Genomic DNA, 93611 nt, shown 5'->3' on the forward strand with positions numbered 1-93611 from the left:
GGTAAAGATTCCTGGATGGTCACCGACCTGCTCAAAGAAAATAATGTGGCAGTGATGCTTAACAGGGTGCATGATCTTCCCGACCGGCCGGAAGATGATGTGGATCTTCCGTATAAAACGCCTTCCCTGCTGCGGAAAGCAGGTGTACTCTTCTGCATACAGGTAGAAGGTGATATGGAACAGATTCAGGGCAGGAACCTTCCCTTTAATGCCGGTACAGCGGTAGCGCACGGGCTCACCTACGAAGAGGGTGTAATGGCCATTTCTCTCAATGTAGCTATCATGCTGGGTATTGATCACCGTACCGGCTCACTGGAGACCGGGAAGGATGCCACGCTGTTTGTTTCAACCGGTGACGCGCTGGACGTTCTCACAAATAATGTGACGCTTGCCTTCATTGAAGGGCGAAACATAGATCTGGATAACGAACAGAAATTCCTGTACAATCAGTACATGAAAAAATACGGGAAGTAATCAGTTATTCTTTGCCCCCTCCTCTATCCATTGAAACACAAGATCAATTTCCGCCTGGGTCAGTGGGTTTCCCGGAGGCATGGCGGGAAGCTGCGTACCTGCGAGCCGCATATGCAGCACGCTGGCAGAGGGCGTAACAGTGTCTACATAAGGTGCATTGAGTCCGGTGGTCATCAGTTCATACCAGGAACAGCAGGATTTAAGATTCAGTGCGAAGTGGGTCTCATCATGGCAGGAAATACAATTGGCATTCCAGATCGGCTGGATGTCGTTGGTATAACTTACCCCGTGGGAATGATTGTGAAGACTGATCGGTCCCTGATCTTTACGGCAGGAAGTTGCAATAAAAGTTAGAAAACCCAGTAAAAGGAAAATCTTTCTCATCGCTATTCGTCTTTTTGAATCCAGGTGGTGCGTTTAATATTAAAACCGAGGGTAAACTTCCCCTTCAGATAGTCCAGGTTATCAATGGTGTACAAGTCCTGTTCCAGTAACTCCGATGAAGAGGAAATCACGATCTGGAAAACGTGACCAGCCGTACCGAATTCCCATCCCAGTGAAAGCGGATAAGCATCATTCGACGGCTGCCGGTTGGCCGTCCAGGTGTATTCAAAAAGAATGGCTGCATTCTCCTTGTATCGGAATACCCCGCCCAATCCTGCATAAATAGTATGATTATCCACTCCGGGTTCCGAAAGATTGCGGTAAACCATACCCGTTACCAGTTGCAGGGAAAGTTTCTCACTCATTTTTCTTGCAACGATCAACTGCGTGTTATACAGGAAACGATGAGGAAATTCATACTTAAAGGGAGTTACGGAATCCGCATAGTACGCCTCTTCCGGAACTTTAGGAAACTTTCCGGTACGGATAGCGGTATTGAAGTATGCAGCGAGAGATACCGGTCGCTTTCCATCTTCCGTTTGCTGAAGTAATACATACTTTACTTCAACATCAACGGTTTTTCCGTACTTGGTACGCCCCGCCCCCACGCTAAGCCGGGAATTAATGGGAAGGCCGAATCCAAACCGAATGTTTGCCGGCAGATCCAGTCCGAAGAATTGCTGCCAGGCACTGCTATCGAATCCGATTCCCCCGAAGCGGTGTTTAATTGTAAAATCAAAACTGCGGGGAGATACTCCTTCTGTTGTCTGAAGATTGATCAGGGTATTTCCTCTAAACGTTCCGAACACCGGCTCGGAGGACTGTGACGATGCGGCGAATGCGGCTAAGCAGAAGGAGATGTTTAAAAAAACTTTTTTCATTTTCCTGGTGTATTCTGTGAAAGAGAGCGGATAAAAAGAACCAGTTTCCACCGTTGTGTTTTGGAGTAGGTTTTCTCATAAGGGCTCATTTGCCCTCGCCCTTTGGTTATTTTCCAGAAGATCGCTCCGTCGGATTGGGTCTGGAATGCAGAAGAAGTATGATCTGCGGGGGGCGTAGTGAGCGCCTTGGCTGCCGGTCCGTCGCCCTTTCCACCCTTGCCGTGGCAACTCCAGCAAGCGGATTCATATATCTTTTTCCCCTCCGCCAGCGACTTGGCATCAGCTATCACCGGATTTTTCAGCGTATCGGTCCAGGAAGGAGCCACCCAGGGTTTGGTTTGCTTTTGGGATAAACTGCGTTCAGCCGGGATGGCGGCCACAATAAAAAAACAGATGGCGGCTACTCCCGCCCACAGTATAAATTTCATGGGTTCAGCATTTTTGTTTCACCTGCCAGGCCCGCATGATGGCCGGCCAGAGATACATTTCCGGCGCGTTGGTAAATTCCGGAGAGTGCTATATGTGTTCCTTTGTGCATGGGATCCAGCGTTTCGGCTTTGTGAAGATAATACAAAGCCTCTTCATCACGGCCTGTTTTAACAAGAAGCATACCGAGATTATAGCAGGTTCGCTGATCCCCCGGCATAAGTTCATCGAGTTTTTTCAGGTGAAAAACAGCCTTTTCCGCCTGCTTAAGCTGTATATAAACCAGGCCCAGATTATTATGGATTACCGGTGATTCCGGATCCCGGGCTGCGCTGCGAAGCAGCCATTGTTCCGCCTCAGAAAACCTGCCTGTTCTGGCCAGTAATACTCCCAGGGCCAGTTGCGACTGGGCATGCCCTGTATCGGTGCGCAGTGCGAGCCAATATAACTTTTCAGCTGCATCGGTAAACCCGCCGCTTTCTTCTAGATGCCCCAGGTTCAGACAAGCCTCTGCATATTCCGATTTCTCTCTGATGGTATGAAGATGCGTGGAATCTGCGATGATGGTATGCAGCTCCCCTGCGCTTTCCGTATTCCGGCCGTCCAGAATCATAAGCTTTGCCAGACGCAAACGGGCTTCCCGGTCGCCCGGATCCTGATTCAGCATAGCCCGGAGATGGATTTCCGCATTTTTATTATCCTTTTCCAGGAGATATAAAGCCGCTAACTCCCGGTGAAGACTTAAGGGAGTATAAAGTCCCCATTTCTCTGCGATGCCCAGGTGATAAAAAGCCTGCTCCCTTACCTGTGGCCCCGGTTCATGCGTGCTTCTCTGATTTGTCAGCTGATCATATAATCTGTCGCCCCGGTAATAATGATAATGTATAAATCCGCTGTGAACGGAGATCGCCACGATCAAAACAGTGATCAAAGCATAAATTTTTCCCACCCTGCTCCATTGTCCGTCGCGTTTTAATACAGCTCTTCCCACCTGAAGAGAGGGAAAGCGCACTGTACGGATCATTTGCAGTGTAAGATATCCGCAGACCAGTGCTAGAGTTATCGCCAGCAAAAACGGAACGGTATCGTATAGCCCGCGGAAAACAAGAGTGAAAGCCAGCACGATAAATCCCAGCAGTACGTCCTCCCAAAAGCTGAAAGTAAATTTTGCCTTGCTTCCCTGTACCGCTTTGAAACTATCCAGGAAAGAAGGTTTGGTGAAACCGAAGGAAATGGCATCGTGAGGGCATACGGCCACGCAGTCGAGATCTTTCAGGCAATTGGCATTTACTACTTTTCCGAATTGCTTGATCTCCCGGTGTACTTCAATGTGGGAATGGCAGTGGGCTGTACAGATTCCGCACTGTTCGCAGGTACCGGTGAGCTTAATTTTTCCAGGGGCGGTACGGTCACCTAATCCGAACAGCACACCGTAGGGGCAAATATCCTGGCAGAATCCCCTGGATCCAAGCAGGTACACCGTAAGAAATCCCACCGAAAAAAAAGTGATCAGTGTAACCGGAACGGAAGGAAGATTTCTCCAGTAATCGGTGGTAACAAACGATGCCCAGCCATCTGCATCGTTCAATACACGAAACCCCGGAAAAGGGGTGCCCGCCATTATGCGTTCAACCGTAGGCCAAACGAAGAGATACAACATAGCTGCCACGGGTATAACAAAAAAAACCCGTGACCGGATATGTACAGGTTGAATGTGTAATTTCTCGAGGATGGAAGCAGAGAGGTCCTGTAAAGCAAGGATATGACAGGCCCATGAGCAGAAGAATCTTCCGAAAATCAGCGTGCCGACAACGGTCACACCCATGAAGATGAAGCCTGCAGTAATCACCCCCAGATGAATGGTGTACAGAACTTCGTTTAGTTCAAGCGGAGCCAGTGTTTTGCCCGCCACCAGCCAATGAGCGATGTGCAGACCCATCAGCAGGTAAACACCGATGAGTGTATACGTCCGGTAACGGGTATATCTCGCCTTACGCTGAAGATTTGGGACCTCTCCCTTCATAAAAAAAATCTCCCGTGGCTGCCCCGTACTGCCGGTTTACTGCTTTACAAGACGCCGGTAATAGTTCTTGTTTCCGATTTTAACAGTCAGCATATATACACCGGGAGGCAGATGCTCAAGATCCACCTGGCCTGAATACAATCCCGGAACCATTTCAACTTTCTCTGAGTGCAGTACCTGTCCCAGCAGACTATTGATCTGTACCAATGTTGTACCTGAACCGGGCATCAGCACATCCAGCGTGAACAAACCGGAGGACGGGTTAGGATGCACGTTGATGTTCCGGTCAAGATCCCACTCCTCATCCACGCCGCTGCAGATTTCCACCATAGCGGTTACAGGCACTGTTGGACTGCTGCAGGTAACTCCGCCTACTTCAATTTCCCAGTCATAGAAATAATAATAGTATCCGGATTGAGAACAACCGGTGATTGACAATGTATCCGTCATCGTATACGGATAGCTTGTACCGGCACTGTTTCTCCAGAGGTTAATGGTAGAGCCGGCTGCCCGCAGCGAATAATTTTTACCCGGCTGCACAACAAAATCCAGTGTAACCCTTGATGGTCCGTTCGGAACAAAGACTGTTTTTGCCAGAAGAATAGTTCCGATTTCATCCTGAAGCTGTATGGTACGGTTGCCAGCTCCGCTGGCATGCACTTCCACAGATTTAATCGTGAGGGGTCTGAAAACGTCAAACAGCTGGTAGTTGGAAGAACTGCTGTATGCGCCTGTGGAAAGCGTATCGGGCTTTCCAACATAGTTAATATTTCCGTTAAAGTGGACTTCTGAGTTCAGGAAATAAGTGGTGGTAGCCGTAAGCAGGGGAGTGACAAAGGAATTCCCTGTTCCCACCACAGCACCGGAACTGTCGTGCCACACCAGGTTATTTCCCAGCGCGGTCAGCGTGGCGGAGGTATTGACACAAACCGTGTCTCCGCTTGATACAGGAGCTGCCGGTGTGGTGCTCGCTGCAACGGTTAATGAGGCAGTGCCGGTTCCGCAATAATTCGTTACCGTTACTGAGTAGGTACCCGGGCTTACCCAGATACTTTGTGTGGTGGCACCGGTAGACCAGTTGTAAGCGGTACCCGCGGTGGCGGTCAGCTTAAGTGTATCACCTGTACAAAGGTTAGGGCTGCGATCAGGAGTGATGCGGGTCACAGGATTGCCCGGAGGAGTCTGCTGTGTAAGAGTAAAAGGCACCGCAGTGTAATTGTTGGTTTCATCCTCTTCGAGAATAGCGTCATGGGGGTCTACCTCATAAACGATCCAGTAGTTTCCGTTACAGGTTCCGGGCGGAATATTGATCCACATACCGTCCAAGCTCTCGTCGTAAACATCCGTATAACCGCTGGAGATACCCTGTTCCACCACGGAACAGTTATAAGAACCTCCACCCAGTCCCCAGTTCGGGAAATCACCATTATAAAGCGTGGTTCCCTGATTGTAAACAGTATTTACGTCCTTGCAATGGTGGTTAGCAGAAGCGGCGCTGCACTGGTAATAATCCATCAGGCAGAATCCCAGCTTGTGACCGGTTCCCACGATGCTCCAGTTGCGCGGATCCGGCTCATTGATATCCTGGATGCGAAGCGTGAATACACCCCAGTCGTCAAAGTGGATATGGTTATGGGAGGGATGGTAGGTCATGGCTGCTGCATAACGATCCCAGTAGGTCATGTTATTTCCGTTCTTATGGTAGATCCTTTGGGTTGTGATTTGCTTAGGAAGAGGATAGCCGTTCGGACAAACAAAGGTACCGGTAGAAGGGAACGTGAAGGTATCGGTACCGCAGAGAAACGTTCTTTGGCCGCTGTTGTTCTGTCCCCGAACCGTAAGAGATCCATGCCCGATATTAGGTGTAGAACCGCTGACTTTAAGCCGGCCGTTGTTGACCCCGTTTCCTGTTTGTGAATATTCCGTTGGACCCGACATATAGTTCTTCAGAGCATACCAGGAAATGGTAATGTCCGGAAGCAGGTCACAATTGGTTTGAGTTTGGTTTTCACACTGGCAACCGGTAGCGTTGGTAGTGGTACACTGCGCGGCAAGGAATCCGGCGGAGAAAACAACTAATGAAATGGTAAGGAACTTTTTCATGGGTATAGTTTCAGTTCATAACAATTATTTTGGATTCAGTATGCAGTAGAGGGCCGTCAATATTCAGGAGATATACGCCCGGAGGTAATGTGTGGTCAAAATTCCATTGCAGCAGTCCGGAACCGTTCTGCTCCGCCTCTTTCTTTTCCATCACCTGCCTTCCATTAATGTCGAACAGAGAGAGATTGAGCAGTTGCGGTGTACGGTTCAGAAAGTGAATCTTCAGGTGATCGGTTACCGGGTTGGGATATACATTGATTCCTTTGATGAAGCCGAATTCTCCGACAACAGATGAAATATATTCCTGAACAGTATAGTTGCTGGTATAGATGGTATCGAAATCGTTGGAGGAATCATTATTCGTAACATTAAACGCTCCGTAAAAAGTCACGTTTCCATATCCGGGAGCCGGAGCAGTCCAGTTGAAATTCCAGGCCTTTGTGTTCATTCCCGAAGTGCCTGAGGAGGTATGCGTGATATAAATACTATTGCTGGTGAGTTGCGTTTCTGAGGAAGTTGGGATCAGCGTTCCGATCAGGTTTCCGAAGCTGTCCATCGGAGAAACTTCAAAACCAAATTTATCATGTCCTGTACCTGAAGCGGTAGCGGTAACGGTATAAGTATTACCCGGTATATAACCTGTTACAGGGATATTAGAGGTAATCCATCCGTTCACCGGCGTGGGTGTGGGACCGGTATGGCATACATCACAGGCAGAATATCCGTCGGGATAGGAGCCTGTAAATCCCGGAGGAGCACCGGTTGAAAGACTCCAAAGCTGCTGAATCGTTAAAGCGCAAAGAAGAAAAAAGATAAAAGCGACAATAATTCCAGGGTAGAGATTTCGCACCTTACGAAAGAACAAATCCAGAACATATAAAACTATGACCGTGGACAGGTTTTCTGGGTCTCGGTCTCCCCTCTTCCAAGCCCTTTTTGATCAAAAAATGAATGGTAATTTGCTTGATTTCAACAAATTACCATTCATTTTGGTTTTCAGCATTTACTCACCGCTTAGGGGTTGAAATCCTCGTCCAGGTCGGAGAGCTCTTCCTCCACTGCTTCGCTGTTTCCGCTTTTGCAGAACTCTTCCGCACGGTTTTCGAACAGGCGAACACTTCGATCGGCGGAAGGGCCTTCCATGAATTGAAAAGGATTTACGGCATTATAGATTTTTGGGTATCCCAAACTCCGGGCAAGGCTATCGGCAAGGGATTCAATGTAAGAACACATGAGATCGCGTTTTATTCCCGGCAGATCTGCAGGGAGAATTTCAGACACAAAATCCTTTTCCAGTTTGGCGGCATGCGTGATTATTTCGATGGCCTGCTGTTGCGGCAGCTTATCTTTCATTTGTGCATACATCAGGCAGGCAAAATCGCTGAAGAGCTTAGTGTCGCGCGAAACCATTTCCGCGGCGAAGCTCAGGCCGGGCATGCTTCCTCGTTCTCCGGTTCTGCATACAGAACTTATAGTACCTGCCAGAAGAATGCTCTGCATAGAAGCCAGGGCCACCAATCGCTCAGCGAACGATCCCGAGGAGCTGTATTGCATCATCCACATTATCTTTTTTGCCAATGCCGGCAGTGTTTCCATGGTCTGAAACAACTTACGCTTTTCTTCCGCATCCCTGAGATGAGTATCAATCATCAAGGCCCATGCTTCGGCATGAATATTCATCATGGTCAACTGAAATCCGAAGAAAAAGCGCGCTTCGCGAAATGGTACCTCTTTAAGGAAATTCACCATCAGGCTCTCCGCAAGGATTTCGTCCGCCACCGTAAAAAATGCAAGTGTGTTCTTTAAATAGTACCGTTCATTGTCGTTGAGTTTTTCTGACCAGCAGGAAGTATCCGATGAGAGATCAATTTCCTCTGCGGTCCAGAAACCCGCCTCCGCTCTTTTATACATATCCCACATTTCCTTCTGGGTAATGGGGAAGAGCGTTACCATGTTTTTATTTACTCCGTGGGTGTGTTCCTGCTTCATTGGTTGGTTTTGAATAGGTGAATATTCACTGATCTGCCCACACAAAAATTATAAAAACCGGGAGCAGGGTCAAGAGTAAACCATTAACATTCCCGCTCATTTTTAAACACGGCAGGCAGGTTTGAAAAAAGGCTGGTTTTCGCGGCCGGATCAGGTTTTCTTCCGGATTCGGCTCCTTTCACGGTGAACCAGTTCCAGTTCGGCATACCATTTCTTACCGAATCTTCGGATCAGTGCGTCCTTCAGGAAGCGAAACAAGGGTAGTTGAAGTTTTTCTCCGTTTAGGCAGGCAGCCTTGCATATTTTCCAGCGGTGATATTCAACTCTGAGGAATGGGGAACCCTCCTTCAGCCTTACGGGATAAAGGTGGCAGGAGACCGGTTTTTTAAAACTGATCTTCCCGGCTTTCCAGGCATCTTCAATGCCGCAGGCGGCGGTACCGTTTTCGCGGAACACTGTGTAGGCACAATGCTTTCCCTTCACCAGGGGGGTTACATAATCCCCGTCGGAATCCACCAGCCATGTTCCCCGCCCTTCAATTGCTTTTATTCCGTCGGGTGGGATGAATGGCCGCACCAAGGGCCAGATCTTTTCCAGTGTTTCTGTTTCCTCTGCCTCCAGCGGAGCTCCCGATTCCCCTTCGATACAGCAGGCACCGCTGCAGGCGTTCAGGTCACAAACAAAGAATGTGTCTAACAGGGCTTCCGCCACCAGGGTTTCACCAACAGCTAACATCAGATCGAAGGTAAAAAAAAAGCTCCCTCCGGTAAGGAAGGAGCTTTTGTAATAACACGATTACTTCTGCAGGGAGACGGTAAAATAACCCCTGGCAGTTCCGCAGAACACCTCGAGGGTATAAATTCCGTTGGGTAGCAGAGATAAATCCAGTTCCTGTGACACATCTCCGCCGGCTATCCGCTTCCGGAAAATCTCCAGTTGACGCCCACTCAGGTCCATTGTACGGATCAGAAGCTCTCCTTCGGGTAAACCCTTTCCGGAGAACGTTACAGTGCCGTTGCTGGGATTCGGGTAGGCACTGATCATCCCATTCAGATTCAGTTCCCCCATTCCCAGTCCGCTGATGACAACACTTTGGAAAGTAGAAGTGCTTCCGCACTGGTTGCTTACGGTAAGCACAACATTGTATGTTCCATTACTCGCATACACATGGTTCGGGTTCGTGAGGGTACTAAACGGGCTGCCGTCACCGAAATCCCACACCGAGCTAAAGGGCGGTGTAACCGAGGTATTCGTAAAGCTGACATTGTTCAGCGAGGTAATATTAAAGGAGAAGGAAGGAGATGGAACAGTGAGTACGGTGACCGTTACGGTATCTGTACTGAAACATCCGGCTCCGTTCCATACGGTGATCACATACTGCGTAGTCTGGGCCGGCGCTACGGTTATAAACTGCTGGCTGGAAGTGATAATACCATCCGTCCATTCGTAGGCGGCATAACCGGGAGGAGCGATCAGCATGACGCTGTTACCCTGGCAAATGCTGGTATCGTTCACGCTGAACACCGGATTCTGACTGATATTCACAATGATTACATCGGTAGCCGAACATCCGTTTACGTCCGTCACGATCACGGAATAAGTCCCCGATACGCTGACAAAAATCTGCTGCGTGCTGGCTGAATTGCTCCAAACATAGCTACTGCCCGGATTGCCCGCATCCAGCAACAGGGAGTCGCCACAGAGGGTTGTATCATTGCCCAGTGTAACCGCAGGTGGAGTGAAGATCGTAATGTTGATGGTATCCGAATTGGAACACCCGAATACGTTTGTTACCACAACAGAATAGGATCCTGAGGCGGTGACGCTGATTTGCTGGGTAGTAGCGGCATTACTCCACTGATACCCGCTACCCGGATTGCCGGCATCCAGTAAAATCGTGCCGCCGCATTGGCTGATATCCGGTCCGAGGGCCACAGCAGGGATGGGATGAATGGTAATTGTCACGGAGGCGGAAGCGGTGCACCCGTTCATATCCGTAACCACTACCGAATAGATAGCGCTGGAACTAACAGTAATCTGCTGGGTAGTGGCATTGTTATTCCAAAGGTAGCTTGCACCCGGATTACCCGCATCCAGCAATACTGTTCCGCCACACTGGGTCTGGTTAGAACCTAACGTTACAGTGGGAGGAGTATAAATGGTTACGTTAATTGTGTCGGTGGTAGTGCATCCGTTCAGATCGGTAACGGTACACAAATAAGAGCCACCGGTACTCACGCTGATTGATTGGGTAGTGGCAGAAGTACTCCAGAGGTAGGATGCCCAGTTGCCGGAAGCTGTAAGAAGGGCCGAACCGCCACATTGGGAGAAATCCGGACCCAGGCTGAGACTTGGGGCGGGAAACACGGTAAGGTTGATTACATCGGTGTTGCTGCATCCATTTCCATCAGTAACAATTACGGAATAAATTCCCGTAGCGGTTGCATTGATGGTTTGTGTAGTGGCAGAGGTATTCCAGAGGTAAGTGCTCCCCGGATTTCCTGCATCGAGCAGAAGACCTCCACATACGCTCTGATCCGGTCCGAGGGCAACGGCCGGCAGTGTATTCACATTTACTGTTACTGTTGCCGTGTAGGTACAACCGTTAACTGCGGTAGCCGTTACCGTGTAAGTGGTTGTTACGGTAGGACTGGCAACTGGGTTGGCAACCGTAACGGAACTTAGTCCGGCGGCGGGTGCCCAGGAATAAGACGCGATGGAATAATAGCCTGCATTGGCATCGGTGAAAGTAATCGTTGCTCTTCTTAAAGCACCAACATCACCTCCCAGATCATCTACCAGGCGCAGGTACCATGTTCCGTTCAACGGACCCGTCAGAAGCGAGAATGACTGTTCGGGCAGGAACATTCCGGAAAATGGTGCAACACCGGCGGTGACGGGAGTTACTGCTGACATACTAAAAACAGTATTGTAGAAATTATCTCCTGCCCCACCGTTGTCAGAGCAAAGGTCTATCTGACTCGCATCCGGTGCCAGGATAGAAATATCCATGTCGTTGTCAAAAGTGTGAGTCAGGGTGTCGAGGGTGATGGAACTTAAGACGTAAGATCCAGGAACACCGCTGACAGTGAATGGAGCGTCAATGCCGCCCAAAAAATTATCCGGGATATTCAGCAATCCGGCGTAAGTAAAGGACATGGGTTGAACGTATGAAGGGGTAAAATTCACTTGCAGGTTAGTCTGACTACCCTGACAAACCGGGCTTACAGGCGGAATGCTTGCACTTACTGAAACCACCACCCTGTTTGCTGCAGCCATTGCATCGTTTGCTGGCAGACCATCACCGGCTACAGTGGTAAATGCGGAAAAAGTATAGGTTCCCGCTGCACTCATATCATACCCTGTGGCCACCACAACGTTTTGCGTAGCGTTCGGCGCGAGGGTTCCGGTATTTACTATTACCGTTGTGAACGTCTGGGGATTCGGACCTGTAACGGATGCATCAACGCTTACAGGCAGCAAACTAAAATCAATCAGGTTAGTTCCGTAGTTTCGGATCGTTACCGTTACGGTTTCAGTGGAGGTAAAACAACCATTCACCAGGGGAGAAACAAGCATAGTAGCCCCCATATCGATGGGCGCAACAGGTTCTACAATCACATTGTCTAGTCCGATATCCGTTGTGCCCCAGTCACCCACTGCCGAGAACCGCACTACACAGGTGGAGGAAGTAGAAGTTCCGAGGTTTACAATCACTGTATTCCAAGCCGGCGCAATGGTTTGTACAGACACTGAAGGGCCAAATGTTAATCCGCCGTCGGTTGATAAAAACACTTTCAGTGAATCTGTACCGGAGGTGTTGATGTAATTAAATGTAAGCTGTTTGGTAAGGATGGAAGTTGAAAAATCAAGATAATAATCCAGGTTGCCGATTTGCGTGGTCCGGGAATCATAGGAATGAAAGCGTGCAGTATTCCCCGAAGCAGGAGAAGCTACTGTAAAAGCCCCGTTCACGCCACCCCATCCGGAAAAAACGGTGGTTGTTGTATTCTGGCGCCACGATGAATTTCCACGTGAAGGCCAGGAACCCCAATTCGTAGTTGGAACATCCTGTGTGTTTGCCCAGTTCAGCCAGGCACCATCGAATGTTTGCATAACACCGAGGGCACCGTAAACAGGCGCTGCCGGCGCTGCGGGAGGAGCCCAGGTCCAGGTTTGGCCGCTGGTCGGAACATTTGTTGCACTATAGGTACAGGTGTTTGTATTTCCGGTGCCTGTAACTGAAGCATTCCATCCGGCTGTAACAAGCCTGTTCGAATAATCCGTGTTGTTACCTCCGCGCAAGCCCACCTGCCCGGTGCGGTTGGCAGAGGAAGGCAAACAGTTTCCGTAGACAATGGCAACGGAATTAGTAGACTGTATGAGCTGGATCTGGAAATTCATTTGCATGACAGCATCTGTAGTGCTGGAGCGGACATCCTGGTATTGGATCACGAATACATAGTTCCCTGGCGTTCCGAGCAGTTCTGAACGGATTTCCGGTGTTCCAAGAGCCGATGCAGACAACGTTGCGCCGAAGCCGGAAATGATTCCGCACTGCCCTGACGGAACCGTGGTGGATGAGATGGGAGCTGAAACGGTTAATGCCGGAACAACCGATGGACCCCAGCCCTGCCGTTGTCCGGCCTGAGACGCACCAAACCAGATGAATCCGTTGTTTGAAATTCCGATGTCTGTATAGGTATTTCTGTCGTATGTAAAACTAAATCCCAGCGGTATGCCGGCGAATACTGCATCGGTATTTAATGCAACTCCTGTTTGGTGCACTGTACCACCCGTAATCGCGGTGTAAGTACCTGAAGTTTCACTAAAAGTGTAACCCGAAACCTGAGACCGGCCGTTAAAAAATAATGCCAGCGAGAGCGTAAGAAAGGAAATGATTTTCATCGTATTTTTTTTATGGGGAACGAAATTACTAATAACAGCAGAGAACGTCAGATTTTGATAAGAATACTTGCTAACAAAATCGCCTGAGGTGTATTCCTAAGCAGCTAAACCGAAACAGGTTGAAAACCAGTCAGTAGCGAATGCCGATCAGCAGGATATCATCCACTTGCTCCAGGTTCCCTTTCCATTCTGCGAGGGTATCATCCAGCAGCTTAACCAAGACATCCCCGGTAAGGCCGCTGTGGGTTTGCAGCAGCGCCATAAGGTTTTTGTATTTGAATTTCTTCCCCCCCGCCTTTCCGTATTTTTCTCCTCCGAACTGGTCGGCATAACCGTCGGTAAAAAGTATGAGCAGGTCATTTTTCTCGAGCCGGAAAAACTTATTGCGGAATTCTGATTCAACCATATGGTGTTTCCCCACCGGCATTTTATCCGGAGGCAATTCCAGTACTTCATTCTTTCTGACGATCCACATGGGATTATTGGCACAGGCGGCGCTAAGTTCGCCTGACTTTCGGTTCAGCCTGATCATCACCGCATCCATGCCATCTTTCCCTCCTTCGGCATCTGCCGCCAGTGAGCGGATTACCTGTTTCCGTACATAATTCAGCATGGCTGCCGGATCTCCGTCCGGATGCCGGGTCAGCGCCTCGTTGAGAAATGTAATATTCAACAGGCTCATAAAAGCTCCCGGCACGCCGTGACCGGTGCAGTCACCAACGCAAAGCAGGCTGTCGCCCGCGGGTGTTTCCTCCGCCCAGTAAAAATCGCCGCTTACAATATCCTTTGGCCGGTAAAAAATAAAATGATCTCCGAGAATTTTCTGCATTTTGATATCGCTTGCGATCAGCGCCTTCTGAATCCTGCGCGCATACTGAATGCTCCCAAGGATATCTTTATTCTTGTCTTCGATAATATCCTTTTGCAGTGCAATCTCTTTTGTTCGTTCGTTCACTTTGTTTTCCAGCACTACATTTTGCTCCCGGATAATGCGCTCATTTTCTGTAGCCGCCCGCAGTGCTTCGGCCTGGGCAAGTTGTTTTTCTTTCGTGGATATATTCAGCTTATCCCCAATGGCGAATGAAAGCATAATAGCCTCCATCGCACCACCGATCTCCAACACTACAATGGCTTCATCATGATAAGGCAAATGAATAACATCCACCATTATGAGAAAGAACAAGCCGATAAAATAAGAACCGAATCCCAGCAGGTAAAACTTTGCCGGCCGGTAACCACGCAGATAAACCACAATGCCTACCACCAGTGTGCAAACTGCGAATAACATACCACCGAGCTGAAGTAGAGAAAATCCCGTGCGGCCAAATCCCAGAAGCGTAAACAAAAATGCAGTGGCAGGCAGTACCAGCAATGCAATCATGATTTTCCTCCATACAGGTGCATATTTTGCCAGGTTGAGGAACGTAATAGTAAAAAGCACTCCAAACACACTGAATAGTGCCGGTATAATAGTTGACTGGCTGATCAGAACCACATCCATCCATTCAGGAAGAAGGATGAGGTACCCGTTGACGATGGATACGAACAGGGCATTAAAAACCATATAGCCCACGTAATACAGGTACACCGATTCCCGATTGGTTACATAGAGAAAAGCATTGTACAGTATCATCATAATGATCAGGCCAAAATAAACACCGTGCAGTCGGTTTCCCTGATGGTCGTTCTCAAAAAAACGGTCCAGCGTTCCGGCCCGGATCTGAATGAGGAGGGGGGCGTAATCGAACGCGCTGATGAATACCTCTGCGGTATCACCAGGCATTATATCAATAGGATGGATCAGCCGGTAAAGGTGCAGTTCTCTTCTGTTTAGCGGCACAGTAAGGCCTAAGGTATCGAACCGCCACTCTCCATGGTTCACCCGGATGTAATAGGTGAGCCGGGTGATGCTGGGATTGTTTGATTCCAGGTACCAGGGTCCTACGCCGTCCGCAGTAAACCATCCGTGCAACCAGATCACATCCGAGGTAAGATTAAAATTCAGCACATTGGACGGACTCTGCAGAAATCTCCCCTCGCTTTTCAGCCGGCACACTGTTTCAAAGTTCAGCGAAGCGGTGCTGTCTCTGAAATACTCCAGGTTCGAACCTATTTCGCGGATCGGATCACCGGGGCGAAGGGTCACCACTTTCTCCGGCCGGAGAACCGCAGGCAAGAGCAGGAGCAGAATAAAGAAAATCCGCATCGGAGGTCAGGTCATTCGTACACCTATCACCAGCACATCGTCGGTTTGTTCGAATGCGCCCTTCCATTCCGTAAACCAGGCTCTCAGTTTTTCTTCCTGTTCACGGCAGGAGAGGCGGCTGATGCCCTGAATGAATTCACGGAATTTACGGTTGGTCATTTTCTTATTGTTAGACCCCCCGAACTGGTCGGCAAAACCATCCGAAAAGATATAGACTAAATCCCCTGCACTCAGATCTACACTGTGCGTGGTAAATGGCCTCTCAGTCACCAGGGCGGTTCCCACCGGCAGTTTATCAGGCTTGATGTCGCTGAACGTTCCGTCATTTCGGAAGATCCACAGCGGATTATTCGCCCCTGCGTACTTCACCTTATTACCCGGACTGATCACGCATAGTGCGGCATCCATCCCATCGCGGCTGTCGTCTTCCGCTCCTGTTTGCTTAAGAGAATGCTTCACCTTTTCTCTGAGTCTGTTCAGTATTTGCCCCGGATCCGTTATACCATCCTCCAGCACAATCTGGTTCAGAAAAGCATTGCCTATCATACTCATAAACGCCCCGGGAACACCATGCCCCGTGCAATCCACCGCTGCAATGATCCGGTCGCCGTTTCTTTCTCCAAACCAATAGAAATCCCCACTCACTACATCGCGCGGCAGAAGCAGGACAAAGGCTTCCGGAAAAAGCCGGAATTTCATTTCCTTCTCCGGAAGAATCGCCTGCTGTATCCGCGACGCATAGGAGATACTGTCGGTTATATCCTTGTTTTTTTGAGCGATAATCGCATTCATCTCCTGTAAGATACGATTCGATTTTTGCTTGCCCAGGTAACGCAAATAAAGAACCACTATCACCACTGCCAGTGCCGCCAGCATCAGCGCACCCGCCATGCGTGTATTTTTCACCCGTTGTTCCTCCAGTTCCTTTTCCTTGTTCAGCAGATCCTTTTCCTTTTGCACCATTTCCTTTTCAAATTCCTTCTCCGTGGCCTCCACTTTGAGTCTTTCCACGTTCACCAGAGAATCGCGGAGTTCCGTGGACAAAGTAAAATAATGCAACGCTCCTTTATAATCACCTTTCTGTTCATAGATTTTATGCGCGCTGTGGTAAAGGGAAATCAGTACATCTCCTTCCTTGAATTCACGTGCTATCTCTATTCCTTTCTTTACATATTCCTCCGCATCGTTCCAGCGCTTCAGCTGCATCAGCAATTCTGCTTTATTCTGGTAGGCAACACCCAGATTATGCAGGTATCCTTTGCTCTTACTGATCATAATAGAGGAATCCAGCATCATCATGGCTTCATTCACCTTTCCCATCTTCATCAAAGGCGTGGAAATATTGAACATTACCATAGAAACTCCTTCCCAGCTCCCCTGTGAACGGTGTAACTCCAGCGCTTCCTTAAATGTGTTATACGATCCCTGCCAGTCACCCATATACGCGTAGGTGCTGGCAATATTATTCAGGGCGGTAGATAATTTTCTCATGTCGCCCGTGCGTTCAATAATCTCCCTGGCATCCTGGAATTCTTTCAGCGATTCCTGGTACTTCCCCAGCTTGGCATACACACCGCCCGTGCCCATAATCGGCAGCACCATGTTGTTGGTATCGTTGTACATCTGAAAAACCTTACGTGCCGCCACATAGTACTCCATGGCTTCGTTGAGTTTGCCTTCATCGCTCCGGATGAGACCGATATTGTACCAAGCTATATATGCCGCCACGGAATCCTTATCCTGCAAATGCGTTTTGTACGCCAGCATATAATGATCGTAAGCCTTGATATTGCTTCCAACATTGCCATAGGCCGTACCGAGGTTGTTGTAAATCTTTCCCAGCAGCCGCAGGTCGGTTCCTCTCAAAGCGTAAGCCAGCGCAAGTTTTCCGTGCTGAATTGCTGTTCCGGGGTCGTTGCTCTTCAGCCGCCGGAGCAGCTCATAATGGGTTTTCATCAGCACGGTATCTACCTTGCTGTTATTAATGATCTGCAGGAGGGAATCGGTTTTCCGGTCGGAAGCCGTGCTGGTAAAGAGCGTAAAAAGGAGCAGAAGGATCAGGGTCGGTCTCACAGTGTAAAATTAAGGAAATAGTTCGACTCGCTCTCGCAGGCTCAAGATTCGCTCACCATTACAGGGGGGGGTATCAGAAAAAGGGGGTACCGGCTCCAACATTTGTTTTTTCTTTACAGGAACTACAATTTATTAATTTTAAGCCCGATGAACGAAGACCACTTTAAAAACATTATTTCGCACGCCAAAGAGTATGGCTTTATATTTCAAAGCTCAGAGATCTATGACGGTCTCAGTGCCGTATACGATTATGGTCAGAACGGGGCGGAATTAAAGAACAACCTGCGTCAGTACTGGTGGAAGAGCATGGTACAGCTGCACGAGAACATTGTGGGGATTGATTCCGCCATTTTCATGCATCCCACCATTTGGAAGGCTTCAGGACATGTGGATGCATTTAACGATCCTTTGATTGACAACAAGGATTCAAAAAAACGATACCGGGCAGATGTACTCATTGAGGAGCATGTGGGAAAGATCGAGGCGAAGATGGAGAAAGAGGTGGAAAAAGCTGCCAAGCGTTTTGGAGAAACCTTTGATGAAAAGATGTACAGGGCTACCAACCCAAGGGTTCAGGAATATCAAAAGCAGGTTGACTCGATCAATGCCAAATTCAAGGATTGCCTTGATCGGGGTGATTTAGAAGGGGTCCGTCAGATTATTGTTGACTGTGAAATTGTGTGCCCGGTTTCCGGGTCAAGAAACTGGACGGAGGTGCGGCAGTTCAATCTTATGTTTTCTACCCAAATGGGCTCCGTGAGTGAAGATGCGGGCACCATTTATCTTCGACCGGAGACAGCGCAGGGTATTTTTGTAAATTTTTTGAATGTGCAGAAGACCGGGAGGATGAAGATTCCGTTTGGTATTGCACAAACGGGAAAGGCGTTCCGCAACGAAATTGTTGCCAGGCAGTTTATATTCCGGATGAGGGAATTTGAACAAATGGAAATGCAGTTTTTTGTGAAGCCGGGAACCGAAATGGAGTGGTACCATCAATGGAAGGCAACTCGCATGAAATGGCACCACAGTCTTGGGTTTCCTGAAAACAAATACCGTTTTCACGATCACCTGAAGCTGGCGCACTACGCGAACGCCGCCTGCGACATAGAATTTGAATTCCCGTTTGGTTTTAAAGAACTGGAAGGAATTCATTCCCGTACGGATTTTGACCTGGGCAGTCATGAGAAATTCTCCGGAAAGAAGTTGCAGTATTTCGATCCGGAGGAGAATAAGAGTTATGTGCCTTATGTGGTAGAAACGAGCATAGGATTAGACCGCTTGTTCCTGGCAACCTTATCCGCCTCGCTGAAAACAGAAAAGATCGATGACGGTTCAGAGCGTACGGTTCTTAGTCTGCCCCCTTTTCTTTCGCCTGTTAAAGCCGCTGTTTTACCATTGGTAAATAAGGACGGACTCCCGGAAAAAGCACGTGAAATCATGGATCTGCTGAAGTATGATCACAGGGTCTTCTATGAAGAAAAAGACACTATTGGGAAGCGTTACCGCCGGCAGGATGCTGTGGGTACTCCACTCTGTATTACGGTAGATCATCAAACGCTAACGGACCAAACAGTTACCATTCGTGATCGGGATACGATGAAGCAGGAGCGGGTTGCGCTATCTGCCTTGCGCGAGATCGTGGATAAGAAAGTGAGCTGGCGGGAGGCGTTGAGGACATCAAACTGACGCCTTATCGAACCAGGTGAAAATAACCTGAATAGGTTGTTGATTGCCCATCTGCGTATTCTCCGGTGAGGAGATAATAGTAAACCCCCTCAGAAGCAGGAATACCACTCGCCGTAAAACCTTCCCACTGCATCTTGTCGCCCTGAAGATGAACGACCAAATTTCCCCACCGGTTATAGATGTCACATTTCATTTCAGACATTCCGGAATTAGGAAATAACAGAACATCATTTATCCCATCTCCGTTCGGTGTAAAAATGTTCGGGTAATATGTACCGAATACTCTTAAACATAAAGTTGTATCAACCCTACACCCAATAGTATTAAGCAAAGTAAAATCAAAACAAGCAATTCCTGTGTCCTGGGCGAAAAAGCACCAGCTACTGACTGGTGATTGGGTTAAATTAGTTAGAATATAACTGGTTGATTGTGTATTAAGGGAGTTCTGATCAATACATAACTCCTCCCCTAAATGGATGATTGAATCCGGGCTGCTCAGGGTTAAAATTGGTTGAGGGGGGGGATACGGCGTGACGGTAAAAGAAACTGGATTCGAAGGACAGTTGTTAACATCCGTCACGGACAATGTGTATGTAGTTTGGGAAGAAGGAGATGCCCAAAATGCGTTTCCATTAGACCCTTGGGGCATCCACGTGTAAGAATACCCGGGATTACCACCCGTTGCGTTAGCTATAAACAGAACACTGTCTCCCATGCAGATATTTGTGTCCTGAATGGCGCTCAAAACCAATGGAAAAGGAGACATGACTTGCACGGTGTCCTTTACCATGCACCCGTTGGAATCCGTGACTGCTACAGTGTACTGTCCCGCACCCAAGCCAGTTGGAGAGGCGGTTGAAAGCGACCCCGGCATCCATACATAGCTATACGGCGGATCGCCACCACTAGGCAATACTAGTGCTGTGCCGTTACTATACATGTAACAAGAAACATTTGTGGCGTTGCTGCTCAAGGACAGTGGTGTTGCGGGTTGCGAAACCTGAAAATTAGCCGTGTCAACACAACCAGCTGCATCAGTTACCAGTACTGAGTAGGTGCCTGCGCAAAGGCCCGAGGAGGTGAACGTTGTGGAGCCGTTCTGCCATAAAAAAGAGTACGGTGCAGAACCACCGAAAGGATTTGCATAAGCAAACCCGTTGCAACTACCATTGCATGTAGCAGAGGCAACGATCAGATTTGATTGCAATACCGGAGGCTCTGTTAATGAGATTAGTGGCTGAATTACACAACCATTAGCATCCGTAATTGAAACGGAATAAGCTCCTGCTGGTATTCCTGATATAAAGTTAGTAGTTGCGCCAGTCGACCATAAATATGAATATGGGGGTGTACCTCCCAGAGGTGAAACAATAATACTTCCGTTTGTGCTACCATAACAAGTTGGAATGACTAACTGAGGATTTAAAATTCCCAATCCGGTTGGGGAAGTTATTAAAACGCTATCAGTGACCTTATAATTGCATCCAGAAGCGTCAGTAACTACGATCGTGTAACTTCCCGCCGATAATCCCGTTGCCGACTGTGTTGTTTGAACAGGGTTAGTCGACCATGAATAAGAATATGGTGGAATCCCCAAGCTGGGATAAGTAGTAGCTGTCCCCGTAGCATTACCGAAACAATCTGCCGGTAAGCTATCTGTAAATGTTAGAAGTACAGGAAGGTTATTGCAATTGAGGCAACAAGTTGATCTGGAATATGCCCATTTTACTGCAGCAGAGTAACATTCTGTTGAAGACATGGTTGTGCCAAAGTGAAAGTGAAGCGGTCCGGGTTGAACATAAGATATCCTGGTTGTATCAATTAGCGTCCACATTCCTGGAGTTGAATTAACAGTTGACCCTGGAAACACCGTTTGAAACGGATAGGTTTCAACGTCTGAAAGGATTATCCCCTGCCTTGAATAACTGCTATTACAAGGTAGAGACAAACCTGAGAAGAATTGTGCATAAGCCCCTGGAACATTTTTCCTGATCTCCGGACCCTCTATTAATAGAAGCTCACCATTCCAGGTTGAAATAGTTGTGTCTCTGTAAACAACTATAATGCTGGCTCCATCCATATCATTATTTGGGTCGGTCAGTATTGTCGGTAACCCGGAAATCACATACGAACCATTGCCACAGATCACAGAAGTAATATCTGCTTTGTAAAGATATGTCCCAGAAAAACCCCAACACTTATCTGTATCGCTTCCGGTAATATTCAATGGAATACTGAAACTTGACAAGGCAGGATTGGTAATATTCAATGTTACAGGAACCCCATTTCCTGAGGATTGGGCATAGAAAAAGGCTCGTTCAATGATCGCGCTCGAAGGTATTCCGGTTAAATTCATGCCCGCAGGTTGTAAAACTCCGGTTAGAGTGCCTCTTTGCGCAAGTGTTACGGAAGCAGTAGTGTACCCAAGGCCGCACTTTTTAATGTAGAAGGCGCTGTCGGAACGAGCTGATAATGAATATGTAAAAAGAAAGGTGATGATTAAAAAGATCATTCCCTTTGAAATCAACACCTTCCCAAAATTAAACGCACTCATAAGATAAATATACTACTCCTTGAGGACTTTATCAAATAACAATACTTTGTCTCCACACACCACCTGAATGAAATATAGCCCATTGGATTGATTGCGAATATCGATAGAAACTACTCCTTCCTTTGCCGTTTGCTCTTGAATCAATTCGCCAACAGAATTGTAAACTCTAACGGATTTTAACTCGCTTGAAGCGGGCAACTTCAGGTTAAATTCTCCTCCAGAAGGGTTAGGAAAGATCGTAATTTCTGAATTCGGCTTAGTTGGTGCTTCAAGAATATCCCCAATCCTGCAGCAAGAAAGGTCCTGCCTGTAAGTTACAGTCACCGCATCTGTGGCATATCCACATGTTTGATGAGTTACTGTAACAGTATAGGTGGTTGTAGCACCCGGTGCAGCAGTTGGATTAGCGACAGTTGTACTACTTAAGCCTGTTGACGGAGACCAGCTGTAACTAAACAATGTACATGAACATCCTGTAGAACTCCCGGTTGGACTTCCGCCAATAGTTGGTGGTGCACAACATGGCATTTGAATTGTGTTTGGTCCTGCATCTGCTACAATTGTACATTGAGCATTGACAAAGACTGCACTAAAGATTATTAGAGCAGTCAATATTAGCTTTGTGTTTTTCATTTTTCACATATTTATGCCCTTCACAAGCCAAAAGGGATTTGGCTAAAAATTAAATGTCGCGAACATTTTTGCCAAACATATGAACAAGGGGGGGGCATTTCCAAAAATATTTTTTGCGGAAATCCGTAGGACAAAAAATGTATAAATGAAAACGGCCGAAATTAAAGGGCCAAACGACTTCACTTAATAGAAGTTAGAAGAAAATCAATAAATGAAAAGAAGAAGAAAAATATTTTAAATTTATTTGGGTGTCCTAATAAACATACGCTTTCCCCTCCCACAACGCATTCACGGTATTGATTCCGGTGGTGTATAAAACCACATCATGGAAGAGAGAAAGATCGCGGATCTTTTCAGTGGTAAGATTGCGTTTCAATTCTCCGGCAGAGAAAATCGCCAGCTTCTCGTAGTAATCCATGTACACCAGCTGGCTTTGGATCATCCCATAAGATTTTGGTAAATAATTCTCCAATTCATATTCCTTCCCGTCATAAAACACTTTGAACTGATTTCCCATCATGTAGCTCACCAGGTTATCGCGTGCAATCAGATTGGTGGGTTCAAACTGCGAGATCTGCTGTGTTTTTCCCTTGTAAAAAATCTTAAAGTTCCCATTGTAATCCAGGTACGCCACCGTATTGTCAGAGGTATATGAATACTTCGGAATCTGAGATTCCAGGTCGTAGATCATTCCATTGTAAAAACATTTGAAGTTCTGATCAAAATTATCAGTCCACACCAGAATGTTCGCCCCTCCCTGCCATTTTCCCGGATGATCTACGCCCATGTCCCAGATTTCATTCTTCCAAAGTAATTTCAGATTGTATCCGGCATCTGTCCATGAAAACATATTCTTCTCCATGCGGTATGTCCTGATAGTAGTGGTTTCTACCTCCCGGCTGATCTCTACGGTTGTATCGCGCAGGGTAATCTCCAGGATGCTTCCCGGCTGCTTTATCACCCTCAGAATACTGTCTCTTGCATCCGCCTTGCACCAGTCGCAAATCTCGGTGGTTATTCCGCTTCTGAAAAGATATACATGCTTGGCGTATTCATACACCACAAAATCCTCTCCCACATGATAATAATCAAAATATTCCGTAATAAGTTTTTTCTTCCCTCCGTAGAATGCTTTCAGCTTTTCATCGTTTGAAACATACACCACGAAATGACGGGTTACTTTAAAGTCATTCACCTTCAGGTTCTCAGCTTCCCAGAACATTCCATGATCAAAGACAATAAAATAACTTCGGTAATCGTGAAAAGCCGCAAGGCCCTGTGCGGAAGAAGAGAAATCTCCGAAAGAGCAAATCAATATGATGATGAATATCCTCATAGGCCTCACCCCCGTCTCCTCTCCACCGGGTGGAGAGGGGGGAAGTTATTTTATCTTACTCGCACTTCCTCCGCCTGGATTACCTGGCGGTAGGTAGGAGAAGCAGAATTGTCGTCATAGAAAAACGCTACGATGTGGCACTTGGTGTCGTCACAGGCAATATTTCCGTAAGTGTTTTGGATGGTATAATTAAAGGGTGTGATGATGCTGTCTCCGGCCATAACCGTGGTAGAAATAAGTGTGTCTCCCCAAGCGGGTGTAATATTATCCCTTAGCACGTGTCGGTGCATGTAAGTCATCACATCCGGCGGAATCGCATTATTATCTAACTGCGGAGCTATGATACTGTCCTGCATCAGTACCATTACCAGTTTATAGAGGCCGGTAAAATTCTCATAGAATTTAGTCTTCAGAGTTCCGGTGATGGTTCTGGTGCTTGAATTATACGTGTGATCAATAGTTAGGTAAGCGTCTGGCAGTGCCGTTACCATTGTATCTACAAAAGAAGTCCAGGCTCCCCAGGGAATATTATGCGCAGCAGTCGGGAACCCAAGCCTGTTAATCATTCCACTTGGTGTAACCACCAGGTTAAAACCGGTAAGGCCAAACCAGGTATCTCCAACGGTGGTGGTAAAATTATTGGTATATGGGGCCGATGAAACTGTGGAAAGAAATCCGGCATGCACGCTCAGGATCACTACCTGCTCACCATAGGCATCATGCAATTGCTGGGCCATTACTGCTGCGGGCGGACAGGTACCACAGCGGTGACCGGTATAATCTTCAATAAGAATCTTTCTGCGTTCTACTTCAGGTCCCGGTGTTGGATTTCCGCTGGTGTTTTGAACCGGGCTCTTCACGTAATCACAGGATACGAAAAAAAAGAGTGTAAGTCCGAAAAGGGTATGTAAGTGTTTCATGCGTACAAAAGTTAGAAACTGGTACTGATCTGAAATGTAAATCCGTTACTGGCAGGAACATACCTGCAAACCCCTCCAACACAAAAAATCCCGGCTCTTTGCTTCCCGTATCCCAGGGTCATGCGTGTGGCATTCTTTACATATCCCACAGAACCATTGAAATAATGAATCCTGTTGGTGTATGCTCCTGTTGTATCCTTAACGGGATTATTGTAATTGTATTGATCTGTTGCCGCAAAGAAAAACCGCTCTCCAAGGGTAAACTCTGCAAGTCCCTGAACCCAACTCATGTCCTCCTGCTTTTTACTCAGATGTTGCGCCTCAATTCTTAAGGCGTTTTCGTCCGACACCCTGAACGTGAGATCTGCAACAAAAATATGGCTGAAAAAATCCCCGTGGCCGGGTTTTCCCTGGATCACGGCGATATCGTACTGCTGGTAGGAATACAGAAAGGTTCCCTTCACTTTTTTGGTGAACTTTTTGGTGATCTCAATATTCAGATCCTGGAAATAGATATTATCTCCGGGAGGAAAATATCCGGCTTCATATCCGATCAGGGAAATGGTATCGTTCAATTGGGTGGTATCCAGTGCATGAGAGGCAGAATAATTTATAGCCAGGTCCATGCCGTATTTTCCACCCAGTTTAGTTTCCTTCTTGAATTTATACATGAATTCGGCCTGATAGCCCAGCTCCCCGTTATTTTGGGAGGCATACGGATGGAAAGCCATCAGTCCGTACGTATGCTGCCGTACAAGGGCGGGATTAAAGTTTATAGTGCTGAAATTTCCATTGGCATCCCTGTCAGATTTATAAGACATGTTGTCAATCCGCTTCACTCCCACTAAAAACCCAATACCCTTTTTTGAATAACTGGCCTGTACAATAGCTCCTTCGCCGTGATTGTAAATATATCCGTTATCGTTGCTGGGATCATTGATTTTGTAGGCATATTCCGCATTGATCTTAAAATTGCCATGGCTGATGATAAATCTTCCTGCGCTGAGGCCAACATTTTGGGGAAGGATCAGGTTGGGATTGCCATCGGCCTGAAATTTAGAAACAAAACTTCCGCCCAGGATCACTTTGGTTTTCTTCTCTTCCCATTTTTTCACAAACTCATTCAGATTCAGTTCTCCGTCGAGTCCACGAACCAATCCCGAGTAATTGAAAAACTTTCGCTGACGACCGATCAAACCTTTCAGGTACACCCCTTTTACCGGTTTAAAGATCACCCTCACCCCATCCAGTGAATTATCAATCCCCAGTCCGCGCTCTTCGTAAATACGCAAAGACAACCCGTTTCCGAATTGCTCATAAAAATTTCCCACGGTCACTTCAAGGTCGTCCACTTTATAGCTGGCATACCGGATGGCAATGCCGGTTCCCTTGTACCCGGGATCATATCCCTGCAGCACATTCAGGTAAGACTCATAGCGAACCCCGGCGTTAAAATGGCCACGGGTATACGTGAGGTTGCAATATCCGTTAAAGAGCCACTTTTCCGGAACTTCCGGTGCGCCTATGGCGGAATCAGGATTGTAATATTGGCCGGTGGATTCAAAACTCCCGCGGATCTCACCGGAATTATTCGGTGCGGGAGTGTTTTCTTGGGAGTAGGTGAATGTGGAAATGCTCAGGGTTAAGACAAGGATCGCTGCCTTTTTCACAAACAGGTTTTTAAGGTTTATTATTCCGGCTTTTTTCCTGCCGCAACATTTTTGATCACTTCCAGCAATTTAGCTTCTCCGCCCTCCGTATAGGTAGTGGTTTCCCAAACCACCTCTCCTGCCCCGTTCACCACAAACACATGAGGTACATTATTCACATTCATCGCCCGCTTGAAATCCGAATTCTCGTCCAGGAGAATATCGTATTCCCAGCCTTTGCTGTCAACGTATGGCTTTACTTTGGCGGAACTCTTGGAATCGTCAATTGAAACGGCCACAATCTTCACTCCGGTCTCCTTCTGCCACTCGCTGTAAACATCCGCGATGGCATTCAGTTCCTTCTTGCAGGGCGTACACCAGGTTGCCCAGAAATCAATCACCATGGGCTTCCCGTTGTTCGAAAGCTTTCCGGTATTGAATTTCTGGCCATCCAGCGTTTTTATATCCACGGCCGGCACTTTTTTCCCATCAGAAATCCGGACTGTAAAGGCGGTAAAGAGTACCAGAGTACTCAGTGCAATGGTGCTTAAAATGATCTTTTTCATGTCGGTGTTAAATGGTTTACCTCACTACTCAAAAAGAACGCCAATTATTGCTGGATGGTCAGAAGCTTCGTAACTTTTTGACCGTCAACGATCAGGCTAACCATATAAACTCCATCCGGAAGGGTAATGCCATTCGAGAGGTTAACATTACCGGAAATCCGGGTTCCCAGGTCGCGGCTGATAATTTTTTCGCCTGTAACGGTGTACACCTCCACGCTCACCTGACCTTCATTCAACAGGGTGAAATCAAGATTCGCATTCCCGCTGGACGGATTTGGATACAGGTTGAAACCAATCACGTTGGTGTTTTCTTCCACTCCGGTACTGTTTACGATATTGATATCGTCGAGGTACAGGTTATTTCCTGAATTGGAGATACCCACAAATTTGATGATCACATCATTGTTTCCTGCGAAGGCGTTCAGGTTAACGATTTCGTTTCTCCATGCAGTGGCATTCGGGGCAAACACAGCGGTTTGCGGATTAGTGGTTTTCAGGTTGCTGCCGCTCTTACTGTACACGGTTGTCCAGGTGGCACCGCAATCGGTTGAAACACGTACTTCAAGTTTATCAATAGAAAGTGTATTGTATTGTGCATAAGCCACATTAAACGTAAGTGAAGCCGCGGTGGTATTGGAACTCAGGTCTACCATAGGAGCTACCAGTTCATCATTGGTATTGGCTGCAGCGTTAAAGAAATCCATTTTCGCTGACGAAGCAGAGTTTCCGAAACCTCCTCCGCTGGTCCATCGGGTCCAGGTATAAGCATCTGTGTTGCCAACGGCCCATTCGCTGGGAGGCCAGGTTGTGTTCTCGTATCCTTCGGTAAGTGGTGCGGAAGAAGGAGTAAGACTAACTACGAAATTATATACCTGCGTATCATTGGAGGGATACTGATCACCGCCCCCGTTCGGGTTGGTGGTCCATACCGTGAGTGTATGGCTTCCGTCGCCGGCATTAATGGTAGGAATAACAACGTTGGCGAAAGCCTGGGGGGCCAGGTTTCCGGTCCAGTTTATCACCTGCGGCGAGTTGGCATCGAGCTGATAATTTACATCAACCGAAGTCAGGTTGTTTGAAGAAATGTTGGTTATGGTGGCTGTCAGGTTATACGTCCCGGTGCAATTCACCACAGTAGTGTTGTTGATGGAATTCACCCCGGCGTCGAATTGGATGGTGTTGGGAGCGGAGTAAGCTGACTGGTGAACATCCTTAGTGGAGTTGTTTTCCTGAATGAATGCCACAAAAGCGAGTTCATTGATATTGTATATGTAAGAAGGTACAGCAACCGCGAAGTTGAGCGTTTGAGTTTGCGCATTCGTCCATGTACTGCCCAGTGTTGTTCCGTTGGCATTGGGATACATTTTACGCATTACCATAAAGAAGTCCTTTTCTCCGTTACTTCCCGGAGGGGTGGTAAAGTGGATCTCCTTTTCAACCATTGCCAGATGAAACTTCAGTGCGGATGTAGCGGTAAAGGCTTGTGCGGCGGTGATCACCACGGTTACATAAGCGGAGTCAAAATCATTCGACATCACGTGAGTGAGCTGCAGGGCAAACGGAGCCGGAGTGCTGTACCGGTTATTGATTTCCGTCTGGCTGAGACAAACCGGGGCGCCGGTATAGGCATTACAATCATTCACAATGGCCGGTCCATCCAAACGTCCGTGCGGCACACCTGTAACGTTATAATAGGTTACACGGGTTTGCACATCGGTAGGATTCTGCGCATTCATCGGATCCACACCCGGCCAGGATGTCTGGTACTTCAGCGATACCGCTTTGGCCGTATTGGCAGCAAGCAGGGCGTTAAACGAAGGGTTCTGGGAAGCGCAGGGACCGCAGGAGGCCTGGGTAAATTCTTCTACGAACACCAGGCGTTGCGTTTGTGCTTCTGCGAACATTGCGGCTCCGAGAGCCAGTGTGGAAAGGATGAATTTTTTCATTGTTGCTTTTTTAGAACGGGATGCTTTAAAAAAAATCCGGGACCGGAAAAAGTTCCGGTCCCGGTAAAACAGTAATCGGTCAATGACTGATTGTTACTTTTTGGGTGATGGTTTGTCCGCCAGCGGTAACGGTAATATAATACACTCCGCTGCTCAGGTCTGATCCGTCAACAGAAAGCGTATTCTCACCGGCATTCATAGAGCCGGCTGGGATTTCTTTCACCATTTCTCCCATTACATTATACATACGTACGCTCACCTCTTCCGACTGGTTCAGGAACAGGCTGATGGTAGCGTTTGCGGCAAAGGGATTTGGGAAAACAACCATTCCCGAAAGGCTCTCATGTTCTTCAACAGAGGTAGTGTTGGCAAGGTTGATATCATCAATGTACAGGTTATTTCCGTAAGCAGAAGTGGCGGTGAACTTAATGAGCACGCTGTTGTTTCCTGCGTAGGTATTCAGGTTCACGATCTCGTTTCTCCACTGCGTGGCATTGGGGGTGAATGCACTTGTGGTGGGATTGGCTGTTTTAAGGGTTGCACCCGATTTACTGAACACGGTAGTCCAGGAAGAACCGCAGTCGGTGGAAACTTTTACTTCCAGGCGGTCATTTTCGCTGGAATACTGTGCATAGGCTACGTTAAAGGAAAGTGATGCCGAAGTGCTGGAACCGGAAAGGTCAGCCAGAGGCATATAGAATTCATCTACGTTTCCAGAGGTACTGTTAAAGAAATCCATTTTTGCGCAGGCAGTTGAATTTCCGAAACCACCGGCTCCGGTTCTGCGGGTCCAGGTTGGTCCGTTATCCGGGTTTGAGATTGCCCATCCGTTGGGAGCAAAGGTGGTGTTCTGGTAACCTTCAACCAAAGGTGTGACATCCGGTACGGTATTGATCACAAAACTGGAAAGTTGCTGGTCGTTGGAAGGATTGTAATCCTGAACTCCGTTCGGAATTGTAGTCCACACGGTGAACGTATGGCTTCCATCACCGGCACTCTGAGAAGGAAGAACTACGTTCGTAGTTGCGCTGGGGGCCAGATTTCCTGTCCATGGCAAAGTGGTGGGAGTGTTGGCATCAATCTGCATATTGATGGTGCAGGAAGTAAGATTCACTGCACCGCTGTTGATAATAGTCACCGTGGGGGTAAAGGTTCCGGAACACTGCTGAATGGGAAGGCCGGTAAGGGTGGTTACGCCCGCGTCGTTGGTCACAGGAACAGGAGCGCTGTAGGCAGCCTGGCAGACATTTTTGTTTCCATCCTGCTGAATGAAAGCTACAAAGCCAACCTGACTGCGATTATAGATATATGCAGGAAGGACTACGTTGAAGCTCAGGGTCTGCGTTTGCGCGTTGGTCCATGAAGAAGCCAGCGTGGTACCGTTGGCATCAGGATACATTCTGCGCATTACCCAGCTGAAATCCATTTCACCATTTGTGCCCGGAGGGGTAGAGAAATTGATCTCACGCTCTACCATGGCCAGGTGCAGCTTCAGGTTACCATTAGAAGTAAACGCCTGTGCCGCGGTGATGGTAATGGTGATATAAGCAGAATCGAAATCGCTAGACATCGTGTGTACAGCGGTCAGCGAAAAAGGAGCCGAAACCGCATACTCATTGTTAATATCGGTCTGGCTCAGACAGGCCGGCGCACCGGTATAAGCATTGCAATCATTCACAATCGCTGTTCCGTCCATCATACCATGCGGAACACCGGAAACGTTATAATAGGTAACGCGGGGTCCTACCCAGGTTTGAGTTTGAGCATTCATCGGATCAACTCCGGGCCAGCTGGTTTGATACTTAATCGCCACCACTTTGGTGGGATTCGCATCCAGCAGTGTGTTGAAGGCGGGATTTTGAGAAGCGCAGGGTCCGCAGGATGCCTGGGTGAATTCTTCCACCAGTACCAGTCGCTGCGTTTGGGCGAAGGAGGCCCCGGCAAACAGACCGGCAATAAAGAGCGTAGATAGTTTTTTCATGTTTGGATACTTTTGATTTGAGTGAATAAAGTTAACTTTTTACGGTCAGCCGGCCAAGTCCGGAAAAAAACTTCCTGCTAACCCATGCAATTTCGCTCCCCGATACAGATATTTGCAACCTGAATACCCTTAAAAACGTAAACATTCAAAACGCACTTTAGATCCTTTAACGTTTTATATGTTTGATTTTTAGTACCTTAGAAAAATAATGGCTTCGGAACAACTCTTTCTTTTGATAAAATCGCTGAATCCGGAAGAAAAGCGCCAGTTCAAACTGTTTTCTTCAAAGTATCAGCGGGCCCGGGGGAATAACTACGTACGGTTGTTTGACGCAATCGACAAAATGGCGCACTACGATGAGCAGGAACTACGTGTTAAATTCCGGAAGGAAAAATTCGTGAAGCAGCTGCACGTAACAAAAAATTATCTCTACAACCTGATTCTGAATTCGCTGACGCTTACACATATTGAGAATTCAACGGATGCGCCACTGGACGGAATTCTGATTCAGGCAGAAATACTCTTTAAAAAATCGTTGTATGATCCCTGCCTGAAACTGGTAGAAAAGGGAAAAGAGCTTTCCCGGAAAATGGAACGTCCCCTTTTATTCATCGAGTTCAACGCCCTGGAACACAGGATTGCGATTAAAAAATACGATGTGGATTATTTCCGCAGAATGTCGGTGGGAGGTTATTACGAAGTAGTGAATTCCCTGAATCAACTTCGCGATTTTGTGGAATTACGCCGTTTGCTGAACTCGCTGATTGTTTTGATGGAAAAGCCTTTTGAAATGCTCTCCGACGAGGATCGGGTGAAGCTCTATGAAGAAAGCAATCATCCCATTCTGAAATCAGAACGGCCGGAGTGGATCACCGACTGCCGCATTCTTTATTTCAATTACCGCCGGCAGTTCTATGATTATACACATGATTACAGCAAAGCTCTTCAGGTGGCAGATGAGTACGCCCAGTTTATAATGGGACCGGAGAACGCACAAAAAACAGAATTGTTTTCCAGCATTATGTTTGCACTTTCCAATCTTGTGTCCGCACAGCTGAAAGCAGGAAAATACGCCGAAGCGGCGGCATCGCTCCAGCAGCTGCAGGAAGTGCACGCCCGCACCAGCGATCAGCGCATCATGAAGGATGAACGTTTATACCTTCTCAGGCTCAGTACGCTGATGCAGTCAAGGGCATTTGATGACGCCATCCGCTTCGCAGTAGATGCTGAAGATTTCCTGCAACGGTTCGATGAGAAAATATCCCGCCTTTTCCGTCTCGAGATCATCAGCCTGCTCTCCACTCTTTATTTTTATACCGGTCATTTTCAAAAATCGCTTCAATGGCGAAACCGCATCATTAATACCCCGGAAAAGGAAGTACACGAGGAGATTTATGAATACTCACTCCTTGCGGACCTGCTCATTCACCTGGAACTGAAGAATCACCAGTTGCTGCAGTACAAGCTCAAATCCGCTAAACGCTATTTCCAGAAGAAAAAGCAATACCATGCCCTCGAGTCTGCGGTGATAAAAGTGATTACTCAGTCGCAGTACAAGGAGGATCAGGCAATCCGGAAAATCTTCCGGGATTCGGAGGAAAGCTTCCTTAAACTAAAGCAGCAAAAAATCAATACTTCGTATTTCGACCAGTTCGACTTTACCGCCTGGGTAAAGTCAAAGGCCGAAAAGTGCCTGATCTGTGAAATCCGTCCCGGTGGAATACGTTCCTCCTCTAAAAAGTGATCACCGCCTGTGTTCCGGTGGGGAAAAGAAAGAGAAATAGGAACATATTAGCCTGTTAATCATTAGATTAGTAGTCTGTTTTGAACTTAGTTCCTGTCAGATTCTTACACAAACGGTGATTTCACGGTGATGCGGGGGCACAGTAATTGCTTTGGGAAGAAGGATTTCATAACTTTGTCTCTCTACATAAAACGATTCAGCATGAAGAAACTATTACTCACCCTGACTCTTGCAGGCACTGCGTTTGCGGGTATAGATGCGCAAACATCCTCTTACACTATTAAGGACGGAGCCGGAAACATAATCAACGGTCAAACCATTACGTTAACGGATGAGCCTTCCACTCCGCTCATCACTTTTGATTTTGACGTCACTAATAACGGGAATCTTCCCAAAACCACCTATATGGAGCGCCAGGAGCTTGTGCTCATACCCAGCACGCAGAATTATTTCTGCTGGGATGTGTGTTATCCGCCGTTTGTTAGCACCTCCACCAATGGGGTGAGCATCACGAACGGAGGAACCTATACACTGGGCACTGTGGATTATCAGCCGCAGGGACAACTCGGCATGTCGGTGATCCGGTATGTGATTTACGATTTTCAGAATCCGAACGACTCAGCCTGGTTCATCATTAACTGGAACATTACACCTGCATCTGTAGAAGAAGAAATGAGCGGTTCCATTCTGCCCGCTTTCCCAAATCCTGCTCTTACGCATACTACAATAAATTACGAACTGCAAGGCCGGAATGGTTATCTGAACATTTGCAATATGCTGGGCGAAATTGTGAAGGTGATTCCCGTAAGCAGCGGAAAGAATTCAGTAACGCTGGACGTAACGGAACTGAAGAGCGGTATTTACTTTTATTCTCTGGTAGCTGAGCATAAGATTCTCGCTACCCGGAAATTCACGGTTTCCCGCTGATTATTTCTAAACTCAAAAAAAACCCGCTTCTTCCGGAGCGGGTTTTTTTATGCATTGAACATTTTTCAGAAGGCGGAGATTCCGGTCACATCGTAGCCGGTGATAAGGAGGTGAATGTCGTGCGTACCTTCGTAGGTAATCACGGATTCCAGGTTCATCATATGCCGCATGATAGGATATTCACCCGTAATACCCATTGCGCCGTGGATCTGTCGCGCTTCACGGGCGATCTGCAAGGCCATGTTCACATTGTTTCGCTTGGCCATAGAGATCTGCTGCGGCGTGGCACGGTGTTCATTCTTAAGCACTCCAAGCCTCCAGGTTAGCAATTGTGCTTTGGTGATCTCGGTAAGCATTTCAGCAAGTTTTTTCTGAGTGAGCTGAAAAGATGCGATGGGCTTATCAAACTGAATGCGCTGTTTGGAATATCGCAAAGCAGAATCATAGCAATCCAGGGCCGCACCAATGGCTCCCCATGCGATTCCGAAGCGGGCAGAATTGAGACAGTTCAGCGGGCCTTTAAGGCCTTTGATATCCGGGAAAATACTGGTCTTGGGTACCTTTACATTATCAAACACCAGTTCCCCTGTGGCGCTGGCCCGCAGACTCCATTTATTGTGTGTTTCAGGAGTAGAAAACCCTTCCATTCCACGTTCCACAACCAATCCGCGGATATCTCCCTTTTCATCTTTTGCCCAAACCACGGCAATATCAGCGAAAGGAGCATTGGATATCCACATTTTAGAACCATTGAGCAGGTAGTGATCCCCTTTGTCTTTTATGTTGGTTAGCATTCCATTGGGATTGGATCCGTGATCCGGTTCGGTAAGTCCGAAGCATCCCATAATCTCACCGGAAGCCAGGCGGGGCAGATATTTCCTCTTCTGCTCTTCACTTCCATATGTATAGATGGGAAACATGACCAGTGAACTCTGAACCGAGGCGGTGGATCTCAAACCGCTGTCGCCCCGTTCCAGTTCCTGCATGATCAATCCGTAGGAGATTTGATCCATCCCTGCACCTCCGTACTCCGCGGGAATATAGGGGCCGAACGCACCGATGGATGCCAGTCCTTTGATCCACTGCTTTGGAAACTGCGCTTTCTGACAGTATTCTTCCACCACCGGACTCACTTCCTTTTTTACCCAGGCCCGTGAAGAATCACGGATCAGTTTATGTTCTTCGCTGAGTAATTCATCCATTAAGTAATAGTCGTGATGCTGATAAAGATCCTTGCTCATAGGGTGATTATTTGACGGCCAAAAGTAGGAAAAAACAGGAGGTTTTTCTTACTTTGTGAGTTGAAAATCAACCCGTCTGACGAGGCTCATATTTTTAAAGGTATCGCCGGCCCTCGGTATGGTTTTTGAAAACACACCGGAAGCCCGGACATTGTCATGAAACACACCTTTTTCTTTTTACCGGCTTTGCTTCTCTGCATCGGTTTTCTCCGCGCTCAGATATATACAGGTAAAACCACCGAGATTACTTTTTTCTCCTCGGCTCCGCTGGAGAATATTACCGCAGTAAATAAAGTGGCCAGGCCCCTGGTGAACACAAAAACAGGTGACGTGCAGATTAAGGTTCCGGTGAGAGGATTCATCTTTGAAAAGCCCCTCATGCAGGAGCATTTCAATGAGAATTACATGGAAACCGATAAATTTCCCGACGCCACTTTCAAAGGGAAACTGGAGGAAAATATTGATTGGGCCAAAGACGGCACCTACAAGGTGAGCATTAAAGGAACGCTGACGGTGCACGGGGTTGAAAAAGAAAGAACACTGCCGGCCGTGGTAACCATTAAGGACGGGATCATACAGGTTGAATGTAAATTTGACATTGTGCTCAAGGATCACTCTATTACCGTACCGGAGCTGGTATTTCAGAAGATCGCGGAGAAAGTGGAAGTGACCATAAAAAGTACACTTCAGGAGTACCATAAAAAACAATAAACGCGCAACATTATGCGACCATACATCCTGCTTCTGTTCACTCTCACCGCATTCCGGCTGGCCGGGCAGGACGATCTGGAAAAAATGATGCAGGAGCTGGATACCACACCTGACGCAAAAGTTTTCGCCACTTTTAAAGCAACGAAAATCATCAACGCCCAGTCAACCGAAACCGTAAAGAAGGGTACACTGGACTTTTGTGTTACGCACCGTTTCGGGAATATAGGAACCGGCAGCGGAGGCGGCGGTCACACCCTGTACGGGTTCGATGAATCCAGTGATATCAGGCTTTCTTTTGATTACGGAATAACCCCCACCCTGTCAGCTGGATTTGCCCGAAGTAAGCGGAGAGAAAATCTGGATGCTACCTTGAAATGGAGATTCCTGGAACAAACCCAGCACGACATTCCGCTGAGTCTGTGCCTGTTCGCCAACGCCGCCTTTTCTCCCATGAAAGCCGGCCAGTTTTATATCGGCGTGCATGACTCATTTGAAAGGAAGCTCAGTCACCGCATGGTATTTACCTCCCAGCTGATTATTGCGCGCAAGTTCAGTTCCCGTCTTTCTCTGGAATTGATTGGCAGTTATACGCACCGTAATTTCATACGTGAATCCTATAATTCCAATAATGTAGCGGATGTGAACGGTGTGCCGGCGGCCGGCATCGCCGGAAGGTTTAAACTTTCGAGAAGAACATCCGTTGTTTTTGATTATTTCTATCCCCTTTCCGCTTATTACAAAGGAAGAGATTTTACGGAGCACCCTCTCTCCATCGGCCTGGAAATAGAAACAGGAGGCCATGTGTTTCACCTGAACTTCACCAATGCCTCGGGCATTCTGGAATCCTATTTTATTCCGAATACGAGTGACGACTGGCTCGAGGGAGGATTTAAATTCGGATTCAATATATCCAGGGTATTCACCATTGTGAAACCCAAAATGTGATGCAGGACTCCACGGCGCTTGGGCCTGTAGAATCCGACACGCTGATCTGGGAATCGGTTGCCTTGCGGAAATTCCGGAAAGATTCCACGCTGGCGCGCAAGAAATGTGATTCTTTGTTCGCAGCATCCGGAATGAAGGAATTCTGTCCCGCCGGAACAACTCCAAATTCTGTGACCTATGAGATAGCACCCTCTCTTTTCGCTGCACACGCATTACGGCCGGACCATTTCGGAACGGTAAAACACGCCGACCGGGGTGAAGGATGGCTCAGCGGAATCCTTCTGACGATACTTCTTCTGGCGGCCATTCTGAACTGGCGGTATTTCAATCGTGTGAAAACCCTTGCAGACGCATTTGTTCTCAACCGCTTCGTAAGTCAGCTTGTTAGGGAAGAGAATGTTTTTCTCAACCGGGTGAATCTTCTGCTCAGCCTGCTTTATCTTCTTACCGCAGGTGCTTTTGCGCAAATCAGCCTGGGAGTGCTAGGCATAGATCTGTTTCCCGGTATGGCACCCGGCCTGCTCTTTATGCTCCTCTGCGGCGGGCTGGTAGCGGGCTTTTCCATTAAAATGTTGATCATTATGACCAGCGGATTTATCTTCGATCAGCCACGTGCCGCAACAGAATATACCTTTTCTATCTTTCTCTATAACCAGATGGCAGCGCTGCTTCTCATTCCCATCCTGGCCGGTCTTCTCTATATCTCCGCCATTGATCCATATGTGTTGGTGATTACCGGGATAGGACTCCTTACCGCATTTTACCTTTTCCGGCTCTTCCGGGTGGTCTCCGGAAGTTTAGCCACACCTACCGTTTCCGGATATTATCTCTTTTTGTATCTTTGCACCCTTGAAATTTTACCCGCCGCTATGGCTGTTAAGTTTATAGTGGGGTGATTTTCAGGCATAAGCAAAGGCTGAATGGCTAAAAAAGAAGAGCTGGTTAAGATCAAGAGTATCCTGGTCACCCAACCGAAGCCAGAAGGGGATAAATCTCCTTATTTCGACCTCCAGAAAAAGTTCAATTTAAAAGTGGATTTCCGCCCTTTCATACATGTGGAAGGAGTTCCTGCAAAGGATTTCAGAACGCAGAAAGTAAATATCCTTGATCACACGGCGGTGATCATGACCAGCCGCAACGCAGTGGATCACTTTTTCCGTATGTGCAACGAATTGCGTTTAGCAGTGCCGGAAACGATGAAATACTTCTGTATATCCGAGTCTACCGCATACTACCTTCAAAAATATGTACTCTTCCGCAAGCGGAAGATCTTTCACGGAAAGCAGACTTTTCTGGATCTCATTGATATCATAAAAAAGCACAAGGAGGAAAAGTTTCTCCTTCCCTGTTCGGATATTTACAAGGATGAAATTCCCGAGGTACTGGATCAACATGGCATCCAGTATACCAAAGCCATCATCTACCGGACGGTTTGCAGCGATCTTTCAGATCTGGCCAATGTTAACTACGACTGCCTGGTCTTCTTCTCCCCTTCCGGGATCACATCGTTGCTGAAAAACTTCCCGAAGTTCAGGCAAAATAAAACCCTGATTGCCGCGTTTGGCGCCACCACTTCAAAGGCCGTAGAAGACGCGGGGTTGCGACTGGATATTCATGCCCCTCAGCCGCAAAGTCCTTCCATGACAATGGCTCTGGAACAATACATCAAGAAAGCGGGTAAACGATAGTCCTGATTTTGCTACCTTTAAAGGTGCGGCAAACCTTTCCCAAAAAAGAACGGCTCTACAGCAGGAAACTTCTGGAATCTCTGGTGCAGAACGGTAACATTTTAAACCAGTATCCGTTACACATTAAGTGGATGGAAGCCGATCTGAAGGAAAAGGTAAAGGCCAGGGTAGCCTTTGCGGTGCCGAAAAGAAGTTTTAAAAAAGCCGTGGACCGCAACAGGCTAAAAAGAAGAATGCGGGAAGCGTGGAGAAGAAACAAGCAGGGGCTCAGCCTTAGCGGGATCGCCCTCTTACTCGTTTATACCGCACGGAAGGAAGAAACCTATGAAGTGATTGAACGAAGCATGAAAGGATGGATGTTAAAAATTGCTAAGAAGTCGTGAATCGTATGATCAGCACGATCTTTGTAGCACTGATCAGGTTCTATCAGGGCGCAATCAGTCCCTACCTCATGCCGTCCTGCAGGTACATTCCTACCTGTTCCTGTTACGGGCTGGAGGCCGTGCAGAAACACGGACCCTGGAAGGGAGGATGGCTGACGATCAAACGTTTCTGTTCCTGCGCACCCTGGGGCGGACACGGGTATGATCCGGTGCCGGAAACAGAAAAGAAATAAAAAAAGAGAATACTGAAGATGAGAACATGGAGAAATAAAATTATTGCTGTTACCGTAGTTGCGGTAGCAACAGTGTCGTTCACCTTTGTTGATGCCTACTTTGAGATCTCTAAAAACATGGAGATTATGCATTCGGCTGTGAAGGAACTCAACGCCTATTATGTGGATGAAATCAAACCGGGAGACCTGATCACCAAAGGTATAGACGGAATGCTTAATTCACTGGACCCCTACACGGAATATTATCCGGAAAGTGAGGTGGAAGATTACAAGACCCAGCTTACAGGGCAATACGGAGGCATTGGTTCGCTGGTACAAAAACAGGGTGATTACGTGATTATTTCTGAGCCCTATGAAGGATTTCCGGCTCAGAAGGCCGGACTGATCGCCGGCGACATGATCCTGGAGGTTAACGGACAGAGTGTAAAGGGAAAAACCACAGGTGATGTGAGCAAACTGCTCAAGGGAGTTCCCAACACTCCTGTAAAACTGCTCATTCAGAGGGAGGGTGAAAAAAATCCTTTCGAAAAAAATCTTATACGGGAAGAGATCAAGATTAAAAATGTTCCTTATTACGGTATGCTGAATGATTCGGTAGGCTATATTAAACTGACAGGATTTACCGAGGATGCCGGCGAGGAGGTGGCCCGCGCTTTTACGGATTTGAAAACAGAAAAAAAGATGAAGGCGCTGGTATTTGATCTCCGCGGTAACGGAGGAGGGCTCCTTAAAGAAGCTGTTGAAATCGTGAATCATTTTGTGGAAAAGGGCTCCCTCATTGTTTCACAAAAAGCAAAAGTGAAAGAAATGAATCGCACGCATTATGCAGAAAAACCGCCGCTCGACACTAAAATGCCCATGGTGGTACTGGTGGATAAGGGATCTGCTTCTGCCTCCGAGATTGTTTCAGGCGCATTACAGGACCTGGATCGTGCAGTAGTCATCGGACAGCGCTCCTTCGGGAAAGGATTGGTTCAGCAAACCATTCAGCTGGTGTACAATACACAGATCAAAATCACTACAGCGAAGTATTATACCCCCAGCGGGCGTTGCATACAGGCCCTCGACTATTTTCATAAAAATCCCGACGGTACAGCTGACAAAGTTCCTGATTCACTCATGAAGGAATTTAAGACCCGTGCCGGGCGACTGGTGTACGACGGCAGTGGTATCTTTCCTGACCTCATTCTTGACGCAAAAAAATACAGCCCCATCGCTGTCAGCCTTTCCAACAAAAACCTTCTCTTTGATTATGCTTCTCTTTACAAGCGCAATCACCCGGGCATCTCAGATGCGGGCACTTTCCGCCTGTCGGACACCGATTACCAGGAATTCATCAAATTCCTGGAGGGGAAAGAATATGATTACACCACAAAAAGTTCCAAACTTCTTGAAGATCTTCAGAAAAGCCTGGAGGAAGAAAAAAAGCTGGAAGACTCCCGTGCAGAATTGGATGAGTTGAAGAAGAAGCTGGTTCACGATAAAAAATCCGATCTGATAAAGTACCAGGATGAAATCCGCCTGTTGCTGGAAAATGAAATTTGCGCACGGTATTATTTCCAGAAAGGGCGTATTCGTTCCTCCCAAAAAAACGATCCGGAAATTGTAGAAGCACTGAAAACACTTGCCAGCTATTCTCTGTATTCACAGATCCTCCGGGGAGAAGGAAAATATAAAGTGATCGGTAAACCTTCTGTGGTGCAAAAAACCAGTACCGGTAGCAGCGACGTAAAAAAAGAGGAAAAGCAGGAAGAGAAGGACAAAAAAGAAAAGAAGAATAAAAAGGGCTGAGGACAATAATCCCCTGAATTTCACGTTCTTTGGGAGTCATCCCCATGGCTCCGTTACGTAAAGACATCCATTCCGGTATTTTCTTTTTCGGTCTTCTCCTGATCACCGCCGGTCTGCCGCTTTCCAAGTTTCTAATGAGTTTATCTTTTATGCTGCTGGCGGGGAACTGGCTGCTGGAAGGACTGTTTCGTGAAAAATGGAGTCGCTTCCGTGAATTTCCCACACTATGGCTCCTCCTTGGTTTTTACCTCCTTCACTTCCCGGTGCTTATCTGGACCTCCGATCTGCAGGGCTGGTATGCGGACGCGCGTGTAAAATTTCCTCTCTTTCTTCTACCGTTGATCATCGGCACTTCCACTCCCCTCTCTGGTGTTCAGTGGAAATGGTTACTGCGCTGCTTTACCGCTGCGGTAGTGTTGAAATCACTGATCGGAATGGGGATTTATCTGCGGCTTTGGGGGCAGGCATACGCCGACGTACGCGAGATCACCGGCAGTCTTTCACATATTCGCTTTTCACTGATGCTGTGCCTGAATATACTGCTGCTCTATTTCATGGAGTTCAGAGGTGCAGGCATCAGAAAAAAGCTGGTGACAATAGCCATTTGCCTTTGGATGCTGGTTATGCTGGTGTTGCTGCGCAATCTAACAGGCATGATGATCCTGGGAACCTGCGGTTTGATACTGTTTCTGCTTTATCTGTTTCGTTCCGGGAAAAACAAGATTACATGGGGTATCGGAACATTGGTGCTGGCCTGCATCGTGTTTGCCGGATGGCGGACCCATGATGTTTACACCACCTGGTTTATTCCGAAACATACCGAGATTCTGCCGGGTGCAGTTTCTGCAGGTGGAGAAATCTATATCCACGACAGCAGCATGAATGCGCTGGAGAATGGTTACCGCTTAGGAGAATATATTGCCTGGACCGAATTGCAGCTTGCATGGAACGACCGAAGCGTAATCAGCTATAACGGAAAAGACCGCCGGGGTCATGAGCTGAGATTTACACTCTTGCGATTTCTTACTTCCAAAGGTCTGAGAAAGGATGCTGCGTCCATCGGCACATTAACCCGGTCGGAAATAGCTGCGATAGAGGATGGGATCGCGAACGTAGTATATCTCACAGAAGACCCTATCACGTGCCGTATTCACCAGGTGCTGTGGGAACTGAATGATTACACCTCAGGCGGAGCCGATCCCAGCGGTCATTCTGTTACCCAGCGCTTTGAATTCTGGAAAGCGGCGATGTATTGCTGGAAGATGAATTTTTGGATCGGAACGGGCCCGGGCGATGTGGAAGCCTGCATGCAGGAAGCGTATACTGCCATAAACAGTCCGCTGAACAAGGAGAACCGGCTTCGCCCGCATAACCAGTATTTGAGTGTAGCGGCAGGAATGGGACTTTTCGGATTATGCGCTTTTCTGGGTATGCTCCTCATTCCGCTCTTCCTTCGCAGGCACAGAAAAATCCTCTACTTTATTTTTGTTGCGATGATGGCTATGAGTATGCTAACGGAAGATACGCTGGAGACACAGGTGGGCGTAACGCTCTTTGCACTTTTCAGCAGTCTATTGCTGTTTCACTTTCCTCAGACGAAAGAAGAATAAAAATCAAAGGTTTTCCGTGCACACCGCTCCCATGTAAATTGCTGCGCATGAACCACACCCTGAGCTGTTTTCCCGGGAGATGCATTGAGTGTAGCTTTGAGTCCTTCTGCAATACTATCGGGTTCAAATGGATCACATTTCACCGCATTCTCGCTGCAAACCTCGGGCAGAGAACCATATTGTCCGATCAGCACGGGAATTCCCATGGCCATGGCTTCCAGTGCAGGTAAGCCGAAACCTTCATAATAGGTACACATCGCCACAGCCGAAGCATGACGGTAATAATACGTGAGCTGCGTATCGTTGAGATAGCCGGTTACCTTAACAACATCCTGCAGACCCAAATCTGCGATCTCCTTCTCAATCTCTTCCCATCCCATTCCTCTGTCGCCTGCCAGCACCAGGTCAAAGCTCCGTTGCAATCCCGCCCGATGGAAACCTCTCAGCAAACCGAGTACATTCTTCCTGATCGAAACAAGTCCGGCAAAAAGAATGTAGGTCCTGTTCGTATGGGGTAGATCCCTGACTTTAAGGGGAGCCTGATTCAGGTCGGTCCGAAGGCCAAGGTGTGTCACGATCAACCGCTTACCATGATTTGGAAAAAGTTCGTCCAGGTCGCGGGCTGTGCGCTGGCTTACACATATGATGCCATCGCATGCTTTTACCATTGCGGATACTCTTTCCCACATAACCTTTCTGAACTTAGAATCCGTATAGCCCGGAATTTCATAATATGGCTTTTTAAAAATGGCGAGATCATGAATGGTGATGATCACAGGCGACTTCCCGCTTTTATAGAAGAATGCATCCGTGCAGTGAACCAGATCAAATTTCTTCAGCGGCAGCCCTAATCCGTGCCAGTAACTTTCCGTGCCGGGAAAAGACAATCCATAGGCGGAATACTTTCTCCGGGACAGTTTATATAGAAAGGAAAGTTCCATCTCCTTGCTGAACGCAGGTAAACTCAGCAATGCTTTCGAAAGTTCAAGGCAATAGGTCCCTATCCCTCCTCTTCGGGCCGATAATGCTCCGGTAGCTTCCAGACCAATTGTTTTCATTTCCGGATCTTTAAAAGTTCATCGGCAATGCGGGCTGCTTCCACTTCACGGATGCAGTGACAATTGCCCGACTTACGGCAATCCGAACAATTCTTGTCCAGTGCAAAGGCCATGGCTTTTGATCCCAGTGGTCCCCATCTCCCGATATGAATAGGTCGCATGGGCGCGTAGATGCCGAGTGCCTGAATACCCAAAGCAGCGGCCAGATGAAGTGGTCCGGTACTGGCCGCTACCAGCGCATCCGAAACTGAAATCAATTGCATGAATTCCGGCAGAGAAAGCTTACCGGTAATGTCTGTCACCTTTTCACCGGCGATCCATTCCCTGAGCATTGACCCTTCCTGTGCGGTACCGGAAACCATAACATGAAAGTTTTCCGTGGGGAGCATTTTGATCAAAGCCGAATAATTAGACAAACCCCATTCTCTCGCGCTTCCTTTAGATCTTGGATGAAGGATGAGATTCACTTTTCCGGGTACGAGCAGTGACTTTACTTTTTCCGAAACTTCCGGCTTGCGTAAAACCTGCATGGTTCGGATTTCATCAAGAGAGAAATGTGCTTTTAATCCTAATGGAGCCCCCAGCTTCAGATTCAGTTGCGCTTCGTGCAGATCAGAGTTCTTTCTTCCCAAGTTCAAACGCTCCGTGCAGGTCCACCAGTGATAGAAACGATGAGAAGTACCTATTCTTTTTGGAATGCCTGCCTTTTTTGCCATAGCAGCCAGGGCGCTTTTCGGGAAAACATGAAGGATAATATCCGCTCGCATCCTTCTCCAATCATCTACGCTCCTGAGTTCATCCACAGAGTAGAATTCATCTACTGAAGGGCACGATTTGATCACGGGCTGCGTGTATCCGCGACCCAAAAAAAGAATTTGATTCGCGGGATCCAGGTTTTTCAAAGCTACCGCGAGCGGTAACGTGAGAACCACATCTCCGATGCTGTCTGTTCTGCTTATGAGAATTCTATTACCCACCTTTATTTAGCGCTCTTAATTTTTTGTACTTCAAATAGGCAGCATAGGCCGAAATACGACTGATCGCAAATCCGGCACCGCCATCAAGAAATCCGAGTTTAATGATATAATCGCGAAGGAATTTTGCCACAGCGCTCAAGTACATCACTAACCAACCAGCTTTTCTGCCCTCCTTTTGATAGGCCTTTGCCGCGATATTGGTAAAATATTCGATCTGCTTATAGTGATCATCGCGTGTGTAATAGCTGTAATGTAAAATATCACCCTTCAGGTGTTCCTCTTTTCCGCCGGAGAAAAGTTCGTACTTATCGTGAGGATTTATACCCGTCCACCTTCCCTTTCCTGAATCCCACAATCTCAATTTAGTATCAGGGTACCAGCCGCAATAACGAACCCAGTGTCCGCAGTAATTGGTAAGGCGATTCATGGAATATCCGTCGGCCGTGAAATGCTTTTTAACCTCGATAATAGACTTTCGCAAGGTTTCATCCAGGGCTTCGTCGGCGTCGAGTGAAAGCACATGGGGGTGGGAAGCATAGGTGATGGCCCTGTTCTTTTGTTCAATATGTCCATCGAAGGCATGCTGGAAGAACTTCGCCCCTCTTTCACGACAAATGGCCTCAGTGCTATCTTTCGAGAAGGAATCGAGCACAATGATCTCGTCCACCACCCCCTGCAAAGAATCCAGGCAACGGGCAATGTTCTTTTCTTCATTGTAGGTGATGATCACCGCACTGATGGGGGTCATGGCTTTCAAAGATACCAAAAGCGGTAAGATGCCTATCTTTGGATAATGAATACAGAAATACTCTTAAAGGAGATACTGAATGGGAACTGGAGGGCATTGGCTAAAGCAATCACGCTGGTAGAAAATGAAACGAAGGAGGGGAAAGAAATATTGTCGGGACTTAAAAACCGCGATATTCAGGTAGTGGGAATTACCGGGCCTCCGGGAGCCGGAAAATCGACTCTGATCAGCGCACTTATCACCACTTACACGGAACAGGGGAAAAAAGTTGGCGTTATGGCTGTTGATCCCACCTCGCCGTTTAGTCATGGCTCATTATTGGGTGATCGCCTGCGCATGAGTGAGCACTTTACCCATCCCGACGTATTCATACGTTCTTTAGCCACACGTGGTTCGCTGGGCGGACTTTCATCCAAAGCAGCCGAAGTGATATCGCTGATGAAAGCCTGCAATTTCGATGTGATCCTGGTTGAAACAGTAGGGGTTGGACAAAGTGAAATTGAGATCGCAGCTTTGGCAGATACCACTGTTTTGGTTTTGGTACCTGAGGCGGGAGATGATATTCAAACGATCAAATCCGGTGTCATGGAGATCGCTGATATTTTTGTGGTAAATAAAAGTGACCGCGAGGGTGCCGATATCCTGATGAAAAACCTGGAAGTATTGGTGCATGAACGGCCGGATGCTTCACGCACACCTGCTGTGTTGAAATGTTCAGCCACCCAAAAAGAAGGAATACGCGAACTTTGCCAACAGATCATTGCACATTACCCTCACCGCGACCCCGATAAAAAAGAGAAAGTGAGGAAGTTCTTAAACCGATAGGAAGGATTGCATTATTCTACTTTCCAAACTTCCTGCACCTCCCAGTCGGACCGCACTGTAAACCAGCCGGGTGAATAAATCACCCTTTCGGGTTGCACCTTCCGGGAATAATCACCGCTGTCCCATTGACCGTTTTTATTGTGATCGTAGATCAGCCGGATCCTGTATTTACCAGGGAGCAGGTACCGGCAAAACAGCTTGAGATCGCCTGAACCCTGATCGGAATGAACCACCTGTCCTTTCTCGTTAAGAAGCTGAACGATGCCCTCTTGCGGCTTCCACTGCGCTTTCACTTCCAGTGAACCGTAATACCGCAATTCCTTTACCTGGAATATTATTTTAATGCTGTCGCTGGGAAGATTCCCGAATCCTGTAAAGCAGCCCGGATTCAGAATTACCGTATGTTCCGTACCCGGATCCCAGAGTATGACACCCTTACTGCTAACCGGTCTGACTTCCACTATATAATCCTGCATGGTGAATTCCAGCGCTGAGGAATCCATAGGACTTAGTTCATCCGTACCTCCCGTTATGCCTGTAAAACTGAACGAATCTACCGGATGATTGAAAAGTATTCTCACCGGTTTATCCGGATCCTGCAGCTCTCCGCCGGTAAAAAGCACGCTGGCCCTGAGTTGAGGAGCCTTGCTATCTGCAATGCGGAGTGCAAGGCTTTCCTTCCACACATCTGCATCCGAAACCAGCAGCAGATCCAGCGTATCAGCAGTGAACTTCCCGTAGTGAAAAAGAATGGTATCTGCCCTCTCATTCTTCCACATTCTTGTCTGCAGCCGGTTCGTGCGGCGCAGGTGAATTTTAAGATCCGGACAAGGTTTATTGAGAACAATCATCACTTTTCCCGGCTCCACCACAACGGAACGCCGAATGAATTGCTTCTGAGGCGGTCCTTTGAAAAGCCGGAAATTCAATTTACGGGAAGTGGTCAGATCAATCAGGGAATCGGCAAATCCAATCAGTTCCTCTTCCGGATCGTAGCGAAAATTTCGGTTCGCATCCAGAACCGCCACTGCTTTATACCACCCTGGTTTAATATGATCCACACGAAAAGAACCATCCGGTCCGGAACGGGAAAAGTATTCAGGGGGTTTTTTGAACGGAAGGGAATCATCCTGCCCGGCATACAGCATAACTGTTACCTGCTTCAATTGCGCGCCGGTAAACGCGTCCGTTACGGACCCGAATACGGCCACACTATCCATTACAGGACCCGTGGAAAAAACATAACGAAATCCTTCGGCAGTATTGCCTTCGTGAACATCCGCAATGGCATTGCCAAAATAAATGCCGTAGGTAGTATTCGCTTTCAGTGTTTCCCTGAATTTGATGTGCAGAATCCTGTTCTTCTGAAGAGTGATCTCCGGTAACAATTCCATTGGGGGAGAAACCATCAGCTGCCCCTGCATATCCTTCAGCACAATGTTCTCATCAAATACGATCTTCACTTCGTTGCCTGTAAAGTTCACCTTGGCAGAATCGGGTGAATAATTTATCACTTTGGGAGCACTCACATCCCTGGGGCCTCCGCCGGGAACCTGCATTTGGGCACAGGAATGAAAAAGCAGGCAGCAGGCAGAGGTCAGCAGGAGATGGAGTGTAATAAATGAAGAAAGCCGATGCATCAGGAGAGGAGTTGAGTAATGGATTCCAGATGCGTTTGATCGGTAAGTGAAAAATCATTCAGGTGTTCAGAATCAATGTCCAGGACGGCAATGACCGATCCTTGCCTGAAGAGTGGTACTACGATTTCCGATCGTGATCGAGTGCTGCAGGCAATATGTCCGGGAAATTCTGTTACATCCGGAACAATAAGGGTATGCTGCTTTACCCATGCCGTACCGCAGACCCCTTTTCCCATTTGTATCCTTGTGCAAGCCACAGGACCCTGAAACGGACCCAGAACCAATTCATTGCCCCGCACCAGGTAAAATCCTACCCATAAAAACCCGAATGTTTCCTTCAGGGCTGCACACAGGTTCCCCATATTTGCCACAGGGTCATTCTCACCCGCCAGTAAAGACTTGAGCTGAGGAAGGAGATTGTTATATTTTTCTTCCCTGGTATTTCCCTCCACAGCGATCTGCTCTGCCATTAGTACAAAGATCATTAAAAAAATGATCAATGCAGTGTTCCGGCCATTGCCGCAACACTCACCCTGCTGCCGCGTAATTGCAGCAGCGCGCGTGCGCAGGCTTCCAGGGTGGCTCCCGTGGTGATCACATCATCCACCAGCAGCACATGACAACCTTCTTGCGCTCCTTTACCAAGCGTAAATTTTCCTTCGGTATTTTCCCAGCGGTGAAATCTCGATTTTCTGGTTTGCGTATTGGTGCGCTCTTTCCTGAGCAGCCAGTCGGTGTGCAAGGGCTTACCCATTGCTTCGGAGAGCCCGCTTCCAAAAACCTCACTTTGATTGAATCCCCTGGAGCGTAACCGTGCCGGATGCAGCGGCACCGGAATAATCACATCCGCTGAACGGAACTGTTCTGACTGCAGCAGCTCTCGTCCGTAGCGCCGTCCCAGAAACCTGCCAATTTCCTTTTCTCCCTTATACTTCAGGCGGTGAATCATATTCTGCACCCGTGAACCCTTCCGGTACCGGTAATACACTGCGGCGGCATTCAGATCCACCCTTCCCATAAACATGCGCTCCACGGGATTATCGGGAAGAAGATGAAAACCTGTGCCGGGAAGAGTCCTCAGGCAAATCGTGCAAAGACACTCTTCAAAATGATACAGCGCCCGGTTACAGGCCGGACAAACGTTCGGAAAAACCAGGTGCAACACATCCGACCACATTGTTGAAATCATGCTGTTGATAACTTGAAGGCGACTCAAAAAGCCCTCCTCAAAATTGCCTAACTTTGTAAGTCATTGTACGTTCTGAATCAGTACCTCTACAGGCATGGAAGAGCAAGCAGAAAAAAAAGAAAAAAGTAATCGTATCTATTTGATTATCATCATTATAGAGACTATCCTTATTGGTCTTTTGGGGTGGTTATTCTTCAGTCAGAAGACGAGAGTAGAAACAGTGGAAAAGGAGAAGCTCGTATTCGTTGAGAAATCGCAGAGTTTGCAGGATGAGCTTACCGCCTTGAAAACAGAATACGAAAATCTGGAGATCAGCGACAAGAAACTGAAACGGGACTACGACGCCAAAATGAAAATGATTGATTCGCTGATGGTTCTGGCGAAGAAACACGATGGCGATGCTTACCAGATCTACCAGCTGAAGAAAGAGACGGAAACCCTGCGCCGCATCATGAAACATTTTGTGGTGCAGATTGACTCATTGGGAAGACTGAATAAGGAGATTGTAGCACAAAAAGAGAAAGTGATCACGGAATTGTCGGAGGAGAAATTCAAGACCAAGGAACTCACGAAGGAGAAAGAGGATCTTCAGAATACGGTTAACATGGGATCCGTGCTCAAAGCAAACGGCATTAAAGTTTCAGGGATCAAAACAAAATCGGGCGGTAAGAAGGAGGTGGAGACCAAGAGTGCCAAAAGGGTAGAAAAAATCAAGATCACGTTCACGCTGGGAGAGAACCGGATCGCGAAGAGCGGTGACAAGACGGTCTTCATCCGCATTGTAACGCCCGACGGTAAGGAGATGGCAAAGTCGCTGGACGAGAGCAACACCTTTAGTTTTAACGGCTCCAAGGGTTATTATGCTACTAAAACCATGGTGAATTATAAAAATTCGGACACGCCGGTGACTGTTTATACAGCCAAGTCGGATATTAAATTTCTTCCCGGAAAGTACCTCATCGAAATTGCCTCAGATGGTGTGGTGATCGGGCAAACACAGCTCATCCTGGAATAGGGAGGAATTGAAAGCAGAAACAGAGTGGATTACTGGAAAATGATTCGACCGGACGCAACCGGTTTTCCATCCTGAACAAGCCGGTAAAGAAAAATTCCCGATGGCAAATCACCCCTTTGAATCAGCAGGCTGTTCTCATTTAACCCGGGCAGATGCAATAATTTTCTCCCGGTAAGGTCGTACAGTTCCAGCGCCGCATTCTGCACCCTGAAAGGTTCGCTCACATCAAGAATGAACCATTCTCCCGCCGGGTTAGGATACACCTGATGCGTAACCGATGAGAACAAACCGTTGTCGTCTACGGAATAATTCCAGCAGTATCCCGGCCAGTTATTGTCTAACCACTCCGAGCGTGCGCGAAACCACCATTTGAGATAATCAATTTCGTCCTGCCATGTTTGTCCTATGAAATAATTCCAGTTAACATAAACGCCGAGAATTGGCCATTGCTGAAAATTCCGGGTCTGGGATTCCTGCAGTTTCACTTTCATAGAATCAATTCTCGCGTTCACCGAATCGTCGTTCAAAACGGTATTGCGAAGAAACATCCACCGGCATTTGAGCAGATGAGTAAATGCTGTATCGGTGAGAAACTTATTCCACCAGAAGGGGACCGCGCTGCTAAAGCTGCTTCCGCAAAGGGAGTTGAAATTCATTTGGTATCCCGTAGTATCATATGCATCACAATAATCCGCATTGCCGTAGGATAAATTAAAATCCCACATAGGGCCGGCCACCAGCCAGCCACCTTTACTGTCTTTTTGTTTCCAGAGAAAAGAACTGGAACGGTATCCGTCTACCGTTCTTCCCAGCTCCTGCATGATCATGAAATCAATAAATGAATTCACATAAATAACGGAGGGGTACCCGGTGGTGAGATTCTTCCAGTTGGGGCCTGCCATAATATTTTCAAATCCAATAATTTCATTTCTGATATAGTTGTATTGCACGGGAAGTAATTCACTGTACTCGGGATCATGGCAGAGGAATTTCACTTTGGTACTGTATGGCGACTGGAAATAGGTATTGCTGCTTCCCGTGAGTTTATCCACTTTCATGATGTATCCCCCTGTAAGGTCGTCGCCGGCCGTGTCCAGCGGGGTAATCTTTGGGCAATCCACCCTGTTTTTATCTCGTTTAATGCGCTCCATGAAAGAGTACACCCCTTTGTATTGGTTATTGATCACCAGCTCGCACCATACATACCTCGAATCCCAATACCCCATCTTCCGGAACAGATCGTAGGTGATCTCATTGCGCATGAGCGTTTTATCCGGGTACGCACCATAGAGGATCCAGTCGTTTTCCTTTGGCATTCCCAGAATGGAGGTATCCTGGTTATTTCCGAGTGCGTCCTGTGTTTCCAGGCCATATGATTTCTTGGGATATTGCTGGGAAGTGGAGCCCCTGATCTCGATGGATATTTTTCCGGCGTAGTGATTAAAGGGATCCGTCATGTAATTCCGGTTCCCGGGTCCGTTATAGATAATACCCATATCGGCCACAATTCGAACGGTATCCTGGATTGTCTGGTTATTGGTGTTGATCACCACAATCGGCAGATCGCTGCTGGTGAAGTTCACCTGAGAAAAAAGGGAAGTGGTCAGCAGCAGGACCATAAGACCGGTGAAGGTGCGGAAATGCATTTAACAAATGTACCGGAAATTAGAGGGAAATCAAAGCTCCGAAACAGTCCTATTCAATACCTTTGAGCCAGTCAATGACGGTCCGGATCCTTTTGTTCACCCTGATGTTGGCCTTAGGCGCAAAGGCTGGCGAAAATGCCGACTCCATCCGGCTGTTCGGCACTCTCCTGCAAGGGGAGGGACTGGCCTTTTCCAAACCCGATAGTGCCCTCCTTTACCTGGAGCAGTGCCTGGCAGACTTGAACCGGTTGGAAGAAGACAGAGGCGAACGGCCAAACTGGGCGACCGTTCTTCGAACCTCACTTTACAACGATCTCGGTTTCATCATTCAGCGCAAAGGAAACTGGAATGATGCAATTCGCATGTACCAGGCTGCCCTTGATCTCCAGGGCGACAATGGCAACCCTGCTAATATTGCCCCTTTACAGTCGAATCTGGCCAACCTCTACCTGCAGGCGGGCAACTACAAGCTTGCGCGGAAACACGCGGAGGAAGCCCTCAGGACTTTCCGGTCTGAAAAAGACCTTGCCGGCATGATGAATTGCACCAACCTATTGGGCGAGATCGAAAAGAAACGGGGAAATTATCCCGCGGCGGAGAGTTATTTCAGGATGAGTATTGAGATGGGAAAAGGCATAGAAATCGTTCGCACCAACCTCCTTCGTTCCTACGAACTCCTGGGGATATCGAAATTCGAACAGCAAAAATACCGCGAAGCGGAAGAGATTTTCCATCTTGGTATTGCCGTCGGTTCCACCGGAAATGTTAAGATCAGCTTGTTCAATATCTACTATTACCTTGCGCAGGTTGCCTTGTTCAGGAGCAAGCTCTCTGATGCCGCCCACTACGCCGACTCCGCGTACTATTTCAGTATGAACAACAATTATCCGGCGGAACAGATCAAAAGCACAGCCCTCCTGTCCGACATCCGTTACCGTTTGAACGATTTCAGATCCGCCGCCGACCTGCTTCGCCTGAGCAATTCCTTGCGTGAAAAGTTCAATAACGAAAAGATGGCGAATGAGATCAACCTTCTTGAATCGGAAAAAAAAGAGATGCGCTTTGAAATGAACCGGATGAAGGATGAAGAAAAGATCCGGAACCAGAGGAACACCATCATGGCCGGCATCATGTTCCTGGTCCTCTTCATAGTGCTTTTACTACTCACCTACCGGAATTATCTGAATAAAAAACGAAGCCACGCAGAGATCGCATTGAAAAACAGAATCATTGAAGAGAAACAGCGGGATATCATTGCTTCCATTCACTATGCGAAGCGTATTCAGAACGGCTTGCTTCCAACGGACAAGTATATTGCTAAGAAACTAAACGATCTGAACAAGGCTTAAAGCGGAAGCCCTTTCTTATCGAAACGCGGAGGAAACAGCGTGAGAACTTGCTCAAGTGTAAGCGCACGCGAGAGCGTATGCTCACCGATCCTTGTACGCACAAGGGAATGCAAATAGGCTCCTGATCCGCAGGCGAGGCCGAAATCCCTTGCGAGAGAACGGATATATGTTCCCTTTGAACAGGAGATCCGGAACCTGATCAGCGGTCCCTCTTTCGAGAGAATTTGAAATTCATTGACGGTGATCTCCGCCTTTTTCAACTCAACGGGTTTACCTGCACGTGCCAACTGGTACGCGCGCTTCCCTCCTATCCGCTTCGCGGAATGAGCCGGTGGCTCCTGCAGCAAAGTTCCTGTTAATGAAGCCGCGGCTTTTTGCATCAACGCTTCATCAATATGATCCGTAGGATACAGCCGGTCTGTTTCTGTTTCAAGATCCAGACTGGGTGTGGTGGCACCGATAAAAAATTCACCCTCGTACTCCTTTTGTTGTGCCTGATACTTTTCAATATTCCTGGTTTCCATGCCCGTACACAGGATCAGTAAGCCGGTGGCCAGAGGATCAAGCGTTCCGGCATGTCCGATCTTCACCTTCTTCCCATAATGATATAACATGGACCACCGGAGTTTCCCCACCACATCGAAGCTGGTCCATTTCCTGGGTTTATTGATGAGAAGTACTCCTCCGGCCGAATAATCCATACTCAGTCAATAATGCGAAGATCGTATCCCGCGTAGATCAGTATCAGTATCAGTCCGCCGATCAGGATCCTGTAGTATCCGAAAATCCTGAATCCATTTGAATTCAGTAGCGCAATAAATCCCTTGATAGCTAGCACCGCTACTGCGAATGCGACCAGGTTACCCACCGTAAACAGCTGGATGTGCTTCGCTGTAAACTCTCCCCCGGCCACGATATAGTCCAGCAGAGATTTGGAAGAAGCGGCCAGCATGGTGGGTACGGCAAGAAAAAAAGAAAATTCTGCCGCTGTTTTGCGCGAGAGCTTCTGTGTGAGCCCTCCGATAATGGTAGCGGCGCTCCTCGACACTCCGGGGATCATTGCGATTACCTGAAAGCAGCCGATGATGAGCGCCTGCCGGTAGGTCACTTCCTGCTCCGCTGCTTCTTCCTTACCGGGGAAGAGTTTATCAATAAACAAAAACACCACCCCGCCCGCCAGCAATGCGAAAGCCACCACCTGAACATTTTCCAGCAAAAGTTCAATGTGGTCTTTAAAAAGGAGTCCGGCAATACCGGCGGGAATGAAGCCCACCGCCAGTTTAAAATAGAAATCCAGGGACTTAAAAAACCGTTTGTAGTATAATACAACCACTGACAAAATAGCGCCGAACTGAATAGCCACCGTAAACAGTTTGACAAAATCGTCGGAGGCAATCCCCATGGCGGAGGATCCGATGATCATGTGGCCGGTAGAAGAAACAGGAAGGAATTCGGTTATACCTTCAATAATGGCAAGGATGATCGCTTCAAAGAGGTTCACTCCTTCGGCTTCTTCATGATTGCGAACAGCACCACACCGAATCCGGCAAGAATGGTAATGGGAGCTACGGTAAGCCTCCGGGTGGAAAATATTTCCTCGCTGAATACATTGGGGTCATCGGAGCCTCCTCCCATCATCAGGATCATTCCCACTGCAATGAGAGCTACTCCGATAATGGTGTAGAGGTAATTTTCCTTTCCGAAAGCAAAACCAGGTTTGCGAGGTGCGTTCATATGATTCTTTTAACGGTAGAGGTCAACAGTTTTAGTTCCCAGGTATTTCCGCACAGCGAAAAACGTTGAGGCCAAAGATATGATAATTCCAGCGAGCAGCATCAGAACAAACAGCCCGGTAAAGAGGGTTGGATCCAGCACCTGCAGCAGCTCATTTACAAACTGTTCCTTCACCACGTAGACGGCACCCACCAGCATTCCCATGGCAAGAATGGAACCCAGAAGTCCCTGCAGAAAACCCGTCCGGATAAAAGGCCGGGTGATGAATCCGTGCGTGGCTCCCACCAGCTGCATAGTACGGATAAGGAAACGCTTGGAATAAATTGCCAGGCGGATCGTATTGTGAATAAGGGCTATGGAGATCAGTGCCAGGATGGCTGTTACCGCAAGAAAGAGAATGGTAAGGTTGCCGATGTTTTCGTTCATCCGCTGCAAGAGATTATCCTGGTAAAGAAATTCGGATACCACCGGTTCACGGAGTACCTCCGCACGTATCCATTCCACGCTGTCTTTGTTGGCATAATCCGCCTTAAGACGGATATCCAGGGAAGCCGGCAATACATTCTGCTGAAGCAAAGGCATAAAATCCTCCCCGAGCTCCTTTTTATATATCTCCAGGGCCTCTTCTTTTGAGATGTACTCGGTATTCCTGATATAAGGGCTGGCCTCCAGTGATTTCTGGAAACGGAGGATATCTGCCTCGCGGGCATCGTCCTTGAGATAAATATTATACGTAATATTTTCTTTAAAATTATCCGACACGCTGCGTGCGCAGAGGATCATAAATCCAAGGAATCCTAATACAAACACTACCAGTGAGAGACTGATGACCGTGGTTACGGAACTCGACGGAAGCCTGCTGCCTGCTGCGGAATCACTCATGGTACAAAAATAATGCATTCGCAGTGCCCCCGCTCCTATATTGGTCCGGCGGCGGCATCAATCTATGAACGGCAGGGTGTTGAAAAGGATCACTGACCTGCTGGAGACCCTGCTGAATGGGAAGGGAAATATTGTAAATTCGCTCTCCTTACTATGGAATATTCATTCAGGGAAATAGAGAAAAACTGGCAGCGCCGCTGGAAAGATGGGAATACCTACCGTACTACCGAAAATCCTGCGCAGCCTAAGTATTATGTACTCGACATGTTTCCCTATCCTTCAGGTGCCGGATTGCATGTAGGCCACCCCCTGGGCTATATCGCATCTGATATTCTTGCCAGGTACAAGCGCCACCGGGGCTTCAACGTGCTGCATCCCATGGGTTACGACGCCTTCGGACTCCCGGCCGAGCAGTATGCAATACAAACAGGGCAGCACCCGGCTGTTACAACAGAACAAAACATCCTGCGATTCCGGGAACAACTGGATAAAATCGGGCTTTCGTACGACTGGCACCGTGAGGTGAAAACCTGCGACCCCGGTTATTACAAATGGACGCAGTGGATATTTCTGAAACTTTTTCATTCCTGGTACAATAATAAATTGAATAAAACGGAGGATATCGCCGTGTTAACCGGAATTTTCGGGAAAACCGGCAATATGGATGTATCAGCAGCCTGCGATGAAGATACCCCTTCGTTTTCAGCAGAGGAATGGAAATCATTCCCCGAAAAAAAACAGCAGGAGATTCTCATGATGTACCGCATTGCCTACCTGAGCGAGGCATTTGTGTGGTGGTGCCCCGCGCTGGGATCTGTTCTTGCAAACGATGAGGTAAAGGAAGGAGTTTCCGAAAGGGGAGGTTACCCGGTAGAAAGGAAAAAAATGAAGCAGTGGAGCATGAGGATCACTGCCTATGCACAGCGTTTGCTGGACGATCTGGAGGACATTCAATGGAGCGAAAGCATCAAAGAAGCCCAACGCAACTGGATCGGGAAGAGCGAGGGAGCGAGTGTGAAGTTTGACGTACGGGGTACGGAGTACTCTGTTGAGGTATTTACGACAAGGCCTGATACATTGTTTGGAGTCACTTTTATTACGCTGGCTCCGGAACACGAGCTCGTTGAAAAGATCACCGCGGATGAACAACGGGAAAAAGTGAATGACTATGTCCAATACGCGAAAGCGCGCAGTGAACGGGAACGGCAAAGTGAGGTGAAAAAAATCACCGGAGCCTTCACCGGGGCGTACGCGAAGCATCCTTTCACCGGAGAAGAAATTCCTGTGTGGATCGGGGAATATGTGCTGGCCGGTTATGGTACAGGGGCCGTTATGGGTGTTCCCGCTCATGATACCAGGGATTATTCCTTCGCAAAACATTTTGGCCTGATAATCAAACAGGTTATTAATCCGGGCAAAGCCTGGGACTTCGGCAAAGAGGCGTATGAAGAGAAAGCCGGAAAATGCCTGAACTCATCCTTTCTGGATGGGAAGGAAGTAAAAGAAGCCATTACCATCTGTATCGCAGCGCTGGAGAAGCAGGGCATCGGAACCGGTAAGGTGAATTTTCGCCTGCGCGACGCGGTATTTGGACGTCAGCGTTACTGGGGCGAACCGATCCCGATTTATTATAAGGATGGCATCCCCTGCCCGCTTTCCGAAGCTGAACTGCCGCTTGAATTACCCAAGGTGGATAAATACCTGCCCACAGAAACCGGAGAACCGCCCCTGGCGCGAGCCAAAGAATGGAAATACAAGGGACAATACGACTACGAACACACCACCATGCCCGGTTGGGCAGGCAGCTCCTGGTATTTTCTGAGGTATATGGATCCGAAGAATCCGGACGCATTTGCTTCAAAAAAAGCAGCTGAATACTGGCGCGAAATTGATTTTTACATAGGTGGCGCGGAACACGCTACAGGCCATCTTCTGTACGTACGTTTCTGGACGAAGGCACTTTATGATCTGGGGTTTATCCCCGTAAAAGAACCGGCGAAACGCCTGGTGAATCAGGGGATGATTCAGGGAACGAGTGCCTTTGTTTACCGGAAAAATGGTACAAACACTTTTGTATCTGCAGGTTTAAGAAACAATTTTCAAACCACTCCATTCCATGCTGATGTTTCTATGGTTGAAGGAAATGAACTAAACATAGAGGCTTTCAAATTGTGGAGAGAAGATTTAAAAGATGCAACGTTTGAACTCGAGAACGGGAATTATATAGTCGGCAATGAAGTTGAGAAAATGTCTAAGTCAAAGTACAATGTGGTGAGTCCCGACGATATGTGTGAAAAATACGGGGCCGATACCTTCCGGATGTATGAAATGTTTTTGGGACCTCTGGAACTCAGCAAGCCCTGGAACACGAACGGGATCACAGGAGTGCATGGATTTATAAAGAAGCTGTGGAAATTATATGTGGGAGAAGCTTCCGGGATCAAAGTTGAGGAGGAAAAAGCGGAAGCGAAAGAATTGAAGGTGCTGCATAAAACCATTAAAAAGATCACGGACGACATTGAGAATCTTTCCCTGAATACGGCCGTAAGTGCCTTCATGATCTGCGTGAACGAACTCATAGAACTCAAATGCAACAAACGGGATGTTCTGGAACCCCTCCTCATCCTTCTTTCGCCGTTTGCACCCCATGTATGTGAAGAACTCTGGGAAAAGCTTGGACATCAGGAGAGCATCACCCGTGCTCCATGGCCGGAGTTCAATGCCTCATTGACCGCTGAGGATACTGTGATTTACCCCGTTCAATTCAACGGTAAAACCCGCTTTAATCTTGAATTGCCATCATCAGTGAGCAAAGAAGAAATTGAAAAGGCGGTGCTTGCTGCGGAACATACTCATAAATACCTGGCAGGCAACACGGTGAAAAAAGTAATTGTTGTGCCGAAGCGGATTGTGAATGTTGTGTTCTGAGATAGTTAAAACAGCCAACCCATCCAGAATCCCGCAGTCAGAGTCATCGTAGCAGAGGAGTTAACAAAAACCTGACTCCCATAAAACATTTCAGTATATGAGTCGTTTCTGAAGCCGGTAAGCTCTTCGAACTCAGGATTAGAATATCGGCTCACTATCCCCCCCAATCCCATTCCTGCGGATCCTCCGACAACAAATCGCTGGACAAAAACAAACTGATATCCCATACAAATGTTCAGTGAAAAACAACTGTTTATCAGGTCTGAACTTATCAACTCATGCGGATAGGTCGAACTGGTATCAACCTCGCTTATAATATCATGAACTTTTAGCCGGCCGTACTGAAGTTCAGGCATAAGAAAGAGTCCACCTATTCCGGGATACGCTCCGAAATTATCTGAGTTTTTTGTGCTATTTATCAGCCCGAATTTACCACCAACCCGCGCATTAAAACCCATTCGAACAGGCAGATAGCGGACATAGCCATTGTTGATGGTATTGGTATAATAAAACTCCTCGTACCGTGCCGATGAGAAATTAAACATTGTGGTATTTATTATACCCGCCGAGAACACAAGATTAAAGCCAGGTACGACTTTCCGCTCATAGCTGAAATTGATATATTCATGCAGTAATCCGAAGCAATTAAATTTTATCACATTTTTTCTGTGCTTCAGCGCCGTGTCAGGAGCAACCGGCGATTCAGGCTGCCTGAAATTGTCAGTGGTTCCGTCGGAATAATGAATGGAATACACCTTGTGTTTGGGAACAACATACACCGCGCCTCCCGCATCGGAACTTTTCCGGTACTCTATATCCTTCTCTGTTACCCGGGTTACCTTTCCTATTACTTTACCTTGCGCCGTGAATAGGGTATCCTGGGAATAAAGAATCCCCGAGAGAACCAGGAACAATACAAAGGGGAAGGCAAACCTATTAATACGCATAATCAAAAATATAATTATTTTCCGTTATGCGCCAGCCAATTGCGAATATTAAACACTATTCCCTCTGAACCTCCCTTATGCTTTCTGACTTTTTCGCGAATGCTGCGATGCGTTGCAGGTGTCTTTACTAACGCATTGAACACTATATACAAAACGGAATTGTCCATAGTTCTTTTTCCGAGAATTCTCTTCAAATTGATCCATCCGTATTCCAGCGCATCCACGTCGTTCCGTTCATAAAAGAGCAGGAGCTGAATAATCCGTGCAGAAAGCAGGAGGTCCGGACGAACGGCTTCGGCCGATTGCAGAAGCTTATTTAAATTTAGTATCGTCTCAGGATACTTTTTTTGTCCGAAATACAATACGGCCAGGTTGTAATGAAAAATGTGAGTCGCTGCAGGCCCTAAATCTCTTTCCAGATTACGGAGTTGTATTTCAGTATCCCGAATGATAGAGGTGGCGTGATCATACATCCTGCTGTCAATATACACTCCGTGCAGCGCCGGATACATTGTTACAAAGATGTCGCGCTTCCATGTCCGGGTATTTTCAAATGCAAACCTCGACGGGGCAGAACGCAAACGCGTGATCAGCGAAACTATTGCTCCGGGTTCTTTCATGGAGGCAAACACGTTCGCCATGTTATTTGCAACAGATAAAAGAAGCAGAGGCTGCTCCCGGATTCTATCAGGATGTTTCTCCAAAAACTTCAGCAAGCGGGAATGCCAGTGAATTGCCTTCTGATGCTTGCCATTGATGGTTTCATAGGCTCCATGCAGTTGAAAAAATCCAACACCACCTTTGAATGTCCGGATATTCCTTTCTGAACTGTAGAATGGTGCCCGCAGGATACGGCGAAGCAATTTCAATTGCTGCATTCTGCCGCTTTCCCCGGTGCTTCTCATCAGAAAAAATACGCGGGCTGAATCCTGCCGGACATACAGGTGTTCCTGCAAGGCCTCCATGCAGATCTTTTCCCGATCCTGATGGCGCTTGAGATCACCGGCGCGCAGCTGCATACCGGCCCTCTGCTTTAATTCAATCATACGCGCAAGTCCCACCAGCCCCTGTGCATACTCCTCTCTTAACATAAAACTGTTGATGGCCTTTTCCAGCGACTTGAGAGCTTCCCGGATGAGACCAAGCTCCTGCAACAGCTGCGCTTCTGAAATCAGATCCCTCCTTCGCCCCCTTTCTTCACCTATCAGTTCGAGTAACAAATGCCAGGCCTTGTTCCGGATAACATGGGGCTGGGTGCGAGCGGTTTTGCTTTCCGGCGAAAGAAAACCTTTCCCTTCAATCCTATCCTCCCCCAGCAGCCGGCAACACAACCCCGCAGCCGCCCCTCTTTTCGTCTCCATACGTACCTGAATCCGCCTTCTCTCCGCTAAAGACAGAGCCGAAATCAAGTTGCTGAGTCGCTTCATTCATTACAATTATACGAATTATTAATATTTATCTCATTGATATTCTACATTTTAAAAGAATATATTGATAGTCCATTCAATTACAATTCTGCACAATTTGATTCCATTCCCTCCGGGCCAATCCTTTCTTTTGCTGTATGAAAAACCAGCACAGCGCCCAAAGCAATTCCTGGCCCAGGGGAACTCTTTTCCTTGTGGCATATCTTCTTTTCTTCCTTGTACTTCTTCTTGCCGGCAAACGGATGCAGGCACAATGCAGTTGCTCTGCTCCCTGGCCGCCTCCGCAAAACCAGACGATTAGTGTGATCACACCTCAGCAGGGTGCGCCCGCCATACAAGCAGCAATTAACAATGCCACCGGCCCCACCACTATCTACCTCACAAACGGAACCTATTCAGTAGCTAATGGGCAGCTCAATGTGATCAAGCCGGACATCACCCTCCGTTCCCAAAGCGGGAACCGCGACAGTGTGATCCTTCTGGGCGGGGGTATGCTGGGTGGAAGCGGTTATCACGGCATCTCCATTCTCAAAAGCAACGTGACCATTGCTGATCTGACGATAAAAAATATAGATACTCATCCCATTGATATCAATTTCTGGTACCAACCCAATGCCGACATTGATAATATCACCCTGCGAAATCTTCACATCATTGACGGAGGACAACAACTGGTGAAAATGAGCTATTCAGGCAATCCCGTTGTGAAAAGCGACAACGGCGTAATTGAATGCTGCCTTATTGAATATACCACCTCGCTGCCGGGAAATAATTATTATACCAACGGTATTGATCTGCACAATGCACACGGGTGGATTATTCGCGACAACATCATCCGGAATATCAAAAAGGGTCCGACCGCTTCGAACCCTGCCGGCCCCGCCATCCTGTTCTTCAAAGGAGGCAGTAATGCCACCATAGAACGCAACACAGTGGTAAACTGCGATGAAGGTATTTTTCTCGGGAATTGGGGCGATAACCCCAACGTATCGCACTCCGGCGGTATCATCCGGAACAATTTCATCCGGGGGCATTCCACCTCGCGCTGCGGTATCGGCGTTGTTCTTTGTCCGAACGCGATCGTAATTAACAACAGTATTTACGCTCCCGGCGGAACGGCATGGACCGTGGAAGAGTATTCCATAGAAGTAACCGGTGTGCAAACAACCAATCTTCTGATCCAGAATAATCTGATGGACGAGGATATCATCAATGTTTCGAATTCCGCACCGCCCTTTACCACCGTGACCAATCTGCCTAACTGCGGCTCCGGTCATTTTGTGAACACCAGTCTTACTGCACCTGATCTGCACCTGCAGAGCAGTTCTTCCGGGATAAATGCAGGTACCGCCCATCCGCAGCGAACCACTGACTTCGATTGCGAATCGCTGACCGGAGCTCCTGATCTGGGTGCTGACGAATTGATGACCACCGGCGAGAATGAAGAAGAGCCGGTGCTGGTGATCAGGGCCTGGCCGAATCCGGTGACTCAGTACCTCATGGTAGATTTTTCTGTGTCCGCCGATTGCATGATACTCGATATGCATGGCAACGTGATGGTAAGATTCCGGACAGAAAAACATCAAATCCTGGATCTCTCTGCCCTGCCTGCCGGTATGTACCTCCTTTGTGCAGAACATCTTCCACGCAGCGGTATGTTGTTTATAAAAGAATGAGAATGGCCATTCCAAACTTCATCGCCTTAGTACGCTGATCCTCCGCTGTTAAAAAGTGTTAACCCTCAGCAATTTAGCCCGAATTCGGGGTAATTTTGTGAGGTGAACAAGAGTAATCTTATCTGGTTTTCTGCCTTTGCCGGCCTGGCAATTGCGGGTTTGCTCTTCATTCAGATCTACTGGATGAAAAATGCTGTAGCCGTTAAGGAAGAACGTTTTAATCAGCAAGTGAGTGAAGCCATGTACACGGTGGCGATGAAAACGGAGAAACATAAAATGTTTTGCCGTATGCGTCAGGTCAGTATCAACACCCCCTTTCACAGCCGCCGCCATGCCGAAAACCAATGCCGTCATTTCCACGAAAGGAAATCGCTCAAGCAGAACCGGACGGAACTGCTTTCCCGCCGTTTCAGTGACAGCATTTGCTGCGATCCGGAATGCGAGGTGCTATGTCCTGTACCCGGTGACATTCACGGAGTGGTAGTGGGCAATCCGGAGCATAAATCTTCCGAAGTATTAAATACAAATTCCGGCTGGATCGACTATCGTAACAATCTGATGAACGAAGTAGTGAATGAGATTACTGAACATGGAGTGGTGATTTCCGTTACAGATCAGTTTCCGGACGAAAGTTCTTTCATTGATTCTGTCCTGCACGAAGAATTCCTGTCGCGCGGCATTAACACCCCCTACGCATTCTATATCATGGATCACAAGGGTGGCAAGGTATATGATCCATTCACCGCCTCGCCTTACAAGGTAGCGCTGGCTCCGGAAAATATTCTTGCGCCGCCAAAATTCCTGGCGGTTCACTTCCCGGAAATGAAAAGCTATCTGCTCAAAAACTCCTGGATGATGCTCTCCGCCTCTGTGCTGCTGGTGGTAGTGCTTATTTCCTCCTTTTATTACTTTGTGATCACCATTATCCGGCAGAAGAAACTTTCAGTGATGAAGAATGATTTTATCAATAATATGACGCACGAGTTCAAAACGCCTATTTCCACGATTAATCTGGCCTGTGAAGTACTGGGAGACAAAACGGTAAGCCTGCCGAAAGATAAATCTGAAAAATATGTGGGTGTGATCAGTGAGGAAAACAAACGGCTCGGGAAACTGGTGGAGAACATTCTTCAAACCGCTATTCTGGATAAAGAGGAGTTTAAACTGAATCTTGCTCCGGTGGATCTGCACCAGATTCTCAATCAGGCCACCGGCAACATACAATTACAGGTAGACCAGCGCGGAGGGAAGATCCTGCACCACCCGGACGCGTCCGACAGTATGATCACCGCCGACCGCATACACCTTACGAATGTGATCTACAATTTACTTGACAACGCAGTGAAGTACACGGAGGGCGAACCGGAGATTACGATCAGTACCCGGAATACGGCCGCCGGCATTGAACTCTCCGTACAGGACAAGGGGATTGGAATCAGCCGCGAGAATCAGAAAAAAATATTTGATAAACTTTACCGTGTATCAACCGGCAACCTGCATAATGTAAAAGGCTTCGGGCTGGGACTGAGTTATGTGAAAACCGTGGTGGAGCGTCATCACGGAAATGTAAATGTAGAAAGCATTCCGGGTAAGGGAAGCACCTTTACCATTTATCTTCCAAAAGAACAATTATGAGCGCAAATACGACCCGCCTGCTCCTGGTGGAGGACGATCCCAACCTGGGGTCACTGCTGAAAGATTACCTGGAAGCAAAAGGCTATGAGAGCAAACTGGCCTCCAACGGCAAGGAGGGGTATTCCGAATTCAGCAAAGAAAAATTCGACCTCTGCATTCTGGATGTGATGATGCCCGTAATGGATGGTATTACTCTGGCAAAGGAGATCCGAAAATCGGATAAAAACATTCCGATTGTTTTCCTCACTGCCAAATCCATGAAAGAAGACACCATTGAAGGCTTCAGGGCCGGCGCAGACGATTACATTACCAAGCCCTTCAGTATGGATGAGCTGATGATGCGCATACAGGCTATTCTGCGGCGCACGTCACTGCAGGCAGCACCCAAGCCTGAAAAAACACAATTTACTGTGGGTCTTTTCAAATTCGATCATCTCCGGCAAGTACTCAGCATCAACGGAAAGGAGCAGAAACTTACCACCCGTGAAGCAGACCTCTTAAAACTGCTTTGCATGCACGAGAACGAAGTGCTGGACCGGAATTTCACGCTCAAAACGCTGTGGAACGACGACAGCTACTTCAACGCGCGTTCTATGGATGTTTATATAACCAAGCTCCGTAAATTTCTGAAAGATGACCCGCGCGTGGAGATCCTCAATATCCATGGCAAGGGCTTCCGTTTACTTGTAAACAAGTCCATCTAAGGATTTATTACATTTGCGGAAGTGGCTAAGCTTCCCGTAAAAACCAGGTTCTATTATCTTTTTCCGCTTGTCATCCTCCTGCTGACAGCACTGGTCTACTGGCCTTCCCTCGACAATCAGCTGACCAACTGGGATGACGACGAATACATTACCGAAAATAAAAATCTCGGAGACGGCTCGTTCAGGAAACATTTTAAAGAGGTGCCGCATGTGATGGGAAACTACCATCCGCTGAGCATGTGGACCCTGGCCTGGGATTACCAGAGCGCCTACAACGAACAAACAAAAACGCTGGATCCGGTACCCTTCCACCGTACCAATCTCATCCTGCACCTGCTGAGCACTGTACTGGTGTTTTTCCTCTTTTTCAAACTTTCGGAAAACAACTGGATCGCAGGATTCACGGCTGCCCTTTTTGCCCTGCATCCCATGCACGTTGAGAGCGTTGCCTGGGCTGCGGAACGAAAAGATGTACTGTTCGCTTTTTTTTACCTCGCCGGACTCCTGTCGTGGATCTTTTTCATCGAAAGAAAGAATAACTACGTTTTCTATCTCCTCACATTTGGTCTTTTCCTGCTTTCGCTGTTTTCCAAAGCCGTTGCCGTGAGTCTTCCTATCCTGCTGCTGGCGCTCGACTACTACTATAAACGTCCGATGCACTACCGGCTGCTTCTGGAAAAACTTCCCTTTCTGGCCGTATCCGTATACTTTGGACTCGAAGCAATTGAGGCACAAAAAGAATTTGAAGCTATCCAGGGGAATGTGCTGTACGACCATGCCGATCGCTTGTTGTTCGCCTGCTACGGCACCATGCAATACGTACTGAAATTCATTCTTCCGTCAGACCTCTCCTGCTTTTATTCATTTCCTGTTCCGGGAGTAGATAAACCGGGTTTATATAGCATTGCACCGGTATTTGTGCTGGGCATTGGTGCAGCACTTTGGACTTTCAGGAAGAGCCGGTTTGTACTATTCGGTGCGGCCTTTTTCTTCATTACGGTAGGGCTGGTGCTGCAGCTTCTTCCAGTGGGAGGTGCAGTGATGGCCGACCGGTACTCTTACCTGCCGCACATCGGACTGGCTTTTATTCTGGCAAAGAGCGCCTGGTATCTTGTGGAAAAGAAACCCCGGCTCAAGCATGCCGTTCTGGGAACACTTATTGCCTTCACCCTGCTCATGGCCTTCCAGGCCAGGAAGCGAACAGAAGTCTGGAAGGACAGTGTTACCCTGTGGGCCGATGCGGAGCAGCACGATAAAATGTCGCCGAAACTTTATAACAACTATGCTGATGCGCTGACCCTTGCAGGAGATCATCAGCGCGGCCTGGAGATGTACAACAAGGCTCTGTCTCTGAAACCCGATTACGCTGAAGCCTTCTACAACCGGGGACTGGCTTATTTCTATCTGAAGAACTACCAGGCAGCGCTGAATGACTATGATGCAGCCATTCACTACAACCCTACCCTTGCGGTGGCATGGCATAACCGGGCGGGCACCCATTTCACAGTAGGCAGATACCGGGAGGCCCTGGGCGATGCATTGAAAGCGAAAGAACTCGGATACCCCGTAGATCCGCAGTTCATTACAGTACTGGAAGAAGAGGTAAAGAAACTGCCCCGGTAACCGAACCGCTTTCTCACACCACCCGGAATCTCAGTAGGGTTATATTTTCAGTCCGATAACCAGTACATCGTCAATCTGCTCCAGGTTGCGCTTCCATTCTGAGAAAGTATTTTGCAGGCATTTTTTCTGCTCATCGGCCGGCAGGTCCGAAAACCTGAGCAAAAGTTCCCGGAATTGTTTCGTAGTGAATTTTTTGGAGTCCTTCCCACCGAACTGATCCGCATAACCGTCTGTGAAGAGATAGATCATATCGCCTTTCTCCGGAGTAAGCGTATGGGTTTCGAATGGTTGATCGTCTGCGGTAAATCCGCCAATGGCCGCCTTGGTGGGTTTAACCTCCGTTATGATTCCGTTCCTGCAGTACCAGAGCGGACGGTTGGCCCCGCTGTACTGTAAATTTCCGTTTTCCCACCTCAAAAGTGCGATGTCCATTCCGTCGCGGCTCGAATCCTCGCCTGCGTCCTGCCGGAGGGTTGTTTTTACCAGCCGGTTAAGGCGGGATAAGATTTCTCCTGTTTGGTTACTTTGTCCTATGGCAGCCGCCAGCTTTTCTTTCCCAACCATGCTCATCAGTGCTCCCGGTACTCCGTGTCCTGTGCAATCAGCACAGGCGAGGTAAAATCCGTCGGCCGAACTCTCCCAAAAGTAAAAATCCCCGCTCACGATGTCCTTGGGCTGATACATAATAAAACATTCAGGAAACACTTTTTTCAGTTCTTTCTCCTCCGGCAGAATCGCCGCCTGAATTCTCCGGGCATAATTAATACTATCTGTTATTTCTTTCTTTTGGCCTTCTATGAGTACATTTTTGTCGGACAGTATCCTATTGTGTTCCCGCTTGTTCCTGTAAGCCATCCAACCCAGACCAATCAGCACCAGTGCGAGACCGACAACACCGAATAGGAAATAACGGAAAGTGCGCTCCTGCGCGATCTGTGCGTCCTTCAGCGAAGCTTCGTTTTTAAGCAGAATATTTTCGTTTTCCTTTTTTTCCAGCTCCATCACAGATTCCATCTGCGCAATACGAGTAGAAACCTCTGTACCCTGGATACTGTCGTTGAGCACCATGTACTTGAGCAGCATTTCATTGGCCAGCTGATACCTTCCGGTCAGTGAATACAATCCGGCGAGTGAATTATAACATTCTCTTTCCTGCATCAGCAAACCAACACTTTTGCACAGAACCAGCGATTTCTGCAGTTCCACCTCCGCTTCCTTAAGCCGCTTTTGCTCAATGAAAATGGCCGCCCGGTTGATCAGCGAATTAGCCACGCCAAGGCTGTCGCCGTATTTTAATCGCAGCTCGTACGCCTTTTGATTGTAATGGTTGGCCGAATCCAGTTCTTTCATTTTTAAAAAAACATTGGCCAGGTTATCCATGTAGGCGCCTGATTTTGTTTCTGAACCTATCTGCCGGGCAATGGCCAGCGCCCTCCTATATTCCTGAATGGCTTTCTCCCACTCCCCTGTTTCCTCATAAATGATACCCAGGTTGTTGTAGGCATTGGGAAGCACCAGCGGATTGTTGGTCTTCAGGCGGTACGCAACCGAACGGTGCCCGTATTCCATAGCCCGGGTATAATTTTTCTGACGGAAGTACACCAGCGATATGTTCCCGGTACATAAGCCCAGTACACTGGTATATTCATGACGTTCTGCAATGGCCAGTACTTTCAGATAATAATCCATCGCACGGGAATAATCGCCTTTGTCAAAATAAATCAGTCCCAGATTATTCATGATCGTGGAATACTGAAGCGAATCATGGATCATTGCCGCCTGCTGAATTCCTTTCGTATAAAATTCAATGGCTTCCTGGTACTGACCCTGATTCGACAAAATGTTTCCCAGGCCCTTGCAGGATTGTATCTGTGCCGGAATATATCCCAGATCCATAGCCATTTTCAGGGCTCTGCGGTAGATCGCTTCCCCCCGCTCATCCCCGGAACGGTAGTACTCCTGTCCCAGTGCATTGAGCGTATTTGCCATCGCTGTATCCTGCCTGTTTCCCGCGGCTATTTTCTCCAGAGAATCCAATGATACACCCGCCCGTGAAACGCCCGACAGGCAGAACATAAAGAATGAAAAAAGGAGATACCGCTTCATCGGCTCTGCGTGAATCTTCCGAAAATTCCGAGGGGGAGTTTGCTTCCTGTCTTCGCCTGCAGATAAAGCTCTCCCGTTTCAAGATTCTTCCCTGCATATTTCCGAAGGAGGTTTTCGGTAACTAAAGCAGAAAGCCCGAGCGAATAAGCGTTCAGAATCAGGAAATGCTCTCCGCGGTCGAGTAACTGCAGAACGGAACGTATCATCTCGCTGAGATTTTCTTCCAGTTTCCACTTTTCCCCATCCGGACCATGTCCGTAAGCAGGAGGATCCAGTATAATCCCGTGATAGGTATTGCCACGCTTCACCTCTCTCTTTACAAATTTCAGGGCATCTTCCACCACCCACCGTATGGTATCGAGTCCTGAAAGTTTCATGTTCTCATTGGCCCATGTTACCACTTGTTTAACAGAGTCCACATGTGTTACATCAGCACCTGCCGCGCAGGCCGCCAGTGATGCAGCACCTGTATAAGCGAAAAGATTGAGAAAGCGCGGCTTATCTGTACGCAGTGCCCGTACCGCTTCGTAAATATAATCCCAGTTCACGGCCTGCTCCGGAAAAACTCCTACATGTTTGAAAGAGGTAAGTCCAAGACGTAATTGCATCTGGCGGCTGCCCTCACCATAGGAAATCTGCCACCGGTCGGGCATGCTTTTCAGTTTCTTCCACTCACCGGAAGAAGAAGATTTGGGGATGAACTTCACATGGGCCCCTTTTTCCCATTCCTGCATCGTTAATCCTGTATCCCAAAGCGCCTGCGGTTCCGGTCGGATGGTAACAAACCCTCCAAAACGTTCTAATTTGAGGAAATGGCCGCAATCCAGCAGCTCATAATCAGCAAAATGCTGAGGGGTGAGTAAAAGCACTGGTAAATCTAAGTATAAAAACAGAAACCAGTATATTTGCCCTTCTGAAAATGAGCGACGAAAACCGTAGAGTCAGAGTACGATTTGCCCCTTCTCCCACGGGTCCGCTTCATATGGGCGGAGTGCGAACCGCCCTGTATAATTACCTTTTCGCTAAAAAGCACCAGGGCGACTTCTTACTTCGTATTGAAGATACGGACCAGGAACGTTTTGTTCCCGGAGCTGAGGCCTATATCATAGAAAGTCTTACCTGGTGCGGTATTTCTCCCAATGAAGGCGTAGGATTCGGTAACGGACCTCACGCTCCGTACCGTCAGAGCGAACGCAAGGAAAAAGGCATTTACCGTGAGTATGCCATGCAACTGGTTCATAACGGCCACGCTTATTATGCCTTCGACACCAAAGAGGAACTCGAAGAGATGCGCCAACGCATGGAAGCTGCAAAAATGCCTTCCTCCTACAACGCCGTAACGCGGCAGAACATGAAAAACTCTCTCACCCTCTCGGAGGATGAGGTAAAAAAGCGGCTGGAAAGTGGTTCTCCCTATGTTATCCGCATAAAGATTCCACGCAATGAGGAAGTTCGCGTACAGGATCTCATCCGTGGCTGGGTGGTGGTTCACAGCGGGCAGCTGGATGATAAGGTACTATTCAAAAGCGACGGGATGCCCACCTATCATCTGGCCAATGTGGTGGATGATTATCTGATGAAGATCACGCATGTGATCCGCGGCGAAGAATGGCTGCCCTCCGCCCCGCTTCATGTATTATTATATAAATACCTCGGCTGGGAAACGGTAATGCCTCAGTTCGCGCATTTGCCCCTGCTCCTGAGACCAGACGGCAACGGAAAGTTAAGCAAGCGCGACGGAGACCGCCTGGGCTTTCCGGTATTTCCTATCGACTGGAAAGATCCTGTGACCGGCGAAATGTCCTCCGGCTACAGAGAGAAAGGTTATTTTCCTGAGGCCTTCATCAATATGCTTGCATTACTTGGATGGCATCCCAGCGGCAACCAGGAACTCTTCAGCCTCGAAGAACTGTGCCGGGATTTTTCACTGGAGCGCGTAAGTAAAGCCGGAGCGAAGTTCGATGCGGAAAAAACAAAGTGGTTCAACCAGCAGTACCTCCGCAGGCACAGCACAGCAGCGCTTGCTTCCAGTTGGAAAAAGATACTGGATCAGAAAAATGTAATTGCCTCCGCCGGATATATTGAGTCGGTGGTAAAACTAATTCTCGAAAAGGCCTGTTTTGTAGAAGAATTCTGGAGTCTGGGAAGCTTCTTTTTTGAAGAACCTGCAAGTTGGGATTCTGAGGTGGTTAAAAAACGTCTCAACGACAAGTCAAAGGAATTCTTGCGAAGGTTCGCCGGAACACTTAGTGCACTCGGCGATTTCTCCGCTCCTTCCATAGAGCAGTGCTTCAAAAAAACCTGCGAGGAAAACAGCGTGAAAACCGGCGAGGTCATGCAATTGTTCAGAGTTTCGTTAAGCGGAATGGCCGGTGGTCCGGCATTGTTTGAAATGACTTCGCTGCTGGGAAAAGAAAAAGTACTTTTACGGATTCGCCACTTTCTTGAAAAGAACTGATGGGTAAGATAGAAGTAACCGGAATGGAGTTTTATGCCTACCACGGCTGCATGGAGGAAGAAGCCCGCGTAGGCGGTAAATATCTTGTGGATGTTACGGTAGAGGCCGGCCTAGGCAAGGCAGCGGAAACCGACTCGCTCCGCGACACGGTAGATTATGTGGCCATCTATTCCATCGCCAGAGAAGAAATGGCTGTCCGGTCGCGTTTAATTGAAACCGTTGCCGGCCGTATGGCATGTAGAATAAAAGATCTTAATGGTGTGCACTCCGGCACAGTAATCATTAAAAAACTCAGCGCTCCTGTTGGAGGTGTTGTTCATCATGTATCTGTTACCTTCCCCTTTTAATCATCCATCTTTATCCCCCTTAACACTTTAATCCGAAAGTTATGGCTATCAACGTAAAACTTCTCAAGCAGATCTGTGAAATCGCCGGAGCGCCCGGGCACGAACAACGCGTGCGTGAACTGGTGATCCGCGAAGTAAAAAAACTTTGCGACAAAGTCACGGTAGATAATATGGGGAATGTTACCGCCTTCAAAAAAGGAAAGAAAAACAAAAAAGTGATGATTGCGGCACACATGGATGAGATTGCGTTCATGGTTACGCACATTGACGACAGGGGCTTTCTGCGTTTTCTTCCGTTGGGCGGCTTTGATCCAAAGACGCTTACTGCGCAACGTGTGATGGTACATGGGAAGAAGGATCTTCCGGGGGTAATGGGCTCCAAGCCCATCCATATCATGACCGCGGAAGAACGGACCAAAGTGGTACCCATCACGGATTATTACATTGATCTGGGACTGCCGAGGAAGGAGGTGGAAAAGTACATAAAAGTTGGGGATACAGTTACCCGCGAGCGGGAACTGATCGAAATGGGGAACTGCGTGAATTGTAAGTCGCTGGATAACCGGCTCAGCGTATTCATACTTATTGAGGTACTGCGCGAATTAAAAAATTCACCCTACGATGTGTATGCCGTATTCACCGTACAGGAGGAAGTGGGAATCCGCGGCGCCAGGGTTTCTGCACTTCAGATCCAACCTGACTTCGCATTTGGTCTGGATGTAACCCTTGCTGTAGATGTTCCCGGCTCAAAAGATCACGAAGTAATCACACACATGGGAAAGGGTACCGCCATTAAGATCATGGACGGTTCGGTGATCTGCGATTACCGGATGGTGAACTATATGCGCGAAACGGCACAAAAAAAGAAGATTCCCTTCCAGATGGAAATTTTACCGGCGGGCGGCACTGACACAGCGGGATTGCAGGGTATGACTGCCGGTGGAAGCATTGCAGGATGTATTTCCATTCCAACGCGGCATATACATCAGGTAATTGAAATGGCGGATAAGAACGACATCCGGCACAGCATCAGTCTTCTGAAGGAGTGTCTTTTGGGGCTGGATAAGTATAACTGGGGATTTAAATGAAGAATGTAGTTACTGGTATGCAGTGTGCAGCAGAACTTCCTGCTGCACACTAACCATTGCCTACTATTTCAATTCCTCGATTTTCTTCAGAAGATTTTCAGTTTCCTTCACATCTTCCCCCGCCTCCTTTCCCAACTCAAGAGCCTTTAAAGCTGCCGCCCTGGCGTCAGCTTTTCTTCCCAGCTTGTACAGAATGGATGCATGGGTGTCGTTATTGTAATATTTACTATCGAGCTCTACAGATTTTTTTGCCCAACGCGCTGCATGCTCCAGCATCGCTTTGTCACTCACACTCTCATAAAACTTCCAGGCGAACGAATTCAGCTGCGAGGGGTTCTCCATTGCATATTTCTCAACGTATTTCACCGTTACTGCAGCAAAGGATGTCCAGTCGCCGACTGCGCTATAATACGCAATCTGCCCTTTCCAGATAATTCCATCGGCATCGCCAGCCATGTTCGCCCGGATTTCCTTCTCCATTGCGTCCAGCGCCACCTTATCTTTGGAGCGCGCAATTTTTGCAAAACTTCGTTCATATACATTCTGAATCTTCCGGCTCACCGAATCCGCAGTGTACTTCTTTCCGAATTCATCCTGGTGCTTCAACAGGTAAACAAACGCCGGTGAAGCGGATGAGGTAATATGCCTGTAAAGCATATTCCAGTTAAAACGCGATGAAAACTCCTCCGGCTTCACATGGGAAAAATACTTGTCCACCCGCTCTCCTACCGGCGCACATCCATCTGACAATGCGGTAAACAGCGCTGCGACAATAGCGGCATCGCCGGGGCTGGTGTTAAACTTTTCCTCGAGCCAGAGTAAGGTAAGCTCCGGCTTCAGCGCGTCTTTTCCTTTCTGAATAAAATTCTGCGGAGAATCAGATCCGCATACCCGGTGAACCAGCTTCCCGCTACCGTCAATAAAAAGAAAGGTGGGATAGGCCTGAACTCCGTAGGTTTTTGCCAACTCAATTCCCTCACCACTCTCCATGTCAAATTTAGCGTTCACATAGCTGGAATTGTAAAAGTCTGCCACTGTGTCGTTCGTAAAAACATTCTTCGCCATCCACTTGCATGGTCCGCACCATGTTGTGTACGCATCCATCATGATCAGCTTATTCTCCTTTTTTGCCTTTGCAAGTATCTCCTTCCATGTTCCGGTTTCAAACTGTATTGCCCTGTTCTGGGCCGCAGCTACACCGCAAAACAACGCCATCGTAATTAAAATGCAATTTCTCATGTGCCTGATTTTGTAACCATAAACTTACCAAAATTCCGCAAACTTTCCTGTTCCTTCATCCTGATTTATTGTAATTTTCGCATTCTATGACTCCGCACCTTTTGCTGGTTCTCAGCGCATTGTGTCTTTCCCTGGCTCCCCTCCGGGCACAGGAACTGAAATTGCGCCGGATTACAGTAAATGAAGGACTCCCGGTTAACACCATAAACGCCCTAGCACAGGACTCCCTTGGCTTTATCTGGATGGGAACACCATCCGGACTGGTTCGATACGACGGGTATAGCCTTACACTTTTTAAAAATAACCCAACGGATAGTTTTTCACTTTGCCATGACGGCATCCGCAGTTTTGCCTGTGGCACGGGTGGTGAACTCTGGATCGGAACCCGCAACGGACTCAGCCGTTTCCATCCTTCCTCCGGCCATTTTAATAATCTAAGCGCCGACAGTACACGGCCGGAAAAACTCAGAGACGGAAATGTCAGCTCATTGCTTTTTGTAAGAGGTCAGCTTTGGATCGGGACAATGGGAGGTGGGATCAGCATTCTGGATACTTCCACCGGCAATATAAAACATCTCCCCTTTCAGTCCGTTCCTTCCAGACATATACGTGCGATCATTGCCGATAAAACCGGGAGCATTTGGGTTGCCACTGTGGAGAACGGGGTCGTTTGCCTTAATACCGAAGGAAAAATCCTGAAACATTTCACCACCGCCAACGGACTTAACAGCAATGAAACCAGAAATATCTTTGCAGATTCCAAAGGAACTATCTGGATCTCCTGCTGGAATGCCGGACTGAATGTGTACGAACCTTCTTCCGGACAGATCCTCTCAGGCAAAGATTCCTCGTCCTGGCTTCGGCACATCCGGTATTCACTTGTTTCCTCCTTCACAGAAGATCGCCAGGGACGGATTTGGCTCGCTACTGCCGAACACGGTGCGGGCATCTGGAATCCGCAATCGCAGAAGATGATTTATACAGAAAGTGATCCGGACGACCCCCGCTCCCTGAGCGACAAAACCACGCTCTCACTGCTCCGTGACCGGTCGGGTCTGATTTGGATCGGAACCTGGCACGGAGGAGCCTGCCTCTTCGATCCGCTTGCACATCTTATCCGCCATTACCGGGCCAGCGGAAAAAAAACAGGCACCCTTGCTTCCAACGTAGTCTGGAGATTCGCTGAAGGAAAAAACGGGAAAATATTTCTTGGTACTTCCAGGTCGCTACATGAATTTGATCCCGTCAGCGGTTACGCCAGCGTTATAAAAACCTTTCCGGACGGAACGGACGATGTACCCACTACCAACACCATTGTGCAGGCGATTCTGGAAACGGAGACCGGGGATCTGTGGCTGGGAACCAACGGCGCCGGAGTTTATTTCTGGGATGAGAAAAAAAAGAAATTCACCTGTTACACCTCCACCGACCAGGGAGGAAAATTCCCTTATCACACCTGTTACTGGATCCATCGCGATCTTTCAGGCGGAGTCTGGTTTTGTACCACGGGAGAAGGATTGGCGAAATACCTGCCTTCCACGGATACATTTGAAACGTATTCCTTTTCAGAAACCGATAGCAACAGCCTTAGCAGTAATATCCTTTATTATCTGCTGGAGCGCCCCGACGGAAAGTTCTGGCTGGCAACCTCTGAAGGCCTTGATCTGTTTGATCCCAAAACCGGGAAGTCCACCCGTATGAAACCCGGCAACAAAGAAGTCCGCACATTGCTCTCCAAAGGTGTATATACATTCACGTATAGTCAGAACGGCCGCCTCTGGATCGGTACAGCCGGAGGCATGTGCAGTTATCAGGAGTCTGCCAATACCTACACTATCCATACCGCAGACGCCGAAGGGCCGGGAGATGCCGAAATCATGGGGCTTACCGAAGACGAAGAGGAACGTCTCTGGATAAGCACAAACAAAGGATTATATATCATGAATATGCGTCAACCGGCTTACCGTTTATTGGAACCCGCCGACGGAATTCAAAGCCGGCAGTTTCTTCTGAATGCCATTTACAGAGATAAGCAAGGCCGTATTTACCTCGGAGGAGTAAACGGTTTCAACATGATTGATCCGCGAACCATTGCGTTCAATAGCACACCCGCTCCTGTGATCTTCACGAAACTTACCGTGATGAACGAAGAAGTGCCCCAATCAAAAACAATCTCCGTACTTCCTGAAATTGAAATCGCCTATTCCGATTACTTCTTTTCACTGGAATTCGCCGCCTTGGAATTTTCCGATCCGGCGCGCAACCGGTATAAGTATTTTCTGGAAGGACTCAGCAAAGAATGGGTTGAACTGGGTACTACCCGTTTTGTCACTTTTACAAATCTGAGTCCCGGCCGCTACGTTTTAAAAGTAAAAGCATGCAATAATCACGGTATCTGGAACGAACAACAAGCCAGCCTGATTATCATTATACCTCCGCCCTTTTATATGACCTGGTGGTTTTATACACTTTGCGTACTGAGCCTGCTGGCGGGGATATGGTATTATATACGCCGGCGGGAGAAAAAATTACAGGAAGAAAAGGCCTATCTTGAAAACGTAGTGTCGGTACGCACCCGGGAGCTGCGCGAAGAAAAAGAAAAAGTAGATGTAGCGCATAAAGATATTAAAGACAGCATCAACTACGCGAAGAGAATACAGGAAGCCACACTTCCACTGGCAGCTGAATTAAAGAAAAGCCTGGCAGATTCCTTTATTCTGTTCATGCCGCGCGATGTGGTGAGCGGCGATTTTTACTGGTTCCAGGAAAAAGGAGACGACGTTTTCATTGTGGCGGCCGATTGTACCGGACACGGGGTGCCCGGTGCGCTGATGAGCATGATCGGATCTTCCCTCCTTGCCCAAATCGTTAATGAGAAAAATATCCACCAGCCGGGGCGCATTCTTTCGGCGCTGAATGAAGACCTCCGAAAAGCGCTTAAACAACACCTCGCAGATTCTGAAACCCGGGACGGGATGGACATCGCTCTCATCCATCTGAACAGGCGTTCACTGGCTGTATCATATGCCGGAGCCAACCGACCATTGTACATCATCCGGAAAAATATTCCGGAGATCGAAGAGGTCCGTGCGAGTAAGTTTCCTATCGGCGGATCCGGTAATGAAGAAAAGCATTTTGAAGAACATCATCTACAGTTGAAACCCGGAGACACCTTATATATATTCTCCGACGGATACCCGGACCAGTTCGGAGGTGGCACAGGGAAGAAATTCATGACCAAGAATTTCAAGCGCCTGCTCATGCTTAATCATGCCCGGCCCATGGAAGAAATCCACCGGCAGCTACGGGAAGAATTCGAAATCTGGAAAGGCGAATTCGAGCAGGTAGATGATGTGCTGGTGATTGGGATCCGCGCCTAAACTGTTTATAACTTATTCCTCCGTTACCCTTCCTTCGACGAAGAAAAAGGTGCGTTGGTCTTAAAACTCATTATGATCTTCCTCACAAACCTCGCCGTCGTCTAAATTGTTTAGACTTCCGAAACCATCAAAATCCCCTGTCGTTAAAGGGGGTATAGTTCATTGCTTCATGTCTCACTGCCTTAAAAAACGGAGGTCCTATGTTGTGCCGTTACACCTTCCAACTTGTATCATGGGCTATGTTCATGGTACTGTTCATCCTCACCACGTCAGAAGCGTATGCTTCACACGCACAAGGCGCTGATCTCACCTATCAATGCCTTGGAGGAAATCAATATCAATTCACTCTTAAATTCTACCGCGACTGCTCCGGCGCCAATGCTCCCAACAATGTTACCATCGATTGCTCATCCGCTTCCTGCAACCAGAATTTTCAGCTCACGCTGAACCCTGTTCCCAATACGGGAATTGAAGTTACTCCCATCTGTCCTTCTCAAACCACCACATGTACCAACGGAAACAACCCGGGGGTGCGCGAATACATTTACCAGGGTGTAACCAATATACCCGCATGCAGCGACTGGATTTTTTCTTTCACCCTTTGCTGCCGGAATGCTGCTATTTCCACCATCAACAATCCGGGTGCGGAAAATATCTATGTAGAAGCCAGGCTCGACAATCTGAATTTCCCCTGCAACTCCTCTCCCACTTTCACGAACCGTCCGGTACCGTACATTTGTGTAGGTCAATCTTTCTGTTTCAACCACGGTGCATCCGATCCTGACGGCGATTTGCTTGTTTATTCTCTGATTCCTCCCGCCACCGGACCACTGACCACCGTAACTTTTCTGCCCCCCTATACCGCTGTGCAGCCCCTTGCCAGTACTCCACCGGTTAGTTTCAACACACAAACAGGAGATATATGTATGACCCCTACCTTGCTTCAGGTGGCCGTTATGGCCGTACGTGTAGAAGAGTGGAGGAATAACCAACTGGTGGGATCCGTGATCCGCGACATTCAGGTTCAGACTCAGGTGTGCTCCAACATCAACCCTTCGATCAACGGAATTAACGGAACCGGAGTATATGTACTGAACGGATGCGCCGGGGCACCGATCAATTTTTTTACCAACTCACTGGATCCGGATCCGGGACAGAACATCACTATGACCTGGAACAATGGTATCACCGCAGCCACCTTCACCGTGAGCGGAGGTCCGCTGCCAACAGGAACATTTTCCTGGACTCCTACCGCAGCTAACGTAGGCCCGGCGCCGCACTGCTTCACCGTAACGGTGCAGGATGACAACTGTCCGGTTTATGGAAGTCAGACCTACTCCTTCTGCTTATACATCTCCGGAATAAATGTGAGCATTGTGGGTTCGAATGCGAATTGCGGTGCCAGCAATGGTTCTGCCACAGCGAGTGCCAGCGGAGGTACGGGGCCCTATTCATATCAATGGCTACCAAACCTTGGCAATAATGCCACACAAAACGGCCTGGGTGCAGGCACTTACACCGTGGTTGTTACCGACGTTAACGGGTGCCAGGGCAGTGCCACTGTAACCATACTGAACAACGGCATGCCGGGAAACATTCAGATGCTGTCAACCATGGTTTCCTGCGCAGGCGGAAATAACGGAACAGCCACCGCCAATGTGAACGGACAGCCGCCCTTCACTTACCTCTGGTCGAACGGCGGAACCACAGCTACCATATCCAATCTTACCGCCGGAACTTATTCAGTGGTGGTAACCAATGGTCCGGGTTGTACCGCAACTGCAAGCGTCACAATTACCGCTCCGGCTTTGCTTTCACTTACCTCCGTTCAGGGCCCGGTTACCTGTGCCGGCGGCAGTAACGGTTCAGCAACGGTGATTCCCGCCGGCGGAACCGGTCCTTATTCCTACCAGTGGTCGAACGGAGCTACCACCGCAACGGTCAATAATCTTTCCGCACTGAATTACTTTGTAACAGTAACAGATGCGAATGCCTGTACTGCAACTATCAATATTCTCATTACAGAACCACCCCAGCTTCAGACTGCGCTGAGTGCGTTCAACAATGTAACATGCTTCGGCGATACAAACGGATCTGCTTCCGTACTGGTCACCGGCGGAACTCCACCCTATGCATACCTCTGGAATACAAATCCGCCCCAGATCTACCAAACCGCAAATAACCTGGGTGCAGGAACCTACCAGGTGATAGTGACTGATGCAAACGGATGCACCTCCACAATGAATGCAGTGATCAATCAACCCCTGCCAGTAACAGCAACGTTCAGTTCCACCCCCGTAAGTTGTTACGGAGGGAATAACGGTTCTGCATCCGTATCTCCCTCCGGTGGAACGGCACCCTATACCTTTTCATGGAATACCGTTCCCATTCAGAATTCCCAAAACGCATCCAACCTCTCATCCGGAAACTATAATGTAATCATCACCGACATTTACGGATGTTCAGGAACTGTAATAGTAACGGTGAACCAGCCGACCCCGCTGGTTGCAACAGTGTCCAATGTATCTCCGGCAACATGTAACGGCGGAACCAATGGAACCGCAACAGGCAATGCTACCGGAGGCACCTTCCCGTACTCCTATCAATGGAATACAACACCTCCGCAGAACAATGCGGCCGCCACCGGTTTGAGTGCCGGCACCTATACACTTACGATCACCGACGACAACGGATGCGCGGCGGTAACCACTGTTGTGATTACGCAACCTGCGCCGCTTTTCACCCAAACATCGGGTAACGATACCATCTGCCCCGGACAAAACACGCTTATCAGCGCCAATTCCTACGGCGGGTCAGGACCATACACTTATCTATGGAATCAGGGGCTTGGCTTTGGTCCTGCCCATATCGTTGGGCCGAACAATACCACCATTTATACCGTAATCACGACAGATGCCAATGGTTGCACTGCCGGTCCGGATACTGTAATCCTAAGCGTTTTTCAGCTTAGCTCCGCCAACATTTCCACCAGCGGAACCCCGGCAGTGTGCGCCGGTTCCCAGGCGCAGATCAGTGCATCGGTTTCCGGATTCACAGGACCGGTAACCTACTCCTGGTCGCATAACCTCGGAAGCGGACCCGGTCCTATCAACGTATATCCCACGGCTACCACTACGTACACTGTTACCGTTACCAACATTTGCGGTATAAGTGCAACTTCCGCAGTCACGATTGTGGTAAACCCGATTCCGCAGATCATTTTAAGTCCGGTTACTTCCACCGGATGTGATGCTGCTACGGTTTCCTTCACCGATACAGCATCGGCGAACTTCGGATGCACATATAACTGGAACTTCGGTGACGGGCATTATTCCACCGCCCAGCATCCTGTACATCAGTACACACAAACAGGAGCGTATACCATAACAGTAACCATCACCTCGCCGTGGGGATGTACAGGAACCGCCACCACATGGGCTGCCGTAACTGTGAATCTCTCTGCACAGGCACAATTCACGGCGAATCCCGTGTACACCACGAACCTTTCGCCGACCATCACTTTTACCGATCAGAGTACCAATGCCTCCTCCTGGTACTGGGACTTTGGCGACGGCAATACTTCCACGGTACAGCATCCGGTACACACGTATACCAGTGAAAATACGTTTCGTGTAATGCTGGTCACCAATAATGCCGCCGGGTGCCCCGATACGGCCTGGCTGGATGTGAAGGTGGATCCCGAATTCACGTTCTACATTCCGAATGCCTTTACACCTAACGGGGATCACATGAACGACGAATTTCGCGGAGAAGGTGATGAGATCACGAGTTACAAGATGGAGATATTCGATCGCTGGGGGATGCTGATATTCCAAACCGAAAATTTATACAGGGGGTGGGATGGCCGGGCGAACGGAGGGAATGAAATTGCACAGGAAGATGTGTACGTATACAGAGTAGTTCTTCGGGATTTTGCGCAAAAAGAACATACATTCACCGGGCATGTAAGCCTGATCCGATAGGCAGATCAGGAGAAAGCCGCTGCCGCAACGGTACCGGCGGCGGCTTTCATTTTTATACCCTCAGGCCGATAATACAAATATCGTCTACTTGTTCAAGCTCGCCCTTCCAGTCGAGGAAAGTCCTCAGCAGTTTTTCCTTTTGCTGCTCCGGCGGAAGCAGATGAACGGAGAGTAGCAATTGTTGCAGTTGCCGGTATTTAAACTTCTTGCCCCGCGGGCCGCCAAACTGATCGGAATACCCGTCAGTAAAAATATACAGAACATCTCCCTTTTGGAGCGCAATTTCCTTCAGGGAGAACTGGCGTATTTCCTCTCCTACAAAGGCGCCCACCGGAAACTTATCTCCCTCCACAATAATCAGCTGACTTTCCCGGATGAGGTAGAGCGGATTGTAGGCGGCAGAAAACTCCAGTTTCATAGTGCCGGGGTCAAATGAACAGAGTGAAATATCCATTCCGTCTTTCACGGAGGATTCTTCTGATTCCTGATGGAGCGTTTTTGTGAGTTCCCTGTTCACCGAGTTAAGAATGAGGTGTGGCTTGCTCAGTCCGAATTCATTCACCGCGCGGTTCAGCAGATTATTTCCCACGATACTCATGAATGCACCCGGAACACCGTGACCGGTACAATCCACCGCCGCAAACATTACGCATTTGCCAAAGCGTTCAAACCAGTAGAAATCACCGCTCACGATGTCTTTCGGCTGATACAGCACGAAAGATCCGGGCAGTAATTCCTTACGAAACTCATCGGGGGGAAGAATGGCCTCCTGTATGCGCTTGGCATATTTGATGCTGTCTGTAATATCTTTGTTCTTCTCCTCAATCTCTTCGTTGCGCAGGTTGATTTCGCGGTATACCTTCTCCAGCTGTATGTTTTTAACATCCACCTCTGTTTTCTGCTCCTCAATTATTTCCTTCTGTCGTGAGATCAGCCGCATCCTGTTAAACAGGAAAACAGAGAAGACAATCAGGATGAGTGCGCCCGTGATAGTGGAGATCAGGATCACCCGTTGCTTGTCCATTTCAGACTGATACAATAAGTCCTTCTGTTCCGCTTCTTTCTCCTTCGCCACTCTTTCCTTGCCAAATTCCATCTGCAGGCGCAACTCCGTCATCTTCCGGGCTGCATCGGCGCTCATGAGTGAATCCTCGATATTTTTGAATTCCACCAGGTATTTGTAACCGGTTTTATAGTCGTTCTTCAGCACATAGATCGTAGACAATTGCTTACTGGCATCCTTGATCAGATCGGCATAATTAAGTTCTTTCCCGGTAGTATAAGCCTGGAAGGCGTATTTCTCCGCCAGGTTCAGTTCACCCGTACGAAGGTAAACCGACGCCACATTATTCAGATTGATGCCGAGGTCAATCCGGTTGCCCAGCTCCTGTTGTATTTTCAATGCTTCCAAAAAATAATTCAGTGCCTTGGGATAATCGGGATACTTCCGGTAAATCGCACCGATGTTCACAAGCGACTGCGCTTCACCGGCTTTATCTCCCGCTTCCCTTCGGAGTCTCAGGCTTTCTTCCATGGCCTCCATGGCGAGATTCAACTGATTGTTCTCAAGGTAGATGGTCCCGATGTTATTATAAGACATTGCCAGGCTCTTCTTATTTCCCAATTCTTTCTTCATCTCAATGCTCTTCAGATAATAAGTCAGTGCGTTCTTGTAATCATCCTGAGAATGCAGCAGCAACCCGATATTATTGGTGGTAGCCGCTATGTTTTCGCGGTCGCCAACGCCTTCAAAGATCTCCAGCGCTTTTTTATAATAATTCATTGCTTCCTGAAGGTTTCCCTGGTATTGGTAGATGTAGGCAATGTCATTCAGGCATTTTCCTTCACCGAGTGCATCGCCGGTCTGTGCATACATATCGAGGGCAAGCAGGTAATTATTCAGCGACTCATCCAGCTTACCCAGGTCGGTGAGTGAATATCCCATGTTAAAATAGGCACGCGCCATTCCTTTTACATCATTCGCCTGTTTGTACAATACACAAGCCTTCCGCGCGTATTCGTAGGAAAGTTTAAAATCGGAACCCTGCAGAAGCTCCCCCAGTTCAATGTAGGCTGCCGCAGCCGCCCGCTTATCCTTGCTGCTTTTTGCCACATGCAAAAGCGAATCCTCCCGACCGGCTGTTGCCGGATTCAGGCAGATAAAAAGTATAAAAAGGATGGCTAAAGTTCCCGGTCTCGCCGCCATAATTTTAAAAAGCCCCCGCAACGGGGGGCTCTGTATTACTTCTGTTCCTTACTATCGTCCTTCTTCTCCTCAGGGTTATCTTTCGGCGTTTCGTCCTTAGGAGCATCGCCTCCGCCCTCCTCCTTCTTTCTTTTCGTAAGATTTATTCCCAGCATGATCTCATGATTTCCGCCCGCATTGTAAGTGCTCAGATCACTGATCACAAAGTCATAAGAATAACCAACCATGTAGAATTCCTTGAAGCGGTATCCTGCCATTACGGCCACAGCATCTCCGGCCCGGAAGGTTCCTCCAATATTAAATTTTCCTTTGATCTTCAGGTTTGCGTTGAAGTCCACCTGCACGGGAGCGCCGGTTACCCGCTTAATCATAAACGACGGTTCAAGAAACATATCTTCCGCGAGCTTGATCTTATAGCCGAGGGAAGCATAGATATGCGGTACTTCCTTCACAACATAGAAGCTGTCATTCGCGGCGATCTTGAACGGAATCAGATCAGGAACACCGATACCGATCCAAAAGCTTTTACCGGTGTAGGCGATTCCGAAATTGGCATTGGGATTATACGTACGGAAATCGCCGGCATTGTTGTACACCACAGGATCGGTATTCCCCTGGGCATCAAAGATGAGTGAGTCAGTAGCCAGGTGAAAGCGGTAAAATACGCCGGAAACACCGAATGACAAGCGGTCGGTTTCTCCGATTTTAACGGTGTAAGAATAGGAGGCATTGATTCCGGTACGCGTGACTGCACCGAAACGGTCGTTGAACAGATAACCGCCTATTCCCATCTTACCGTCCAGCAGAGCGGTATGATAACTCAGCGTGCGTGTTTTAGGATTCCCGTCGAGGTTCATTCCTGTCCACTGATCCCTGACAAACAGACGAAGCGGAGCAAACTCCGTCTCCGAACCTGCGAGTGCAGGGTTGATCACGAAGTTGTTGTTCATGTACTGGGTAAACATCTGCAACTGCTGTGCATTCAGAACGCACGGGAAACAGGTTGCAGCGAACGCGATGGTGATGATGATCTTTTTCATGGTCATGCTTTTTTCGGGTGCAACTTATTTCAGGATTGTGAGTATGCCTTTGATGGGTTCATCATTGGGTGAGAGTTTCAAAACGTAATAGTAACTGCCTCCGGGCAATGCCTTGCCTTTGGCATCCTTCCCGTCCCAGTTATTCTTGTAGTCATCTTCCCTGAAGACAAGATGACCCCAGCGGTTAAAGATTTCCAGACTCACATTGGAATAATAATCCAGATTTTCGATGTACCATGTATCGTGCTGGCCGTCGCCGTTCGGAGAGAACGCGTTGGTCAGGTACACACAGTACTCGGTGGTCCAGTCCACAATGGTAAACGATGCCGAATCCGTACATCCGTTAAAATCGGTTACCAGCACAGAATACGTTCCGGGGGCAAGCATTTCAATCTCATTATTCGTTCCGCCGTTATTCCACAGGTAGGTGTAAGGCGAAGTTCCGCCGCTTACCGAGGTTACATGTGCTCCACCGTCGTTCCGCTTACACTGCGAAACCGTAGTATCCGTAACAAGAGACAGCGCAGGGGGAGAGACAAGGGTTACTGCAATAGACTGGGTACATCCCGAGGAATCCGTCACCACCACCGTGTAGGTGCCGGGAGCAAGTCCGGTTGCCTGTGCCGTTGACTGAGCCGGAACGGTGTTCCAGCTATAGGTGAAAGGTGTCGTGCCTGATGTAACCGTTACTGTTGCTGTTCCGGTATTACCGCTGCTGCAGAGCGGATCCGCGTATTGCATATTCAAAGCCATCGTATTCAGTGAAGTGATGGTTACCGACTGCGTCTGGCTGCATCCGTTAGCATCCGTTACAATCACGGTATAGGTGCCGGGAGTCAGCGCGGAGGCGGTTTGTGTGGTCTGACCGAATGGATCATTCCATAAATAAGTGAAGGGTGCTGTTCCTCCGTTGGTGGTGGCGGTAGCCTGTCCACTGTTCGGATTACCGCAGGTTGCAGGCATGCCGGCCGTATTTACCATAAAAAGCGGGTTCACGTTCACATTCACTATGGCTGTAGAAGTACATCCGTTCACAGAAGTGCCGGTTACGGTATAGGATGTAGCAGTGGTTGGCATCGCTGTAACAATAGCTCCCGTAGTTGAACTCAATGTTCCTCCCGGTGCCCAGGTATAGGAACTGGCACCGGACGCCGTCAGATTCGTAAAACTTCCCTGACAAATTGCGATGGTGTTGGGTGTTACAGTAACCGTTGGTGTCAGATTTACAGTAACGGTTACGGTAGAGGTACTGGGAGGACATCCGGACGCTGTTCCGGTAACGGTATAGGTAACCGTGGTTGTGGGAATACACATGACCGTGTCATTGGTAGTGCTGCTCAGGAAGGTGGCCGGCGACCAGGAATAATTGAGCGATCCTGAAGCAATAAGCGTCAGTGAGTCTCCTGTACAAACGCTTGGATTATTGGGTGTGATGCTGACGTTGGGAGGAGGATTTACCACAATGAGTGTTCCCGCAGTATCGGAACATCCGTTTGCTGCGATGGCAATCACATAATACTGCGTGGTAACCGTGGGGGCGGCCGTAACTGTGGCACCTGTTGTTGCACTCAAACCCGTGGAAGGAAACCAGTTATAGCTTACTCCTCCACCACCCGTAAGATTGAGGTTGTTTCCCTGGCAAATCAACCCTGCCGGAGGATTTACTGTGGCGGTGGGAGCAGGAATCACATTCATTGTAAACGTGATGGTATCCGTACATCCGTTCGTATTACCGATTACGGTATAAGTAGTGGAAGCCGTAGGAAGACAGCTAACGATTGAGCCCGTTGTTGCGCTGAGTCCGGAAGCAGGAGACCAGGTATAGCCGTTGGCGCCGGAAGCAGTTATCTGCATGGGTGAATTTGAACAGGTTGTGGTATTAGCCATGCTCACTGTAATCGTAGGAAAAGGCGTAACGGTGATAATCGTGGTACCCGTATTTGTACATCCGTTCACATCCGTTCCCGTAACAGTGTAGGTGATGGTGGTGGTGGGATTTGCCATCACAGAAGATCCGGTGGTGGCACTGAGTCCGGTAGCAGGTGCCCAGGTATAGGTAAGTCCTCCGGTAGCCTGCAGGGTAAAAGAATTACCGGAACAGAGAAAAAGACTCGGCGGATTGATGGCGATGGAGGGAGGTGTAAGATAGTTGATCGTTACCGTATCCATGGAAGGCGGGCAGGTTCCGTTGCTGGTGGTCCAGATAAACTGATTGGCACCCGTACCCAGTGAAGTGACTCCGGAGGTAGGAGAAGTGGGAGTAGTAACTACTCCGTTCCCGCTCAGAAGCGTCCACATACCAGAACCCACAAAAACCGTATTTCCCGCAAGGGTGGTAAAGTTATTCGGAGGACAAATATTCTGATCCGGTCCTGCATTAGCCGGAGTGGGCGGCAAGTCAACCAGAATACGGACGGTATCGTCCAGCGGTGAGCAGGGCGCATTGGCAATGGTCCATATCAGGATGTTGATGCCGGGAGTAAGTCCTGTTACAATTGAAGAGGGATTATTTACCTGGCTTACCACTCCGCCTCCAAAAATCACGCTCCAGGTACCTATTCCAAAAGTGGGTGTGTTCCCCTGGAGTGTGGCGGTATCATTACATATTTGCTGATCGGGGCCTGCCAGTGGTGTGCTGGGAGGATTCTGTACAGTGATATAGTTGGTTTGAGTCAGTGTATTACTTCCGTTCACGTTGGAAACGGTAAGCGTTACATTGTATACCCCCGGTGAAGTATAGGTGATCGTAGGATTCTGATTTGTAGAGGTAGCAGGAGTTCCTCCCGGAAAGCTCCACGACCAGGCAGTTGGTCCGCCTGTAGAAGCGTCAAAGAAACTCACGTTTGAGCCCTGACAGACGACCGTTGGAACGGCGTTAAAATTTGCGGTCGGAACCTGGGCAACAGCGGTCAGTCCTCCGGCTAATAATAAGAGCGCACTGAAACGTTTGATCATAGGGGTAGGATTTAAAGGTTCCAAGATAGTAAAAAACAGGGATATGAAAGGCGTCTTTCTAGTCTACAAAAATCCCGAATCTGAAGCCTGTAACAGGCTTGCGGTCAGGCTCGAATCCCATCACAAAATCAGCACGGACCACCCCCAGTTTTTCCAGCCCGAAGAATGCTTCAAGGTAGTTTGGCAACTGCTTTGTGGAGAGGAAGTGCACACCGGCAATATCCGAGAGTTTGAGTCGCCGCATCAGGGGCAGTTTATTAACAATAAACCCTCCGAAGCGGTGCTCCGCATGAACTTCCAGGAATTCGCTCAAGGTACTGTAAGAATAATAATCAAGAAGATTGTAACGGGTGAGCGCGAAGGTGGAATAGAGTGTTTGATTCCCTGCAAAATGCTGCCGGTCGGTGAAATAGATTGTTCTTCCCGACAAAAAGGTGCCCGCGGTAATCATATACGTTAGAGATCCAAGTAGTTTCAGTTTAATTTCATCATGTATAGAAATCTTCAACAGATCAAAATCGGGTTCTGATCCTCCGATGCCCGCCACCGCTTTGCGGTACGCGATCACGAATGCCGGCCACTTTGACCCGGTGACGATTTTTCTCCCCGGACGTGTTATATATTTCTGTCCGAAACGGAGGCGGACATTCACATCCGCGTAGAAGGCACGGTGGGAGGGAAAAACTGCTGTTAACTCTGAAGAAGGGTTGAGGGGATTATTCCCTGCATACTCCCGCTCCTCATAATTGATCCAATGGTAGAAGGAAGTATTGTACAAGGGTTGTTTCCAGGCATACTCCCCTCCCACCCTGAAGTATAAACCATTGATAATTTCCATATCATGTTCAATGAGAATGAATGATTTGGAGAAAAACCTGGCATAATTCCGCTCATCCAGCAGGCTGTACAGTGAATTAAGCAGGGGGCCCACTGGATTTGTTTCATTCAGCTGAGGCGTATGCTGCCCGCCCGCAATTTTCCACCTTGAAAAATGCTTCGGGTTGTAGGAATACTGCAGGCTGAAAGTGGCGTTGATCCGTTCGTCAGAAAATCCGTAAGAAACATGCGCCCGTGCAGCGACCCTCTTGTTATTTTCCATCCGCTGACTGAACCCTAGATGAATTCCCGCAACAGGACCCTGTACCGTATTAAATGCGATATTTGCGATCAGCGGCGAGACCTCCCATTCCCTCTTTTTGTACCTTCTGTTAATGGTCATTCCTGTCAGAAAGATTTTACCGGCCGTAGGTTTATTGGTCACCCGATCCACAGAATCAAGATAAGGTTCCGAGGTTCGGATTTTTTCGGTGCTGTCTTTTTTCCGGTAGTCTGTTTTCTCCTCGGTTGTCAACGGCACGGGCCGCACGCTGTTCCAATAGGATGAATCCTTTTTATTGGCATCCTCTTCCACTTTCCATTCCTCGCCGGTGAAGAAATTCTGCGGCAATACCGGATCTATCACATAATTGGAATGCACTCCCATGAATACTCCGTTTCCCTGAATGCCGAAGAAACTGAACGAGAATTCGAACCGGTTGGAGAGAACCATCCAAACATCAGGTTTCACTGGGAAATAAACCTGCTTTACCCGCAGCGTATCCACGAAAGAGATCTGTGCGTTTTTTGTAAGATACAGGTCCGTACTATGTATCTTCCAGCTGTTCTCAATGATATAAATGAAGCCGCGAAAACAGGGATCGTTGTCTCGTTTGGGGATCACTTCGATCTTGTTTACCATTTCGCCGTTCTCCATAAAACTTCCGTGCAGGCGGTAACGGTAAAAGAAGAAAGCGTTAGCGTTGATGGGAGAAACAAAACCGCGCTTGCTCAGATCCTCCACTTCGATCAGGTTCTCATAAAAATTAAACATCATATCGGAGGCCCGGTTATAACTGAAAGCGCGGTTATTGCCGCTGATCCTGGAGGAGATCATTTCTTCCCGGATCTTGTCCTTCTGTTTAAACCAGTATTTTGAAACAGATTCAGAGAGATAAACGATCCCGGACACCGTATCAATATTTCCCCTGGGATCCACCTGCATACCCATAATTTTTTTTGGGAATTTTGTTACTCTCTGCAGTCCTTTGATATATACATCGCAGGTAAACGATTCAACCTGCTCCAGATGGTATTTTCTTTTTGTTATTGCACCACGTATTACGGCATACGCCGGATCTTCTTCGCCGGCATTGATCTTAACTTCCGCAAGATTATAAACTTCCGCCTCCATCATCACCGGCACTTCCTGCTTTTCGCCGGAAACAACTACCGGCAATGTCAGTGTTTTATAACCGACCATCCGGAATACAATATCATAGTTCCCCGGTTCCAACTCCAGGCTGAATTTCCCGTTCTCATTGGCCGTTGTACTGCGGTGTGTTCCTGCCACATGAATATTTACAAACGCCAGGGGCTCCCCGCGCAGATCGGTAACAGTTCCGCTCACCCTGGTGGCCAAAGCAGGGGCTGAAACCAGAAATGCAGCAAATAACAAACAACGGGTTAACATGACCTGAATGGCAGAAAGTTACATAAATTAACATCAGCTTTCATGAATTGTGATAAGCGGAATCGTATCTTTGAATCCCCAATGAAAACGCACTGCTTCCTCTGCCTGTTTCTATTCTATCCGCTTCTTTTTTCCGCACAGGTAAATGACGCCTTTTCCGACGGGAATTTCAACGCCAACCCGGCCTGGACAGGAAACGACACTGATTTTACGGTGAACGCCTCCTTCCAGCTTCAGCTGAATTCCTCCGGCAGCGACACCAGTTACCTCTGCACTCCCACTACCTATCCGCTCAACAGCTGCGAATGGAATTTCTGGATACGGCTGAATTTCTCTCCCAGTGCATCCAACAATGCCCGTGTCTATCTTGTATCGGATCAGCAAAACCTTCAGGGACCGCTGAACGGATATTTTCTGCAGTTCGGAGAAGCGCTTTCGAACGACCAGGTAGAACTTTTCCGTCAGACAGGAACCACCATCCAGTCTGTGTGCCGGGGTACCACACTGATCGCCTCCGCCTTTGCCATTCGCGTAAAAGTACAGAGGGATAATTCCGGATTGTGGACTTTATCCATTGATCCTTCCGGCGGTATCAATTATGTGCAGGAAGCACAGGGTACGGATGCTACCCATATCAGCACTTCCTTCTTTGGCTGGAACTGCTTCTATACCAGCAGTAACTCCGCCAATTTCTATCTGGACGACGTGTACACAGGAGCACCCATCGTGGATCTTGCTCCTCCGGCGGTAGATTCCGTAGCTGTTAATGTTACAGGTCAGGTGGAGATTTATTTTTCAGAAAACGTGGATCTCACCTCTTCACAGAATACGGGCAACTATCTGATCAGTAACAGTGTTGGTAATCCGCTCACTGCAGTGCGCGACGGATCCAATTTCTCCCTGGTAACTCTTCAGACAAATCCGCTTCCCGTGAATACGCTTCTGACACTTACCACAACAGGTGTATCCGATCTTTCCGCCAACCCTATCACCGTTGCCGAAGTAGATACCTTTTATTTTTCCTTCCCGGACTACAACGACATCGTAATCAATGAGATCATGGCAGATCCTGATCCTCCGGTAGCACTCCCCAATTATGAATACGTGGAATTGTATAACCGCACTTCTCTGCCGTTTTATTGCAGGAATTACAGCATCACGGTGGGAACCAATATGCAGCTGCTACCTGACTTTGAAATCCTCCCTGACAGTTTTGTTGTACTTACATCTACAACCGCTGCTTCCCAGTTTCCGGGTATTCATGTCATTGGAGTACCCTCTTTTCCCTCCATTACCAATACCGGTAATACCATAACGGTAAAAAAATCTTCCGGCGTTCCCTTGTGTACCGTTTCGTACGACGATTCCTGGTACCGCGATCCCAACAAAGAAGACGGAGGATATTCTCTGGAACAGATTGATGACCAGATGCCCTGCACCGGAGCCATTAACTGGAAAGCATCGGAAAGCGCTTCAGGCGGCACCCCGGGGAGAAGGAACGCCGTAAACGGAATAACACCTGACAATTCCTTTCCCTTAATGCTCCGCGCCACGGTGACCAATCCAACACAATTGCTCGTTTATTTCTCCGAACCGGTAGATTCCATCGGAACATTTTCCACCTCTCCGCCGCTCCCGGTGATTTCACCGGTTTTTTATTCGGATGACCACACGGTAATCAGCGTAACTCTTGGAAGCTCTGTGCAGCCCTTTACGGCATACCTTCTCCGTTTAAACGGCTATCATTCCGATTGTGCCGGTAATCTGATCCCTTCAGAACAAACCGTGAAGTTCGGTATTGCCGAGCCTGCACTGCCCGGCGATTTGATTCTGAATGAGCTACTCCCTGATCCGTACGAGGGGGGTGCGGAATTCGTGGAAATTTACAACCTCAGCAATAAAATTCTTGACCTTTCCTCTCTGCAACTGTCCGGGCAGGACACCCTGACAAATGTACTGGAGGATGTTCATCGCCTGAGTACCGAAAGCTTCATTATTTTCCCTTCTGAATTTATCCTGCTCTCCACCGGAAAATCGCAAGTGTGCTCATTTTACAACTGTCCGCCGGAAGGAATCTTTGCAGATCTCTCTGACATGCCCTCGCTGAGCAACGATGGGGATGTAGTAGTGTTGAGCGATACGCTGGGCACTATCCTTGACAAGGTCATCTACACGTCCGACTGGCAGTTCAGTCTCCTTCAAACCACAAAAGGTGTTTCACTGGAACGGATCCGTTACGATCGTCCGACACAGGATGCCGGAAACTGGCACAGCGCCTCTTCCGCCGTAAACGGCACCCCCGGCAGAGTAAACTCACAGTTCATGAATGAAGGTAGCAGCGGCAACATGACGGTGAACCCTGAAATCTTTTCTCCGGATAACGACGGACATGAGGACATCCTGGAAATCAATTACCAACTTGACAAAGCCGGCTTCACAGGATCGCTGATCATTTATGATCAAAAAGGCCGTTTGGTACGCCGGCTGGTAAGGAACCAGATACTGGGAACCACCGGGGCGTTCACCTGGGACGGCACGAACGATGGAGGAAAAAAAGCGCTTACCGGTATTCACATTATTTATTTTGAATTATTCCATGCTGACGGAGAGGTACGGACGTATAAAAAAGTTTGCGTGGTAGGCAGTAAACAAAACTAAACTTATGAAAAAGAAAATCGGTGTTATTGGTTCCGGCATTGTTGGGATTACGCTGGCAAAAGGGTTTGCGAAACACGGTTATCCGGTAACCATCGCTACCAATCATCCGGAAAAAACAGCAGCCATCAAAGAAAAAACGGGGGGGAATATTCCTGTTGCCGGCTTTGAAGAGACGGTGAACGGCTGCGACGTTGTAGTTCTTGCTGTTAAGGGAAGTGCTGCAGAACAGGTGATAAAATCACTGGCGCCGCTGCTGAACGGAAAAACAGTGATAGACACCACCAATCCGATTGCCGATAAGCCACCGGTGAACGGAGTATTACCGTACTTCACTGATCTCTCTTGTTCCTTACTGGAAAAACTGCAGGAACTTGTTCCCGCAGCGCGAATAGTTAAAGCATTCTCCTGTGTAGGAAATGCGTATATGGTAAATCCTGTTCTCAGCCCTGCACCAACTATGTTCATCTGCGGCGACGATGAGGGTGCGAAAGAAGTTTTAAAATCTATTCTCGGTGATTTTGGCTGGGAGTATGAAGACCTCGGAAAAAAAGAAGCAGCCAGAGCCATTGAACCTCTTGCGATGTTATGGTGCATACCCGGCATGACGGGAAAGGGATGGAGTCACGCGCTGAAGCTTGTGCGGTAGCTCTCCCTCGAGAGGGGATGTTTCAGAAAGAAGGAAAAAGCAAGGGCGGATTCGCTGCGCTCACCGCCCCTCGCGTTAACAGGGGTGAGGGGAATTGGTTAGGAGAACGGGGAAGAGAGGAACAGAGCAATCAAAAGTAAAACCCTGTTTGCTACTTCTCCTTCTTAAACTCATCTTTATGTGCGGGCCACCAGGTGTTGACGAAGTAGTAACATATCATTTCAAAGAATTTCCCTAGTTCAGTATCTAAAAATTTCTCGCCATCCTTAGCTTCATAAATGGGCCGCATATTAATATAGCCTCCCGCCTCATATTGCAATTGCCTATGATGAACAGCGTTTTCGATTGAATTTAAATACCTTATGATTACATGTTTTGCGGGCTGATCAGGCAAGGTAGCGTCTACCTCGTTCCGGGCTTTAGTTATTGCTTCTCTAAATTGATCATCGTTGGTAATCATTTTAGCAGATTTGGTATTGGACCTTCAAGTAGCTTCACAAGATCATCATTTTCCCATAATTCCCGAAGTATAAAAACTTGCTCTCCGCCCCCAGTGGCATAAGGTCCAAAATCCTGTTGCCCAACCTGGCTGGCCACCTTACCTCGTAAAACAGGTATTCCCCTTTTCACCACCAACTTAGAAATATACTCAGCAGAATTCCCAATTGGCAATGCTAAAAGTCTTTTTGCGTCCATTGGCGCAAGTTGTCGAAAGGAGAACCAATAGCTTCTCAAATAACCATCCGGGGAAATATGTCGAATCAGCTCAAGGTCCACTGTTGGTGTAAATAACTCAATGGTTCCTGCCTGAAAGGCCATCTCTACTTCTTGTCTTTTAATTGGCGGTAGCCGATTCAAATAATCCTCCACTGTTTTGATTTCGCTGACCCAGGAGGGGAGGCCGGTGGGAAGGGGTGGCAGAAGATCGGCTTCAAGATCGCGTTTGAAGGAATCCTTGTATAGGGTTTTGAGCTTTTCGTAA

At 48.1% G+C, this 93611-nt stretch carries 69 protein-coding genes (1 of these 69 running past the window's edge); 27 read left to right on the plus strand and 42 right to left on the minus strand.

What is annotated here, in order from left to right; genetic code table 11:
- A protein-coding gene (locus IT233_08215; GenBank protein ID MCC7302611.1) for an amidohydrolase family protein crosses the window boundary here: on the plus strand, nt 1–474 show its end. 816 nt of this gene lie to the left of the window's left edge; the window shows 474 of its 1290 coding nt (coding positions 817–1290); its start codon lies off the left edge, out of view; it ends in the stop codon at nt 472–474.
- Here IT233_08215 and IT233_08220 read toward each other — a convergent pair whose 3' ends face one another.
- From IT233_08220 to IT233_08270, 11 genes are all read right to left on the minus strand, one after another.
- Nucleotides 475–858, minus strand: coding sequence for a hypothetical protein (locus IT233_08220; protein MCC7302612.1), 384 nt, complete (start codon nt 856–858; stop codon nt 475–477). It abuts the gene before it with no gap.
- A gap of 2 nt (nt 859–860) precedes the next feature.
- Complete coding sequence (locus tag IT233_08225) at nt 861–1739, minus strand: hypothetical protein (protein ID MCC7302613.1); 879 nt, start codon at nt 1737–1739, stop codon at nt 861–863.
- The gene (locus tag IT233_08230) at nt 1736–2167 is read right to left on the minus strand and encodes a c-type cytochrome (GenBank protein ID MCC7302614.1); all 432 of its coding nucleotides are present in this window, start codon (nt 2165–2167) and stop codon (nt 1736–1738) included. Before IT233_08230 ends, IT233_08225 begins: the two co-directional genes overlap by 4 nt.
- The gene (locus IT233_08235) at nt 2164–4188 is read right to left on the minus strand and encodes a 4Fe-4S binding protein (GenBank protein ID MCC7302615.1); all 2025 of its coding nucleotides are present in this window, start codon (nt 4186–4188) and stop codon (nt 2164–2166) included. The genes IT233_08230 and IT233_08235 overlap by 4 nt, the downstream gene beginning before the upstream one ends.
- 36 nt (nt 4189–4224) lie before the next feature.
- Entirely contained in the window at nt 4225–6291 is a 2067-nt protein-coding gene (locus IT233_08240) for a T9SS type A sorting domain-containing protein (GenBank protein MCC7302616.1), read from the minus strand.
- A 10-nt stretch (nt 6292–6301) separates the two neighbouring features.
- The gene (locus tag IT233_08245) at nt 6302–7141 is read right to left on the minus strand and encodes a T9SS type A sorting domain-containing protein (GenBank protein ID MCC7302617.1); all 840 of its coding nucleotides are present in this window, start codon (nt 7139–7141) and stop codon (nt 6302–6304) included.
- Between the two features lie 164 nt (nt 7142–7305).
- Nucleotides 7306–8280 carry a ribonucleotide-diphosphate reductase subunit beta gene (locus tag IT233_08250; GenBank protein MCC7302618.1) on the minus strand — a complete coding sequence of 325 codons (975 nt, stop codon included), beginning with the start codon at nt 8278–8280 and terminating at the stop codon, nt 7306–7308.
- Between the two features lie 150 nt (nt 8281–8430).
- Nucleotides 8431–9015: a DUF3109 family protein gene (locus tag IT233_08255; GenBank protein ID MCC7302619.1), complete on the minus strand. Its 585-nt coding sequence runs from the start codon at nt 9013–9015 to the stop codon at nt 8431–8433.
- Between the two features lie 60 nt (nt 9016–9075).
- Nucleotides 9076–13188, minus strand: a complete 4113-nt coding sequence (locus IT233_08260; protein MCC7302620.1) for a PKD domain-containing protein — start codon at nt 13186–13188, stop codon at nt 9076–9078.
- A 130-nt stretch (nt 13189–13318) separates the two neighbouring features.
- On the minus strand, nt 13319–15394 hold the full coding sequence (locus IT233_08265) for a SpoIIE family protein phosphatase (GenBank protein MCC7302621.1): 2076 nt from the start codon (nt 15392–15394) through the stop codon (nt 13319–13321).
- A gap of 6 nt (nt 15395–15400) precedes the next feature.
- Nucleotides 15401–17467: a tetratricopeptide repeat protein gene (locus IT233_08270; GenBank protein ID MCC7302622.1), complete on the minus strand. Its 2067-nt coding sequence runs from the start codon at nt 17465–17467 to the stop codon at nt 15401–15403.
- 147 nt (nt 17468–17614) lie between these two features.
- Between IT233_08270 and IT233_08275 the strand changes: the two genes are divergently transcribed.
- Nucleotides 17615–19153: a glycine--tRNA ligase gene (locus IT233_08275; GenBank protein ID MCC7302623.1), complete on the plus strand. Its 1539-nt coding sequence runs from the start codon at nt 17615–17617 to the stop codon at nt 19151–19153.
- Nucleotides 19154–19157: 4 nt separating this feature from the next.
- Here IT233_08275 and IT233_08280 read toward each other — a convergent pair whose 3' ends face one another.
- The 8 genes from IT233_08280 to IT233_08315 all read right to left on the minus strand — a co-directional run bounded on the left by IT233_08280 (nt 19158) and on the right by IT233_08315 (nt 30738).
- The gene (locus IT233_08280; protein ID MCC7302624.1) at nt 19158–21707 is read right to left on the minus strand and encodes a gliding motility-associated C-terminal domain-containing protein; all 2550 of its coding nucleotides are present in this window, start codon (nt 21705–21707) and stop codon (nt 19158–19160) included.
- A gap of 12 nt (nt 21708–21719) precedes the next feature.
- Nucleotides 21720–22340 (minus strand): T9SS type A sorting domain-containing protein, encoded by a 621-nt coding sequence (locus IT233_08285; GenBank protein MCC7302625.1) that lies wholly within the window; start codon nt 22338–22340, stop codon nt 21720–21722.
- A gap of 253 nt (nt 22341–22593) precedes the next feature.
- Nucleotides 22594–23676, minus strand: coding sequence for a hypothetical protein (locus IT233_08290; protein ID MCC7302626.1), 1083 nt, complete (start codon nt 23674–23676; stop codon nt 22594–22596).
- Between the two features lie 50 nt (nt 23677–23726).
- Entirely contained in the window at nt 23727–24596 is an 870-nt protein-coding gene (locus IT233_08295; protein ID MCC7302627.1) for an Omp28-related outer membrane protein, read from the minus strand.
- Between the two features lie 11 nt (nt 24597–24607).
- Entirely contained in the window at nt 24608–26266 is a 1659-nt protein-coding gene (locus IT233_08300) for a hypothetical protein (GenBank protein MCC7302628.1), read from the minus strand.
- Nucleotides 26267–26286: 20 nt separating this feature from the next.
- Nucleotides 26287–26811, minus strand: coding sequence for a TlpA family protein disulfide reductase (locus IT233_08305; GenBank protein MCC7302629.1), 525 nt, complete (start codon nt 26809–26811; stop codon nt 26287–26289).
- Nucleotides 26812–26855: 44 nt separating this feature from the next.
- Nucleotides 26856–28757 (minus strand): T9SS type A sorting domain-containing protein, encoded by a 1902-nt coding sequence (locus IT233_08310; protein MCC7302630.1) that lies wholly within the window; start codon nt 28755–28757, stop codon nt 26856–26858.
- 79 nt (nt 28758–28836) lie between these two features.
- Nucleotides 28837–30738 carry a T9SS type A sorting domain-containing protein gene (locus tag IT233_08315; GenBank protein MCC7302631.1) on the minus strand — a complete coding sequence of 634 codons (1902 nt, stop codon included), beginning with the start codon at nt 30736–30738 and terminating at the stop codon, nt 28837–28839.
- A 208-nt stretch (nt 30739–30946) separates the two neighbouring features.
- Between IT233_08315 and IT233_08320 the strand changes: the two genes are divergently transcribed.
- Complete coding sequence (locus IT233_08320) at nt 30947–32482, plus strand: hypothetical protein (protein MCC7302632.1); 1536 nt, start codon at nt 30947–30949, stop codon at nt 32480–32482.
- A 201-nt stretch (nt 32483–32683) separates the two neighbouring features.
- Entirely contained in the window at nt 32684–33409 is a 726-nt protein-coding gene (locus IT233_08325) for a T9SS type A sorting domain-containing protein (protein MCC7302633.1), read from the plus strand.
- Between the two features lie 65 nt (nt 33410–33474).
- On the opposite strand, the gene IT233_08330 is transcribed toward IT233_08325, so the two are convergent.
- The gene (locus tag IT233_08330; protein ID MCC7302634.1) at nt 33475–34650 is read right to left on the minus strand and encodes an acyl-CoA dehydrogenase family protein; all 1176 of its coding nucleotides are present in this window, start codon (nt 34648–34650) and stop codon (nt 33475–33477) included.
- Between the two features lie 156 nt (nt 34651–34806).
- Between IT233_08330 and IT233_08335 the strand changes: the two genes are divergently transcribed.
- Genes IT233_08335 through IT233_08370 form a run of 8 tightly spaced genes read left to right on the plus strand, consistent with a single transcriptional unit; the run spans nt 34807 to nt 42011 of the window.
- The gene (locus IT233_08335; GenBank protein ID MCC7302635.1) at nt 34807–35361 is read left to right on the plus strand and encodes a YceI family protein; all 555 of its coding nucleotides are present in this window, start codon (nt 34807–34809) and stop codon (nt 35359–35361) included.
- A gap of 12 nt (nt 35362–35373) precedes the next feature.
- Nucleotides 35374–36306: a hypothetical protein gene (locus tag IT233_08340; protein ID MCC7302636.1), complete on the plus strand. Its 933-nt coding sequence runs from the start codon at nt 35374–35376 to the stop codon at nt 36304–36306.
- Entirely contained in the window at nt 36306–37202 is an 897-nt protein-coding gene (locus IT233_08345) for a DUF4271 domain-containing protein (GenBank protein MCC7302637.1), read from the plus strand. The genes IT233_08340 and IT233_08345 overlap by 1 nt, the downstream gene beginning before the upstream one ends.
- Nucleotides 37203–37226: 24 nt before the next feature.
- Nucleotides 37227–37994, plus strand: a complete 768-nt coding sequence (locus IT233_08350; GenBank protein MCC7302638.1) for a uroporphyrinogen-III synthase — start codon at nt 37227–37229, stop codon at nt 37992–37994.
- 23 nt (nt 37995–38017) lie between these two features.
- On the plus strand, nt 38018–38377 hold the full coding sequence (rnpA, locus tag IT233_08355) for a ribonuclease P protein component (GenBank protein MCC7302639.1): 360 nt from the start codon (nt 38018–38020) through the stop codon (nt 38375–38377).
- 8 nt (nt 38378–38385) lie between these two features.
- A complete protein-coding gene (gene yidD, locus IT233_08360; GenBank protein ID MCC7302640.1) occupies nt 38386–38610 on the plus strand; it encodes a membrane protein insertion efficiency factor YidD in 225 nt (74 codons plus the stop codon).
- 18 nt (nt 38611–38628) lie between these two features.
- Nucleotides 38629–40401, plus strand: a complete 1773-nt coding sequence (locus tag IT233_08365; protein ID MCC7302641.1) for a S41 family peptidase — start codon at nt 38629–38631, stop codon at nt 40399–40401.
- A 44-nt stretch (nt 40402–40445) separates the two neighbouring features.
- Nucleotides 40446–42011: an O-antigen ligase family protein gene (locus IT233_08370; protein MCC7302642.1), complete on the plus strand. Its 1566-nt coding sequence runs from the start codon at nt 40446–40448 to the stop codon at nt 42009–42011.
- Here the strand turns inward: IT233_08370 and IT233_08375 are convergent.
- From IT233_08375 to IT233_08385, 3 genes are read right to left on the minus strand one after another with little or no spacing between them, the layout of a single operon-like run.
- Entirely contained in the window at nt 41993–43069 is a 1077-nt protein-coding gene (locus IT233_08375) for a glycosyltransferase family 4 protein (protein MCC7302643.1), read from the minus strand. The genes IT233_08370 and IT233_08375 overlap by 19 nt on opposite strands.
- Nucleotides 43066–44052, minus strand: coding sequence for a glycosyltransferase family 9 protein (locus IT233_08380; protein ID MCC7302644.1), 987 nt, complete (start codon nt 44050–44052; stop codon nt 43066–43068). Before IT233_08380 ends, IT233_08375 begins: the two co-directional genes overlap by 4 nt.
- Complete coding sequence (locus IT233_08385; protein MCC7302645.1) at nt 44039–44794, minus strand: glycosyltransferase family 2 protein; 756 nt, start codon at nt 44792–44794, stop codon at nt 44039–44041. Before IT233_08385 ends, IT233_08380 begins: the two co-directional genes overlap by 14 nt.
- A gap of 45 nt (nt 44795–44839) precedes the next feature.
- On the opposite strand from IT233_08385, the gene meaB reads away from it, so the two are divergent.
- Nucleotides 44840–45619, plus strand: a complete 780-nt coding sequence (gene meaB, locus IT233_08390) for a methylmalonyl Co-A mutase-associated GTPase MeaB (GenBank protein MCC7302646.1) — start codon at nt 44840–44842, stop codon at nt 45617–45619.
- A gap of 11 nt (nt 45620–45630) precedes the next feature.
- On the opposite strand, the gene IT233_08395 is transcribed toward meaB, so the two are convergent.
- The 3 genes from IT233_08395 to IT233_08405 are packed head-to-tail and all read right to left on the minus strand — an operon-like array spanning nt 45631 to nt 48436.
- Nucleotides 45631–47259 carry an Ig-like domain-containing protein gene (locus IT233_08395; GenBank protein ID MCC7302647.1) on the minus strand — a complete coding sequence of 543 codons (1629 nt, stop codon included), beginning with the start codon at nt 47257–47259 and terminating at the stop codon, nt 45631–45633.
- Nucleotides 47259–47729, minus strand: a complete 471-nt coding sequence (locus tag IT233_08400; protein ID MCC7302648.1) for a GAF domain-containing protein — start codon at nt 47727–47729, stop codon at nt 47259–47261. Before IT233_08400 ends, IT233_08395 begins: the two co-directional genes overlap by 1 nt.
- Nucleotides 47730–47755: 26 nt before the next feature.
- Nucleotides 47756–48436: a ComF family protein gene (locus IT233_08405; GenBank protein ID MCC7302649.1), complete on the minus strand. Its 681-nt coding sequence runs from the start codon at nt 48434–48436 to the stop codon at nt 47756–47758.
- A 106-nt stretch (nt 48437–48542) separates the two neighbouring features.
- On the opposite strand from IT233_08405, the gene IT233_08410 reads away from it, so the two are divergent.
- The gene (locus IT233_08410) at nt 48543–49463 is read left to right on the plus strand and encodes a hypothetical protein (protein MCC7302650.1); all 921 of its coding nucleotides are present in this window, start codon (nt 48543–48545) and stop codon (nt 49461–49463) included.
- Between the two features lie 29 nt (nt 49464–49492).
- Here the strand turns inward: IT233_08410 and IT233_08415 are convergent, their stop codons facing one another.
- Nucleotides 49493–51109, minus strand: coding sequence for a CotH kinase family protein (locus IT233_08415; GenBank protein ID MCC7302651.1), 1617 nt, complete (start codon nt 51107–51109; stop codon nt 49493–49495).
- Nucleotides 51110–51183: 74 nt separating this feature from the next.
- Here IT233_08415 and IT233_08420 point away from each other — a divergent pair, with 74 nt between their 5' ends.
- Nucleotides 51184–52458: a tetratricopeptide repeat protein gene (locus tag IT233_08420; protein MCC7302652.1), complete on the plus strand. Its 1275-nt coding sequence runs from the start codon at nt 51184–51186 to the stop codon at nt 52456–52458.
- Here IT233_08420 and truB read toward each other — a convergent pair.
- Genes truB through IT233_08440 form a run of 4 tightly spaced genes read right to left on the minus strand, consistent with a single transcriptional unit; the run spans nt 52455 to nt 55074 of the window.
- Entirely contained in the window at nt 52455–53159 is a 705-nt protein-coding gene (truB, locus tag IT233_08425) for a tRNA pseudouridine(55) synthase TruB (protein ID MCC7302653.1), read from the minus strand. The genes IT233_08420 and truB overlap by 4 nt on opposite strands.
- 2 nt (nt 53160–53161) lie before the next feature.
- A complete protein-coding gene (locus IT233_08430; GenBank protein MCC7302654.1) occupies nt 53162–53959 on the minus strand; it encodes an undecaprenyl-diphosphate phosphatase in 798 nt (265 codons plus the stop codon).
- On the minus strand, nt 53956–54192 hold the full coding sequence (locus IT233_08435) for a DUF3098 domain-containing protein (protein ID MCC7302655.1): 237 nt from the start codon (nt 54190–54192) through the stop codon (nt 53956–53958). Before IT233_08435 ends, IT233_08430 begins: the two co-directional genes overlap by 4 nt.
- Before the next feature lie 9 nt (nt 54193–54201).
- A complete protein-coding gene (locus IT233_08440; GenBank protein MCC7302656.1) occupies nt 54202–55074 on the minus strand; it encodes an ABC transporter permease in 873 nt (290 codons plus the stop codon).
- Between the two features lie 153 nt (nt 55075–55227).
- Between IT233_08440 and IT233_08445 the strand changes: the two genes are divergently transcribed.
- Nucleotides 55228–58002 (plus strand): leucine--tRNA ligase, encoded by a 2775-nt coding sequence (locus IT233_08445; GenBank protein ID MCC7302657.1) that lies wholly within the window; start codon nt 55228–55230, stop codon nt 58000–58002.
- Nucleotides 58003–58007: 5 nt separating this feature from the next.
- Here the strand turns inward: IT233_08445 and IT233_08450 are convergent, their stop codons facing one another.
- Together IT233_08450 and IT233_08455 are read right to left on the minus strand one after the other, a co-directional pair.
- On the minus strand, nt 58008–58949 hold the full coding sequence (locus tag IT233_08450) for a hypothetical protein (protein MCC7302658.1): 942 nt from the start codon (nt 58947–58949) through the stop codon (nt 58008–58010).
- Nucleotides 58950–58963: 14 nt separating this feature from the next.
- Nucleotides 58964–60310 (minus strand): hypothetical protein, encoded by a 1347-nt coding sequence (locus tag IT233_08455; protein MCC7302659.1) that lies wholly within the window; start codon nt 60308–60310, stop codon nt 58964–58966.
- A 203-nt stretch (nt 60311–60513) separates the two neighbouring features.
- On the opposite strand from IT233_08455, the gene IT233_08460 reads away from it, so the two are divergent.
- The 4 genes from IT233_08460 to IT233_08475 all read left to right on the plus strand — a co-directional run bounded on the left by IT233_08460 (nt 60514) and on the right by IT233_08475 (nt 66014).
- A complete protein-coding gene (locus tag IT233_08460) occupies nt 60514–62052 on the plus strand; it encodes a right-handed parallel beta-helix repeat-containing protein (GenBank protein MCC7302660.1) in 1539 nt (512 codons plus the stop codon).
- 102 nt (nt 62053–62154) lie between these two features.
- Complete coding sequence (locus IT233_08465) at nt 62155–63687, plus strand: HAMP domain-containing histidine kinase (GenBank protein MCC7302661.1); 1533 nt, start codon at nt 62155–62157, stop codon at nt 63685–63687.
- Nucleotides 63684–64391 (plus strand): response regulator transcription factor, encoded by a 708-nt coding sequence (locus IT233_08470; protein ID MCC7302662.1) that lies wholly within the window; start codon nt 63684–63686, stop codon nt 64389–64391. The genes IT233_08465 and IT233_08470 overlap by 4 nt, the downstream gene beginning before the upstream one ends.
- Before the next feature lie 21 nt (nt 64392–64412).
- Nucleotides 64413–66014, plus strand: coding sequence for a tetratricopeptide repeat protein (locus tag IT233_08475; GenBank protein ID MCC7302663.1), 1602 nt, complete (start codon nt 64413–64415; stop codon nt 66012–66014).
- Nucleotides 66015–66053: 39 nt separating this feature from the next.
- Here the strand turns inward: IT233_08475 and IT233_08480 are convergent, their stop codons facing one another.
- Together IT233_08480 and IT233_08485 are read right to left on the minus strand one after the other, a co-directional pair.
- The gene (locus IT233_08480) at nt 66054–68120 is read right to left on the minus strand and encodes a tetratricopeptide repeat protein (protein ID MCC7302664.1); all 2067 of its coding nucleotides are present in this window, start codon (nt 68118–68120) and stop codon (nt 66054–66056) included.
- Nucleotides 68117–68989: a class I SAM-dependent methyltransferase gene (locus tag IT233_08485; protein MCC7302665.1), complete on the minus strand. Its 873-nt coding sequence runs from the start codon at nt 68987–68989 to the stop codon at nt 68117–68119. The genes IT233_08480 and IT233_08485 overlap by 4 nt, the downstream gene beginning before the upstream one ends.
- A gap of 50 nt (nt 68990–69039) precedes the next feature.
- Here IT233_08485 and IT233_08490 point away from each other — a divergent pair, with 50 nt between their 5' ends.
- Genes IT233_08490 through IT233_08500 form a run of 3 tightly spaced genes read left to right on the plus strand, consistent with a single transcriptional unit; the run spans nt 69040 to nt 72013 of the window.
- A complete protein-coding gene (locus IT233_08490) occupies nt 69040–70578 on the plus strand; it encodes a glutamate--tRNA ligase (GenBank protein MCC7302666.1) in 1539 nt (512 codons plus the stop codon).
- Entirely contained in the window at nt 70578–70925 is a 348-nt protein-coding gene (gene folB, locus IT233_08495) for a dihydroneopterin aldolase (GenBank protein ID MCC7302667.1), read from the plus strand. Before IT233_08490 ends, folB begins: the two co-directional genes overlap by 1 nt.
- Before the next feature lie 41 nt (nt 70926–70966).
- Complete coding sequence (locus IT233_08500) at nt 70967–72013, plus strand: M42 family metallopeptidase (protein MCC7302668.1); 1047 nt, start codon at nt 70967–70969, stop codon at nt 72011–72013.
- A 63-nt stretch (nt 72014–72076) separates the two neighbouring features.
- Here IT233_08500 and IT233_08505 read toward each other — a convergent pair whose 3' ends face one another.
- A complete protein-coding gene (locus IT233_08505; protein MCC7302669.1) occupies nt 72077–73252 on the minus strand; it encodes a thioredoxin family protein in 1176 nt (391 codons plus the stop codon).
- A gap of 86 nt (nt 73253–73338) precedes the next feature.
- On the opposite strand from IT233_08505, the gene IT233_08510 reads away from it, so the two are divergent.
- Nucleotides 73339–76632, plus strand: coding sequence for a SpoIIE family protein phosphatase (locus tag IT233_08510; GenBank protein MCC7302670.1), 3294 nt, complete (start codon nt 73339–73341; stop codon nt 76630–76632).
- Nucleotides 76633–76877: 245 nt separating this feature from the next.
- A complete protein-coding gene (locus IT233_08515; protein MCC7302671.1) occupies nt 76878–80615 on the plus strand; it encodes a gliding motility-associated C-terminal domain-containing protein in 3738 nt (1245 codons plus the stop codon).
- 52 nt (nt 80616–80667) lie between these two features.
- On the opposite strand, the gene IT233_08520 is transcribed toward IT233_08515, so the two are convergent.
- From IT233_08520 to IT233_08535, 4 genes are read right to left on the minus strand one after another with little or no spacing between them, the layout of a single operon-like run.
- A complete protein-coding gene (locus tag IT233_08520) occupies nt 80668–82821 on the minus strand; it encodes a tetratricopeptide repeat protein (protein MCC7302672.1) in 2154 nt (717 codons plus the stop codon).
- 35 nt (nt 82822–82856) lie between these two features.
- Complete coding sequence (locus IT233_08525; GenBank protein ID MCC7302673.1) at nt 82857–83861, minus strand: type IX secretion system membrane protein PorP/SprF; 1005 nt, start codon at nt 83859–83861, stop codon at nt 82857–82859.
- 24 nt (nt 83862–83885) lie between these two features.
- Nucleotides 83886–86816, minus strand: coding sequence for a gliding motility-associated C-terminal domain-containing protein (locus IT233_08530; protein MCC7302674.1), 2931 nt, complete (start codon nt 86814–86816; stop codon nt 83886–83888).
- Between the two features lie 58 nt (nt 86817–86874).
- Nucleotides 86875–89325, minus strand: a complete 2451-nt coding sequence (locus IT233_08535) for a carboxypeptidase-like regulatory domain-containing protein (protein ID MCC7302675.1) — start codon at nt 89323–89325, stop codon at nt 86875–86877.
- Between the two features lie 81 nt (nt 89326–89406).
- Here IT233_08535 and IT233_08540 point away from each other — a divergent pair, with 81 nt between their 5' ends.
- Entirely contained in the window at nt 89407–91983 is a 2577-nt protein-coding gene (locus IT233_08540; GenBank protein MCC7302676.1) for a lamin tail domain-containing protein, read from the plus strand.
- A gap of 4 nt (nt 91984–91987) precedes the next feature.
- Nucleotides 91988–92629: an NAD(P)-binding domain-containing protein gene (locus tag IT233_08545; GenBank protein MCC7302677.1), complete on the plus strand. Its 642-nt coding sequence runs from the start codon at nt 91988–91990 to the stop codon at nt 92627–92629.
- A 151-nt stretch (nt 92630–92780) separates the two neighbouring features.
- On the opposite strand, the gene IT233_08550 is transcribed toward IT233_08545, so the two are convergent.
- On the minus strand, nt 92781–93089 hold the full coding sequence (locus IT233_08550; GenBank protein ID MCC7302678.1) for a hypothetical protein: 309 nt from the start codon (nt 93087–93089) through the stop codon (nt 92781–92783).
- Nucleotides 93086–93611: hypothetical protein (locus tag IT233_08555; GenBank protein ID MCC7302679.1), on the minus strand; the 526-nt coding region annotated here is incomplete at its 5' end. The genes IT233_08555 and IT233_08550, both read right to left, overlap by 4 nt.

The organism is Bacteroidia bacterium (assembly GCA_020852255.1).
GTDB lineage: Bacteria > Bacteroidota > Bacteroidia > JADZBD01 > JADZBD01 > JADZBD01.

Coding starts and splice junctions, on each gene's coding strand:
- IT233_08220 (MCC7302612.1), bottom strand. CDS start 858: ATGAGAAAGATTTTCCTTTTACTGGGTTTTCTAACTTTTATTGCAACT.
- IT233_08225 (MCC7302613.1), bottom strand. CDS start 1,739: ATGAAAAAAGTTTTTTTAAACATCTCCTTCTGCTTAGCCGCATTCGCC.
- IT233_08230 (MCC7302614.1), bottom strand. CDS start 2,167: ATGAAATTTATACTGTGGGCGGGAGTAGCCGCCATCTGTTTTTTTATT.
- IT233_08235 (MCC7302615.1), bottom strand. CDS start 4,188: ATGAAGGGAGAGGTCCCAAATCTTCAGCGTAAGGCGAGATATACCCGT.
- IT233_08240 (MCC7302616.1), bottom strand. CDS start 6,291: ATGAAAAAGTTCCTTACCATTTCATTAGTTGTTTTCTCCGCCGGATTC.
- IT233_08250 (MCC7302618.1), bottom strand. CDS start 8,280: ATGAAGCAGGAACACACCCACGGAGTAAATAAAAACATGGTAACGCTC.
- IT233_08255 (MCC7302619.1), bottom strand. CDS start 9,015: ATGTTAGCTGTTGGTGAAACCCTGGTGGCGGAAGCCCTGTTAGACACA.
- IT233_08260 (MCC7302620.1), bottom strand. CDS start 13,188: ATGAAAATCATTTCCTTTCTTACGCTCTCGCTGGCATTATTTTTTAAC.
- IT233_08265 (MCC7302621.1), bottom strand. CDS start 15,394: ATGCGGATTTTCTTTATTCTGCTCCTGCTCTTGCCTGCGGTTCTCCGG.
- IT233_08275 (MCC7302623.1), top strand. CDS start 17,615: ATGAACGAAGACCACTTTAAAAACATTATTTCGCACGCCAAAGAGTAT.
- IT233_08280 (MCC7302624.1), bottom strand. CDS start 21,707: ATGAGTGCGTTTAATTTTGGGAAGGTGTTGATTTCAAAGGGAATGATC.
- IT233_08285 (MCC7302625.1), bottom strand. CDS start 22,340: ATGAAAAACACAAAGCTAATATTGACTGCTCTAATAATCTTTAGTGCA.
- IT233_08290 (MCC7302626.1), bottom strand. CDS start 23,676: ATGAGGATATTCATCATCATATTGATTTGCTCTTTCGGAGATTTCTCT.
- IT233_08295 (MCC7302627.1), bottom strand. CDS start 24,596: ATGAAACACTTACATACCCTTTTCGGACTTACACTCTTTTTTTTCGTA.
- IT233_08305 (MCC7302629.1), bottom strand. CDS start 26,811: ATGAAAAAGATCATTTTAAGCACCATTGCACTGAGTACTCTGGTACTC.
- IT233_08310 (MCC7302630.1), bottom strand. CDS start 28,757: ATGAAAAAATTCATCCTTTCCACACTGGCTCTCGGAGCCGCAATGTTC.
- IT233_08315 (MCC7302631.1), bottom strand. CDS start 30,738: ATGAAAAAACTATCTACGCTCTTTATTGCCGGTCTGTTTGCCGGGGCC.
- IT233_08320 (MCC7302632.1), top strand. CDS start 30,947: ATGGCTTCGGAACAACTCTTTCTTTTGATAAAATCGCTGAATCCGGAA.
- IT233_08325 (MCC7302633.1), top strand. CDS start 32,684: ATGAAGAAACTATTACTCACCCTGACTCTTGCAGGCACTGCGTTTGCG.
- IT233_08330 (MCC7302634.1), bottom strand. CDS start 34,650: ATGAGCAAGGATCTTTATCAGCATCACGACTATTACTTAATGGATGAA.
- IT233_08335 (MCC7302635.1), top strand. CDS start 34,807: ATGAAACACACCTTTTTCTTTTTACCGGCTTTGCTTCTCTGCATCGGT.
- IT233_08340 (MCC7302636.1), top strand. CDS start 35,374: ATGCGACCATACATCCTGCTTCTGTTCACTCTCACCGCATTCCGGCTG.
- IT233_08345 (MCC7302637.1), top strand. CDS start 36,306: ATGCAGGACTCCACGGCGCTTGGGCCTGTAGAATCCGACACGCTGATC.
- IT233_08350 (MCC7302638.1), top strand. CDS start 37,227: ATGGCTAAAAAAGAAGAGCTGGTTAAGATCAAGAGTATCCTGGTCACC.
- IT233_08365 (MCC7302641.1), top strand. CDS start 38,629: ATGAGAACATGGAGAAATAAAATTATTGCTGTTACCGTAGTTGCGGTA.
- IT233_08370 (MCC7302642.1), top strand. CDS start 40,446: ATGGCTCCGTTACGTAAAGACATCCATTCCGGTATTTTCTTTTTCGGT.
- IT233_08375 (MCC7302643.1), bottom strand. CDS start 43,069: ATGAAAACAATTGGTCTGGAAGCTACCGGAGCATTATCGGCCCGAAGA.
- IT233_08385 (MCC7302645.1), bottom strand. CDS start 44,794: ATGACCCCCATCAGTGCGGTGATCATCACCTACAATGAAGAAAAGAAC.
- meaB (MCC7302646.1), top strand. CDS start 44,840: ATGAATACAGAAATACTCTTAAAGGAGATACTGAATGGGAACTGGAGG.
- IT233_08395 (MCC7302647.1), bottom strand. CDS start 47,259: ATGCATCGGCTTTCTTCATTTATTACACTCCATCTCCTGCTGACCTCT.
- IT233_08400 (MCC7302648.1), bottom strand. CDS start 47,729: ATGGCAGAGCAGATCGCTGTGGAGGGAAATACCAGGGAAGAAAAATAT.
- IT233_08405 (MCC7302649.1), bottom strand. CDS start 48,436: ATGTGGTCGGATGTGTTGCACCTGGTTTTTCCGAACGTTTGTCCGGCC.
- IT233_08410 (MCC7302650.1), top strand. CDS start 48,543: ATGGAAGAGCAAGCAGAAAAAAAAGAAAAAAGTAATCGTATCTATTTG.
- IT233_08415 (MCC7302651.1), bottom strand. CDS start 51,109: ATGCATTTCCGCACCTTCACCGGTCTTATGGTCCTGCTGCTGACCACT.
- IT233_08420 (MCC7302652.1), top strand. CDS start 51,184: ATGACGGTCCGGATCCTTTTGTTCACCCTGATGTTGGCCTTAGGCGCA.
- truB (MCC7302653.1), bottom strand. CDS start 53,159: ATGGATTATTCGGCCGGAGGAGTACTTCTCATCAATAAACCCAGGAAA.
- IT233_08435 (MCC7302655.1), bottom strand. CDS start 54,192: ATGAACGCACCTCGCAAACCTGGTTTTGCTTTCGGAAAGGAAAATTAC.
- IT233_08440 (MCC7302656.1), bottom strand. CDS start 55,074: ATGAGTGATTCCGCAGCAGGCAGCAGGCTTCCGTCGAGTTCCGTAACC.
- IT233_08445 (MCC7302657.1), top strand. CDS start 55,228: ATGGAATATTCATTCAGGGAAATAGAGAAAAACTGGCAGCGCCGCTGG.
- IT233_08450 (MCC7302658.1), bottom strand. CDS start 58,949: ATGCGTATTAATAGGTTTGCCTTCCCCTTTGTATTGTTCCTGGTTCTC.
- IT233_08455 (MCC7302659.1), bottom strand. CDS start 60,310: ATGGAGACGAAAAGAGGGGCGGCTGCGGGGTTGTGTTGCCGGCTGCTG.
- IT233_08460 (MCC7302660.1), top strand. CDS start 60,514: ATGAAAAACCAGCACAGCGCCCAAAGCAATTCCTGGCCCAGGGGAACT.
- IT233_08470 (MCC7302662.1), top strand. CDS start 63,684: ATGAGCGCAAATACGACCCGCCTGCTCCTGGTGGAGGACGATCCCAAC.
- IT233_08480 (MCC7302664.1), bottom strand. CDS start 68,120: ATGAAGCGGTATCTCCTTTTTTCATTCTTTATGTTCTGCCTGTCGGGC.
- IT233_08490 (MCC7302666.1), top strand. CDS start 69,040: ATGAGCGACGAAAACCGTAGAGTCAGAGTACGATTTGCCCCTTCTCCC.
- folB (MCC7302667.1), top strand. CDS start 70,578: ATGGGTAAGATAGAAGTAACCGGAATGGAGTTTTATGCCTACCACGGC.
- IT233_08500 (MCC7302668.1), top strand. CDS start 70,967: ATGGCTATCAACGTAAAACTTCTCAAGCAGATCTGTGAAATCGCCGGA.
- IT233_08505 (MCC7302669.1), bottom strand. CDS start 73,252: ATGAGAAATTGCATTTTAATTACGATGGCGTTGTTTTGCGGTGTAGCT.
- IT233_08510 (MCC7302670.1), top strand. CDS start 73,339: ATGACTCCGCACCTTTTGCTGGTTCTCAGCGCATTGTGTCTTTCCCTG.
- IT233_08515 (MCC7302671.1), top strand. CDS start 76,878: ATGGTACTGTTCATCCTCACCACGTCAGAAGCGTATGCTTCACACGCA.
- IT233_08520 (MCC7302672.1), bottom strand. CDS start 82,821: ATGGCGGCGAGACCGGGAACTTTAGCCATCCTTTTTATACTTTTTATC.
- IT233_08525 (MCC7302673.1), bottom strand. CDS start 83,861: ATGAAAAAGATCATCATCACCATCGCGTTCGCTGCAACCTGTTTCCCG.
- IT233_08530 (MCC7302674.1), bottom strand. CDS start 86,816: ATGATCAAACGTTTCAGTGCGCTCTTATTATTAGCCGGAGGACTGACC.
- IT233_08535 (MCC7302675.1), bottom strand. CDS start 89,325: ATGTTAACCCGTTGTTTGTTATTTGCTGCATTTCTGGTTTCAGCCCCT.
- IT233_08540 (MCC7302676.1), top strand. CDS start 89,407: ATGAAAACGCACTGCTTCCTCTGCCTGTTTCTATTCTATCCGCTTCTT.
- IT233_08545 (MCC7302677.1), top strand. CDS start 91,988: ATGAAAAAGAAAATCGGTGTTATTGGTTCCGGCATTGTTGGGATTACG.
- IT233_08550 (MCC7302678.1), bottom strand. CDS start 93,089: ATGATTACCAACGATGATCAATTTAGAGAAGCAATAACTAAAGCCCGG.